The organism is Macrococcus hajekii (assembly GCF_004359505.1).
Taxonomy (GTDB): Bacteria; Bacillota; Bacilli; order Staphylococcales; family Staphylococcaceae; genus Macrococcus; species Macrococcus hajekii.
The window spans coordinates 1-115343 of record NZ_SCWE01000003.1; the positions used below are offsets into that span (position 1 = coordinate 1).

Below are 115343 nucleotides of genomic sequence, written 5' to 3' on the forward strand. Positions count from 1 at the left end.
AATAAATCATCATTATTTATACACCCCATAATGTGTTTCCTTAGCGTCGTTACTGGGATTGTCAAGCGTACCCCCCCTCCCCTTTTTGCACCCCCCTCACGTGAAGAAAAAGTGCTTTAAATGTGGAGAGAAGAGTCCCCATACCGTTCCCCACGGTATTATCCAATCGCAAACTTTTTGACCGGGGGGTATCACCAAAATTCATCATGCCACTTTTTCTTTTTACTTTGATTAGGATGAAATCTATTTTCTTTTTTGTTATGACATTTCACACAAAGAGTTTCCAGATTATCCATATCGAATGCGAGTTCGGGATGATGCTCCAGCGACTTGATATGGTCAACATCAAGTCGTTTGTGTTTATCTGGTTTATGTTGATTAGTGAATACTCTGCCATTTCTTTTACATTCTTGGCATTCATAGTTATCCCTTTCGAGAACTAACTTACGTGTCACTTGCCATGCTCTACTTTTATATAACTTGACACGTTCTTCTCTAGTCAATGTTGTCATTGCTTGTCACCTCAATAGTTTAAAGACTCATCAGTCTAGATACATAATGGATCACCTGTGTGTATGACATAAGAAAGACGACATACCGAAGTATGTCGTCAAGTATTTTTACTTTACACTAATGTATATAAACCACCGCAAGCTGACAAGTATTTTTACTTTACACTACTAAGAATAGATTGCTATATAACTCATCATCAATTTTCTTCTTCGCTCGCTCTAGATATGATTCAACAGATGTCACTCTCACATGAAGCAGCTGGGCAACGTCTCCAGCACTCATTCCCTCGCATTTCATCATGATGAATACTTCGAGTTCCCTCGGCGATAACCGTCGCAGTGCGTGGCTGATAGGACTGTCTGCGTTGGAGATATAGTCCGTGTACTCATCATCAGATACTTTGACGTATTGATTATTTTCTATCGCCACTTCCAGCACCTGCTGATCAACCAGATACACCTGCCGCCGCTCAATCGCATTATTCACATTCGGATTGTGTCCTATCCGCAGCCACTCAATCACAAACAGCAGTTCATTGTACATGCCGTTCATCGTGGTGAGTTCCTGCATGACAGGACACGCTGCCTTCTGTCTATCGCCCAGGCTTTCCTTGCCCTGTTTCTTGTACGCCTCAATCACATCAGCATGCTCTATCTTGTAAGCATCTATCCGTCTCTTCATGTCATCAGCCGACTGTAAATATTGTATGAGTAAATCCTTCATGTAGAGCCTCCTCATGTTATAATTAGTTTGTGGATAATTACAGCATGAGCCTTTGAAGGCTCTTTTTTATTTGTCCTCCCTCTCCTCTACTTTGCTTAATATAAGCTCAAATATCGCCTCTAGCACCTGGACCACTATGCTGTTGCCTGCCTGATGATAGAGTGCCGCATTCTTAAACTGCGGCCTTGCCGGATGTTCTGCTGCTACCTTGTCAAAGTCCTCATCGTCAAATCCCATCAGTCTCCAGCACTCTCTTTCTGTCAGTAGTCTGTATTTGTTGTCGGCTATTTTAACCACGCCACTATTCGGACTTCTGTCCTGTCTTGTAGTGACTGTATAGGCGTATTGATCAATAACTTCGCAACTGCCCTTAAATGTCCGTTCTGATGGCGGTACGAATGTCGATGACCCTCTGATTCGGGATAGCATGGACTGTGATGTTACTGTGTACTTGTCATCCGGATTGTTCTCCAGGAATTTTTGAATCGGCTGCATCGGTCTAGTGCGTAACCTGCTGAAATCGAACCACTCGCCATTCAACATACTAACCACAAACACTCTTTCCCTTGTCTGTGGAATGCCGAAGTGCCTCGCATCCAGGACATCGTAATTGGATGTATAGCCGAGACGCTCCATCTCGATGAAATACTTGTTGAAGCTGTGTATCATATCTTTTGCAAGTACGCCCTTGACGTTTTCCCAGATGACCACTTTGGGCTTCCATTCGCCCATCGACTTGATGATGCGTAACGTTTCCCACATAAGTGATGAACGTGTCTTATCTTCATCTTTGCCTCCTAATCGCTTACCAGCTCTCGAGAAGTCCTGACAAGGGCTGCCATGCACCAGAATATCAGGTCTCAAGTTCCAACCGATGACTGACTGCGGTTTGTGCAGATGGTCGTACAGTGCGTTGTATGTGCGTACTGCCTTTTCGTCTATCTCCACATAATCGATGGATTTATGAGGATAGCCGAGATTGAGCAAGGCTTTTCTAGGTGCGCCGATTCCACCGAACAATTCGAGAATCTTAATCACTTGCCCAGCACCTCCTTTACACGTTGAATTTTTCGTGATAAATGTTTAATTTTATCTTTCGTCAATAGGTGTTCTCGCTAATGAATCACAAAAATTATAAATTACATTTGCTACATGTCCTTTTAATTCATTTAAATTATCGTCCATTTTTATATTGAACATTTGCTTTGTAGACACTCTTGCAAGTTCACTTCCGTCTTGTTCAGTTACAATAATTAATTCATTATCACCTTCTATAACTTTTGCACCATAAACTAACATCATTGATTTAAATTTTCTATATTGCATAATTTATCCCTCTATATATTTTTAAATAAAACTTTTATTTTATCCGCATCATCGCCCTACCATATGAAATACACGTATGATAAACACGTCAATGAGTGCGATGCCTGTGATAATCTTCAGCATGACATTACCTCCCTAGTATCCGTTTGACTTCTTCCAGGATGTCTTTCTTAGTAGTTTCGCTCTTGTCTTGCATGATTCTCTGCGTTCTTTCTGTCATAGGCTTGTTCGATGTCTTCGAGGGTGAATGAGTAGTGGTCGAGGATGAGAAGCAACCCAGCATAGATTTCATAAACGTCTGATGAATTAAGCATGTCATCGAGAATGTCGGCGTAACTCATTCTGCTTGCATATCTCACTCGCTCCACAATGATGTGGGCGATATGAGCCTCTGCTGATAACTGCCTTTTGTTTAGGATGAGGTGGATGAAATGGATGACATCCACTGCCTCCCCAAGAATTAAATCTGGATTGACTGCTTTCTGTTTCCAGTACTTCCACAAGTCGTAGCAATTATTGATGAACTCTGCCACCTCTACTTTTAAGGCGATTTGATGCTTGGTGTCTAAATCAAAGTCCCAGTCGTCATCGCTGAAATTGAATTTCGTTCTAATCATTCGATCCAGCTCTTCCTGCTTAGTTGCGAACTTGTTGAATAACTCTGTTGTCATTTTAATCATTCTTCATACCCTCCTTAAATTCCACTTGTGCCGGATATACTTCACGTAGTCGTCCCTCGTATCTAATCACTGCGACTGGATGAGCTTTCTGCCCTGCAGGAAAGCCTCCAATCGTTGCACTGGGACCATGCGTCCACGCTTTCTGAAATATTCCAAGGAAATCCTTTTCTTCGATTTCGTAAATGCGTTCAGTTGATATCATTCTGCTTGCCCTCCATATCTAAATGTTCTCGTGATTCCATCTGGACACTTTACTGTAACTGTTTCATTAAGATCCACTTTAGTTTGTCTCCGTATTCTAATCGGCATCATTTATCCCTCCACTTTATGTTCTTTAATAAATAGGTCATGTCCTGCGAATTGCTCTCTTAGGTTTTCGAGTTCGATACGTGCCCGTTCTTTTGTTGTAAGTAACTGACTTACCGGCTCAATATGATGTCCGTTGATTTACACCATTACCTGCCACACGCTGAATTTGTAGGTCATTGCGTGTCCTCCTGTATCCTAAATGCTTCATCAATTAAAGCTTCTGAAATATTATGAAGCTCTTCTTGAGTTTCTGGGTCAACTGTTTCATCTGCGACTTGCTCTAGTTTTTGAGCAAGTCCAATCAATAATGTTTTAATGTTTTTATCATTCATCTACTCTTCACCTCTAATCCAATTGATTAACGTTATCCAGCACTGTATGTGAAATTTGATTGCGTCTGCTACTGCATCGACTAAAGGCAACCAGTAGTGGTAACCTATATAATCGAGTGATGCGATGATATAACGCTCGATAAAGTTCATCTACTCTTCACCTCGTTCGAGTTCGTTCATTTTATCTACGATTAAAGCTAAAACAAATCTTAAGTCACAGTCTGACGCTCTTCCTGCTGATGCTATATGTTCTTTCAACTTCTCCCATCTTTCCTCGAGTTCGATTACTCGCTCTCTTGCAATGATGGTGTACTGTAAATCATCTACCTTCTCTTCAATAGAGTGGTCAAGCAACTCAAGGACGGTTAGATCATTATCCTTGAGTGCTGTACCATACTTAGCTAAACCCTTCTCATTCTGCTTGCGTAACTGTTTCTTAACTAAAGGCAGGATGTTGTTGATGTCTGTTAGGTTGTCGGCTTGTCTCATAGCACACCCACCTTCTTAGCGATTTCTTCTAAATCTTTTAAAGGCGTAGTTGTCCAATCGAAATCTCTGAGGATTCGCATTAATTTTTTTCTTTTTTCCTCCGCATTGATTTCAGCGACTTTCTCTTCCGAATACTGAATTAATCCCCCCCAATACCCGTAACCATTTCTTTGTCTACCTTCTTCGTCAAAGCGTCGGTTTAAAACATCAATCTTGCCTGCTGGGGTAATTTTTTGGATTCTTCCGATTCTATTTGTAATAGCTCCATATTGACTCTCGTGGATGATTACTCGATCGCCGACCTTTAATTCTGCAAGCCAGCCTGTTCTTTTATCTTGCGTCATCACTTCTCCCCCATAATTTCGTCAAATTTTTGGTTATCAAAATCGTAAATATCTCCATCAAATTTCGGGTGTTTATAGATGTAGACCACTTGCAACAAGAATATCGGCGCACCCAGTAAAGATTGATAACTGATCAAACCTTTTTGTCTGAAATCAGCCAGTAAATTATGGTATTCACTTATCAACATGGCTGCCTCTTCTAACACACTAGTAATAGTTGTTTCGTCATTGTCCAGTTTTTCAATAAGTTCCTCGATAGCATCAACCCAAAGGTTCACTTCAATATCAGCCTTATCCAGTAATTGCTTATAATTCTTTGCAACTTTAATCAGATTATCCTCGTTATAATTCTTAACAAGTTCTCTAGTGGCATTGTGCATCTCTTTAATTTTCATTGGTTCTCCTCCTCAATAAATCTCAATGTGTACATCTTTGCCTGCCTGTAAAATGCGATAGTCCTTGATATTCACAAATGTTTTCGCTCCGTCAGCATGTTCAAGTTCAAAAAACTCATAGTCAGCGTTAGTGTGAATCGTTTTCACATCTTCGAATACGTATTCGTCTTTTTTAGTAGTAATGTTCACTCGCTTAGCTTTTTGTGCCATCCTTACTCCCCACTCTCTTAAATGTCCGTACAAACACATCCCGTGGCACGTATGCGGTCACTGTGTTAAATCGCATCCGTGCCAGCTAAGATGTAGTATTTCTTGTTCTTGCCTGTAATGGTGTAGAAACCGCCGTGTAGGGTGTCTTCGTATAGGTCCAATGGTTACACCTCGAATATATCAATTTGCTTACCTGTTACTCGATGATTATTAATTCGTTCGATGGATTTTTTATAAAAAGTTTCATCCATCTCAAACCCGATAAAATTACGATTCGTATTCATGCACGCGATTGCAGTTGTTCCTGAACCCATACAGTTGTCTAGTACTGTATCGCCCTCGTGACTATAAATCTTGATAAGATGTTCAATAAGATCAACTGGCTTCTGTGTTGGGTGAAATCCCGGCTTCTTATTAAACTCCAAGACATTTGACGCAAATTTCTGACCTTCAGGAATATTGAAGATTCTCGGGTGTCTGACGTTGAGCGCTTTAAGTTCTTCGTACGGCTTGAAACCTTTCCATTTGTCGATGTTGAAGACTTCGATAAGTTGGTTGTAGGTTTGTTCAGGAACTATTTTAAATTGCAAACCATCAGGACTTAAAAAATGTACAAATTTATAGTTTCCTACTTTTTTATTAATTTCACTTGAGTTCAAACCTATAAAATTTTTCAACTCTCTTACGTAATTTCTGAGTTCTGAGAGATTATTATAGTCATAATTTTTTGACCACACTGATATGTCTTCAAAATAGTTAACAGGTGCTTTCTTAACGCCTAAAATATTTCCAGCATTATTCTTCTTCCATATCATGGGATAATTAAATTGGATTATAGAACCACATTTATAACTTCTTAAATGCGATGTATAAGGTTCTTGACTAAATAACACAATCCTTCCGTTATCGCGCAACACTCTTGCATATTCGTTAAATAATTCTTCAGTAGGGATAATTGTGTCCCACAAATGTTCTCGTCTACTATATTGAGTTATAGTGCCGTCTTTTCTTTTTTTAAACGCACCTTTAAGCGAGTTCTTCATCGTCCCATAAGGCGGGTCGCAGACGATTAAGTCTATCGACCCTTCAGGAATTTTTTTCATACCTTCCAAACATTCTTCGTTGTAGATTTTATTAAGTTCTATTTCTCCCATCCTCCAAACATCATTTCCAGATACTTATCCGTCGCCCTCTTATTCGGCTCCAAATCTTACTTCTGCACCTTCTTGTATCATCTACTCTGCCTCTATTTCGCTTTTGATTTGATTTAAGACTTCAATCCAGTTATCAATTTTTCGCACATTATCAAATTCGTAAATGATTGTTTCTTTCGCATCTTTTCTAGGATCAACTAGTTTATCGTAGTCATCTCTTTTATAACCAATCATCAGTACAAAAACGGGTTTACCGTCTATATGACCACGACCGACACGATTGACCGAATCCATACTCTTATACCGTCTAATAATTCCAGGTAGTTTAATACGTTTAATTATTTTAGATAACTTAATCATCTACTCCACCAGTCCTTTCTCTATCTCTTCAACTGTCATCAGTATTTTAGGGTGTTGTGTATACCGCTTCTCAGTTACTAATGATACGATTTGACCATCATCTACCCACACATGCTTATTCGCTGCATCCAGGACCGTCTTGACCAGGTTATCAATATCAGGCTTCTTGTTATGATAAGTACCGTACATCCGTTCTCTTTTAACTTTGGACGTACTTGCTGGCACCGGCATGCCGAACATCAGCGTGATCTTAATCTGTCCGGTCAACTCAAGCCTTGGCATCTGAGCTGCAATAAATGCCTTATGATGCATATAAGAAGCGGGCATATACGTTCGAACGCTATTTCCCACTCTCTTAAATCTGGGTCTTGGGGAATTCATCGGCTTATCAAAGCCTTTGACATCCTTGTACGTAATTGGAATAACTGTCACATTATTTTCCGGCACGCTGCCATCCCTCCTTAATTATTCTAAAGTTTTCGTCAAAACAGCTTTTCCATACGCCGCCTGCAAACAATGGTCCTCTGATGCTTTCAAAGCACACAATGCGTTTATTCATGCCAGTGACTTTATATCGCTTGAAACTTCTCTTGTCCTCGATGATGGCGCCTACCGACAGCCGCTTCTCCTCTTTATTCTGCATAGGCTGCCTACTTCAAAAATGGCGGTCTGAAACAACGTTCGCCTTGGTATGTTCCACTGTTTGTGTCATTGCTGTAATAGGTATCGATTGCATCCTCACCCTCAGCGAATGTCTGAGAAATGAAGCGGAGCAGTAATGCTGCTCCGCTGACTGTTAGAATGACTTTACCGGTTGACATAATCATTTTAGCCATTCATTTTACCTCCGCTTCTGAACATACTTCTGATGGATTGTGCTGCATTGACAAGTCGTTGCGTTGCTGATTGAGCTGATTTTACAATCTCGATTCCAGCCTCATTTAGGTTTCCTTTTACTTCTCCAGCTGCTCCAGCCATAGTATCTTTTGAAGATTTAACTGGCGCGATCATTTCGCTGTCACCTGGATTCATAACTTCCTTCCAGATGACTGACCGCTTCAGATCAGTCACTTTTATCAACTTTAGTTCTCTATTATTTTTAAAGTTGACCATAACCGCCCAGGGCTTTCGTTTGATTCTTTTAATTCTGCTGACCTTGTATAACTCCTTTGTAAAAGAGTTTTTAAATACAACACCTCTGCTTACTCTATTCATCCGCTTCATCCCCCTTAGCGTTCTCAGCCAGCTGTTGAGCTGACTGTTTAACTGTGTTATCAAATCCTGCAATATAATCGTCAGATGTGATTGTTGTGTTAGATGTCTCCATCAGTCGCCCATCTCTCCTTTGCTATCATCAGTCTCATAAAGGCATCGCTATACATTCTTTCGTTGAGCTTATAGGCCACTGCGTCCCAGGTATCCGCTTCAATGATCTGGTTATCTATCACCTCTGCTATTTCCAGCTGCTTGATTGAGCCTTTATCAGTCAGCTTATAGGTACACTGCGCATAACGTCTGTAGCGCTGCAGTATCTGGCTGGCATAGCGGCTTAATCCATATTGTTTAAATGCGTCCTGTTTCATACGTCCACTACTTTCCGAGTAATTCTCTTATTCTGTCTAAACAGTCTTTCTCTGTTCTTTTATCGTTTGAATGATGCATGTTAAACTTGATGCCTCCAATATTTATATTGATAAGTTGTTGATAATTAATGACAGGAGCATGAAGCCCCTGTCTGTTAGCTTAAAATAGTGACGTTCTTACGGTTGATGTTCTCTCTGAGATAGTCTGCGATTGATTTTCTGGCCACGTTCTTCCATGCGCCGCCATCTGCTTCAAATAACGCTGCTTCAACGCCGTTACGTCCTTCGCGTAAACGGAAGACAAACGCTGATTCCGGCTGAGTCACTTCCGTGAATGTTCTGAATGGTTTCAGATGAACCGGATTAGGCACTTGTTCACTGCCGACTGTTGCAATGCCTTGTCTGACTTCAACACTCTGCGTAATGCCGTTATCACTCTGGTTACGCACGTTTTCGCTTCGAATATTACCGACGAGTCTTAATACGTTTGCTGTTTCTTCATTAGGCACGAATACTGACTGCATCTGTACGTTGAACTCTTCCAGCTCCAGATAGCTTCCTAATGTCACTGCAGGCAGTTCCGCTTCCACTACTAAGAACTGATCACGGTCAGCATTATCGTTTAACTGTCCCATGACTTTCACTGTCCGGTGGTCATGGACAACGACTGATAGTTTTATCTGCTCCTGGTCTGTGTCGAAGTCGCTGTTGAGATAATCAACAAGTCCACTCAGTGTTGCAATCTTGAATGCCTTTGCTATAGGTTCAGTTATTTCTTGCAGTCGTTCATCAACAATCAAGAATGTTCTGTCACCTACTCTGTATCGTCTGTTGGTATGTTGTGCAATATATTGCATAGCTTCTTTAATCATTTTTTATTCTCCTTTTTAGTTGAACATTGAGTTCTGTTTGATTGATGTTACTTTTTTCTGGTCCACTGGCTTGCCGTCATCTTCTCTCACTGTGCCTTTGTCATCAAAATAGGTCTGGTCCTTAATACCTGATTTAAGTTCTTTTGCCACTGCCACCCCTTTCTCATCTAATCCAGTCATCATCTTGATTGGTACCGGCTTACGTGACTGAAGTGATGTCTTAGCCTGGACATCCAGGAAGAGAATTTCACGACTCTCGTCAGATGCAATTGATATCTCAAGTGTGACCTTCCGTTTCTTTTCGGGATCTGTGTTAAGGTCGTGAATGTTTTCCAGTACTTTTGCGAATGCATCATCAAAGCGTTCCTGTACTGCACCGTCTGCGAGTGTTGATAAATTGTTTTTAGTATTCATCCTTTTATCCTCCTGTTATTTAGCATAATCACGCATCACTTCGAATAGGTCCGGTTGTCTGCGACTTCTTGTATCTTTACTTTCAGTTTTCAGCTGCTCTTTATAATAAAGATTGTTACGTTGCATATAATTAACTAACTCACTATCTCTCATGTATTCCATCTGAGGGTGTTTATCGCTACAACCGACGAACTGCACACCGCCTTTCATCTTGATCTTGTTTGCTGCAAGAGTTCCATCCGATTCATATATCCACTTGTTGTGATTACTATCTGTTCTATTCATCGGACTAACTCCGGAATTAAAATTTTATAAGAAATCATTGTTCTAATTTCATCCGGCATCATATCAATTTCTGATTTAGTAAATGATGTTATAAATGAATGGGTTTGGCTTTTATTATTGAACATGTAGCGATTATTAATTAAATCTAAATTAATGTATTCTTTATTATTTCCGCCGAAAACTTCACATAATTTCAAGCTGTATTTTTTTTCATCAATCCGTTCTAAAGGTGGTGTCGCTGCAAGGTCGCGTCCAAGGTTGAAAAGATTTTCTTTTAATATTGGTCCTAATGACTGGAAGTTACTAAAATCATTATTAAACTGGTGCTGATTCGGTCCGATATACATTACAGTCACTCCGTTGTATTTGACCTTGATTTTACTTTCATTCATCACTGTGAGTTTATTGTCTAATATTTTAACCAACTCTATAAATTCATTAATTTTCATTTTCATCCTCCTTAAAACGGCAGATCATCATCACTGATGTCGATAGGTCCTGTTTGATTTGCGAATGGATTGTTGCCCGCTCCTGGTGAAAGGTTGCCATTGTGTTGTGCGCTCTGATTCTGACCAGGTGAAGCGGTCCGTCCACTGATATGGTCCTCGTATGCATCCTCAAAGTCTTCAGTAGTCTTTCTATTCTGATTAGCAGCTTTAGGTTCTAGGAACTGCACTGAGTCACACACAACCTCTGTGACGTACACTTTGTGTCCTTCCTGGTTGTCATAGCTTCTTGACTGCAAACGTCCGTCTACGCCAGCCAGTGAGCCTTTACTAAGATAGTTATTAACATTCTCTGCTTGCTTCCGGAAAACAACACAGTTGATAAAGTCTGCTTGCCTTTCACCATTCGCATTCGTAAATGTGCGATTGACTGCCAGTGTGAATGTCGCGACTGCTACGCCAGATGGTGTCACTCTGTATTCAGGGTCCTTAGTTAAACGTCCGACAAGTACGACTCTATTTATCATTTGGCATAGCTCCCCAATTTAATTTGATTAAACCTTTCATACCGACTAAATTTCTAGTTAAGACTTGGCAACGGTTCTCCGAAAGACCATGTTTATCAATGATTGCACTAACAACCTTTTCAGGATTTGAAGCAACGAATCTTAGTGCCATATCCTGTGAGGAGGCATCACCCCTAAGAATTAATTGATCAAAGCCAGCAGCTGCCATTTCTTTAGCTCGATTTATAATTTGCTCTACGACCTCATCCATATTCTCTTCTAACGAGTCTTCCTTGATTGCTTGCAACTCATTTACTAATTCATTCATGCTATCCTTCCTTCCTTTCGACTTCTGTGTACTTGATTAGATTTTGTAGATATCGTAGCTGCAAAGCTACGTAGTGCTCTTCCTGACAACTCTGTATACGTCCATATACATCTTCAAGTACTCGAACTGGAAACTCATACTCTCCTGTCAATCTGTTGATTTCGTCGATTGCTGTGTTTGTCATCTTGCACCAGCTCTTTCATAGTCCGGTAAATTAGTGATTTCTGAACCCTGGAAGACAATTACATTACTCGGATCAAGAAGCGGTTCATCATCATCGAAGAATTTAGCATTGCTATAAAACACTTTTTTAGCACTTGTGAAAATATATCGTTCTAACGATTCGATAGATTCATTACTTTTCTTCCGTTTTTGATTGATCCGTTTAAGCATGTTAACGATATGCTCTTCAATATCTTCAAGTGTCATGGCCATCACATCATCATCAGAATTAAAGCTTGATTTTGCTTTGAGTAGAGCGGATTTGAGAACATGTATCTCGTCAATTTCAAACTTCATAAGGTAGCTGGCAATCATCGGAGGCATGTTCTGTAGTTCAACTTCTTTTTGTTCTTGAGAGTCATCTACAAAATTGTCAGATGAAAAATGATTCGTATGATTTGTATGACCTGGTTCTTGCTCTTTATCATTCGAATCATTCAAGTCATTATTACTTAAGTTATTATTTATTAAGTCATTATTACTTAAGTTATTATTACTAGGGACGGATTCTCCTACGTTGGAAAACCCGTTGTTGGATTCTCCTACGTAGGTTTTTCCTACATCGGTTTTTCCGTTCTGGATAGGTGTCTCGAAAACGTCATAATCGTAAGCACCAAGACGTCCCTTTTCATCCCTACTTCTTGAACGTCTAAGATAACCTGCTTCAATCAACTCTTTAATGCCTGCTTTCACACTGTCCTTACCATCCTTACAACTTTTAACTAGCTCTGCCTCATAGAATTTCCAGCCGTCCGGTTTCTCGAGCATTGTCGCCAGCAATCCTTTTGCCTTAAGACTTAGGTTATGGTCTTTTATTGATGTTTTATCCAGGATCATAAAACGTCCCGATTCTTTATGTGTTCTGTATATCGTCATGACGCTTTTCCTCCTGTAAAAACTTATTAATAAAATACTGCTGACCCTTACCTGTTATTTTTGTTGTTCTAGTAGTTCTAATAGAACCATCCGGATTGTTATGAGTTCTCTTCTTAATGTCCATTAACTTCATATCCATACTTCTCTGAGTAGGTAGGTTATAGTTTTCTCCACGCTGTCTAATCAAATAGCCATTTTTTCTCATCCATTCAAATAGTCTGTTCTGTCCAATACGCACACCATTCTGATTAAGCAGCTTAGCCAGTTCTCCAATAAGTATGGAGCTTGTACTTGCATCTACTGCATCTGCAAATAGTACTTTAGGCTTATCCGCTTCAATCTTCTCTTCAAGCCTGATGATTTTCTTATCTGCAAAGTGCAAAGCCCGCTTCATGACCATCTCTGGACTGTTCCATGCATTATCTACTTGGATGAAATATTCTCGTACTTGATAGCCTTTTTCTGTTCCGGACATCATTGCAATATGCTTTGCCATCTCTAGTGACATAGAAAAGTCTTCAAGGTTTCTGATAGCTCCATTATTAACAACCGTAGTTGCAACTACACTTGTAAAATCTCTACCGAGTTTGAAATGTTTGAAGTTCTGATCTGCCCATAAACTGAATCGAGTCTTCACACCCAGTTCTCTATGCAACGTTCTTGCACTGACGACCACTTCGCCCGATTCATTTTCTCGTACAGGTACTAATTGATTACTCACTTTTAATTCGAGCATGATTTCTAACTCCTTTTGTGTTATAATTACTTTGTAAATTTTATTAATTGCCCTTAACGATCAGGTGCCTGCCTGATCGTTTTTTTATGCAAACCAACCCCAAGCTTCCTTCGTGAGATGGCCGATTGCTGCAAATAAACAAAGAGTTAAAATCAATATCAATCCAGGTCCGTTTCCTTGCTCAATTATTGAAATATACGCAAGAGAAAGTGTAATTGATAAGCTAATGGCTCCTGATGCAATTAACACCACTAAAAACTGTGCTGTATCCTTCATATGTTTTACTCTCCTTCAAGTAAGTAGTCCCAAATATAATCGATTGCAGGCTTAATTTTGATATAACGTTTACGACTACCTGGGAATCTCCTTATAAACCTTTTTTTAAATTCAGCATTCGGATATACTTTCTTTTTTAGATCTGCATCTGATATGCCACTGATTCGCTGAAACTCATCTGTATCAGCGAATCCAACATATTCTTGAGACGGTAAAGCCTTTTTAATTACCTCAGTAATAGTTTCTTCCAGTGAATTTAATTCAAGTTGGATATTCACCATTCACCACCTCCCATTTTCTCATATATGAGAAATTTTAATCAGAAAAAAGCTCGTCAATCGTAACGTTGAGATGCTTAGCAATTGCTGCAGCTTCATCAATCGTAAAGTTGCTCTTATTTCTGTTAATTTTTTGACTAAATGTACCTACTGTTACATCGATTAAATCAGCTACTTCCTTATGCTTAATACCTCGTTCTTCCAAAGCTACACGTAACTTTACATAGCGTTCTTTTTTCAACTCATCACCTCAATCACTAGAAAATTTCTCAAAAATGAGATTTCATAATTAAATATTACTATCCCATTTTTGAGAAGTCAACAAACATTTTTCAAAAATGGGAAAAAAGTTTGTAAAATACCTTGCAAAAATGAGAAATTAAATTTATTATTAAATTTATAAAAATACAAATTTTGAGAGGAAACTTAAATATGACCGACTTCGCGAGTAGATTAATCACATTAAGAAAAAATAGAGGTTACTCACTTGATGCGCTTACTGCTGAACTTAACAAAAAAGCTCCAAGCGATATGAAGTTTTCTAGAGCTTCTCTACATCGTTGGGAAAAAGGCGAAATTTCTCCATCATTAGATCATGCTAAAGTTATCGCTAACTTCTTTGGTGTAACGTTAAATCAGTTAGGCGGAATTGATGATATACAAGATACAAGTGAGTTAGATACAATCGCAGCTCACATTGATGATGATGTAACTGAAGAAGAAATGAAAGAGATTGTAGCTTTCATAAAAGGAATCAAAGCAGGTCATAAAAATAAATAGAGGGTCTACCGTAAGGGAGTTGATAGCTATAAATACTTACGAACAACTGGCAAGTATATCAGGATTCAAATTGATTGAACGACCGATGCCAAAAAAGATGCCAGGATTGTATAAGAACGGAGTAATTTATCTTGATAAACAACTGTCTCCTGAAAAATCGGTAGAAATATTAGCGGAGGAAATTGGGCATCATTTTACCTCAGCTGGAGATATAACTGATTATTCTAAAATTGAAAACATGAAGCAGGAAGTCAGAGCTCGTCGTTTTGGGCATGAATTAATCATTACTTTCGATGGTTTAATTGAAGCTTGGTCTATTGGTGTTCACAATATATTTGAGATGGCTATACACTTCGGAGTTACTGAAGAATATATTTTTGAAGCAATCGAACATTATAAACAAAGACACGGATTATCTACTATTCATGGTGATTATCTAATTAGATTTGATCCTTTGATGGTTTATAAATATAAAGATTTAAGGGGGGAATAATTAATGGGCAATTACACTGTTAAGGAGCAATGGAAGATTGGAATGAAAGAAAGTGAGTATGTAAAAACTTTATCATCTGATGAAAAGAAGTTATTCAAGTCTCTACCACGTCCACAAAGAGATGATTTAGTATGGACCTACATTAATGAGGGCACTGCTGAGTTGCCAACGATTGATGATGCTGTCACTCAAGATGATTTAAAACACTCTAATTGGTTATCAAAACAAGGTATAAATAACCCAACTAAAGTAACTATGAATGCTATCCACCCTTTAGTGAGTGATTCAAAATTAAATTCTTTTACAAATAACTGGGCCGCATTCACCACCTTAAGCATTGATAAGCAAGCCGTAATGAAATCTAATATAGTCCAACAAAAGCAAAACTACACTCTGATTGCTCAACAAGATGAAATTATTAAACAAAATAATGAAATTATAGATTTATTAAAAACTATTGCGCAAAATAGTCAGGAAGGTAACTAATATGAAAAAAGTTTTAGTATTAACATTGTCTTCTTTTGTACTACTTGCAGCATGTAATAATAGTGAGGTAAAAACAGAAAAGGAAACAAACGAAGAAAAAAAGAGTACTGAAAAAACTACTACCGAAATAGCGACTACTGAGAGACCAGCTACTAAAGAAGTAACTACTGAAACACCAACAACAGAAGCTGTTACAACTGAGCAAGCGACTACTGAAAATATTACAACAGAAATACCAACAACTGAACAAGCAGTGGTTGATTTCTATAACGTAACTGATCGTGGCACATTAGAAAGTATTGTATATGGCAATTATGATGAGGGCGATAAAATCATTGCTTATAAAAGTGCAGTGGAAAATGGCGTGATTCCACAAGGAAATGTTATGGAAGGATATGCTGCTAAAGCATATGAAAGTTCATTAAGAGTAGAATCCGGAGCAGAGACACCTGTATATGATGTTAACCCATCATCAAATCCTAATTACGATTATCTGTTTAAAAGTAAATCAGAAGAGTCTACATCTAGCGAAGATGAATACCATGAACCTACACCTGAAGAAGCACAAGCAAATCTTGATCAGTTGCTTCAAGAAGGAACAATCACACAGCAAGAATATGATCAATGGTCTCAAGAAGTTCAACAAAATCAATAAGGGTTAATTAATACCCTTATTTTTTTACACCATTTTTCAGAAAAAGGAGTCATTTTATGATTAACTATACCGTTTCGAAAAGACAGAATAAGAAATCGTTCAGCTGGATGTATGATATAAAACACCCTTCTTTCAAAAACGGAAAAGAAAGAAAAGCTGGATTTAAAACAAAGAGTGAAGCAAATGCTGCAGCCCTTGAAATTATTCGTCAGCTACAAGATGGGCAACTTGTTAGAAACGAAAAAACATTTGAAGCATATTACATTGACTGGCTTGAGATAAAAAACAAGAAGACTGTAGCTGAAAAACAGTACTACTGGTACGAACGTTCTTTAAAATTATTTAAAGAATACTTTGGGAATAACATGTTAGTAAAAAATATAAAGAGATCTGAATATCAGAAATTTTTAAATCAGTATGGAAAAGGCAGATCGACTGAAACAGTCAGGAAAGTTCATGGATGTATTTCTCCTTGTCTAAGAGATGCTGTATATGATGGTTATCTATCAAAAGATCCGACATATCAAATTGATGTTAAAGGCACTAAAAAACCTAAATCTGAAGAAGCAAAGTATATGACTATAGAACAGTATGAGGGTATGCTCGCATATTTTAAAACACGAGAAGAAATGAGTTATGTATTTCTTTATTTGATGGCTATTACTGGTGCACGTTTCAGCGATATGATTAATATGACACTCGCTGATCTGAATAAGGCCCCTGGAATCATTCATCTGCCCGGTACCAAAACAAGTAATTCACCCCGTGATGTTGAAGTCAGTCAGAAAGATATTACAGCCCTTAATACAAAGATTGCACAGCTGCCAAGGCACATAGATGGCAGACTATTTCATTTGAGCCATACTGCAGTCAAGAAAGCATTTAATCACACTAAGAAACAAATCAACCTTAACGATGAGAAAATAACACCCTATGCCTTACGTCATACTCATACTTCATATCTACTAAGCAAGGGTATACCGATTGAATATATCTCCAAACGATTAGGACACTCAACCATCTCAATCACCCTCGATATTTACACTCATTTACTCGATGAGCATAAAAAAGAACAGGGCCAAAAAGTGAGAGAAATATTCTCTTGACACTTTTTAGACACCTGTTGTTTAAAAACCCCGATATACAAGGTCTGAAATATGGAGACGGCGGGAGTCGAACCCGCGTCCAGAGATCCTGCAATTGATACTTCTACGTGCGTAGTCGCATTGTTAAGGTTTCACCATTAAGCTGACAATGGACAACCTACTTAATGGCTAGCCCGATTAATCTCTTCTGTTCAGACTCCAGGCGGAAGTGAACAGCGTATCCTACTAAAGTTGAACCTCTACATCAGGCACATAGGCGATGCTTGAGAGAGGTGCAGAGTGCGATTAGGCAGCTACTGCGAAATTGTTAGTTTTGCCAGTTATTATAACTGTTGTGTTGATGCGGAGACAGCCCTCCGGCACGCTATACCAACCCAAGTGACCCCTGTCGAATCCGTAACGCCCCCAGGATAATAAATCGTTATTTTAACTAGCACCATATAATATAACAAATTGAGAAGTGAGGTGCAAATAAATTGCACCTATTCTCTTAGTATTTGCCTTTTAGCGCTCTATCCATCTCACGTTTTGCTTCTTTAGCTTTTAATGTATGACGTTTATCATAGTCTTTTTTACCTTTAGCAAGTCCGAGAAGCATCTTACAATAGCCGTTTTTAATATACAGTTTAAGTGGTATGAGTGCATAGCCTTTTTCTCTTGTTTCACCGAACAGTTTGTCAATCTGCTTGCGCTTGAGTAGCAGCTTGCGTGTACGAAGTGGATCATGATTAAAACGGTTTCCTTCTTCGTAAGGTGCGATATGCATATTGTAGACATACATTTCGCCTTGATAGACACGGGCATAGGAATCACGAAGATTCGCACTGCCTCGTCTGATTGATTTGATTTCCGTACCTTTAAGTTCAATACCCGCTTCTATTGTTTCTTCTATCGTATAGTCATGACTCGCTTTTCTATTCTGTGCGAGCGTTTTGCCATCACCTTTTGGCATTAATCTCACCTCTATTTCTTCTTGCCACGTCCTGCATTTTTCACTGTTTTTGATTTGTAGAAGGGCTTTTTATCTTTATTGTTATGGCCACGACCTTTACCGCGACCTTTGTTACCACTGTCACTGCGTCCTTCTTTTTTCTCTGTACGTATTACTGTACCGCGTGATTTACGTTCAACTGATCTAGGCTCCATGCCGACGATGCTGAAATCAATCTTACGTTCATCGACATTGACACTTAATACTTTGATTTTTACTTTATCACCAATGCGGAAGACTTTTGCTGTCTTTTCACCAATGAGTGCCATCTGACGTTCATCAAAATTATAGTAATCATCTGTCATATTTGTGTTATGAACCATACCTTCAATTGTATTTTTCAGTTCCACGAACATTCCGAAGTTGGCTACTGATGAGATAATACCTTCGTATTCCTCTCCCACATGCTGTAACATATACTCCGCCTTCTTCAGATCATCTGTATCGCGTTCTGCATCAACGGCACGTCGTTCACGTTTAGATGTATGGTCACTGATTTCAACAAGCATCTCTTCCCACTGATCCTGCGCCTGTTCATCCATTAATTTTTCAATCAAATATTTACGGATAAGGCGATGAACGATTAAGTCAGGATAACGACGGATCGGTGATGTGAAGTGTGTATAATATTGTGCTGATAAACCGAAGTGACCTAGAGACTGCTCTGAATACTTCGCCTGCTGCATACTGCGGAGCATCAGTGTTGAAATCACCATTTCCTCAGGCTTTCCTTTAATCTCTTTAGCAATCGTCTGAAGCGTCTTAGGATGAATATCCTCTGTCCCACCACGAACAAGAATACCGAAGTTGGCTATAAATTCAAAGAAACGCTTGATTTTATCTGCTTTCGGTTCTTCATGAATACGATAAATGAACGGTACTTTCATCTGATGGAAATGCTCTGCCACTGTTTCATTGGCTGCCAGCATAAACGATTCAATGAGTCGTTCACCTTTACCACGCTCGCGAATCGCAACGTCATAAGGAACGCCGTCATCATTAACAAGAATTTTTGCTTCCTTGAAATCAAAGTCTACCTCTCCGCGACGTTTACGCATTGAAGCCAGAATAGTATTCAAGCTCTGTGCATCTTCAATCATCGGTACGATATGGGCATATTTATCGCGAAGCTCTTTATTACCATCCAGTATTTCATTAACATCTGTATAAGTCATCCGTTCATCTGAGTAAATGACACTGTCAAAAATATCATGCCGTACCACTTTACCTGATGGATTAATTTCCATCTCACAGCTTAGTGTAAGGCGGTCTGCATGAGGATTTAAAGAACAGATACCGTTAGATAGACGATGCGGAATCATCGGAATAACACGGTCTACTAAATAGACACTTGTGCCTCGCTCATAGGCTTCACGGTCCAGTGCTGAACCTTCAGTTACATAATGACTGACATCCGCAATACTGACCGTCAGGATATAGTTCTCACCTTTACGTTCAATACTGATCGCATCATCTAAATCTTTTGCATCTGCACCATCAATTGTAATAGTCAGTTTATTACGCAGATCGCGTCGTCCTTTAATTTCACTTTCACTGATCGCATCCGGCACTTGCTCTGCTTCTTTAATCGCATCTGGAGCAAAGTCAATATTGATGCCGTGCTGATAGATGATAGATAAAATATCAACACCTGGATCATTTTTATGTCCAAGAATTGCAGTGACATGTCCTTCCGGATTGCTTGTGCCATCTGGATAGGCAGTCAGTTCAACAAGTACTTTATGCCCTTCAACTGCTCCTAGATTACGGTTTTTAGGAATGAAAATATCCTGTGTAATTCTTTTATCATCCGGTAGAACGAAACCAAAGTGTTTTGCTTCTGTATAAGTACCGACAACCTGAGTGATGGCACGTTCTTTAATTTCCTTGATGACACCTTCCTCGCGTCCATCACGCCCTTTGGATACTTTGACGACAACCGTGTCGCCGTCCATCGCCTGGTTAATCGCATTCGGTGGGATGAAGATATCTTCCACACCCTCGGTTAAAGGACGTACAAAGGCAAATCCTTTTTTATTCTGGCTGATGATTCCTTCAACAAGGTCAGAGTCATTCAGCATATAACGGTCTTCTTTTGTCCGTTTAATCTTTCCTTTTTGTTCAAGTTCTACGAGCTCTTTAACAAGTGCTTTAAATTCATCTGCAGTCGTTAGGTTCAGCAGTTGTTCAATCTCATTGATTGACAATACCTCATTTTTTCTCGTCTGAAATATCGTTAATAGTTCATTTGTAAATGTCATAGCCTTCTCCTTTCGTTAGTGAGACCATTCAAGCTCTTCAAGAAATGCATAATAATCTTCAAAGAGCTGTTCTTTTTCCTTATCTATTGTAATGACGTGACCTGACTGTTCATACCAGTGAATTTCCTTCACGTCGCTTGAAGCCTCATTATAAATGATGTTAGCAGAATCTGGATTAATCATTGTGTCCAGTTTACCTTGGGCGACAAAAAGAGGTGCGAATACATTATCTACAGACTCTCTGACTTTAACGATTGTCTCCTGTAAGTCTTCAAGTAATGCTGTCGGATGAAACGCACTCATCTCACGGTCAATCTGTGCCGCATCTTTACCTTCACGTTTCTTAAACTCACGCGCATATTCCAGCACACCTTCAAACATATTGCCAGTCGTTTTAATATGCATCGGTGAACACATCGTCGCTACGCTATTTATATCGCGATGCTGACTGAGGCGAAGTGCAAAATCGCCACCTAATGACAGACCTGCCACTGCAATATCTTCATAGCCTTTTTGTTTGAGGAAGTCATACGCTTCGAGAACCTGACCCCACCAGATATGAGGACTGGACTGAAGCAGTTCTTCTGGAGGTACACCGTGCCCTTCATAATGGGGTGCATAAGACGTATACCCTTTCTTCTGTAAAAATCGTCCTAACTGTCTGACATCAGAAGAATTACCGGTAAAGCCGTGTAGTAATAATACTGCACGAGGTCCCTCCTCAAATAAAAATGGTTCAGGTAATCGAATTTTCATGATCATAACTCCTTTTCACCTATTACTTCTATTGTATGTGTTTTTTATTGCTAATCAAAATAAAAAAGCCCGGGATGCACCGGACTTATCATCTACAGTTTAAAATAAGTTAATGCCAGCATAATAATAAAGAAGAGTACTGACAGAACAATTGTCGTACGCAGTAATATTAAATCAACACCGCGTGTTTTCTGCTTGCCGAATAATGTCTCAGCTCCACCACTGATGGCGCCAGATAAACCATTACTTTTACCTTCCTGCAGTAAAACAACTGTTATAAGTGCGATACAGACAATAACTAAAAGAATCGTAAGTGCAGTATGCATAGAGGGTCCTCCTACTAATAATCACTCGTATCATTTTACCATGAAAAAGAAAAAAAAGAAATAACAACAAAAGAAGACACGGCGTCCCGTGTCTTCTCTCTCTAAAAATTATTTATTTAAGTTATAGAAAGATTTAAGTCCTTCAAATTTTGCTGTTTCATATAATTCATCTTCAATGCGAAGTAACTGGTTGTATTTTGCAATACGGTCTGTTCTTGATAATGAACCTGTCTTAATTTGACCTGCATTTGTCGCAACAGCAATATCAGCGATTGTTGTATCTTCTGTTTCACCTGAACGGTGAGAAACGACTGCAGTGTAGCCTGCTTTTTTAGCCATTTCAATCGCTTCGAATGTCTCAGTCAGCGTACCGATCTGATTCACTTTAATTAAGATTGAGTTACCGATACCTTGCTCAATACCACGTGCAAGAATTTCAGTATTTGTTACGAATAAATCGTCACCGACAAGCTGTACTCTATCACCTAAACGTTCAGTAAGAGCTTTCCAGCCATCCCAGTCGTTCTCATCCATACCATCTTCAATAGAGATGATCGGATATTTATTCACTAATTCTTCCAGATAATCGACTTGTTCAGAAGCTGAACGTTTTGCGCCGCCTTCTCCTTCGAATTTAGCGTAGTTATAAACACCATCTTCATAGAATTCAGAAGCTGCACAGTCAAAGCCGAGATAAACATCTTTGCCTGGTTCAAGGCCTGATTTCTTGATTGCTTCTAAAATAGTTTCAACACCATCTTCTGTACCTTCGAAACGAGGTGCAAATCCACCTTCGTCACCAACAGATGTTTCAAGTCCACGTTCTTTTAAGATTGATTTTAAGTTATGGAAGATTTCAGCGCCCCAGCGTAATGCTTCTTTAAATGAATCTGCGCCAACTGGTAATACCATGAACTCCTGGAATGCAATCGGTGCATCTGAGTGAGAACCACCATTGACGATATTCATCATCGGTACAGGTAACTGAACACCGTTGAAGCCACCTAAATATTTGTATAAAGGTTGTCCTAAGTAATCTGCAGCAGCACGTGCAACTGCCATAGACACGCCAAGAATTGCATTGGCACCGAGTTTACCTTTATTCGGTGTACCATCTAAAGCAATCATCATTTTATCAAGCGAAACCTGTTCAAGAACTGAGAATTCACCTTCAATGATTTCTGGTGCGATAATTTCGTTTACATTTTCAACAGCTTTTTCTACACCTTTACCTGAGTAGCGTTCTTTGTCGCCATCACGTAATTCAACTGCTTCATGTTCGCCTGTTGAAGCGCCTGATGGTACGAGGGCACGACCAAATGCACCGCTTTCAGTTAGTACTTCTACTTCGATTGTCGGATTACCACGTGAGTCCAGGACTTCGCGTGCGTATACATCTGTAATAATTGGCATAGTTAAAACTCCTTTGAATGTATTTTCTATTATATTATTGATTATTGTTCCTATTTAATCAACTAATATCATTTACTTGATGATCAGTGATTCTCCTGTCATTTCAACAGGCTGCTCCACTTCCATCATATCGAGTAACGTTGGTGCAAGGTCAGCGAGACGACCGCCCTCGCGTAACTTAACAGCTTCATCTGTTACAATCACTGGCACCGGATTAGTTGTATGGGCCGTCATCGGCTGATCATCCATCGTAATCACTTCATCAGAGTTACCATGATCGGCCGTAATGATAGCACGACCTCCGAGCTCAATAATACGGTCGACAACTTCTCCCAGACACTCGTCTACCGCTTCAATCGCTTTAATTGTCGGTTCGAGTTTGCCGCTATGACCGACCATATCAGGATTTGCAAAATTCAGGATCACTAGGTCAAGGTCTTTTTTATCAAGTTCTGAAAGGAGAGCATCTTTCACTTCGTAAGCACTCATTTCAGGCTTCAGATCATATGTTGCTACTTTCGGTGAGTTAATGAGGACACGACGTTCACCATCGAACTCTTCATTACGTCCACCGCTCATAAAATAAGTAACATGCGGGTATTTCTCTGTTTCAGCGATTCGAAGCTGCTTTTTACCTGCATTCGCTGCCACTTCTCCTATTGTATTGACTAAATTCTCTTTTTCAAAGACGACGTCTGCTTTAATGTTGTCGCTGTATTTTGTGAAAGTGACAAACTGAATACCAATCAGTCTGCGCTCCATCTCAAAACCAACAAACTCTTCATTTGTGTAGACTTCTGATAATTGAGCTGCACGGTCTGGACGGAAGTTAAAGAAAATCATACTGTCTCCGTCATTAACACCTGTATTCTCGTGTTTACCGGATGAATCTTTGACGACAAACGGGATAACAAACTCATCGGTCACCCCTTCTGCATAACTTGCTTTTACACCTTCTGCTGCTGTCTGATATTCCTTACCTTTACCGTAAGTCAGCGCCTCATAAGCAAGCTGTTCACGTTCCCAGCGTTTGTCACGGTCCATTGCATAATAACGTCCTGAAACAGATGCAAACTGTCCGATACCTAGTTCTTTGAATTTCTTCTCTGTTTCTTCAATATACTGAAGAGCTGTTTCCTGTCCTACATCACGTCCATCAAGGAAAGCATGAACATAAACACAATCAAGTCCTTGCTGCTTTGCCATCTCAAGCAAGGCAAAAACATGGTGATAGTGACTGTGCACACCACCGTCTGATAACAGTCCCATTAAATGCAGTGTACTATTATGCTCTTTAACATGCTGCATGCTTTTAAGCAAGACTTCATTATCAAAGAAATCTCCGTCTTTAATAGATTTATTAATACGTGTCAGACTCTGGTAGACAATGCGGCCTGCGCCGATATTTAAATGTCCTACTTCTGAGTTGCCCATCTGCCCCTCAGGCAGTCCTACATCAAGTCCGCATGCCATCAACTGGTTGTGCGGATATTGATTGTAATAGCGATCAAAATTAGGTTTATATGCCTGCTTAACTGCATTCCCTTTTTCTTCATCGCGATTAGCAAAACCATCTAAAATAATAAGTGCTGTCGGTTGCGTCATTACTTAGCACCTTCTAACAATTTAACGAATGAGTCCACTTCAAGAGACGCGCCACCGACTAATGCACCATCGATGTCAGGCTGTGCCATATACTCCTTAATGTTTTCTGGTTTTACAGAACCACCGTATTGAATACGAACAGCATCAGCCACTTCTTTAGAGAAGTCTTTCTCTACGACTGAACGGACAAACTGACAGCTATCTTCAGCATCCTGAGAAGTAGCAGACTTACCTGTACCGATTGCCCAGATAGGTTCATACGCAATCACCGCTTGTTTCACCTGTGCTTCTGTAAAGCCTTTTAAAGCTGCAGAAACTTGCTGACCGATGACCGCTTCGAATTCGTTACCTTCACGCTGCTCTAAAGTCTCACCCACACAAATGATTGGTGTCATATCATTTTTGAAGACAGCCAGTGCTTTCTTGTTGACGTCTTCGTCTGTCTCATAGAAATATTCGCGGCGTTCTGAGTGACCTAAAACCACATATTTAACACCTAAGTCTTTAAGTGCTGCAGGGCTTGTTTCACCGGTAAAAGCACCATTATCTTCGAAATAAGCATTCTGAGCACCGATATTTAGATTTTTCACATCAGCACTTACTAATGCATCAAGTTGAATAGCAGGTGCACAGATGACTGTGTCCACTTCTTCAGTTGATGGTAATTCTGGTAAGTTTTGTACAAAGATTTTTGCTTCTGCAACTGTTTTATTCATTTTCCAGTTACCTGCAATAATCGGTTTTCTCATTATCTATCCGCTCCTATTTATCTGAGATTGATTTAATACCTGGTAATTCTTTTCCTTCTAAATATTCAAGTGATGCGCCGCCACCTGTAGAGATGTGCGTAAATTGGTCAGCGAAACCAAGATCCATTGCTGCTGCAGCTGAATCACCGCCACCGATAATTGTTGTTGCATCTTCTAAGTTAGCGATTGATTCACAAACACCGATTGTTCCTTTTGCGAAGTTACTCATCTCAAACACACCCATCGGTCCGTTCCAGACCACTGTTTTCGCACCTTTAAGCTGTTCTGCGAAAAGTTCAACTGTTTTAGAACCAATATCAAGTGCTTGTTCTTCAGCAGGAATTTCATCGATAGAAACTTCTTTAATATCTCCATCATTTGAAAATTCCTTTGTAACTTTTGCATCGACTGGAAGTACAATCTTACCTTCGCCGCGCTCAAGTAATTCCTTAGCGAGGTCAACCTTATCTTCTTCAAGTAGTGATTGACCAATTTCTTTGCCCTGAGCATTCAGGAACGTATAAGCCATACCGCCGCCGATCAGAACTTTATCTGCTACTTTAAGCAGATTTTCAATCACGCCGATCTTATCTGATACTTTAGCGCCACCCAGAATAGCTACAAATGGACGTTCTGGATTTTCGACCACGCCGCCGATAAATTTAATTTCTTTTTCCATCAGGAAACCTGCTGCTGATTCCAGATGAGAGGCAATACCGACGTTAGATGCATGTTCACGGTGTGCAGTACCGAAAGCATCGTTGACGAATACATCACCTAGAGATGCCCAGTATTCACCAAGTTCAGAATCGTTCTTGCTTTCCTTCTTACCGTCTATATCTTCAAAGCGTGTATTCTGAATCAGGAAAACATCACCTGATTTAAGATTATTGATTGATTCTTCTACATCTGCACCGCGAGTTGCATCTGTAAAGCCAACTTCTGTGCCTAGTAACTCTGCCAGTCGACGAGCAACAGGTTGAAGAGATAATTTTTCTTTATCTTCTTCTGTTTTTACTTTTCCTAAATGTGAGAATAAGATGACTTTGCCGCCTTGTTCAATGATGTGTTTGATTGTCGGCAGCGCCTGAATAATACGATTATCATTCGTGATTTTCCCGTCTTTCATCGGTACATTGAAATCAGCTCTTACCAGTACTTTTTTGTCCTTCAATTCTAAATCTGAAACAATCTTCTTTGTCATTACTTTTCCTCCTCAAAATGGTGTCACTATCAGTATACCAAGGATTAAGAAAAAAATAAGCAGGAGAAGCGTATCTTCTCCTGCTTACGCTTAACTCAAATTAAGCTTGTTGTGCTTGTTCTGCTAAGAACTGTAACGTACGTACTAATTGTGCTGTATAACTCATTTCGTTATCGTACCAAGCTACAGTTTTAACCATTTGGTGGTCACCGACTGTCATTACACGAGTTTGAGTTGCATCGAATAATGAACCGTAAGTAATACCGATGATATCAGAAGAAACGATTTGGTCTTCAGTGTAACCAAATGATTCGTTTGAAGCTTCTCTCATCGCCTGGTTGATTTCTTCTACTGTTACTTCTTTTTCCAGGATAGTTGTCAGCTCTGTGATAGAACCTGTTGCAACTGGAACACGTTGTGCAGAACCATCAAGTTTACCTTTTAATTCAGGGATAACTAATCCGATTGCTTTAGCAGCACCTGTTGAATTAGGCACGATGTTCTGTGCAGCTGCACGTGCACGACGGAAGTCGCCTTTAGCATGTGGAGCATCAAGTGTGTTCTGGTCACCTGTGTAAGCGTGAACTGTCATCATTAAACCTTCAATGATGCCAAATTTATCGTTTAATGTTTGAGCCATTGGAGCTAAACAGTTAGTTGTACATGAAGCACCTGAAACGATTTGTTCAGAACCATCTAACACATCATGGTTAACATTGAAGACAACTGTTTTCAGATCGCCAGTTGCGGGTGCTGAAATTAATACTTTTTTAGCACCTGCTTTAATGTGAGCTTGTGCTTTTTCTTCGCTTGTATAGAAACCAGTACATTCTAAAACAACATCAATGCCCAGTTCGCCCCATGGAAGCTCTTCTGCTTTAGGGTTAGAGTATGATTTAACCTCACGCCCATTAACAAGGAAACCACCTTCAATGACACGTACTTCCTCTTTGAAACGACCTTGTGTAGTATCGTATTTCAAGAGATGAGCAAGCATATCGTCTTCCGTTAAATCGTTAACTGCCACCACTTCGATATCTTTAACTTCTTGTAATCTTCTGAATGCTAAACGACCGATACGTCCAAAACCGTTGATTGCTACTTTAATTGCCATGAATAATGGCCTCCTTTTAAATATTATTATTGTCAAAGGCATATGCCTTTAATAATTGCTTTGCTACTTTTTCGTCGGTGATCAATGTAGTCTGCGGGGGCGCTATTTTAAGATAGGCTGCAATAGCCTCTACTTTACTGCTGCCACCTGCTACTGCGATGATATGTTTTTTGGAACCAATATCCTCACGCTGTAGACCAATCGTTCGTACCTTATAGACAATATTACCCTTTTTATCGTAATAATAACCAAAAGCTTCACCGACTGCTTCTTTTTCTCTTAATAACTCCCTGACTGCCAGCTCTGTTTTTCGTCTTGTTGCCATCTTGATTGCATTACCAATACCATGGACAACAATATCTGCAGATTTAATCTGATGAAGTACAGATCGGATGGAGGGTTCTTCAATCAGACTCAGATAAGTTTGTTCGCTGACCTGATCAGGCACGTATAAGGTTTCATAATGTCCACCGGTATATTCCGCCATTTTCGCAACAATGAAATTAGCCTGATGTATCATATCTTCACCTAGCCCTCCACGAGCAGGTGTGAATGTGACATGAAAAGGAAGTTCAGCCAGATGTTCCGCGATACTTGCGGTACTTGATCCGCCAGTAACCGTCACTGTTGCTTCAGCTCTCAATAAAGACTGCAAGTAACGACTTGCTTCGATACCGAGATGCGATAATGTCTCCTGACTATCATCAGCATCTCCTTTAACAACGATAATCTTACGTATACCCACCCATTTATTTAACTCAGAACCTAGGGCAGATAAATCGTTATAAACTTCCATATGCTGAGATAAAACAGTCAGTACATTTTCACCTTCATGAGTAATGGTCATGCCTTTCGGCAGAATTTCTATTAAATGTTCTGCCTTCAAACTTTCAACATCACCACGTAAAACCCGCTCTGTTAGACTTAAGCGCTCAGCAAGTGTTCGTCTGCCGATCGGTTGCTCACTCTGAATAGTTGAAAGTACGTTGAAACGTCGTTGCATCTTCTCAATCAGATCCGGAATCAGTCTCTGCTGAACTGCAAATATTTGATCCATCGACATCCTCCAATCTAAAGAGACATAAATCGTCCCACTTGGGACAAAAACTTGTTACATGTTTATATTAACAAGTTAAAAAGTTAAATGCAAGAAATAACCTTGACTCATGATAATGAGTCAAGGTTCTCAGTCACTGTGACAAAATCGATGTGTCCTTCTTGAATGACCTTATCCTGATATGTCAGGACTGGTACTCTCAGCTGATAATCCATCAGCAGATCATCGTCATCTGTGATATTAATTTCTTCATATGTAATCGGCAACTCTACAAATCCAAGTTGAATCTTCGCATCTTCACACAGCTGACAGTTGGGCTGTGTGTACAGTTTTAAATTAAAATTAGCATTCGCCATAAATCCAGTCCTTCAGTTTATTATCTTCACAGCAAAGATGATAACCTTTCTCGTATTCCGGTTTTTTGAGCATTTCCAGTAATTCTTCGTGCCCCTGCTCAGTAATCTCAATATCTTTTAAGACGACATTATCATTAACGATAACTTCGCCGGAGATTTCATTGTCTTTTTTCATTTCAAGGAGCGTTTCTCTAAGCAAATCAAAATCAATCCAGCCAAAGAAATTAGCAAGTACAGTCCCCTTTTTCAGTTCATATAATATGATAAACTTCAACCGGTCTTTCAGCATAATATCGTCCTCCTTGTATCTATTAATTTCATATACCCGTTCCGACATACTTGTACACAAAAAAATACATTCAAATTCAACAAAAAACACTCACCTCAGTGAGTGTCCAGTTTAGCTGATTTCAACTGTGATGATGGCATCAACATGTGGAATATCGTCAAAATGCTCCAGGTCCTCAGTCTCAATCTCAGTCACTTTGCCGACAACCCCGTCAGCTAACGTAAAAGAGTCTCCGATTTCCGGTAATTTTTCAAGTTCTACCGGACCATCACTGTTGCCACCTTGACCAGGTGTTTTTATAATTTGATTGATTACACAATTATACATGCTATTTGTCCCCCTTTTCTTATTGGTTTCTTCTATATAATTCTTTCCACTGTCTGATAAGAATAAACCTCTTATCATACTGCAAGCAGCTATAAATAAAAAGCAGGTGTCAAATAGTCAGAGAATCATTCACTGACTATTTGACACCTGTACCTTCTAAACTTAGATTACTCTAGGAATAAATACGCCCTCGGAGGGAATCGAACCCCCAGCCTAAGAACCGGAATCTTAAGTGTTATCCATTACACCACGAGGGCAAGTACTTCATATTATACCTTTAATATTTTAATATTTAAATATGAAAAAATACAAGTATCATTATCCTATTATTTTTAGGACCTATCTTTTGACTATTTTTGACCTTATATAGTATATTATTATCAAACATAAAGGAGGATTTTATTATGAATTTAATTCCAACAGTTATTGAATCAACTAACCGCGGTGAACGCGCTTATGACATTTACTCTCGTCTATTAAAAGACCGTATTATCATGCTCGGTTCTCAAATTGATGATAACGTAGCGAACTCTATCGTTTCTCAGTTACTTTTCCTTCAAGCGCAGGATGCTGAGAAAGATATCTATCTTTACATCAATTCTCCTGGTGGTAGTGTAACTGCCGGTATGGCCATTTACGATACTATGCAGCATATTAAACCGGATGTACAGACTATCTGTATCGGTATGGCTGCTTCTATGGGTTCATTCTTACTTGCAGCTGGTGCTAAAGGTAAACGTTTTGCGTTACCTAATGCTGAAGTCATGATTCACCAGCCACTGGGTGGCGCTCAAGGGCAGGCTACTGAAATCGAAATCGCTGCTCGTCATATTTTGAAAACACGCGAAAAATTAAATCGTATCTTGTCAGAACGTACAGGTCAGCCAATCGAAAAAATTGAAAAAGATACTGATCGTGATAATTTCTTAAGCGCTGAAGAAGCAAAAGAATATGGTTTGATTGATGATGTTATGCATCCTACAGATATGGAAAAATAAGCTAGAACCCTCTATCCACCGGCATTTGCCGGTGGATTTTTTTATTGAAATTTACATACACTTTACAAAATAAGTACGTCTTCTTTACATAAAGCTGATAAATTTAGTACGTAATCAAAATCTGGGAGGATTAATCATGAAAACATTTAACAAAGTGCTTGCTTCATCTGTAATTGCTGGTCTTTTCTTATCATCAATGCCTACGTCTGGTATTCAGTCTGCTGATGCCAAAACTAACAATCCTAATGCTAACTATCATGCTAAAATCAGTAACAATAATGCCAACAACAAACCAGCAGTTTGTCATGGCAATCAAAAAACACCTAAAAATATCATCTTTATGATTGGTGATGGTATGGGCCCTTCATATAATACAGCTCACCGTTATATGCTTGACAATCCGTCGACATCTCAAATGGAACTGACTTCATTTGATCACTATCTGTTAGGAACGCAGCGTACAATTGCAGAAGATACTCATGAAAACATTACTGACTCAGCTTCAGCTGCAACAGCCATGAGTGCAGGTGTTAAAACTTATAATAACGCTATCGCGGTTGATAATGATAAAACAGAAGTGAAAACAGTATTAGAGCGTGCTAAAGAAGTGGGTAAATCAACTGGTTTAGTTGCGACTTCTGAAGTAACACATGCGACACCTGCTGCTTATGGTGCTCATGATGAATCTCGTAAAAATATGGCTGCTATTGCTGACGACTACTACAATGAAATAATCAATGGTAAGCATAAGGTCGATGTTATTTTAGGGGGTGGTCGTGACTACTTCGAACGTAAAGATAAAGATTTAGTATCTGCATTCAAAAAAGATGGCTATAAATTTGTGACGAATAAACAAGAAATGCAAGACGCACAAGGTCAGCAAGTACTAGGTCTTTTCTCTAAAGGCGGTATGCCTAAAATGATCGACCGTGAAGCGACAATGCCGTCACTTCAGGATATGACTCAGACTGCTCTTAATAAACTAAGCACTAATAAAAATGGTTTCTTCTTAATGGTTGAAGGTTCACAGATTGACTGGGCTGGACATGCAAATGATATCACAGGTGCAATGAGCGAAATGCAGGACTTTGACCTCGCATTCCAGACAGCTGTTAACTATGCTAAAAATGACTGTAATACATTAGTTATCGCAACAGCAGACCATTCAACAGGTGGTTTCTCAATCGGTGCTAACGGCGTCTATAACTGGTTCGTTGATCCAATCAAGCAGATGAAACATACACCTGAATATTTACGTGCGCAATTAATGAAAGACGGCGCTAATGTCGAAGAAATCATTAAAGCAAATGTCGGCTTCGAAATTACAGCTCCAGAAATGCAGGCAATTAAAGATGCAGTGGCTGCTAAAGATGCAACTAAAATCGAAAATGCGATTGAAGCAACGGTCAATACACGCAGCTTAACAGGATGGACGACTGGCGGACATACAGGTGAAGATGTAAACGTCTACGGTTACGGCCCTGCAAGCTCATTATGGAGAGGCAACATCGAAAATACAGACAACGCTAAACATATCTTCAATCTCATCAAATAATTACATTTAGAAATAAGCCCTCTATTGTAATAGAGGGCTTATTTAATTTAAAGGAGTACATGATGAAAAAATATTTATACATATTATTAGCTGCAGGCATTTTAACTGGCTGCAGTCAAACAGAATCTACAGAAAAAACTGAGAGAGCGACGGCAGAGAATAAAAATAAAACGCAGGAAGAAGACATTCATGACCACACAGATACTGCTTTTAAAGATACTGAGAGCTTGAGTCCTGGCATTAAAAAAACTTATCCTCTGACACAATTAAAGACGGAGACCATCGACAATACTATTCAAGTCAAAGATAATGAGACCGTACTATATACCGAAGATACGGGGCACGGTATTCCGACCCGACCAGCAGGTGAAGGTCAGAAATTCCATGCCATACTTGAAGTAACGTTTGAGAAATTAAAGATGTATATGATTGAGAATGGAACCTTTATCACTGCTGACCCAGTACATGTTGAAGTAATAGAGACAGGTCATAGCAAAAATAAATATCCGATCTTTAAAATGCACAAGGATGACGTCAAATATTTAAATTCACTTGATCATAAAGATCCGAGATATAAAGCTTACGTAAAATATGCTGAAGATTATGGTCAGAGACAATACGATTATAAACGTGAAATGCTGATGCATACTGCTATTCACCAGGTGAATAATGAAACGCCAAATAGCTTAACCATCCCTGAAGAACCATTCTTATCTTTCGAACAGTTCAAACAGAAAAAGTAACAGTAAAAACTGCTGGATTTTTTTAGTAGTTTTTTACATATTATTTACATCATCTTTACTATATATTAACAAAAAATTGTTAAATTTAAGAGGTAATTAAATATTGGGAGGATTAATTGTGAAAACATTTAACAAAGTAGTTGCTTCATCTGTCATTGCTGGCCTGTTCTTATCTTATATGCCGGGTTCAAGTGTACAGCCTGCTATTGCAAAAACGAATAACCCGAATGCTAATTATCATGCAAAAACAAATAAACCTGCTGTTTGCCATGGCAATCAAAAAACACCTAAAAACGTTATCTTGATGATTGGTGATGGTATGGGTATCTCTCAACTGGGTGCTTATCGTTACTATAAAGATGATGAAACAAAATCTGGTCTTGATAAACTTTCTTTTGATCAGCATTTAGCAGGTTCGCAGATTACAATCAGTGATGATCCTGTTCTCAATATTACTGACTCGGGTGCAGCGGGCGCTGCACTTGCAACAGGGGTTAAAACATATAATGGTGCTATTTCTGTTGATAAAAATAAAACGCCTCAGCAGACTGTCCTTGAAGCTTATAAACAAGCGGGTAAATCAACTGGTTTAGTCGCAACTTCTGAACTGACTCACGCCACTCCTGCTTCATTCGCAGCTCATAATGAGTCAAGAAAGAATGAAAATGCAATCGCTGAAGATATGGTTCGTAAAATTAAAGTCGGTAAATCTTATCAACCTGTCGTTGATGTAATGTACGGTGGAGGCGTAGATTTCTTCCAGCAGAAAGATAAAAATGGCCATGTTAAATTAGATTTAATCAACAAGTTGAAAAAAGATGGTTTCTCATATGTTACTAATACGAAGCAACTGTTAAATGACAACAAATCTTCTCAATCGATTGGTTTATTTGCTCCTTCTGCTATGGCTAAAGACATCGACCGCGATCCAGCAAAAGAACCTTCTCTAACGCAGATGACTGATAAAGCAATCGAAAAATTATCTAAAAATAAAAATGGTTTCTTCTTAATGGTTGAAGGTTCTCAGCCTGACTGGGCAGGTCACGCTAATGACTTAACAGGTATGATGAGTGAAATCAGTGCATTTGATAAAGCTTATCAATCTGCTCTGAAATATGCACAGTCAGATTGTAATACATTAGTAATCGCACTTGCTGACCATGCAACTGGTGGTTTATCAGTAGGTACTGGTGACAAGTATGAAGTTCACCCTAAAGTTGTTAACAATATGAAGATGACACATGAAGGATTAACACAGAAATTAATTGCTGATGGTGCAGATATCGAATCACTCATCAACAATAATATTCAGTTCAAAGACTTAACAGCTGCTGAACGTCAAGCTGTTGTAACAGCTGCTCAAGCAAAAGATGAAAAGAAAACACTGGCAGCTATCAACAAAATCGTTGATGTTCGTGCTAATGTCGCATGGGGTTCAAGAGTGCATACAGGTGAAGAAGTCCACGTTTATGCATACGGACCAGGCAGAGAAAAATTTGTAGGTGTACAAGATAATACACAGAACGCTCAAAATATTTTCTCATTCCTAAAAAAATAAGAGGTCAAAAATAAGAGAGTGGTGCAGCTGCACCACCCTCTTATTTTTTTAATTCTATATGTTCACCGTTTCTTAATTTTTCTGCTATTTCATCCAATTTACGCAGCCGATGATTAACGCCTGACTTTGAAATGACACCGGTTGATACCATTTCACCTAATTCTTTTAGCGAGATATCCTGGTGCAGTACACGCAACTTAGCAATTTCTCTTAGTCGGACGGGTAATTCATCGAGTCCTATTTCTTCATCAATCAGCTCTATATTCTCTACCTGCCTCATAGCTGCACTAATCGTTTTATTCAGATTAGCTGTCTCGCAGTTGACTAAGCGGTTGACAGAGTTGCGCATATCTCTAACGATACGGACATCTTCAAATTTCAGCAGTGCCTGATAGCCACCTATAATACTCAAAAAATCCGATATTTTCTCCGCTTCTTTCATATAGGAAATATAGCCCTTTTTTCGCTCAAGTGTTTTCGCATTCAGCTGATACTCATTCATTAAATGAGTCAAGTCACGTGAATGGCTTTCATACAATGAAAAGATTTCAAGATGATATGAAGAAGTCTCAGGGTTATTGACAGAGCCACCTGCTAAAAATGCACCCCTTAAATAACTTCTTTTACAGCAATCATTTTTGACGAGTGTTTCTGCTATATCGTGTGTGAAACTGCCATCAACCAGTATACTTAGTTCTGCAAGAATCTCTTTAGCTTTAGTCTTGATGCGGCATATATAGACATTATTTTTTTTCAGCTTCATTTTTTTACGGACGAGGAGCTCAATCTCTACTCCAAATATTTTTTTAATCAATGAGAATACACGTCTGGCAATTGCAGCATTCTCTGATTGTACATTGATCACCCATTCACGATTGGAGATGCTCAAGTTACCGTTCATACGAATCAGCGCAGCAAGTTCCGCTTTATTACAGCAGTCATCTGCTTCTATTCGAGTCAATTCATTCTTCATTTCCGATGCAAATGACACGTTATTCTTCCTTTCTAATCATCTACCTGAATCGTACTGACTTCTGATAGAGCAAGTTCATAAATCATATCAGCTAGTACATTATTGTCATGCCGGACTGCATAGTCTTCATTGACATGCACCAGATTTTCGTCTGTAATGATTTCGATAGCCATCTTCATAATTTCATTTTCATCACATTTTACAAAAGAAGCATTTCTCTCAGCATAGGTCGATGAAATTTTCTCATTCAACATTTTACGGTTGGCAATAACAAACTCAATAAAGGGAGCACCGACATGTTTATGGATGGCATTAATGTGATCCGACACCGTATAATCTGTTGTCTCACCTGGCTGAGTCATAATATTGGAGACGTAAAGTTTTTTTGCCTTGCTGTTAACAAGTGCCTCTGCAATCTCATCCAGCAGCATATTAGGAATAATACTTGTGTAAAGACTGCCAGGACCCATGACGATTAAGTCAGCATCATATAAGGCTTCAACTGCTTCGCTCATCGGCTGTATTTGAGCAGGTGTCAGAAATACTTGCTCAATTTTTTTGTTCTTAGTTGGAATTAGCGACTCACCTACTACGATTTCACCGTCTTCCATTACAGCATTCAGAACCGGACTTGTATTAGTAGAAGGAATAACCGTTCCTTTAACATTCAATATTTTACTGAGTTCGCGCACCGCATGACCGAAGTCATCGGTTATATCAGTCATGGCTGCAAGCATGAGGTTACCGACTGGATGTCTGCCCAGATTATCAGAATCAAAGCGATACTGAAACAGTTTTTCCAGCAAGGGTTCAACATCACTTAAAGCAGCGAGTACATTCCTGATATCCCCGGGTGCAGGAATATTCATTTCATTTCTAATTTTACCTGTACTTCCCCCATCATCAGCCACAGTGACAATGGCAGTAATATCTACAGGATAGGCTTTAAGACCACGCGCAAGAACAGATAGTCCTGTTCCTCCTCCCATCAGACATATACTAAGCCTTCTCATTCATCTTACCTTCAATCATCGCATCGCGGTGATAAGTCACCAATTCAAAATCAAAGAACTCTTTTAAATCGTGACTGATTCTCTCTGCAAGTGCAACGGAACGGTGCTGTCCACCTGTACAGCCGATTGCAATCACAACTTGTGATTTTCCCTCACGCATGTAACCGGGCATGACGAACTTCAATAAATCCATCAGTTTATTATAAAAAATAGTCGTTTCCTTCCATTTCATCACATAATCATAAACAGATGCATCGAGTCCGGTGAGCGGTCTCAGTGTATCAATATAGTATGGATTGGGCAGAAATCTGACATCAAATACAAGATCTGCATCGATGGGGATGCCATGCTTAAAACCGAAACTCATGACATTGATTTTAAAAATATTATTTTTGCCGTTGTTAAACAGTTCAATAATATGACTACGCAAAGCTTTTGGTTTCATTTCAGTCGTATCAATCATATAGGTGGCCATACCACGAAAATCTGCCAGCAATTGGCGTTCAGACTGAATCGCATTGAGCGGTGAGCCTCCTTCAGATAGAGGATGAATTCTTCTCGTCTCTTTAAAACGGCTCACAAGGACATGATCACTTGCATCAAGGTAAAGCATCTGTATAACGATATCCGTTAAATTCGTAATCTTCTGTAGTTCGCTCGCCAGATTATCGAAAAAACTTTTACCCCGCAAATCAATGCCAATGGCTACTTTTGCTAACGATTCATTATTCTCCTGCATCAGCTCTACAATCTTCGGCAATAAAATGGGCGGCAGATTATCGATACAGAAGTAACCGAGATCTTCTAAACTCTGTATAGCAACAGATTTACCTGCTCCACTCATCCCTGTTACGACGACCAGCTTTTTTATACCTTCTTCTGTATTCAAGACAACCCCTCCTTCATTACTAATTTTACACAATTTCATAAAAATAGACACGCCCAAATGGACGCATCTTTTGTGCCTGTCAGTAATTGACTACTTGTCGTTCAGTACTTCTATATAATGCTGGGCATTTTGAGCAGCGATACTACCATCACCTGTAGCTGTTACAATCTGACGCAGTGTTTTGACACGAACATCACCTGCTGCGTAAATACCAGGAATAGCTGTCTCCATCTGTTCATTCGTAACGATATAACCTGCTTCGTTCGTGATACCCAGATCAATGAAAGGTGCTGTCAGTGGCTGCATACCGATATAAATAAAGACACCATCAGCCTGTACTTCAGACTCATTCCCTTCTTTATCAACCAGAGTAACGCTACCTACTTTGCCATCTTTCTCATTGATTTCTTTTAATGTTGAATTCCAGATGAAATCAACTTTTTCATTTTTAAATGCACGTTCCTGTAGAATCTTTTGAGCACGTAATTCATCGCGACGGTGAACAATCGTTACTTTGTCTGCAAATTTAGTTAAGTAGACACCTTCTTCTACAGCAGAGTCTCCACCACCGATAACGATCAGATTTTTCTGTTTGAAGAATGCGCCATCACAGACTGCACAGTATGATACGCCACGTCCACCGAGTTCTGTTTCACCCGGCACACCGATTTTTTTGTATTCTGCACCAGTCGCAATAATCACAGCTTTACCGACAAGTTCTTTGTCTCCGAGTGAGACGATTTTATGATCGCCTTCTACACGTATGCTCTTGATATCACCGTATGCATATTCTGCACCGAATTTCTGTGCGTGCTGAAACATTTTCGTAGATAAATCCGGGCCTGTTATTAAATCGAATCCAGGGAAGTTCTCTACATCATTTGTATTCGCCATCTGTCCCCCTGGCATACCTCGCTCTACCATTACTACAGATAGATTAGCACGTGCTGCATAGAGACCTGCAGTCATCCCTGCAGGACCTGCTCCAATAATAATTACATCGTATTGTTTTTGTTCACTCATAATATCCTCCTTAATATCTCATTCAGTACTTTAAGAATATACTATATTCATCGTTTTAAATATTATTTTGCTTATAATACTGGAGCGCCTTATTCAATCGATACTTGGACACTGAAAAAAGTACCGAGCATTTTTCCAGCGACAGCGGCTGTTCTGATTTTCGGTACAGATAGTAACACGCTGCTGCATAAGCTGTCACTTCTTTGATTTCCTTCAGTTCAATAAGGGCATGCGCTTTATCAATCCAGTTTAACGCAAGTTCTGTTGAAGCATCTTGCTCGGCCAGAAGCACCAGCCCTTGATGTATAAAATCAAGTTTGACCAGTTGAAGTTTATTGAAGATATAGGATAGATAAAGTTTTTCATAATCTCCCATGTGTTCAAGCTCTTCCCACAGTTCTTTCGTGATGACTGTTTCCTTATGAGGAAGCTGAGATAGCTTGAATATTCCGATCAGCCTTGCATAACGATCTTCACTGGACAATAGCGGTAATATTTCAGTTGTGATGGAATCAGTAATCTGACTGACCTGCTTCGGACTTGGCGCATCCGATGCTGCAATCCGCTGCAGTTTTTTCCACATCTCTTCCGACTCTTTAACGTAGCCGAGCGCATGATAATTAAAGCTCATCGCATGAAACAATTGTGCATTATTCATCTGACGCTTCTTATAGATAGGAAGGAGCAGCTGTTGTGACGCTTCATATTGTTTAAGGAAACTAAGAACAATACCCAGTTTAAATGACTCATCTTCATTGATAGGATGTAACTTATTCAGTCTCTGTAAATAATGAGCATACTTATTATGCTGCTGCGTATTATAGAGCAGCAGTGTATAGTGACACAGTGCATGAATATCTGTTTCATCTTCATTGAGGAGCTGCTCAAGGATAGCCTCCGCTTCGTTGTATCTGCTATCGAATAAGTAAGCCATCGCTTTTAAATTGCGCATTTCCTTCCGTTCCTGTATCTCAAGCGGCTGACTATTCAGCCAGTCTATCGATTCATTGATACGGTCATGGGAGAATAAATATTGAAAGAGCTGCTGCGCAACATAGAGCATACTTTCAACCTCTACCGCTTCCCGGCTTGAATAACTTACTTCAAATGTAGTCGTTAACTTATCAAAATAATTCTGATCATCTGTCAGCTGAACGTAATAGAGGCCGTACAGAAATGCCTTATTCGGCTCTCGAATATCTGTGTATATCAGGCTTAAACGATAGAAATAGTCAGCAAAATCTTCTTCCTGAATAATTTTTTCGAATAATAACTGAATGCCTTGTTCTGTTTTTCCTGATTTAACTAGACAGTCAGCCAGTTGCAATGTATAATCCTGTGCATCTTTCATTGTCATTGCATGCTTGAAATAAGGAATAGCTTCACTATAAAGCTGCTGCCGCATCTTTTTTTCAGCGATCCTTACGTAACTCTCTGCATCAACAGGTATGCTGACAAGTTTGTCGTTCATCATGACTCCTACTCTCTAATCTGCATCGGATTACCGTATGCAAATGTATTCGGGGGAACATCTTTTGTGACCACCGTATTCGCACCCACCACTGCTCTATCTCCTATCGTCACGCCCGGCAGTATAAGTGCCTGTGCACCAATCAGCACTTCATTACCGATCACTACTTCCCCAAGACGATACTCATCAACTAAATATTCGTGACAGAGAATTGTCGCATTGAAGCCAATGACGCAGTTGCGGCCAATCGTTATTTTATGTGGATACATAATATCAGGTGTCACTTTATAGGCGATGGATGTCTCGTCGCCAATCTTCATTCCTGTTAATCCATACAGCTTTCTCTTAAAAGGCATAGAAGGGCAGAAGCGGCCGATTTCAATCAATACAGTATTAATTGCTGTGCGGCCAAAGGGAAGAATTTGATAGACATGCCAGAGGGGATTCGGCCCCTTAACTTTATAACGTTCTGTACGTCTCATCATGACTTCCTAACACATGATCTACCTCTTTATACTGAGGCAGACGGTATTTAACTTCTCTATAAATCCATACGATGAGACTAATTGTAATAATGACAATGGAGATCACCTGCGCGATACGCAGATGTTCTGTCAGCATCAGACTATCCGTTCTCAGACCCTCCACGAAGAAACGGCCGATGGAATACCAGATAGTATAGAGAAGGAAAGTCTGTCCGATTTTCAAGTGTTTTCTCAGCAAAATCAGAATAATAAAACCAAGCAGACTCCATAAGGATTCATATAGGAACGTCGGATGGTAATAGTTACCATCAATCTTCATATGATTGATAATCCAGTCAGGCAGCATCAGATTCTCAAGAAATGAGCGTGTAACTGGACCGCCATGTGCTTCCTGATTCATGAAGTTACCCCAGCGGCCAATCGACTGCGCAAGTATGATACTCGGTGCAACGATATCCGCCACATGGAAGAACGAGCGACCCTTTCTTCTGATCAGGAAATAACCAGTTGTCAGTGCACCGATGAGCCCTCCATGAATGGCAATGCCCCCATTCATGATCATCGGAATTTCAGCTAAATGTTCTTTATAATATGACCATTCAAAACCAACATAATAAAGTCGGGCACAGATAATCCCGATAATAATCGGCCAGACTATCAGGTCAATCAGATCTTCTTCATCCATGCCGTGTTTTTTAGCTTCACGGTTAGCGACAAGAAAGCCGAGCAGTATACCCGCGGCGATAATAATACCGTACCAGCGAACCGGCCATGAACCGAGATGAAAAGCAATAGGATCAATAGTTGATAACATGTTAGTTCTCCTTCAGTGATTGATTTTTAATTTGAGCGTTCAGACGATTCGTAAATTCTTCTGCTGTATTGACACCCATTTTGTTCAGACGATAGTTCATCGCAGCTACCTCAATAATGACCGCTAGGTTACGACCCGGTTTGACTGGTATCGTCTTTTTAGTGATCTCAGAATCAAGAATAGCTAATGTCTCTTCTACTAGACCCACGCGGTCGTACATTTTATTACGGTCCCATGTCTCGAGATTGATATTAAGCATAACACGTTTTTCCGGCAGAATAGACCCTGCTCCAAATAATGTCATAATATTAATAATACCCAGTCCTCTGATTTCGAGGAGATGCTCAATAAGCTTCGGCGGACTGCCCATCAGCACATTGCGCGAGACTTCCTTAATCTCCACATTATCATCAGCTACAAGGCGATGGCCTCGTTTCACAAGTTCCAGTGCGGTCTCACTTTTACCTACTCCTGAGTCACCTGTGATCAATACACCAATACCGTACACATCCACGAGGACACCGTGCAGACTCGTTACTGGCGCCAGCTGTGTCTCCAAATAGCTCGTCAGTCTGCTGATCAGATTAGTAGTCGCATCTTCACTCGTGAAAAGAGGTGTGTCCTTACGATTACATGCATCGATTAGTTCATCAGGCGGCGTAATGCCTCTTGCAATGATAATACACGGTGTTTCTTTACGGCATAGTTTATTCATGCGCTCTGCTTTATCTTCCTTACTTAACATTTCAAAAAAAGATGTTTCTGTCGTACCTAATATCTGTATACGGTCAGATGAGTAATGAGAAAAATAGCCAGCCATCTCAAGTCCTGGTCTCGATAAATCTGTATTGTTGATGGGACGATTCAGCCCCGCCTCGCCGGCTATCAATTTAAAATTAAATTTTTTCTGTAAATCAGCACTATGCATCATATTAATCCTCCATGATTTAATTTTAATGAACTTCATACTGAATTACAATCAAACAAAAAGTCTGAGAATTAAATCATCATTTCCAGCATAAAAATATAGAAGGAAATTGACTAATGTCTCAGACTTTGAATTTATTTTTTCATCCGTTGTACTGCTTTTTTCAAATACTGACCTGTATATGATGCAGGTTCTTCCATTATCATCTCAGGTGTTCCCTCAGCAATAATAGTGCCTCCACCTTCTCCACCTTCTGGTCCAAGGTCAATGATATGATCAGCTGTTTTAATGACATCCAGGTTATGCTCAATAATAATAACGGTATCTCCGTTATCAACCAATTGATGCAGCACTTTTAAGAGACGTGAAATATCATCTACATGCAGACCTGTCGTCGGCTCGTCCAGAATATAGAGTGTCTTACCGTTCGAACGTCTATGCAGCTCGGAAGCTAGCTTGACACGTTGTGCTTCGCCACCTGATAAAGTGGTCGCAGGTTGTCCAAGTGATACATATCCCAATCCGACATCTACAATCGTTTTAAGCTTGCGACTGATTTTAGGATGATTTTCAAAGAAATGATAGCCATCTTCAACTGTCATATCGAGAATATCAGCGATACTTTTATCTTTATAAGTCACCTCTAACGTCTCACGGTTATAGCGTTTACCGTCACATACTTCACACGGCACATATACATCCGGCAGGAAGTGCATTTCAATCTTAATGATACCGTCGCCTTTACACGCTTCACAGCGACCGCCTTTCACATTAAAACTAAAGCGACCTTTCTGATATCCTCTTAATTTGGCTTCATTCGTCTGACTGAAGAGTTCACGAATGTCATCGAATACACCCGTATATGTTGCAGGGTTTGAACGTGGTGTACGTCCAATCGGCGACTGATCGATATCGATAATCTTATCGATTAATTCCACGCCTTCAATTGAGTCATGTGGGCCTGGTTTAGCTTTCGTCTTATAGATTTCCTGCGCCAGTCCTTTATAGAGAACATCGTTGACCAGCGTACTTTTACCTGAACCAGAAACACCTGTCACTACTGTCATCATACCCAGCGGAATATCAACATCAACGTTTTTAAGATTATTACTTCTTGCACCCCGTACTTTAATGTAGCGACCATCCGGCTGTCGTCTTGATTCAGGCAGATCAATCTGTTTTTTACCGCTTAAGTACTGACCAGTTAATGACTTGCTGTTCTTCATAACCTGCTTTGGAGTCCCCGCTGCTACAATCTGTCCGCCGTGAACACCCGCCCCAGGTCCGATATCTATCAGATAGTCTGCCGCAAGCATCGTATCTTCATCGTGCTCAACTACAATCAGTGTATTGCCAAGGTCTCTCATAGATTCAAGTGAAGCAATCAATCGATCATTGTCACGTTGATGAAGTCCAATCGATGGCTCATCCAGAATATAGAGCACACCTGTCAGCTGTGAACCAATCTGTGTCGCAAGACGGATACGCTGTGCTTCCCCGCCCGACAAAGTACCTGCTCGTCGATCCATTGTCAGATATTCGAGGCCTACATTATTGAGAAAGGACAGACGTGCTGTTATTTCTTTAATGATCATTTTTGAGATAACTTGTTCTTTTTCAGTCAGTTCAATTTCTTCATAATATTTAAGTGCTTGACCAATAGAACGCTTGACGACCTGTCCAATATGTTCCCCGTTAATCTTAACAGCCATCGCCTGCTCATTCAGACGATAACCTTCACAAGTTGCACATACTTCTTCTGTCATATATTTTCTCATCTGTTCACGTGTGTATTCTGACGGACTCTCATGAAAGCGACGGTCAATGTTATTCATCACGCCTTCATAAGCCATCGTACGTGAGCGACTGACCCCATTGTCCTGTCTGAAGCGATAAGTAATCTGTTCGTCAGAACCATAGAGAATAATATTCCGTTCTTTTTTAGTCAGCTTGCTGAATGGTTTTTTCATATCAATTTTAAAATGCTTAGCCGTCTGTCTGAGGAGCGTAGGATAGTAATCAGAACTAATAGGCTGCCATGGGAGTAAGGCACCATCAGCCAAGCTTAATGATTCATCTGGAACAACCAGACTGACATCCACAGATAATTTAGTTCCTAGCCCATCACAGCTTGGACAGGCACCAAAAGGACTGTTGAACGAGAACATACGAGGCTCCAGTTCATCAATCGAAAAACCACAGTTAGGGCAGGAATGATTCTCCGAGAATTTTATCTCTTTCTCGCCTATTACCTCTATAATCACATTACCTTCTGCAAGTTCAAGAGCATTCTGCAGTGAGTCGGCCAGACGGCTTTCGATATTCGGCTTCACAACAAGTCGGTCAATGATGACATCGATGTCGTGATTGCTGTTTTTGTTCAACTGAATATCATCGCCTATTTCTACCATCTCACCATCGATGCGCAGACGTGCATAGCCTTTTTTACCGATATCTTCGATCAGTTTCTTATGCTCGCCTTTACGACCCGAGATGATAGGTGCCAGCACCTGAATTTTTGTCCGTTCTTCAAGTTCCATCACACGGTCGACCATCTGCTGAATCGTCTGAGATTCAATTTTAATATTGTGAATCGGACAATATGGTGTTCCAATACGTGCGAATAGGAGACGTAAATAGTCGTAGATTTCAGTAACAGTTGAAACGGTACTTCGCGGGTTATTACTTGTTGTCTTCTGATCAATGGAAATGGCCGGTGATAATCCTTCAATTGTATCTACATCAGGTTTATCCATCTGTCCGAGAAACTGTCTGGCATAAGCACTAAGTGATTCTACGTAGCGTCGCTGTCCCTCTGCATAAATCGTATCGAATGCAAGACTTGATTTGCCTGAACCGGATAAACCTGTCATGACAATCAGCTTATCGCGAGGAATCGTTATATCAACATCTTTTAAGTTATGGGCTCTTGCTCCTTTTACTACAATCTCTTTATTTTTCATCATTTCACCCTTCAGCTTTCAGTTCAAATAAAATATCACGCAGCTCTGTCGCACGCTCGAAATCGAGTGCTTTTGCTGCTTCCTTCATCTCGTGCTCGATTTGTTCGATTCGCGTTGCACGTTCTTTTTTGGTCAATTTTTTCTTTGCTTTTGGCTTAGCATCTGTCTCATCCGTCTCTACAGTAGCGCTGATTACATCACGGATTTTCTTATGAATCGTTGTCGGTGTAATACCATGCTCTTTATTATGAGCTTCCTGAATATCACGACGACGCTGCGTTTCATCAATCGCTGTACGCATCGAATCAGTAATTTTATCTGCATACATGATGACCTTCCCATTTTCGTTACGCGCAGCACGTCCAATCGTCTGAATAAGAGAACGTTCCGAGCGTAAAAAGCCTTCTTTATCTGCATCCAGAATGGTGATTAATGAAACCTCAGGAATATCCAGCCCTTCACGCAGCAAGTTAATACCGATCAGAACATCGTAGACCCCTAACCGCAGATCTCTGATAATTTCTGTCCGTTCAAGCGTCTTGATTTCAGAGTGCAAATAATTCACTTTAATGCCTGACTCTTTAAGGTAGGCTGTCAAATCTTCACTCATTTTTTTGGTTAAAGTCGTAATGAGCACACGTTCTTTCCGTTCTATTCGTAGGCGTATCTCTTCCATCATGTCATCAATCTGATGCTGGGAAGGTCTGACTTCAATAACCGGATCAAGTAATCCTGTTGGACGGATGATCTGTTCTACCATTTCATCTGTATGTTCTATTTCAAAAGGTCCTGGTGTCGCTGATACATAGATGAACTGCTGAGCTTTTTCTTCGAACTCATCAAATTTAAGCGGCCGGTTATCCAGTGCGCTCGGCAATCTGAAACCATGATCAACCAGCACTTTCTTACGTGCCTGGTCTCCGTTATACATACCTCGGACCTGGGGTAAGCTGACGTGTGATTCATCGACCATAATCAGCCAGTCATCCCCGAAATAATCAAGAAGTGTATAAGGAGTAGAACCTTTAGGGCGAAGCGTCAGATGAACCGAGTAGTTCTCAATACCTGAACAGAAGCCCATCTCACGCATCATTTCGATATCATAGTTAGTCCGCTGCTCAAGTCGCTGCGCCTCTAAAAGCTTGTTCTCAGTCCGGAAAACTTTAAGCTGCTCTTCAAGCTCTTTTTCGATACGCTCAATGGCTACTTTCATTTTCTCTTCACGCGTAACGAAGTGACTTGCAGGAAAAATCGCAAAGTGCTCACGCTCTTTCAGTACTTCTCCTGTTAAATAGTTAATTTCACGAATACGTTCTATTTCATCGCCAAAAAACTCAACACGGACACACTGTTCATCGCGAGAGGCTGGAAAAATCTCGACTACATCGCCTCTGACACGGAATGTGCCACGCTGAAAGTCTATATCGTTACGGGTATACTGGATATCTACTAATTTTCTAAGAAGCGCATTACGATCCAGCTCCATGCCCGTACGCATACTGACCACCATATCTTTATATTCTTCGGGATTACCGAGACCATAAATACAGCTGACTGAGGCGATAATGATGACATCATTCCGTTCGAATAGTGCACTTGTTGCTGAATGTCGGAGTTTATCGATTTCATCATTGATGGAAGCATCCTTTTCAATAAAAGTATCAGTCGAAGGGACATAAGCTTCAGGTTGATAATAATCATAGTAACTGACAAAATATTCAACGCGGTTATCCGGGAAAAACTCTTTAAATTCGCTATAAAGTTGCCCTGCAAGTGTTTTATTGTGGGCAATAATTAAAGTCGGTTTACCGACTTGCTGAATGATATTACTCATGGTGAACGTTTTTCCTGTTCCCGTTGCTCCAAGAAGTGTCTGATAACGCTTGCCAGCTTTAACACCTGCAACTAATTTATTAATCGCTGCCGGCTGATCACCTGCGGGCTCAAACTCTGACTTTAATTTAAATGGATGCTGTTCCATCTTATCCCTCCTTAACCTCTTTATTTTATCAAATATTCATCAAAAAATACAAACATCCGTTCGTACATCAGTATAGTTTATCAACATAAAGAAACACGGATTCACCCTCAAAGAGTGAGTTTCCGTGCTCCAGATTTCAGTGATGCAGCTTCAACTGATCCACCGCAAAATAACCGAGTATCAGGGAAATCGTATCCAGGAATACGATCATTTCAGAATGAAAAAAACCTTTATAGACCGATACCCCTATTACAATTGTGGCTAACATCAATCCTGTATATTTATTTTTGACTATCATGCTGAAAATCATGACCATCACAGCAGGTAGAAATGAGGCAAGTACATACCAGATCATAAGTAATTTTTACCACCTTGTTCTTCATCCATCTGATTCTTCAGCTTACTTGAATCATACACAGATGTTTCTGAATAATTAAAGTATAAGACTCTCACAATTTTTCTTCAACTTGCTCTATCAATTTCTCAAGTTTCTCCTGGTTCAGTTCACCCATATAAGTAGTGAGTACTCTTCCTTCTTTATCAACAAATATTGTCGTAGGAATATTATAGATTTTGTATTGCTTCAGCAGCTGTTCTGATCCAACAACAACAGGATAATCGACATCATATTTCTTGAGAAAAGCTTGACGATTTTTTTGATCATCCTGCACATTCAGCCCGATTAACTTAATATGATTAGGTTTTATATCATTATAATGCACCAGTTCCGGCATTTCTTTATTGCATGGCTCGCACCACGATGCCCAGAAATTAATGATATTAATATCACCCGTTAATTCTGACTTCAATAGTTGAGGATGACCCTCCAATGTCTGTACTTCCACACCGCTAATATCTCGTCCATTGACATAATGCGGCTGTCCACTTACTTTTAGTCGGGCCGAGTCATGCCCTAACACCTGCCAGATACTGTAGGCAGCAAGTATAATAAACAGGCCGCTGAGCAATAACATGACTATTCTTTTCATGAGAGACCTCCTCTTGATTTCTCTTATTATAGCAAGAAAACTAAAAAAAATAGATAAACAAATGTTTATCTATTTTGAAATGATTAATATATATATTGATAATAACTTGCTTGTGTTTTAGTTAAAGTACGGTAAGTCTTAACACCTTGACGTGGATAGTTCATTTCAGAAACCTGGATACTGCCATTAGAATATTTGTTCTCAACAACAGCGACATGACCATAGTAACCCGCCTGCGATACCATCACAGCGCCTTTAACAGGTGTACGACTAACTGTATATCCGCTACGTGATGCGTTATAGGCCCAGTATTTTGCATTGCCCCATTGATTTGACACATATCGACCTAACTGTGCCCGACGATTAAACGCATAATACGCACAGCTTCCCCAAGTATAATAATTTGTTGCTTTATATTGAATAGGATTAGAGTAAGCTTTAGCAGTTGGCTGTTCGACAGAAGTAGAAATAGTTAATAACATAAGTAACGTTAAAATGGATAGCATGACTTTTTTCACTTAATTGTTCCCCCGACGTTTTATTATTAAAATGATAATAGCATATAAAATTTCGGGGGGAATTGTTGTTACTTAAGCGTAATAAAACTGTTACTTAATATATAACATCTGACATACAAATGTATGATAATAAAAAAAGACAGCATGTGCTGTCTTTTTTAATAACGATAATAACCCGTTACTGTGCCGTCAATATAGCTGACTGCTCGTTGCTTAATTCCTTCCGTCGGATTAAGCGCGTCAATCATCTGGCCATTACCTATATAGATCCCTACATGACTTGCATCATTAAAGAATACCAGATCTCCCGGCTGAGGATCGGTTACACGTGCCCCTATTGCAATCTGATCGTAAGTCGTTCTTGGCATCTTTTTACCCATCACCTGAAAGACTTGTTGGACAAATGAAGAACAATCTACTTGTGTTGCTGAGTTTGCACCATAGACGTAAGATTTTCCGACTGCCACTTGTCTCGCCACTTGTGCAATATGATTTGCAGCAGGTTTTTTAACTGTAGAGACCACTGCTGTATCAGCAGGTTCACTAACTGGTAGCAGTGAATAGTCCTGCTGGGTATTATAGTCAGCTACATTGATCTGATTAAATTCTGCTTCATGGGCTTGAATAACAGGTGTTTCAACTGCGCTCTCAACAACCGGCTCAGTAGGAGAAAATGCTTCTGTGTCGACCGGCGTTTCAGTGGAAACGACTGGCGCTTCTGAAGTTACTTCTTCAATTGATGGTGCTTCGACTGCTGCGGGTTCAACGGGTGCTGACTCAACTGAGGTTGAATCTTTTACCGCTTCTACACCTGGCTTAAGCATGACATTAATAGCATGAGAAGCATCTGCTCTCTCAGCTGAAACAACGAGTTTTTGACCCGGTTTCAACTTATTGGTCGTTAAGTCATTCCATTTTTTTAATCTTAAAGTAGAGATATCGAATTTATCAGCAACTTCAAGTAACGTGTCGCCTTTTTTAACTTCGTAGTAACCTTCTTTTACTTTTTCATCGGCGTGGACTGTTGAAAGTCCTGACCCTGCGAGAGTAGAGACTAAACAAACTGATAACACCATTTTTTTCATTATAAAATAATTCCCCCAGCCCTTATATCAAATTCATATTTCACAAATTTGATATAAATATAGCATAGAGGAATCAACATTGAAATAGTATTGCTTCATTCTTCATGTAAAATTAATATTACTTTAGCTTGCTCAAATAATCGGCAATCTTATCAACATCTTCGCCTTGGGCCTGCCCTTTAGGCATATTGCCTTTACCCTTTTCGATGATGTTTTTAATTTCATCTTTTGAATATTTAGCACCGACCTTCATCAGATTAGGACCACTGGCCCCTTCCAGATTCTTACCGTGACAACCCACACAAGAATTCTGCTGATAGGCAGTCAATCCTGGATCGCTATTATTTTCAGCAGTTTTTGTTTCTTCAGCACCATTGCCACATGCAGCAAGCGTTACAGCAGCCGCCAATGTTGTTCCGAGTAACCACTTTTTCATGATAAGTCCCCCTTATATTAAAAGCTTATTATAACTGGCTTTTCAAATATGCATCGATAAACATCGAAATATCGCCGTCCATCACCGCTGAAGTATTGCCTGTCTCAGCATTAGTACGATGATCTTTAACCATTGAATAAGGATGAAAAACATAAGATCTAATCTGAGAGCCCCAGCCAATCTCTTTTTGTTCTCCACGAATCGCAAGCATTTCTGCTTCCTGTTCCTCAATCTTGCGCTGATAAAGTTTTGCTTTAAGCATCTTCATCGCTTGTTCACGGTTTTTAATCTGAGAGCGCTCATTCTGACAAGTTACTACAACACCTGTCGGTTTATGTGTAATACGGACCGCTGAATCAGTGGTATTGATATGCTGTCCACCTGCACCACTGGCACGATACGTATCAATATTTAAATCTTCAGTATTGATTTCAATTTCAATATTATCGTTGTCAAATTCAGGCGTCACCTCACACGAAGCAAATGATGTGTGACGACGCCCCGATGAATCAAATGGTGAAATTCTCACCAGACGATGCACACCTTTTTCAGCTTTAAGATAGCCGTATGCATTATGACCTTTAATCAGTAAGGTCACACTCTTAATACCCGCTTCATCTCCTGGCTGATAATCTATTGTCTCTACTTTAAAACCTTGTTTTTCACTGAAGCGTTGATACATACGCAGTAACATTTCGCCCCAGTCCTGAGATTCAGTACCGCCTGCGCCCGGATGAAGTTCGAGAATGGCATTGTTCGCATCATACTCACCATCAAGCAGCATTTTGAGTTCATAATCATCAACTGCTTGACTTAGTGCACTTAATTGGTCAGCGATTTCACTTTCCATTTCTTCATCTTTTTCTTCTTTCACCATTTCCAGCATCACTTCAATGTTTTCTTTCTCTTCAGTCAGATAATGATAGCCGTTGACAATTTCTTTTAGGGCATTACTTTTATTGATAATATCCTGTGCTTTATTCTGGTCATCCCAGAAAGAAGGGTCTGCCATCATCTCATCATATTCCTGAATGTTAGTCTCTTTGTCGTCTAAGTCAAAGAGACCCCCTGAAGCTCTGAAGTTTTTCGCTAATAGCAGTCAGCGTGTTTCTAATTTCATATGTTTCCATTAATTCTCATCTCTCCCGTGGCAGTTTTTATATTTTTTACCGCTGCCGCATGGACATGGTTCATTACGGCCGATTGTCGGCTCTGCCTGTTTAGGTTGTTTTTTCACTTTTTCTTTTCCATCATTTGCGACCATGGCCTCACCTTGAGCAACCTGTTCACGTTCAACCTGTTCACCTTTATCGATGATTGATTTAAGGACGTATTTAGAAACGTCATCCTCAATATTATTCAGCATATCTTCGAACATCTGGAGTCCTTCGTTCTGATATTCACGTAAAGGATTAATCTGTCCGTATGAACGCAGATGAATACCTGTACGTAACTGATCCATCGTATCGATATGATCCGTCCACTTCAAGTCAATCGTACGCAGTAAGATCATACGCTCAAATTCATGCATTTGTTCGCCTAACTGAATTTCCTGTTGTTTGTACTGCTTATCAATGTGCTGCATTACGATCTGATAGATTTCTTCATTATCTCGTCGAGCAATCTCCTCAACCTGCAGATCACCTTCAGGGATGTACATATCCTCAATATAATTGATGAATGTCTCGTAATCAGGATGATCATCGTCTATGATGAAGTGTGCATTGACCGCTCTTCTCACTGATTCCTCAATCATCGAACGCACTTGGGCAGAACAATCTTCCTGTTCCAGAATTTCATTTCGCTCTTTATAGATGATTTCACGTTGTTTACGAAGTACATCATCATATTCAAGTACTCGTTTACGACTATCGTAGTTATTTCCTTCTACACGTTTCTGCGCAGATTCAACAGCTCTTGATACCATTTTGGATTCAATCGGTGCTTCATCATTCATACCTAGACGTGTCATCATTGACTGCATACGTTCTGAACCGAAACGTACCATCAGCTCATCCTGTAACGATAAATAGAAGCGACTGAACCCTGGATCTCCTTGTCGTCCTGCACGCCCACGCAGCTGATCATCGATACGACGAGATTCATGGCGTTCAGTACCGATAACTGCTAAACCGCCGATTTCCTGCACGCCTTCACCGAGCTTGATATCTGTACCACGTCCAGCCATGTTGGTCGCAATGGTCACCGCCCCTTTTTGACCGGCATTCGCCACAATTTCTGCTTCACGTTCATGGTTTTTAGCGTTCAGTACGTTATGACGAATACCTCTTTTCTTGAGTAAATCAGAGATATATTCACTTGTTTCAACAGCTACTGTACCCAGCAGAACCGGTTGACCTGCTTTATGACGAGCAATGACTTCTTCAACGACCGCTTTCAGTTTGCCGTTTTCTGATGCAAAAATTAAGTCTGCATTATCTTCACGAGCAATCGGTCTATTGGTAGGAATCTGAGTCACAACCATATTATAAATGCTGATAAACTCTTCTTCTTCTGTTTTTGCAGTACCGGTCATACCAGACAGCTTATTGTACATACGGAAGAAGTTCTGGAATGTAATTGAAGCCATTGTTTTCGATTCATTCTGAATCTCGACGCCTTCTTTTGCTTCAATCGCCTGATGGACCCCATCAGAGAAACGACGACCCGGCATTGTACGACCTGTGAACTGGTCAACGATAACAATCTCACCGTCTTCAACGACATAATCAACATCCTTCAGCATTGAGCGATGCGCTTTTAAAGCGATATTGATATGGTGCATTAAACTTACATTTTTTACATCATATAAATTGTCGACTTTAAACATCTTCTCAGCTTTATCGATACCTGTCTCTGACAACTGGATACCTTTCGTCTTTTCATCATAGTTATAATCGGTATCCGGTTTCAGCATCTTAACGAAAACATTCGCCTGGATATACATACCTGTAGATTTCTCAGCCTGTCCTGAAATAATCAGAGGTGTTCTCGCTTCATCAATCAGAATAGAATCGACCTCATCGATGATGGCATAGTTCAGCGGGCGCATAACACGCTCTTCGCTATAAGTCACCATATTATCGCGTAAATAATCAAATCCCAGTTCATTATTCGTGCTGTAAGTAATGTCTGCTGCATATGCTTCGCGCTTTTCAACAGTTGACTTACTGTTCAGATTAAGACCTACTGATAGGCCAAGGAAGTTATAAAGTAACGCCATCTCTTCAGCCTGAGTACTTGATAAATATTCGTTGACTGTTACGACGTGAACACCGCGACCTGTTAATGCATTTAAATAAACAGGCATCGTTGCTGTCAGCGTTTTACCTTCACCGGTTTTCATCTCAGCAATATCACCTTTATGTAGCACTGCTCCCCCCATGATTTGTACGGGATGCGGAAACATCTTAAGTACTCGCATCGATGCTTCTCGAACCACTGCAAAAGCTTCCGGTAAGATTCGGTTCAGGTAATCCTGCTGTGCTCTATAATCTTCAATTTCTTTCAGGTCATTCTGATACATAACGGTCATGCTTTTCAGTTCATCATCTGTTTTAGCAGCCATTGTTTCTTTATAGCTTTCAACTTGATCTGCAATTTTAGACAACGATTTTACTTCACGTTTATTGCCGTCAAACATTTTTTTTATGAATCCCATGTTTTTCTCTCCTTTAGTTACCCTCTACATCAATTAATAATACCATGTAATAGAGTGAGAGAGAAACATATCGGCATCAAAAAACCCTCCCCAGTATATAGAGAGGGTCTGACTCTTATTCAGCTGACGTTTCAATTAAACCGTATTTGCCGTCTTTACGACGGTAAACGATATTTGTGTCATTTGTTTCAGCATCATTAAAGATGTAGAAATCATGTCCGAGCATATTCATCTGAAGCACAGCTTCCTCAGAATCCATCGGTTTCAGGTCAAACTGTTTAGAACGGATGATTTCAATTTCATTTTCCTGTTCTTCATCGACCTCTGCTTCTGGAAATGCAGGGAAGACATCCTTTTCAATTCCTTTTTCACGGAACTTACGGTTTACTTTCGTTTTATGCTTTCTGACCTGACGCTCTAATTTTTCAACGATAAGGTCAATTGCTGCATATAAGTCATCATGGCGCTCTTCTGCTCTTAAAGTTACGTTCTTCATCGGAATCGTCACTTCAATTTTTGAACGAGAATCTTGGTAAGTCTTAATCTTTACATGCGCATTCGCATCGGGCACATTTGTAAAGTAACGCTCAAGTTTACTCAATTTCTCCTCAATGTAATGACGGATTGCCTCTGTTACTTCAATATTTTCTCCGTGGATTTCGTATCTGATCATAATACAACGACTCCTTACGAACATATTCTGTGGTGTTTCTTCCTATTTTTATTTTACCATATTATCATGGTCTTGCAAACGCTAACACTTCGATGGTGACAACTTTCTCTCTCCTTAAAACTTCTGCTGCACGGTGTACGGTGAGACCCGTTGTATAAATATCATCAATCAGCAGAATATGACCAGCAACGGGGCTAATCACTTCAAATGGATTAGATTGCTGTAATCGCTCTTTTCGTGTCAGCTCAGATTGTTTTGGTCTCGGCTGCATAGTCAGCACCTGGTTATATGATAGACCACTTATATCCATAATTTTTTCAATTTGGCTGAACCCTCTTGTCATCAGTTTATCTTGACTTGTCGGCAGTGGAATAATAGCATCAAACTTCTTGAGCAGTGCCTTCTCTTGCAGCAGCTTATATGCAAATACTTCTGCCAGCTTTATATCACCCCGCCCTTTATAGCAGTGTATTAATTCCTTCATGAAATGATTATAGTGATAGAGTATATGGATTCTATCCAGCGGCTGAACATGCTGGTGCATATAAGTACAGTCTGTACAAGTCACTTCATCTTCTCCCAGCTGCCTTCTGCAATGAGGACAGCGTCTACCTGTCAGTTTTTCAAATGATCCTTCACACTCGGCACAAATAATCGGCGGACGTGAAAAGTAATTACTTAAATACATCGCTTCGCTTATTTTCTGGAAGCAGATTAAGCATTTCATTCCAGCCACCCGCTTCTCCTCGCCAGTCTATTCATCGTTTTAATCTCCCTGACTGACTGCTGCATGCTATAAGTCACTCCCTCATGGAACATGATGACCTGTCCGTCATATGGAATGAATTTACGGTCGACCCTGCCTGACATCTGTATTAAGCATTCCGCTGTGTAACTCCCAGCATCAATAATAAAGACATCGAGTGACGCCATCGTAAAACCTCTTTCTAATATTGTCGTCGTGAATATGATGGGATGACGGCCTGCTCGTATAGCTTCCACCTTTTCATGTCTTAAACAGTCAGCAGCATATACTGTGAGAGGATGATTATCCTGATATACATTTGCCGCTTCCTCCATTGAAGCAATATCATTAAAGAAAACGAGAAGATAAGTCCCTTCTGTTCGTTGCAGATAAGACTTCAGCTTCCCTTTCATTAATTGTTTTTTAGAAAGGAATTTATAGACAGGTACAGGTAGCTGCCGTCTATGATATCTAGCGGGAAGAACAATCGTCCTGTCTTTCATCCTGCGCTTCAGTTCAGGTGGGGGTGTCGCAGTCAGATAAATGATACTCGCCGTCTGCGTGGCTGCTCGTTTAATCGTTCGCTGCAGTCTTTTATCCATCGGCAGTGGAAATGCATCTACTTCATCAATAATTATCAGTCCAAAGTGTGACTGATATTTAACAAGCTGCTGTACTGTACTGATGACGAAACGACTCTCATATTTTATACTCTGTCCTTGATAAAGCACATCAATGGCTGTATTGAAATAATTCTCCATTCTAAGTGCAAGTTCCTTCACTACATCTACTCGTGGCGACACAATGGCGACATTGAGCCCATTAGCTCTGGCCAGTCTGATGCTCTCAAGAATCATTTCTGTTTTTCCCGCACCCGTCACTGCATGAAGTAACAGATCCTCGCATTCTCTGACTGCCCGCACAATTGATTCACTTGCGTGCTTCTGCTGTTCAGTGAGTTCAAAATCCAGGCTGTAAGTAATTGCTTCGGCATACATAGGTATATCGCTCCAGTCATACTTGGTTTCAGTAGATGAACAGGTCATTCGAATGCAAGCTCTGCAATATACCACGCCCTTCTGATAACGTTCATCATAGTAACGATGAAACAATTCCGGTTCTTGATTCATACAATATTGACAAATATATGGTTTTTTATTACTGACACCGTAAAAGTCGGTACCTTCTATCATTAGACTCATCTTTTCCCTCCAAAAAAATAAGCACACTTAAATAAGTGTGCTGTCAAATAATATAAGATATAAAAACAGATTATAAATTTAATACTCTTTTCGTCATGCCAAATGCAAGTGCACCTTCACCGAGATGTGTACCGATCACTGGTGTCATTTCATGAATGATGAACTGGACCTCTGGATACTGCTCTTTTACTTCCTGCAGCCACTGCTTCGCTTCTTCCTCAGCGTTTGCATGCAGTATACAGCCTGTTCCAGTAGTTTCACCGTCCATATAGTCCACCATTAGTTCTTCAATACGCTTCAATGCTTTCTTCTTCGTTCTGACTTTGTCGAGCGCTTCGATTTTAGTATCTACAAAGTGCAGAATCGGTTTGACCTGCAGCATACTGCCTACAAAAGCCTGAGCACCAGAAAGACGTCCACCTTTTTTCAGGTTCTTAAGATCATTGACCATAAAATAAGCAACCTGACTTCCGACCATCGCCTTCAACTCAGTCACTATTTCATCAACTGAAGCATGTGCTTCAATCATCTGAGCTGCTCTTACACAAAGGAATGCTTGCGGCGTCAAGGAAATCTCGGAATCTACAGCGTGAACGCGGATACCCTTTACCATGTCATTTACAGCGATGGCATTTTGGTAAGTACCACTGATGCCGCTTGATAAATGAATGGCGATTACATCTGTGTAGCCCGCCGCCTTCAATTCCTCAACTTTATCGACATATTCACCAATAGATGGCTGACTCGTACTCGGCAATTCACTTTCAGCCCTCATTCTGGCATAAAATTCAGCAGGTGAAATATCAATCATTTCGCGATATGCCTGTCCTTTAAATAACACGCTAAGATAAACTTCCTTGATATCATAACGCTTCCTTAGCTCATCGCCGATGTTTGCTGTTGAATCCGTTAATACTGCAATTTTCATGCCTTCCCTCCTTACAGTTCCCCACCTATTCATCATACCATCTTTATCCTAAAAATAAAATTTAAGCATTGTTGCTGTTTTAGAAGTTGACTATACTGTAAAGAAAAAGAAAGGGTGAGTAGAAGATGGAGAATTACATTACAATCAACAATGAAATTCAAACTGAACAGATCATTAATAAATCCCGATTTATTACTTATTTATATAAAGTTGCAGATGAAGCTGCAGCAAAAGAGAAAATCGCTGAAATAAAGTCGCTGCATAAGGCGGCAAATCATAACTGTTCTGCCTATACAATCGGTGATCAGCATCAGATACAAAAAGCAAATGATGACGGCGAACCATCCGGTACAGCAGGCGTTCCAATGCTAGAAACTCTAAAAAAAGAAGATGTCCACAATGTCGTGGCAATTGTCACCCGTTATTTTGGTGGAATCAAACTGGGTACCGGCGGACTGATTCGTGCTTACCAGTCGGGTGTGACTGATGCCATTAAAGAAGCTGGCAAGGTATACATTCAGAATGCCTTTTTATATCACGTGACAATGGGTTATGACCAGACAGGTCGTTTTGAATATGATATCGCCGACCAGCCTTATGAAATCGTTGATCAGACCTACACCGATAAAGTGACTTATCAGATTCATGTCACCACTGATAACGCAGAAAGATTTGAGCAGTTCGTCAGCGAAATCTCACAAGGTCAGGCAGAAATAAAAAAAGAAGCAGAGTTAATGCTTCCTTTTCCACTTTAATTATTTAGTCAATCGTCTGAAAAGTTTCAGTACAGGTTGATAATTATCATCAATCAAGCCTGTCAGCTCAACAATCATCTCAATGGTAATCAAGATTAAAATCGTCATCACTATAGCACCCATATTAGTCGATAGATAAAGAATGACAGATGCTAAACTAAACAGCAGTGCAATTGAATAGATCAATATCACAGTCTGAGGATGTGAATAACCATGTTCAAGCAGCTTATGGTGCAGATGTGATTTATCTGCCTGCATCATCGGCCGGCCTTTTAAAAATCTTCTGATCATCGCAAAGACCATATCGATAAAAGGGACGCCTAGAATAATAATCGGGAACAGTAAAGAAATCAGTGTGATATTTTTAAAGCCGAGTAAACTCAGTACACCGATTATGAAACCTAGCATTAAAGCGCCGTTATCACCCAGGAAAATTTTCGCCGGATAGAAATTAAAACGCAGAAACCCTAGCAATGAGCCAATCAAAACACTGCAGATCATAATGATGAATATATTCTGCTGGAATATCGCAATTAGGCCGATGGTACCTAACGCAATCATGGTCACACCGGATGCAAGCCCGTCAAGACCGTCGACTAAGTTTATCGCATTGGTGACAGCTACGATCCAGAGTATTGTTACAGGCACACTTAACACACCGAACTGTATAATAATTCCAAACGGTAAAGTGATCAAATCGATGGTAATTCCGTGATAGACAACAATCAGACTGACTAGTATCTGCCCCACCAGTTTGATAATCGGCTTCAAGTCAAAAATATCATCGACTAGTCCCAGCAGATGAATCAGAATAGCCCCAATAACCAGCGGCACTATCTCATCTTCGACAGGCTGAGCAATTTTAATACCAATCAGAAATGAAATTAAGACGGCCAGACCACCCAGTATAGACACAGGCTTCTGATGTACTTTTCTAAGATTGGGTTTATCCATCGCCCCTATATAAGGTGAAACCCAAATTAATAAGGGTGACAGGCAGAATGATATGACAGCTGTAATCGCTATTAGTTTTAAGGTAAACATAGACCACCTCGAGGTTTATCTTAACAATAAATATAGCATAATTATAAACGTCTAGGAATTATATTAAATATATATTACGCTACTTAGGTGCGATTGACGAAATATCATATATCGCTCATAATAAGACGGTTAATGAAAAAATACATTTATTGAGGAGGAAGTTTCCATGAAGCATCCACTTGTTAGAGATTACCTCTACATGATTGCAGGCTCTGTGCTGGTTGCAATCAGCTATAACTTCTTTCTATTACCTTCAGAAATAGCAGCGGGGGGCATTTCGGGTGTCAGTACTATACTCTACAATGCCTTTCATATTCAGCCCTACTTAACACAGTTTCTGATCAATATCCCAATATTTATTGCGGGCTGGTTTGTCCTTGGACGTGCATTCAGCATTAAAACAGCCGCTGCTACATTCCTGATACCCGGTGTTATCTTTGTGACTAAAGACCTGGTCGTTCACGGTGTCCATAATTCATTGCTCGGTGCTATTTATGGTGGTATTGTGCTCGGTATTGGTCTTGGACTCGTCTATCGCGGAAAAGGGTCAACCGGGGGAACAGCGACACTTGCCCAAATCGTTAAAAAATACACTTCCTTATCAAGCGGCTTCTGTCAGCTGATTGTTGATGCTGTAGTGGTGCTGTTAAGTGCTTTTGTGCTCAGCTTTGAATCTGCACTTTATGCCCTTATATCCATCTATGTCACAAGCAAGGTCATCGACTTTGTAGAACTGAAGTCTGGTGACAACAAACTGGTTTTCATCATTACGGATCAGGAGGAAAAAGTAAGTCAGCTTATTTACGATTCAGTCGGCAGAGGCCTGACTAAAATCAATTCTGTCGGGGGTTATTCGGGTCATGCCAAAGTCCTGCTTTTCTCGGTTATGGAGCAGCGTGAAGCTGTATACTTCAAACAGGTCATCAACCAGGAAAACCTTGATACATTCGTTATTTTTCTTAGCGCTTCTGATATATTGGGCCGTGGATTTACGAGAGATAAAAATTTTATCGTGAAGGATGTGAAGTCAGGTGATTGAAGCACTTATATTCAATGTCGCTATTACAATCAGTGGATTCTACCTTTTTCATCGCCTGCAGTTCTTTGAAGAGAAAGAAATTGTCTTCTCGAAAAACTATATTACATTACTCATGACTTTTATCAGTATTTTACTGCTGACGAACCCACTTGAATTCAGCGATGTGAAATTTACACTCGCTTATGTTCCGCTGCTATTTCTAGCGCGTTATACAAACTTTGTCTATACCGTACTTAGTGCAGCTGTCACAAGTATAGTCGCTGTGAATTTTATGCATTACGGTATTGATATTGCAATGATTTTAATTATCGTCGCGGTGGTCACCGGGCTTATCGGTCCATTCATACAGCTGTCTCATTTTGCCAGCATCCAGGTTCTCACCGCTGTCGGTCTTGTCATTATGGCGATCAGTCTTTTCTTCAGAAATCTGGCTGATCCCATCGCCTATATGGTTCTGATAACTGCTGCTTCCTTTATTTTATCAATCTGCAGTACATTGATGTTCGTTGATATATGGCGCATTTCTCAGTTATTTAAGCGCTATGAGAATGAAAAGACAATGGATTATTTAACCGGCCTCGGCAATGTGCGGGAATTCGACCGTTCGCTTAATACATTAAGTTATCAAGCCGAACATAAAACCATCGCTTTACTACTGATTGATATTGATGGTTTCAAGGATGTCAACGATGCTTACGGGCATAATGCAGGTGATGCTGTTCTCAGACAGATGGGTCAGGTGCTGACCAATTATATTCCTCGGGAAATCAAAGCATACCGCAATGGTGGCGAGGAGTTTTCGGTCATATTAACTGATGTCACACTGGATGAGGCCATTAAGCTTGCTGAAAGCATACGAAAAGGTGTTAAGATTGCATCGTTTCATTTACCGAATAAAGAAACAATTTCCTTGACTGTTTCTATCGGTGTTGGTTATCTTCAAGAAAGAGATATTAAATCGCATCGTAAAATTTTCAAGGATGCGGATGACACCTTGCACGCCGCTAAAGAACAAGGTCGTGATACGGTGATGTTTAATCCCATTATTAAATAACAGAAAGTTTTCTTTCTGTTATTTTTTTATGAATAAGGAGACTGAGATGAATCATATAGATGAAAAAACGATTGTTTCTGTTGTATTACTTGCAGGTAAAATACTGCTTGAAAGTGGTGCTGAAACATATCGAGTAGAGGACACCATGACACGTATCGCGCGTCACTACGGACTGCCTAGAACTCACTGTTTTGTTACACCTACCGCTATCATCTTTTCGGTATCGAGAGAAGCACCTTCGCAGTTACTGCGTATAACTGAGAGAACAACTGATCTTGAGAAAATTGCAGAAACCAATGAAATTTCAAGAGGCATCACTGCTGATACTATTAGTATTCATACAGCACAAGAAGCATTGGAAGATCTTGATGCTTCTAATCTACAGTTCCAGTACTGGATTAAAGTGCTGTCAGCTGCCCTTGTCAGCGGGCTTTTCCTTATTATGTTCAACGGTTCGTTTTATGATATTTTCCCTAGTATTGTAGCTGGTGGTTTCGGTCTGCTGGTAGCTGAATTTATTCAGCAGCATACTCGCATTAAATTTTTCGCTGAATTTGCTGGTGCTTTTGTCATCGCAATTACTGCATTATTTTTTGTTAATTTTCTGTTCGGCGTCTCGCTTAATAAGATTATTATATCAGGTGTCATGCCACTCGTTCCCGGTGTATTGATCACCAACGCCATCCGTGATTTAATGGCAGCGCACCTTCTTGCGGGGGCTATGAAAGGAATAGAAGCTAGTCTCACGGCATTTGCAATTGGAACGGGGGTGGCAGTATGTCTCATCCTGCTCTAGAAATAGGCTGGTTTATCGTTCAGTTTATTACCAGTTTCTTTGCCACTATTTTCTTCTCCGTCATATTCAATGCACCAAGGAAATTACTCTTACCCTGCGGAATAGTAGGCGCAGTCGGCTGGATTGTCTATTATGTCTTAAATACTTATGACATATCAGCCGTCACCGCTTCTTTTGCAGGTGCTCTTTGTCTAGGGATCACTGCCCATTTAATGAGCAGATACTACAAGCAGCCGGTCATCATATTTTATGTGGCTGGCATCATCCCGCTCGTTCCAGGCGGCATGGCTTATGATGCGACTAAGAACTTGATTATCAATGACTACCCTACTGCATTGCAGAACGGAGTTAAAGTCACTTTAATTTCAGGCGCCATCGCTTTCGGCTTGATTTTCGCTGAGATGATCTTCCACTCTTTCTTCAGAACGAGAAAATATTTCCGTCGCAGATAAAGTTCGTTATAATAAACTTAATTACTGGGGAGGGATATGAAATGAAACAAGCATTAATCGATCGTTTAAGCCGTTATGTTCAAATCGATACACAGTCAGACGCGAACAGCGAAACGATACCATCTACACAGAAGCAATGGGACTTACTACGCTTACTTGAGCAAGAAATTAAAGCGCTTGAACTTGAAGTTTCAATTGATGATAAAGGTTATTTAATGGCTACACTTCCGTCTAACACAGATAAGGAAGTGCCTGTGCTGGGTCTTTTGGCACACGTCGATACTGCGACAGACTTTACAGGTACAAATGTCAATCCGCAGATCATTGACTCATATAATGGTGAGGATATCACACTGAAGAATGGACTCGTTATCTCCAAAGATAAATTTCCTGAACTGTCGCTTTATAAAGGTCATACATTAATGACAACGGATGGCACTACATTACTTGGTGCTGATAATAAGGCGGGTATCACTGAAATTATGGAGACCATCATCTACCTGCAGCAGCATCCTGACATTAAACACGGTGAAATCCGCTTTGCCTTTACACCTGATGAGGAAATCGGTCGTGGCCCTCATCACTTTGACACTGAACGTTTCGGTGCACAATTCGCCTATACAATAGATGGCGGCAGACGAGGCGAACTACAATATGAAAGTTTTAATGCCGCTGAAGTGGTTGTTAAACTTAAAGGTATCAATGTTCATCCCGGCTCTGCTAAAGATAAAATGGTTAATGCTCAGTCACTTGCGATGCAGTTTCATCAGCAACTACCATCTCAGGAAGTGCCAGAGCAGACTGAAAACTATGAAGGCTTCTATCACCTGACTGAAATGAATGGTTCTGTTGAAGAATCAAAACTTGTCTATATTATTCGGGATCATGATAAGAAAAAATTTGAGTCACGTAAGGAAACGATGAAAAAAATAGCTGCTGATCTTATCGAACAATACGGTGAACAAGCTGTTGAACTGAAAATCAAAGACCAATATTTCAATATGGGAGAGAAAATCAAGCCCTACCCAGAACTGACTGACATTCCTCTCGAAGTGATGAAAGACTTAGGTATTAAGCCGATTGTTGAACCTATACGAGGCGGAACGGACGGCTCTCAGCTCTCATATATGGGATTACCTACCCCTAACCTATTCACAGGAGCTGAGAATTTCCATGGTCCTTATGAATATGTTTCGATTGATGATATGGAAAAATCTGTATATCATATCGTAGGTATAATTAAAAAGTTTGAAGAACGAGCATAAATGATAAAAAAGACTGAGCAGAGAAATATTTTCTCAACTCAGTCTTTTTTATTTTGCCATCTTTAATAGTGTCTGCACACTATTCAGTAGCTGTACGCCGATATCCATCACTTCTACATCACCGGTTAAATTCGGATAAATATTCAGATAGTAAACTGATTCATTAGCTGGAGCTGTCTGCTGTCCAGCCGCTAAATAAATATAGCGTTTATCCGAAGTCACCTGCTCAGTGATAGCCTGGGCCACTAAAGAAGTTGCCATCGGTGTCGCTGTTCCACCACCGTAAATAATTACATCTGCTTCTGATAACAGCTCTACAATACTCGTCTCCTCAAAAATCATTTCTTTAGAAGAATGAGTACGTGCCTTAAAAAGCGATTCAAATAATCCTCTAAGTCCTCCAGCGTGGCCTCCTTTTTGCAGCGCCAGATGGAGTCCTGATTTTTTATATTGTTCATTTAAATACCAGATATTATTATCCAGTCTGGATTTATCTGCATCTGTCAGTGCTTCATTGACAACACTGCTGTTATTTCCAAATAAATAGTAGTCATAATCACTAATAATATTAAATGAACTGACTGTCAGACGGTCATCCAGATGTGATAAATCAATCCGTCTCACTCGCTTGATTGACTCTGAGTCGAGCGGACCCGTCATCATGTCATCATTCAGATCAAAAAACTGTGCGCCTAATTGCTGCAGCATACCGATACCGCCATCGTATAATGCAGCTTCACCTAAAGCGATTGTAAAGGTGCGGTAATCAAGGTCCAGCGCATGCAGAATCATTTCACCAAGACCATAAGAAGATGTTTTCATTAAATCCCTAGTCTGACCATATAGAGGGGTGCAGTCGATGTAGAAATGCTCGTTGACACCGGCTGCCGTGACTTGACGCATTTCCATATTCGCATCAGGAATCTGCCATCTATATTTTGTTCCTTGCTGCCATGATAAAATGCCTTCGATAAGATTTTTCTGACCATCAAATAATGGCACACTGATAATCTGTGCATCTGACCAGACAACTCTTGCACCTTCTTCCACATAACTAGCTGCTTCAGATGAAGTCAGAATATCTTCAAACCGATCCATCGCTATTAGTATATTCATTCCAATCTCCCTTACATTAACTAACCAGCTGTTTGCTGCACTCTATTCTTCTGCTGCTGACAATGAAGATACCGTGATATGATTGTGAGAATCATGCCAGACCACTTCCTGATCCACGAAATAGAATACTTGTGGTGATTCGTGGCTGATACCTGTTTTCTCAGCAATATAATTGGATAACTCTCTTGCTTCCTGTACAGTCAGATAGTATCCGTCCATATCACGTTCATACAGAAAATTATTGTATTGGTCATAAGCATTTAATGATATGGGACATGTAAGTGAGTGTTTCATCACAAACACTTTGTCATGCTGCTGAATTGTCTGTTCGAATTGTTCTATACTGTTTAATTTAATAACCATTTTTCCACCTCATTATTTGGTTGTCTCATTCTTTTATTAATTACCCCACGCGCCTCTATTTAGTCATGCTATAATCTAAATAAAAAAGGAGGAGAACTATGCCTAAGCAACAGCTTCCTGTTAAACGCTGGAGTATGCTTGATACAATCAATACTTGTCTGTTAATCGTCGTCTGCCTGTTTGTCATTGATTTTCAGAAAAACGCTACCTTATCCTGGGTCATTATCATTGCTTTTGCAATCTGGATCATGACTGTCATCGTGCGTAACCTATACTTATCTAAAAACCGTAAGTAGCTTGAGGAGCTCACCGCTCTTCAAGCTTTTTCAGTGCCTGATAATATTTATCATCTACTGTTTTAATACTTTTAGCTCTCGTCAGGATACTTTGAACAGGCAGTTTTTGCAATTGTTCTTCAATTTTCATAGCATTTTTACGTTCTTTATAATAGTTAATCAGGCTATAATAAATTTCTATCTGAGCTTGACGCATATGAGAAGTGTGCAGGGCATTGATATGCATCTGATTAAGCGTTTTGATGTGACTGTTGATCATCGGAATCAATTTATCATCAATATATCCGATACGCTGAGATGTTTCTGATGTATTCATTAATTCTTCTACTTTAGTTTTCAGCTCTTCATTGTTCCTGCTGATAACGCTGGTCAGTTTATTATAATCATTTGTTTCTGCTGGATTTTCTGCTGCCAGTTCAGCATAATTCTCACTGGTTTCTTTATTCTTCTCAAATATTTTTGTATAGCCTAGAATTTCGTCGTTGGACTCAATTGAATCATTGTAAAGTTTGATATACTGGTGAATATCATGAATAAAACCTTTCTTTTCATCAAAATTGCTGATGTAAAGGTTATGTACTTCTTTGACTTCCGGATTATTCACCTGAACTTTGTTCATTTTCTTTTCGTAGACTTTCAGTTGAGGAAGTACTTTACTTTCAATCTCTTGTTCTTTTTCCTTTAGTTTCTGTTTTTTTTGATCCGTTATCTCAGAACCTATCAACTGGTCAACTTGATCAAGCTGCAGGTCATCAATATATTGCACTAATTTTTTCTCTTCCAATTGAACATCTTTCATCTGAGACTTATAATCATTAATATCTGATTTTAAACTAGATCCGCACGCTGTAAGCAGAACGCTTACGAGCAGCAGCACATAGATTTTTATTTTCATATATCTACTCCTTGCTACAACTATTATACCTAAACAATGCATCAATATAAATACTAATTACTAGCAGAGGTTAATATGCATCCTACATTCAATGAAATACATCAACTTTTAATCAACTTACTGGACTCACCTGTAATCGATGTTATTCATGTCGGCAGTACTGTTTTTAATGAAACAGGCGTGCTCGATGTGCTTGTCATCGTACCGAGTCTGCACGCCATGACCACGCTGGACGAAAAGCGTCTGAACCAGGCAGGATTTTACAGACTGCATCATCCCTACCACAAAAAATGTGTCTTCAGCCAGTTTAACAGTTTGACCTCACTTGACGAAAAATGCCGCCTGCTTATCGTTGAAGAGAACAGTAAAAAAGCAGCCTTATACCTTGAAAGCCAGCACATGCTCGAGCAATCCCGTGAGCTGAGAAATCAGTTTAAAGATTATAAAACCGGTATCAGCCACCTCATAAAAAAAGATTACGAATCTGCGAAGTCTGACTGGTTCAGAATGAATATCGCAAATAAGCGCTAATATTGCTATAATATAGTTTAAGATTGTACGAAAGGGCGAACTCCATGATCGATAATAAAATACTGCAAGAATTGATGACGCTGATTCCTGGTGAATTGATTAAAGTCAATGAACCGCTGAAAAAATATACTTATACAGAAACAGGTGGTAACGCCGACTGCTATATTTCACCGAGACGTTACGAAGAAGTCAGTGCGGTGATGAAATTTGCTAAAACACATCATATTCCTGTGACCTTTCTCGGCAATGGTTCTAATATCATCATTCGAGATGGTGGCATAAGAGGTATTGTTATTAGTCTACTTAACTTTACAGATGTGATGGTAGAATATGATCAGATTACCGCGGGAAGCGGTGCTGCTATTATAGAAGTCTCCCGCGTTGCACGCGACCATCACCTGACCGGTCTGGAATTTGCCTGTGGTATTCCTGGCTCGATCGGTGGCGCTGTCTATATGAACGCAGGTGCCTATGGCGGCGAAGTCAAAGACTGTATCGACCATGCTAAAGTGGTCAATGAAGAAGGCGATATTCTTGTATTATCTAAAGATGAGCTTGAGCTTGACTATCGCACAAGTTCCATTCAAAGTCAGCATCTTGTTGTGCTAGAAGCTACTTTTAATCTTGAACGCGGCGATATTACTGTTATTCAGGCAAAGATGGATGATTTGACTCAGCGACGTGAAGATAAGCAGCCTTTGGAATATCCTTCATGTGGCAGTGTTTTCAGACGTCCTCCAGGTCATTTTGCCGGACAGCTGATTCAGGAAGCGGGACTTCAAGGCCATAGAATTGGTGGCGTCGAAGTCTCCAAAAAACATGCAGGCTTCATTGTTAATGTTGATAACGGGACAGCAACAGATTACGAAGAGATGATTGCTCATGTCAGAAAAACGGTACTGCAGCATGCAGGAGTGGAGCTACAGCCTGAAGTCAGAATTATAGGAGAAAAAACAGCGGACTAGTCTGCTGTTTTTTCATTAGGTAAATAAGATGAATCTATTATTGATCGAAGATGACTTGCGCTTAGGAAAAATGACAAAATTGCTGCTGGAGAAGATAAATCATCATGTCAGCTGACAGACTGACGGCATAACCGGTCTGGATTATGCTCAGTACGCCTCACCCGATGTGATTCTCATCGACTGGATGCTGCCTGGTCTGTCGGGCATCGAAATCGTCAGCGCTTTACGTGAGACACAGATAGATACACCTATCATTCTCCTGACGGCCAAAGGAGAAATAGAAGATAAACTGACAGCTTTTTCTTTAGGTGCAGATGATTATATGGTGAAGCCCTTTGATATTGATGAGCTTAACATGCGGATATTAGCGCTCAACAGACGAGCAGAAAAACGACTTGTCTCCCGTCTCACTTTCTCTGAATTAACGCTGCAACCTGAAAAGGGTACTGTTACATTGGATGACCACCCTCTTGCTCTGACCAAGAAGGAATATCTACTGCTGGAACTACTGATGCATCACTCAGATGGTGTTGTTTCAAAAGACCTTATTCTTGATAAAGTATGGGATATCGATGATGATGTCAGTCAGAATGCTGTGGAGGCATTAATCGGTCGACTACGTAAAAAAATAACACCTATTACCATTCGCTCAATCCGGAATATGGGGTATCAGCTCAGTGACTAAGGAACTAAAAAAACTTTTCATTACTTTCTCAGCTGCTATATTTCTGTTATTACTTTCTTTTTCCGCCATCGCATATTTCAGTCTGGCCTCAAGCATCCAGTATCAGCAGCGACTTGAATCCAGTCAAAAAATCAAAGAAGAACAGCAGGAGCATTTCATCGCTACAGCTGATGGACTCAAGCTTTCTTTAAAGGAATCACAATCTGATGAAGAAGAACCTGTTATTTACTTCATTACAAATGAAAAAAACATGATTAAATCATCAAATTACGGCAGTGCTATTATTGATGAAGTTTATCAGCAGATTAAACCAAACACAAAGGTCAATCATCAGCACTTATCTCTTAACAATAAACATTTCACTGTTGCAGCCAATGAAGTCAGAACGGCTCATGAAGTATACTGGATTTATACCATTCATGATTCTACTGAAGCCTATCACGGTCTCAAGCAATTAAGAGTCACATTGATCAGTCTGATATTGATATACGTTTTACTTATCGGTTTACTTGCCTACTTGTTTGCCAGACGGGCTATCAGACCTTATGAAGAAAGTATTGAACGAGAGCGTCAGTTCATCCAGGATGCTACTCATGAATTAAAGACACCCCTCGCTGTCATATACTCGGCAACTGATATCATTAAATTATTTGATTCCGACCGCTTATCACATGAAAGTACAGATGCACTCTCCGATTTAAGAACAGAAATTCAGGATATGAATCTTCTGGTAACCGATTTAACCCAGCTATCCAGACGCCCGGTACTTGAAAGTGTTAATTTATCGGCTATTGCAGAGGACGCAGCGAGAAAACTATCCATTCATTCGAGAATAAAAAAGGATATTAAAGTGAATGGAGATGAACAATCTTTAAAAAGAATGATCTATATTCTAGTGGATAATGCCAGAAAATATAATCACGATAGTGTCAAAATAGCACTTTCACTCTCCTCAACTGAACAGATGGCAGAACTGACTGTGAGAGATAATGGAGCTGGCGTGGCAGAAGAGGACCTGCCTTTTATTTTCGATCGTTTTTATCGTTCCAGCGGACAGCAGCATATTAAAGGTTCTGGTATTGGTCTGTCGCTTCTGAAGAATATAGTAGAAGCTCATAGTGGACAGTATGAAGCTTATAACGATGACGGATTTGTTGTAAAAATAAAACTGCCAAAACGTTAATTTATCAGTTTATTATCAGTTTGAAGTGTTATCTTTTCAATATCAAATTGAAAAGAGGTTATTATATATGCCATTACATCCATTAATTGTTCACTTCCCAATCGCTTTATTAATACTCGGCACGCTAATCGAACTTGCTTCATTAAAATATAGAGAGCAGTTGAACATGACTGGTACTGTATTACTCATCAGCGGTGTTATAACGGGTGTTATCTCGTATATGACAGGTGACAGTGCAGAACGCTTTGCTGAGATGCATTTCGGTAATATTGAAGCTGTGGTTCATCAGCATAAACAAATGGCTCTTGGTGCTATGTTCTTATTCGGTGCAGCTGCTGCTTTAAAATTATTAACACATTTCACTCTAAGATATAGAAAAGAACTTCTGATTGTTGTCTTAATACTTTCTATTTTAGGAAGTGGTTTCCTCGCCTATACTGGACACCTTGGAGGACAAATCGTATATCAGAACAATAAAATAACAAATATACAAGGAGAATAAAGATGAGAAAAACACTCTCTCAACCTACGTACTATCACCATGTAGAACATTTAAAAGAACAGCAAGGTTCAAAGAAAACATTATGGGCTTCCTTAATCATCACATTGTTCTTCACTTTAGTAGAGTTTGTAGGCGGACTGCTTTCAAATTCGCTGGCCTTACTATCTGATTCTGCACATATGCTCAGTGATGTGCTGGCGCTTGGATTGTCCATGATTGCCATCTATTTCGCTGCAAAGGCCCCTACTGCCCGTTATACATTCGGCTATTTAAGGCTTGAAATTCTAGCAGCTTTATTAAACGGACTTGCACTTATCGTTATTGCCATTGGTATTTGTTACGAAGGTATTATGCGTATCATTCAGCCGCAGACTGTAGACGTTAAATTGATGCTGACTATTTCTGTAATTGGTCTTATCGTCAATATCATTCTGACTATCATTCTGGCCCGTTCTCTCAAAGGTGAGGATAACATCAATGTACAGAGCGCCCTGTGGCACTTTATCGGGGATCTGCTGAATTCAGTAGGAGTGATTGTGGCAGTTGTCATCATCTACTTCACTCAGTGGGTACTGATTGATCCGATTCTCAGCATCCTCATCTCACTGATTATTCTGCGCGGTGGCTACAAAATTGTGAAAAACGCGTGGGATATTCTGATGGCTAAAGTACCTGACGAACTGGATACTGATGATATTATTGCCCGTATGAAAGAACATCCCAATGTACTGGATGTTCATGAGTTTCATTTATCCGCTATCACAACTGGTCACTACACTCTCTCCGCGCATGTTGTCGTCGATAATAAAGGAGATGCTGAGAACTATCAGGTCATCAATGATATCGCCGCTATGCTGAAAGATGATTATAAACTTGATCATACTACCTTACAGATTGAACACTTGCAGGCCAACCATCTCGATGATCCATACTTCGAACAAATAAAATAAGAGCCAGAGGGCATATGCCCTCCGGCTCTTATTTTATTGTGAATATCGAATCATTATGAACATGGAAACCGTCTTTACTTTCTGCGTGCGCTGTCACTTCATATTTGCCTTGCTGTTCGAATGTTTCTGTTCCTTCGTACTGGCCATCATGAGTTTCTTTTAAATCTACCCATTTCACTGTGCCATCCGGCTGTTTAACTTCAAGCCTTGTCATCAAGTCTTTTTTGGCTTGTCCGTCCTTATCCTCTACATGAATCATCAAGTTCACTTCTTTATTTTTTTCTGCAGTGATAGGCATAATATGTACTGAACCCTCATGATGGTGCTCATGTTCATGTGTCGCTGCCTTTGTATCCCCAATCACAATCGTTTTATCCGGCATTGTATGCTGATTTTTAGCTGTCACGTGACTGATGACTTTGTAGCTGTCATCTTCATTAAAGATATAAGGCAATGAATAGACCCCTTCTTTTGATTCTTTCACCATTTTTTTGACGGAGTGATCACTTTCTCCATCTTTGATGATTTCAAACATCACTTCATCTGCATCATCAATCGCTTTGCCGCCCTGAGTCACTTTAGCCTGCAAATTAACTTTCTCGCCCACTTTTCCTTTCTCAGGAACTGTCAGATCTACCTTAACAGGTTGAACGGATTCCTCTGCTGATGCTTTTTCATTCTGTTTTTCCTGAGTCTGTCCACAGGCTGCAAGTGTCAGACCTGCTGTTAAGATAAGTGCTAGTTTTTTCATATGTATGCTCCTTCTGTCTCCTCGATATAAGTTCTATTATCTGGATTACACTTTTATTAATCAATGGCGAAATCGTGACAAAATTCTGAATGGATGGCAGAGTTTTCATTTTTGACATATTTAAATTTCCAGCTTTACAAATTCTTATTTATCTAGTAATATTATAAAACGTAATAATTACGTATTGGGGGTTTGTAAAATGAAAGTACCTATTACGGTGCTAAGCGGCTTTCTTGGTGCCGGTAAAACAACGCTCCTTAATCATATCCTGAGCAATCAGCAGGATAAGCGCATCGGTGTGCTCGTCAATGATATGAGTGAAGTGAATATAGATGCTGAACTTGCTGTCATGAGTCGCAGTGATGAGAAAATGATTCAGCTGCAGAACGGTTGTATCTGCTGTACATTACGCGAGGATCTGCTGATTGAGATTAATCGTCTTGTCAGTGAAAATGACCTTGATTATATCGTCATTGAATCGACGGGTATTTCTGAGCCTCTTCCCGTGGCTCAGACACTGACTTTGGAAGATGAGGTACTCGGCATACATCTCGCTGATAAAACAGTTCTGGATACAATGGTGACAGTCGTCGATGCGCATCAGTTCTGGGATGATTTCGCGTCTGGTGATTCTCTAGTAGACCGTCAGATGGGTAATGATCAGAGCGACGAACGCGAAATCATTGATCTGCTGATCGATCAGATAGAGTTCTCAAACGTCATCCTGCTCAACAAAGTCGATATGATTGATAAGGAAGGTGTCCAGGAACTGAAAGCATTGCTTAAACAGTTAAATCCTGACGCACAAGTTTATGAGACAGTGAATTCCGAGATTAATCTGGACTATATCCTGAATACTCACCTTTTCGATCTTGAAAAGGCCAGTCAGAGTGCGGGCTGGATTAAGGAACTGAACGAGGAACATGTACCGGAGACAGAGGAATATGGCATCGCTTCTTTCGTCTATAGAAGACAGCGACCATTCCATGCTGAACGCTTCAGGAGCTGGCTTGAGGATTTCCCGCTGACTGTCGTCCGGGCGAAAGGCTTCTACTGGCTTGCTACGCGTAATGATATGTGCGGACTGATGTCTCAGGCAGGCAGCTCCATCCAGCTGCAAGGTGCAGGAGAATGGATTGCCACTTACAGTCCTGAAGAAATAGCAGAAGAAATGAAGGAAGATCCAGCACTGAATTCTCGTTGGGATGAGACATACGGTGACCGCCAGACAGAGCTGGTCTTTATCGGTATTGATATGGATAAGGAATTAATTACACAGTCCCTTGATGCCGCACTGCTCACTGATGAAGAGATGAAGATGGACTGGTCTACAATGGCTGACCCATTACCTGCCTACATAGTAGCTGAAACAGAGGCAGATATTATTTTAAATTAAACTAAAAGGAGAATGAATATAATGAGAGTAAATGTCACTTTAGCTTGTACAGAATGTGGAGACCGTAACTATATCACTAAGAAAAATAAACGTAACAATCCTGAGCGTATTGAACTGATGAAATACTGTCCAAGACTTAAAAAATATACATTGCACAGAGAAACAAAATAATAACCAGACATCATCACGATGTCTTTTTTTAATGGAGGCTTATATATGAAGACTTTAATTGTTGGCGGCGGTATACACGGCGTGACTATCGCCTTAAAATTACTGAATGCGGGATATGAGGACTTCGCAATTATGGATCCAGCTGACTTAACCGGTCAGTGGCAGAAGTTGACGACTAAAATCAATATGGGGCATTTACGTTCTCCTGTTGTTCACCATATCCATCCTGATCCGTATGACTTAAAACGCTATGCCAAAAAAGAAGATTACAGTCAGCCATTCAGTGGCTATTATCAGCGGCCGCAGCTCGAGATGTTCAACAATCATATGAATAATCTGATTAAAGAATATCAACTTGAAAATTATCATATACGTGAAAAAGCCGTCTCTATAGAACCCGGCTACATTATCAATGGTAAGCATCAGGCTGAGCAGCTGATACTGGCGACAGGCATCAATCATCTACACTATATACCTGAGTTTATGGCAGATGTCGCCCACTACCAGCATCTCTTCGATTCAAGTCAGCCACTTGCGTCCGACATAGATGTTGTCATCGGTGGTGGCATTACTGCTTGTCATGCTGTCAGAGAACTCACTAAAAAGCGTCACGTTACACTCATCATGAGGCATGCCATCAGGACACATGAACTCGATTCTGATCCCGGCTGGCTCGGTCCACGCAATATGTCAGCATTCAATAAAATAGATGACTATAAAGAGCGCCGCAGTATCATTAAAGAAGCACGTCACCGCGGCTCGATGCCTGCCCACTTAAAGCAGTCGCTTAAATTTCTCGAAAGTGAAGGCAGAGTGACGCTTATTAAGGGTGAAGTCGCCTCAGCAGATCATCAATATCTCTATTTAACAGATGGACGCGTTATTCCTTATCAATCTATCGCTCTTGCGACAGGCTGTGAACAAGCTATCGCGAAAGACCCACTTGTCTCACAGATCATTCAGACATTTAACCCGCCACTCGCCCCATGCGGTTATCCGATTGTCACGCACGACCTGGAATGGTTTGATCATGTCTATGTCTCAGGCCCACTGGCAGAACTGGAACTCGGACCCGTGTCACGCAATATCATCGGCGGACGAAAGGCATCCGCACGTATCTGTCAGGCCATCAGTTAAAGCAAAAAAAAAAGACCTCTGAGGTCTTTTTTTAGTTGAAGATGAAATCTTCGTCTGTCAATGCTTCTACATTTAATGCGAGCACATAGCCATCACCTTTGACACTAAAGAAGTCATGGTTCTTCGTGCTTGTATTGAGGGCATTTTCAATAATCGGATTGAAGCCACGCTCTTCAAAATAAGGTTCGAAACCAAGATTCGCGAGTGCTTTATTGCCGTTATACTGTACATAATTCAGCACATCTTCAGTAAGTCCGACCCTATCATAAAGTGAGCGTGTATATGATTCCTCGTTGCGGTATAAGTCATCGAGCATCGCATACATCTCTTTATCCGCTCTCAGTTTATCATCATCTGATAATTCGTTTCTCAGACTCTGTGCATCAAGACCTGTGAAGACACCGTGGATTGACTCATCCAGTAATATTTTGCGGATGATTTCTCCTGATGTCGTCATCTGTCCTTGTCCTGCCAAGTAGAGTGGGTAATAGAAGCCACTATAGAAGAGGAAGGTTTCAAGAAAGACGGACGCGACGCGTGCCATATACTGGTCATAGATACTAGCTTCTTTAGTCCAAAGTTTATGATACTTCTCTAAAATACGGTCTGCTTTATACGTTAGATGTGGTTCATTCGGCACCCATTCATTCAACAGCTCGTCTGTTTCATTTGTCGGCAGTAATGTCGTAAAGATATGGGAATAACTTTTCGCATGGATATTCTCCATCATGCCCATAAATGAGTAGACAGCTTTTTTACGAAGGTCTGTTGTATGCATCATGATAAGCGGCATTCCGTCATCGGCCTGTTGTGTATCCAGACCGGTCAGACCTGCCAGTGCGTGATTAAATGTATATTTCTCATCTTCAGTCAGCTCTTTCCAGCTGGCGATATCTTTTGATACTTTGAATTCTGTCTCCACCCACATCTGTGAGATATTCTGGCGCCAGAACATATTGGTCATGTCTTCCTGCGTATTCCAGTTAACTGCTTTCATCTTAACCCATCCTTGCTTTAATTAATTAAATCGCACAGCTCGTACATTCTTCAACGCTGAGTAATTTATTACGTGTATAGTAAAGTGATTTCAGTCCTTTATGGTGTGCGTAGACATATAGACGTGACAGTTCACGTGTTGAGATCTCCGAGTTCACAAACAGAATCGTTGAGATACCTTGGTCGATATGCTGCTGAATCACGGCGACCAGATCGATCAGTTTCATCTGATCCGTACTGAATGCTGATTTATAGAACCACATTGTCTCAGGAGACAGGAACGGCATCGGATAGAATGTCTCAGCATTTCCGTAAGTACGACGTTCAATCTGATCAACAATCGGCATCACTGAACTTGTCGCATTCTGCACATATGAAATGCTTTGTGTCGGCGCAATCGCAAGACGATAAGCATGGAACAGACCATGTTCTTTTACTTTGTCGCTTAAGTCCTGCCAGTCTTCTTCGTTCGGGATGTGAATGTTGTCAAATAAAGCTAGAACCTTATCTGATTTCGGTGCAAAACTTTCATTGATATAACGCTCAAAATACTTGCCTGATTTGTAATCAGATTTGTCGAAGTCAGCATATACTTCCTGACGCTCCTTAGCAATTTCCATCGAACGCTCAATAGAATAGAAGTTCAGCATCATAAAGAATGTATTCACAAAATCTTTTGCTTCATCTGATTCATAGGCAATCTTATTCTTCGCTAAATAACCATGCAGATTCATGACACCGAGACCGACTGAATGAAGCTCACGGTTTGCCTTTGCTACACCTGGTGCATTTTTGATATCCGCTTCATCACTGACTGTCGTCAAAGCATCCATACCGATATGTACAGATTCTTTTACTTTACCTGATTCCATCACATTGACGATATTGAGCGAACCTAAGTTACAGGAAATATCACGTTTAATTTCATCTTCAGTGCCATAATCATTAATAACAGATGTCTCCTGTAACTGGAAGATTTCCGTACAAAGGTTACTCATCTTAATCTGACCGATATCACTGTTCGCGTGCACTTTATTGGCATTATCTTTAAACATCAAATAAGGATAACCTGACTGCAGCTGTGTCTGTGCAATCGTGTTCAACATTTCACGCGCATCTTTTGATTTCTTCATGATATTCGGATTTTTAATCATTTCATCATACATCTCATCCAGATTAATATCATCTAATGTCTGACCATACTCCGCCTCAACTGTATGAGGTGCGAACATGTAGAAATCTTTCCCTTCTTTCGCCAGATCGAAGAACTTAGAAGGTACAATCAGACCTGTCGAGATAGTTGACAGACGTAAGTCTTCATCCGCATTCACTTTCTTCGTATCTAAAAATTCAAGTACATCGTAATGGAAAATATTTAGATATACTGCACCGGCACCCGGACGCTGACCTAATTGATCGGCGTAACTGAAGCCCCCTTCAAGTGCTTTAGCAACAGGTAAGACACCCTTAGCGACACCTTTAATACCTTTAATCGCTTCACCACGAGCGCGTAGTTTAGATAAATTGATCGCAACACCGCCACCAATTTTAGATAATTGTTTAGCTGTAGAATCGATATAGTTGATTGAATTGAGTGAATCATCGACTTCAAGCAGGAAACATGACACAAGTTCACCTCGACGTGCACGCCCCGCATTTAGGAATGTGGGTGTGGCAGGCTGATAACGCTGTTCAACCATTGCATTGATCAGTTCTTTAGCTTTTTCTGCATCCCCTTTAGCCAGATAAAGACTGACAATCACGACATGCTGCTTATAGTCTTCTAAATATTGCTTCTTATCGTTCGTCTTCAATGAATAATCTTTGAAGAATTTACTTGCTGACATATAACTCGCAAATTGAAAAGGCAGTTCTTCAGCAGAAGCGATAATTTCAGTCAGTGCTTCTTCTGAGTAAACTTCAAATAAATTATAGTAAAAATGATGGTCTACTAAATAATGCAGACGCTCTAGTGGTGAATCAAAATGAATCGTCTTTGCTTCAACTTCTTCAAGGTAGACAGCAAGTGCTTCCTGGTCTTTCTCAATATCAAAGAAACCATCCGCACGGCGCTTTGTCACCTGGTTATTCAGTTCAATGTGATTATACTGTTTGTCGTCTAAGACTTTCATTCAATTCATCCACCTTTTCATTAAATAATTGTACATCGCTTGGGTTGCCATGAAGTTCGAACTTCATCAGCAAGGGTACATGATATTCTGCCGCAATCAAGTCACCTGATTTTGCAAAATTCTGCCCCCAGTTACGGTTCCCACTGCTCGCTACACCTGCTAAATAATAGGCGTGTCTGTTCAGAAAATGACGCACAGCATCCGGCACTTCTCCGAATCCTATTGTGCCTGTCACCATAATAAAAGGCTCATCGACTGTCTGTGTCTCAAGCAGTGACTCACCTTCAAACTTTGATTTCTGTAAGAAACGTCTCACATTGCCAGTGAGCGAATAGTAGATTATCTTCACTTTTATCACTCCATATGTAAAAAAGCGTTTTCTTGACCATTAAAGAATAAAACACAACATATTGTGTTTGAATTCACGTTAGACCACAAGATATATGAAATATTATAGCACGTTTGTTCGCCATTTCAATCGATTATACCCATAAAAAAATATATTTAGAATCTTGACTTTTAACTAAGATTCTTAACTCGTTGCCCCACCTAGCTTTCAGAAATTATTACATTTTAGTGACACGGTAAATCAGATTTCTTCTCTAAAATAGGCAGTGTGTTAAAATGAATTATTCATTATAGAAAGGTTGTTAAAGATGAACCATTTACAAAAAGGCATCTTTTCTCTTCTCATTGCTTCACTTGGCTTCAGTCTGATGGGTGCTTTTGTTAAACTGTCAGGTGACATTCCTGTCTTGCAGAAAACATTTTTCCGTAATTTGGTGGGCATGGTGATTCCTCTTTATTTTGTGTTCAAAAATAAAGAGAGACTCTTTGGTCAACTGAAAAATCAGCCACTGTTGATCGCAAGAAGCTCATTCGGGCTGTTAGGTGTTGTTTTGAATTACATTACAATTGATCGCATGGTGCTGAGTGACGCCGATATGCTGAATAAGCTCAGTCCCTTCTTTACTATCTTACTCTGTGCACTCTTTCTTAAAGAAAGAATTCGCAGCTATCAGGTTATCGCCATCATCATCGCCTTTTTAGGCTCACTCTTCATCATCAAACCTAGTTTTTCGAGTGATATGACGATTGCGCTAATCGGCGTGGCAGGCGCCTTTTTCGCCGGCTGCGCTTATACAACATTACGCATCCTCGGACAGCGTGAGAAGTTCTATACGACTGTATTCTATTTTTCTTTCTTCTCAACAGTCGTACTCCTGCCGTTTGTTATTTTTCAATATGCACCGATGACGACGGCACAGACAATTTATCTGCTTCTGTCCGGCATATTCGCAACGGTTGGACAATTCGGTATTACGATAGCTTATCAGTTTGCACCTGCAAAAGATATTTCCATCTTTTTCTATGCGACCGTCTTCTTCAGTGCAATCATCAGCTTTCTCTTATTCAGACAAGTGCCTGATATGATGAGTTTCCTCGGTTATATCATTGTCTTCAGTGCCAGTTACTATATGTTCCAAAAAACAAAGCTTGAGTAATCCATCACTTTGTAGTAGTATCAGAACGATTAAAAAAAGGAGGCATTATTATGTCACGTTCCAACGATGAACTTCAGGATATTACACTACTCGGCAATCAAAATAATAAATACTTATATGAATATGACCCTTCTGTCCTTGAGTCATTCGACAATAAACATCCGGGTCGCGATTATTTCGTTAAATTCAATTGTCCGGAATTCACCAGTCTTTGTCCAATTACCGGTCAGCCTGATTTTGCCACCATCTATATCAGCTATATCCCTCACATTAAAATGGTAGAATCGAAATCATTGAAACTTTACCTATTCAGTTTCCGTAATCATGGAGACTTTCACGAGGACTGCATGAATATTATTATGAATGATTTAATCGATCTGATGGATCCTCACTACATTGAAGTATGGGGTAAATTCACGCCACGTGGAGGCATTTCAATTGATCCTTATACGAATTATGGTAGACCCGATTCAAAATATGCAGAAATGGCACATTATCGTCTGATGAATCATGATTTATACCCTGAAACTATTACTAATCGCTAACATAAAATTGTCAGAGAATTAAAAACAGTGTATATTTAATACATTGTTTTTATTTTTTATATAAGAGAGGAAAATTAAGTTTGGCACAACATTCACGCGAAGAAATCGTCAATAGTATGCCGCGGACAGGTTTCTTTGGGCATCCGAAAGGGTTGTTCACCCTGATGATCACAGAATTCTGGGAACGTTTCAGTTACTATGGTATGCGTGCGATTCTGGCATTCTATCTGTATTATGAAACATCCAAGGGCGGTTTTGGTCTTGAGGAAAGTACGGCACTGCAGATCGTTTCTATTTATGGTGCCTTAATCTATATGAGTGGTATCATCGGCGGCTGGGTAGCAGATAGACTGCTCGGTACCCGACATTCGATCCTAATCGGCGCTGTTTTAATAATGATTGGTCATATTTTGTTATCACTACCTAATAATTTCACCGTATTTTTATTTGCATTATTCTTTCTAATTATCGGTACCGGTTTATTAAAGCCGAATATTTCATCAAATGTCGGTGAACTTTATTTAAAGAATGATTCAAAAGTAGATTCTGCATTTACCTTGTTTGTCATGTCTATTAACTTAGGTGCTTTTCTGTCACCTCTTCTTGTCGGCTGGTTGCAGACTCGTTTTAGCTTCCATGCCGGTTTCGCTGCTGCTGCAATAGGAATGTTTATCGGTCTCGTAATCTATATACTGACTGCTAAAAAGACACTGGGTCTTTCAGGTCTCAGTGTTCCGAATCCGATTACAGCTGAAACACGCAAAAAGACATGGCTTTACGTCGGTTTACTGTTCGTTGCAATCATCATTTACATTATGATTTTGAACGTTCTGAACATGCTGAATTTGCAGTCACTCAGTTTAACTATTTCTATTCTAGGTGTTGTGCTGCCCGTTATTTATTTTATAACGATGTTCTTATCACATAAGACAACTAAAGTTGAGAAATCACGTCTACTCGCCTATATTCCATTATTTCTAGCTTCAGTGATGTTCTGGATGATTCAGGAACAAGGTGCGACAGTACTGGCCAGCTTCTCTGACAAGCGTACGCAGCTTGATTTAAATGTCGTCACAAATGGTCTGATTGACTTTACAATTCCAGCCGCATGGTTCCAGTCACTGAACCCACTGTTCATTGTGACACTTGCACCTTTTGTCGCTTCGTTATGGATTCGACTCGGCCGCTTCAACCCACCGACTGTTATTAAATTCGGTATCGCATTAATGCTTGCAGGTTCAAGTTTCCTTGTTATGATTTTACCGTTGATGTCAGGAAACGCATTGATCAATCCATTCTGGCTTGTTCTTAGCTTCTTCCTTGTCACTGTGGCGGAGCTGTGTCTGTCTCCTGTCGGATTATCAACAACAACTAAGCTTGCACCACAGGCATTCACTGCGCAGATGATGAGTATCTGGTTCTTATCTAACACAATGGCCCAAGGCTTGAATGCTCAGTTAGTCAATATTTACACAACCATTGACTCTACACATTACTTCGGTTATTTTGGCGCTATTGCCATTGGTCTAGGTATCCTCATAATGCTCATCAGTCCTTTCATAAAAAAACTGATGCAAGGCATTCACTAAGCTTAAACATAGAGCACTCATTTTTGAGTGCTCTTTTTATTTGCATCTATTTAAGTAATTTGAAAATTCCAACTTTTTAAACAACTATTGTTCTTTTATGTTGACATCTATACAATAATATTAAATCAAACAGACAGGAGTTGTATCAATGAAACACACTAGAGAAGAGATGGTCAACAGTGTACCGCACACAGGATTCTTTGGCCATCCAAAAGGATTAGGTATTCTCTTCTTCGTAGAATTCTGGGAACGTTTCAGTTACTACGGTATGAGAGCCATCCTCGTCTACTATATGTACGACAAGATCGTCAATGGCGGACTGGGAATGGAACAGACAACCGCTGCAAGTATTGCCTCGATGTACGGCGCACTTATCTTTATGACAGGCATCGTCGGGGGCTGGCTTGCTGACCGGGTACTTGGTTCAAGACGTTCACTGATGTACGGAGCTGTACTCATTATGGCGGGTCATATTGCCATGAGTCTGCCATTTGGTATTCCAGCATTCCTGGCTTCAATGTTTTTAATTATTGTCGGTTCGGGCCTTATGAAACCGAATATTTCAAACGTTGTAGGCGGTCTTTACCACAAGAGTGATAATCGCATGGATGCAGGGTTTGTTATCTTCTATATGTCCGTCAATATGGGCGCACTTGCTGCACCATTTATCGTCGGCGCACTGCAGAAGAATTATAATTACCATATCGGCTTTTTAGCAGCAGCTATCGGTATGGCACTTGCATTACTCGCATATATCATCTTCCAGAAGCGTTCGCTCGGGCTTGTCGGTCTTGAACCAAGCCATCCTCTGAACACTGAAGAAAAAGCGAAGTATAAGAAAGTAATCACAACATCTCTTATTGTGTTAATCGCTGTCCTTGTCATCACCTATATGACAGGTATTCTGACATTCGGTACTTTTTCAATCGTTGTAACAGTATTAGGTGTCTTACTGCCCATCATCTATTTCCGTACAATGTATACAAGTAAAGATGTCACTGCAACAGAAAAATCCAGACTACTTGCTTATGTACCTCTCTTTATTGCAGGTGTAATGTTCTGGTCAATCCAGGAACAAGGTGCTAACGTACTGAGTATCTTTGCTAAAGAACATACTCAGCTTGATCTGAATAAATTATATGGTTTTGATTTCATCGTTCCTGCAGCATGGTTCCAGTCTATCAATCCATTCTTTATCGTACTATTAGCACCTTTTATTTCAGCTTTATGGTCTAAACTTGGCAAGTATAACCCATCTACACCTATTAAGTTCGCACTTGGTTTATTATTCGCAGGTGTATCATTTCTGATCATGCTCATTCCTGCCTTAACAAGTTCAGACAGTTTATATAATCCTTTATGGCTGGTACTGTCATTCTTCCTCTGTGTTATCGGTGAGCTTTGTTTATCACCGACCGGTTCATCTGTATCAGTAAAATTAGCACCTGAAGCGTTCAGCTCTCAGATGCTGAGTCTCTGGTTCCTAACAAATGCTTCAGCACAGGCGATCAATGCACAGCTGGTCAAATTAGTAGAGCCACTCGGCTATACCAACTACTTCGGTTTTATTGGTGGTATTGCCATCGTTCTATTCATTATTCTGCTCTTCATGAATAAATGGGTAACACGTAAAATGGAAGGGATTCATTAACTTACACGTCCATGAAGTGGACGTGTTTTTTTAATTAAAATGGGTAAAATAGATGTGAAAGTGAGGTGTCTATATGATTAGTTTCAATAAAGGTATACTCTTCTATCATGACGCAGCGGGTCAAGGTGATGTTCACGCAGAACTGGGAGGCGTTACAGCCCATCTGCTTAAAATCTGTAAAGAACTAGTGATATATAGAAGTGATGCAGAAGGTGATATCAGAAAATACTGCCATACTATCAAAGAAGAACAAAAAGATTATGATGTTCTTTTTATATTAGGTGGCGATGGGACCGTTCACGAGCTGGTGAATGGTGTACTGGAAGCAAATTTAAACCTACCGATCGGCATTCTGCCAGGAGGTACATTTAACGATTTCACTAAAACATTGAATCTACCGCCTACACCTGTTGAGGCAGTTCAAGTACTGGTAGAAGGTCATGTCAGACATATAGATGTGATGAAGGCAAATGACCGCTTTGTGCTTAATTTTATCGGAATGGGACTGATAGTAGAAAATTCTGAAGCTGTCGTTGATGAACATAAAAGTAAGTTCGGGAAATTCAGCTATCTTTTCTCAACACTGAAGACAGTTACAGATCCGACTTTCTTTGATTATGAACTGACAGTCGATGGTGAAAAAAGCACAGGCACCGCTTCTATGATCGTCGTTGCTAACGGGAAATTTGTCGGAGGCAACCGCATTCCGCTGAAGGAACTCATTCCAGATGACGGGAAAATGCATGCTTTTATTTTCAAGAACGGCGGCATTAAAATCTTCACGGAGATGGTCAAAGAAAAAACGACTGATAACTGGAACTCTATCAGCAAGAATGTCGAACATCTTGAAGGAACAACGATGCAGATTCATACGAAGCGAGAGATGGAAGTCGATGTCGACGGAGAAATCGATTTAAAGACACCTGTAAATATTGAAATTCTGAATAAAAGGCTCCGTTTATTCGCAGGACCTGACCAACTATAACTCAAAAGGGGATGGCACATCATGTGCCATCCCCTTTTCACTATGAGTGAGTGCCGAAGAAATAATCTTCAACTTCCTGCCAGCTATGAACGCGGTCAAAGCCTTCTTCATTGATGTTATGTGCGGCATTAAACATAATCCCTTTTCCTTTAAAAGCAGCCAGTTGCTTCGGATTATCGTCAATCAGATAGTCTGTGCCGACAATACCTTTATCTCCACAGAAAATAAAATGCTGTGGATCAAGGAATGGAAAGTGCTCAAGCAGCCATTCGTATTTAGCATCGAATGAAGTGGGTACATCCATTGCTGCTGTTGCAATGTAAACATCATACGATTCTGTTAGACGTTTAACGACACGCACAGCATCCGGAAATACTTCAAGATCTCTGAAAAAACTGCGGTCCAGTAGTAGATTTGACAGGTGATCAACATGCTGAGGGTGAATATCCCGTAATTTCACACCTTGCAGTTCTTCAGCTGTCACCTTCTCTCCGGACGCCTCATTAAATTTAAAAATAACCTTTTTTAGTGTATCAGCGAGTACTTCATCCATATCGATTGCAATCGTTTCTCTCATTTAATCTGCCTCCTTGAAATATTGTTCCAGACTGTCTATAACAACTGTATTCTGGTCATGGCTGCCAATTGTTACTTTGACGCCTCCTGGCATAGATCTTGCAATAATATCTGACTGAAGCAGATAATGATTCAGTTTCATACTATCCACTTCTTTAATATAAACGAAATTCGTCATGCCTTAGAGAATGTCCGTAGTACGATTAATATTATGATAACGCTCTCTTAATTTTATAGAGTCAGGATAATCTGCAGCTGTTACATATTCTACATATGCTTCATCAAGAACAACAGTCGCCTACTTGATCAAGAAATACCATCAGCTCTTCTTCTCTGAAATGAGGATAACTTCATCATGTCACCTTCGATGCTCAACTCTCTTTTAAGAACATCAGCCATTTTTCCCGGCTGATAGATATTGAGCTCTGCAAGTCTTTTCTTCATAACGAACCCGCTTCTATTTAATCAGTTGCTGTTTCTTTAAATAATCATGCGCGACATCAGCCGCTTTCTTTTTCTTATAAGCTACATCATAGTTCATCTGCTGCATTTCTTCATCTGTAATATGTCCAGACAACTCATTCAGAGCATCTGCTACTTCAGGATATTTTTCTACCGTCTCTTTCTTCAGTAACGGTGCTCCTTGATAAGGTGGAAACAGATTCTGATCATCCTGCAGCACGACCATATCATATTTTTTCAGTTCAGCATCTGTTGAATATGCATCAATTAAATCCAGTTTATTACTTTCAATCGCCTGATAGCGAATTTTCGGTTCCATTGTTTTCACATTCGATAATTGAATGCCATATTTCTTCTGAACGCCCTTATAACCATCTTCACGGTCATTGAACTCAAGTGTAAACCCTGCTCTTACTTTATCTTCAACCTTTTTAAGGTCAGAGATTGTTTTCAGACCATGTTCCTCAGCATATGACCGCTTGACAGCAAGCGCGTACGTATTGTTGTATTTCATAGGATCAAGAAGTGCCATATCATACTGACGAGCAATGCTTTCTTTTGCCTGCTGATAAACCGCTTCCTCCGTGTTCCCTTTAGGTGTTTCTTTTACCAGCTCTCCTAGAACAGTTCCTGTAAATTCAAGATACCCGTCAATTTCTCCTGATTTAAGCGCATTGAATAAAAATGATGTTTTACCAAGACCCGGCTGTACTTCTACAGTGACATCTGTCCGGTCCTCGATCAGCTGTTTATACATGTGCGTAATAATCTCAGGCTCCGTACCTAGTTTACCAGCCAGTTCAATCTGTCCTTTATCTTTTGAGAATAAAGGAATAATAGACATCAATAAGGCAAATAAAAATATAGCACCGAGCACCAGTCCAATTTTCTTATAAGACAAATTCTGCATATAGCGCAGCAGCACATCGAAGAAAATAGCAAGTATAGCTGCAGGAATCGCACCTAGTAAAATGAGGGACATATTATTGCGGTCAATACCTAGTAAGATTAAATCTCCCAGACCACCAGCACCAATAAAAGCTGCTAATGTAGCTGTACCAATAATAAGCACCATTGCTGTACGAATACCAGCCATAATAACGGGCATAGCAAGGGGCAATTCCACACGTGTCAATCTACGAAAAGGATTCATTCCAATACCGCTTGCTGCTTCTTTCAGTGAAGGGTCCACTTCTTTGATCCCTGTATAAGTATTACGCAGAATCGGCAGCAGGGCATAGATGACTAGTGCGATGATAGCAGGTACACGACCAATCCCAAATAGAGGAATCATCAGACCAAGCAGTGCAAGAGAAGGAATCGTCTGCATAACAGCCGCTATATTAATGATAGGTTCCGCAATTTTCTCTCTTCGCGTCAGCAGTATACCAAGAGGTACTGCAATAAACATAGCAATCAGTAACGCAATAAATGATATCTGAATGTGTTCAATGAGTGCTGACCAGAGCTCTCCCTGACGTGACTGAAATGTTGAGATAAATTCTTTCATTAGATTTTACCGCCTTTCCCGAGCATCTCAAAGACGGACGAACGCGTCATTGCACCTATGTAATCCTTATCCACTACATTCAGCTGTTCATGTTCAGCGAGCAGCTGATAGAGCTCACTGACAGATGTTCTAGCTGCCACAGACGGGAATCGTGCATCATAAGGTAAATCAACTGCACATTCTGCCGCTGTCCGTTCAATAGATGCGTTACCAATAAATGATTGAACAAAATCATTATTTGGTGTTTCAATAAATTCTTTAGGCGTTCCAATCTGTTCAATTCTGCCTTGATTCATCAGACAGACACGGTCACCCAGTTTAAATGCTTCATTAATGTCATGTGTAACAAAAATAATAGTCTTATTGATCTCAGACTGTAAGGCTAATAAATCATCCTGCAGTTTCTCACGACTGATCGGATCCAGTGCACTGAACGGCTCATCCATCAGAATAACAGGTGGATCTGCTGCAAGTGCTCTAATCACACCGATACGCTGCTGTTGTCCACCTGATAATTCAGACGGATAACGATTTCTGAACTGTTCATGCGGCAATCCGACCATATCAAGCAAACGATTGATTTTATCATCAATCATATTAGTCTTCCATTTTTTCATCATCGGTACTTGAGCGATATTATCGCGCACAGTCATATGTGGAAATAGCGCAATCTGCTGCAGGACATATCCGATATCCCAGCGCATCTCATCCAGTTTGTAGTTACTGATAGGATGACCTTTAAAATAAATATAGCCGCTCGATAAAGGAATAAGACGGTTAATCATTTTTAATGTCGTGGTCTTACCGCATCCTGACGGACCGATCAACACGAAAAATTCGCCTTCTTTTACTTCAAATGAAATATGATCAACTGCTGCTTTCTTACCGTAAATTTTAGAAACATCATCAAATTTTATCATGCCTTCACCTCTCTATCATAATAGCCTCATTAGTATCCATTAAACCGGGGTCTGATATCTTTTTATCGCTTCAATAAACTTAGGACAGTAATGCTTAAGTTTATAGGCACCGACACCTTCTATTTGAAACATCTCCTGCTTTGAAATGGGCTGTTTCTGAGCGAATAATGTCAATGTATGATCCGAGAAAATAGTGAAAGGTGGAATCTTCATCGACTCGGCTAGTTCTTTTCTTACTTCTTTTAATTTTTCGAACAACATTTCATCCATTTCCACTAATGTGTGAATAGTGACCCGCTCATTATAACGAACAGGATGATAATGCGTCATCAGTTTGACTTCATCAAATAAAATGTCCTTTGCACTTTCATGAGCGCTCAGTTTGCCCTCATATTCATCCACATAGCCATTGAACAGCAGTGTATCGATAAACCCATGAATATCTTTCGATTCATATTCCTTCATGAGCCCGAATGTACTTAGATGCGAATAGTCATGATGAGGAAAGTTCTCTCCTCTTATCACTTTAGTCAACACACTTTTACTTACAGCTGTCTTCATACGCAGTAGACAGCTCAATAGTTTTTTAGCTTCTGTTGTCATATCATAATCCGCTTCTTTAAGACAATTCGTACATCTGCCGCATGGTTCTAAATGTTCTGCCGGATTAAAATAATTGATCAGCGTTCCTTGCAGACATTGAGTAGTCTTCGTATACTGCACCATTTTTTCCAGCTTCTCTTTTTTCTTTTCCTGAATAGACTCATCAGCTGTATTACCGATGAAGAACTGCTGAAGTCGAATATCCTGTTCACTGAACAACAGAATGCACTCACTCGGCAGTCCATCCCGACCTGCACGGCCTGCTTCCTGATAATACGATTCCAGATCCTGAGGTAAATTGTAGTGAATAACATATCTGACATTGGATTTATCAATCCCCATCCCGAAAGCATTCGTTGCAATCATGACTGGACAGTTATCATTTACGAAATCACTCTGATTCTGTTCTCTGGTATCTGCCGGCAGACCCGCATGATAGATGGTATGTTTAATGCCATAATCACTGAACTGCTCTCCTAATGCCTCTACCTGCTTACGTGTCGATACGTAAATAATCCCTGAATCCTGAATATGTTCCTTAATATAACGTCTGACCATTTTATCCTTCTGAAACGTCGGATCAACATTAAAAGCTAAATTCTCTCTTTTAATACTGGTCTCAACGACATAGTGATCCGGGATATGCAGCAGTGTCTGAATATCATTTCTGACATCTACTGTTGCAGTCGCTGTTACTGCCATGCACGGCGCACCGAAATGCATCACTTGTCCGACGACTTGTCGGTAGCTCGGTCTGAAGTCATGTCCCCATTTAGAAATACAGTGTGCTTCATCAAAAGCGATAAGCCTGATATCAAGTCGCGCTAACAGATTTCTAAAATGATTCTGTTCGAACCGTTCTGGTGCAACATACAGAAAACGATACTCTCCATTCAACAGCCCTGCTTCAACAGCACGCGACTCCGCTGCTTTCTGCTGACTATTTAAATAAGCTGCTTTAATGCCGGCTGCTGTCAGTGCGTCTACCTGGTCCTTCATCAGTGAAATCAGCGGACTGATGACGAGTGTCAGTCCACCCAGGGCAATACCAGATACTTGATAACAGATAGATTTCCCGCCACCTGTCGGCAATATACCTAATGATGACTGCCCTTGCGTTGCATACTCAATCAGTGCTCTCTGTCCTATTCTGAATTCCTGAAAACCATAATATTTCTGTAAAATCTGTTCCAGCTTCATTCTACTCCATCCGTTCTGCGAGTTCGCTCCACTCTATAAAAGCCTCTTCATATCGCGTATTCAGACTGTCCCGTTCTGCTGTCAGTTCATTCAAACGCTCATAATTTGTCGTCTCTGCTGCCAGCTTACGGTCTGTCTCTTCCATTTGCTGCTCCAGCTGTTCGATTTCTTCTCCCAGCGCCTTGAAACGTCGTTTATCGTTATAACTCACTCTCGTCTGTGTTCTCACTTCTTTAACAGCTGTTTCCTTTACAGGTGAGACCTGCATCGCCTTTTTATAACCCAGGTAATCTTCAAAATCGCCAAGAATCTGCTGAATCGTCATATCAGTGAGATACCAGTATTTATTCACTACCTTATCAAGAAAATAACGGTCATGACTCACTGTCAATACTGCCCCGCTGAATTCCGATAAGTACTGTTCAAGAATCGTCAATGTCTCTGTATCAAGATCATTGGTCGGTTCATCGAGTAACAGCACATTCGGCCCCTCTATCAGGATGCTGAGAAGATAAAGGCGCTTTTTCTCGCCACCTGATAGTCTATGAATCAATGTGCCGTGCGTACAGGATGGAAACAAGAAACGTTCAAGTAACTGGGTCACTGAAATCTTAGTGCCATCTTTCTGAGTGGCTTCCTCAGCTTTTTCGCGCAGAAAATCAATCACTCGCATATTTTCATTCATTTTGCTGTTCGCCTGTTTATAGTAGCCAATTTTCACTGTCTGACCAATTTTCACTGTTCCTTCGTAATCAATCAGATTTTCACTCAGTATATTGAGGAGCGTTGATTTGCCGCTTCCATTCTCACCGACGATACCAATTCTGTCTGTCGTCTGGACAATAGTAGAGAAGTCTGAAAACAATTGACGGTCTCCTAGACTGATGCCGATATGATCTAGTTCAAAGACTTGTTTTCCCAGACGTTGATGATTCAAGTCAATAGACATCTGATCCTTCGTCTGATGCTCTCCAACTTTTTCTTCTATAGACTTAAAACGGTCAATACGTGCCTGCTGTTTCGTTGTTCTCGCTTTAGCCCCTTTTCTCATCCAGGCAAGTTCCTGTTTATAGAGCTGTTTTTCTTTATGCTGCACACGTTCTGCTGTCAGTTCCTCTTCAGCTTTCTGGGCAATATAAGCATCATAGTTGCCTGTGTAATGATGTAATCTGCCATTTCTCAGTTCGATAATGCGGTCAGTCACTTCATTCAGAAAGAAACGGTCGTGTGTCACAGTCAGAACGGCTTTCGGATAACTTCTAATAAATTGAATAAGCCATGCGATAGACTCAAAGTCCAAATGGTTGGTCGGCTCATCCAGCAGAAGAAGGTCAGGTTTAGATAATAATGTTCTGGCTAAGGCAACACGCTTCTGCTGCCCCCCGCTCATAGCCTGTAGGGGTTGTTCATGATTCATAATACCTAGTTTTGTCAAAATAGTTTTAGCCTCTGCCTGGTAGCTGAAACCGTCTACCGCTTCGATCTGCTCCTGCAAAGTGTTGAATTCAGTCATGATATGCTCTGTCATCTCAGTAGACATCTGCTGCAGTACACGTTCGTAATCCATCAGCAGTCTGACGACTGGACTATTAGTATCGAGAACATTCTGCAAGGCATTCTTATCCAGTTCAAGAACCGGATCCTGAGCTGCATAACTGATTTTGAAGCCGTTCGGATGTGTGACAATACCGTTATGCGGTTCAATTTCAGATATAGCTTTAAGGAGCGCACTTTTGCCTGTTCCATTGATACCGACGAGTGCGATCTTCTCACCTTCTGAGATGCTCAAGTTAACCTGATCAAATATCGTTTTGTCACCATATTGCTTTGCTAAATTCTCTATCTTATATGCTTCCATCAGTAACCTCTTTCTGATAAATGTGATATGATATTGATATTGTCAAAATTCATTATTATATTATACACTTTTACTGATAAGGAGGCACTATGTTCGAATGGTTCAGTGAGTTATCACATGTATATCAAGCATTAATTGCAGGTCTCTTCACCTGGAGTATGACCGCTCTTGGAGCAGCGGTCGTCTTCCTCGTCCGGACCGTTAACAACAAATTACTAAATACGATGCAAGGTTTCGCAGCGGGCGTCATGATCGCTGCCTCGTTCTGGTCTCTCCTTGCACCTGCACTTGAATTCAGCGAAAAGGCAGGACAGATTGCCTGGATGCCTGCCGCTACCGGCTTCCTACTCGGGGGTTTCTTCATTAGAGGACTGGATGTCGTCATTCCTCATATGCATGCCCATGCATCACCTGGTCATCAAACTGAGGGCCGTAAAAGCAACTTAAAGAAATCCACTTTACTACTGCTGGCCATCACACTTCATAATATACCAGAGGGACTTGCATTAGGCGTTGCCTTTGGTGCAATCGGTCATGCAACAGGTGAAGGAGCACTGATGGCAGCGGTCGGGCTTGCAATCGGAATCGGTATTCAGAATATCCCTGAAGGCACCGCACTCAGTCTTCCGATACATGGGGATGGTAAATCAAAATGGCAGGCTTTTAATTTCGGACAGGCATCAGCACTCGTCGAACCTATTTTTGCGGTTATTGGTGCCGCTGCTATTCTTCTCGTTACCCCACTACTGCCCTACGCACTTGCATTTGCAGCGGGCGCTATGATTTTCGTAGTGGTCGAAGAATTGATTCCAGAATCACAATCCGGTGAAAACACAGATCTCGCAACACTCGGATTAATGGTCGGTTTTACTATTATGATGATACTCGATGTATCTCTCGGCTAGACAAAAAAACCTTTAAAGCGATTAGCTTTAAAGGTTTTTTCTTATTTAGTCGGGCTTACCGTCCCGTTCTTATATTGAAAATCTGCAGGATTCACTTTTTTGAAGTCTTTATTGTCATAGAAACGAAGTAAATCACCGTTCATCAGACTATCAGACATTTCCAGTTCTGTTGTGACTGTATTTTTGATTTTCGCAGCCTGTTCTAATATTTGCTTATCTTTTACAGGTTCATTCGTTACATTATCATACACCGTGCCATTAACGGATTTAAACGTCGGTGTAATATAGTCACCGTTGCGGAAAATAACTGTCTGATTATGTTTCTGAGACAGTAAATCAGTCCCGAATATCACGTAAGGTTTTGCATCGATTCCCACTAGATGAAGAATCGTCGGCATAACATCAATCTGACTCGCATATGTTGAATCAACATGCCCTTTTATGCCTGGTACTTTCAGGAAAAGACCTGTACGCTGTAAATCCATAAAGTTAACGGGAGTAATATTTTCACCGAGGAATTTGCCCATGCCTTCATTATGATTTTCTGAGATACCGTAGTGATCACCGTAAATCATAATCACTGAATTATCATAGAGACCTTCTTTTTTAAGATCAGAAATGAACTGTTTAACTGATTCATCTAAATAGCGTGCTGTCTGGATATAGCCATCAACTGTTTTATCACCCGTATTAGGAGATTCTATTGTGGCATCTTCAGGTGTAAGCGTAAATGGATAATGATTCGTCAGTGTAATAAGGTGAGAATAGAAAGGCTGTTTCTCAGCTTTTAGATAAGGAATCGATTCCTTGAAGAATTCTTTATCTTTAAGACCTAAGTTTTCTAGATTCTCTTCTCTCATATCGTAATACGTTGCATCATAAAATTTGTTGATACCGAAACGTTTATAAATCTGATCACGATTCCAGAATGTTTTGTAATCACCATGCATCACTGAAGTCGAATAGTTCTGTTTTTGATTCAGGATAGCGGGTAGTGACTGGAAGGTATTATCACTTTTTAATGAGAATGCAGATCCTTGCTGCAAACCATACATACTGTTATCCATTGCGAGTTCGGCATCACTTGTTTTGCCCTGTCCTGTTGAATGGAAGAAGTTATTATAATAGATGAAATCTTGATTGCCGGTTGCCAGCTGGTTCAGGAAAGGTGTAACTTCCTTACCATTTACTTTCTTACCGATCATCACTGTTTGAAAGCTTTCAAGATGAATTTTAATAATATTCTTTTCTTTAGCAATGCCAAAGTACTGCTTGTTCGGCTCTGCATATTTCGTTTTTGTATAGGATTGCAGGCGTGTCAGGTCATCAGCGCTAGCCATCGCTTTCTGCTGATTATTCTGAATCGTTTTAACACCATCATAAATAGTAAAGTTATAAGGTCCTAAATATTTCACTAAATATTTATGGTCGAATGTACGTGTTAACAGTTCAGGACGATCCATTTCAGCGAATGCCAGGTTGATAAAGAATAAAGCGATAGATGCACCCATCAATACGGGTACAAATTTACGTTTAAAGGATTTCAGAGATAGCGCATCTCTTTTCACTGTTAGTAAAATCAGATAGAAAACAGTATCCAGGAAATAAACGAAATCATACCACTGGAAAGAACTCCATAATGCGCCGGACATAGATTCGACATTGCTGACTTGGTTCAATGTACTGAAAGTCAGGAAGTCAGAGAAAAATCTGAAGTAGACGACGTTGCTATAAAGAAGTATCGTTAATAGCGTCCCGCCTGTAAAAATAAACCAGAATCCTTTTTTGCCTTTAAAAAACAGTAACGCACTTAGTACCAGTGCAATTAAACTGTAGGGATTCAATAACAGAATCAAATTCTGGACGATCCCTTTGACTCCGAGTGACAAGTCAACATAATACGCAAAATAAGTCTTCAGTGATACAGTCAGGACCATCATCAGGAAGAAGACAAAAATCGTTATTTTATTCTTTTTAATCATTCATATTCCAACCCCATTCTTGTTGCAGTTCAATCGTTAATTTACATAAAATTAATGTTCTTATTTCAAATTTAATATTCATCGCTTCAATATACTAATTTAACTCTTTACGTCTTCGGAAGCAAATAAAAAATAGCAGACTCGCTATTTTTTGTGTAATATGTGAACTATTTTTGTCCATATTCTGATATTAGACATCAACATAAGATTTAAGTTTATAGGAAAGATGCATCAACAGGCTTTTAAGCCAGTTTTCATATGAAGCATAACGCTGTTCATATTCTTCCTCGCTCACATTTTTGAAGATTAATTTAGAACCCGGTCGTTTCTGTACAAGTTTAGAGAAGTGATAAGGTGCCACTTGCGCCACCGCCTGCTGCCCCTCTGTATGCTCAAGAACAATACGCAGCTTTTGATTGGCTGTCACCTGAATAGAACCCGGTTCCAGCTGCGCAGTTGGACGTTCTCTATCATAAATAGCTGTCCCTTCAATGACATAACTTCCCCGACTTAAAAAGCGTGTCACTTCAAATACTTCATCATCCGGTATGTCGATTGCTGCACCTGGACGTATATGAAATATATCCGAGTAATAAACCCTGGAAAGTGAATAATAATCCACACCCCATGGACATGCGTGATCCACCATCAGGCGATGTATCAGTTTTTTCTGTATATCACTATAGTGATGAGCGAGTTTAAAGACCGCACCTGTTTCGATTGGTTGATCCCTCACATCTTCAATGACTCCTCCACCGACTGCAAGATAAACCCTTGTCCCTTTAGCTGCACGTCTGAAATGTAGTGTTTCGCCCTTATTGATCAAGTAAGGTTTGTACATTTCAACATCCCGCTCTGAAGTATATGCATGATAGTCCGCACCTGCAAGCGCAATAAGGGTCTGTTCTTCAAAATAAATAGCGGCAGGTACAACAGCCATTTCAAAAGTAGGTACATCATATTCATTGCCTACTAATGCATTCGCTATTGTATGGGATAATCGATCATTTTTTGCTGTTTGCAGAGTCGTATATAAACCTGACTGTTCAAAGATCATAAAGAAACCTCTCTTTATTCAGAATAAGCTGCAACTGTTTATCTTAATGATGATAGAACATGTTAAGAAGACTCATCAATTCTTCTCTCATGCTGTAAATAATGACACCGACAATAAGCACAGCAGAAAACATAGCTGTATAAAGCCATATCAAGGCATTCTTCTTGTTGCCTGATTTCAGCATGGCAATAACGCTCTGATTGCAATAATAAATCCAGACGCTTAAACCGATGATAAGTAATAAGGTGATAATCATAATGTTCTCCTATCGCTCTCAAGTAAGATGTTGATATCTATTTTACGCTTTTATACAAAACTTTTCCATGTTTTGTTGTTGAATTTCAATCGGCACCCATTCTCTTAACGAGTTGATCATCCAGATAGACTCGATTTCATGCAATTCTTCAACGTATAATTCCCGGCGTGCTATTTTATTTTGTGCGAGCAGCGCTGCCTGCATACAGCCAGGCAGCTGTAAATCAGTTGCTGGTGTATATAATTGACCTTGATAAGCGTATACAACGTTACCGATATTGAATTCAATTATTTTCTGATCTCCATCATAATAGAGGGCAAGGTACCCCTCTTCTGTTTTATAGTGTTGACGATGAGAGGTTTTATGCTGACGCCAGATGTGCTCACTCTTGCCCATGGGCAGCAATACTGCCTGCTGTAACTGAGTTTCCGGCAGTGTTCGTTCTTCTGCCGATATATACCCATCATAAACAGCTAGTCGATAACAGCCTTCTCCTCGTTTTGTGAATAAATGATTCAACAAGTCTTCATTATATATAAAATCAAACTGTGCCAGACTATTCAGCAGGCGACGCAGATGAAAGTTTTTACGTCGTATTCCTTCACTATCTACTCGCATCGTTTCAATGAGATGAAAATCCTGATATGACGCCAGCTGTCTCAGTATCCTTGTTTTCATCACCATCTCTTCAAATTCGAGTTCCGCCTCTGAGTCAATTGTGATACCGCCACCTACACCATAGACCATCTTTCTGCCTTGTTTTTCGATTGTTCGAATCGGTACATTAAAAACGGCGATATCTGGTGTCATTATTCCGATAGTACCACAGTAGATGCCGCGATGTGTCTCCAGTTCATCGATGATAGACATTGTACTGATTTTTGGAGCACCTGTAATAGAACCACACGGGAAAAGTGCCTTTAATATATCAAATAAACCATACGCCGGTTCAATTAGTGCTTCTACCGTTGATGTCATCTGAAAAACAGTCGGATATTTCTCAATATCGAATAACGCTGGGACATGCACTGAATTTTTTCTTGCTATTCTACTCAAATCATTGCGCAGTAAATCAACAATCATCACATTTTCCGCCTGATCTTTTTTGGACGCTTTTAGCTGGAGATAATGTGCTTCATCGACCTCAGGATCAACGTGACGACTGAGTGTCCCTTTCATAGGTTTAGTCTGAATAACGCTGCTCGTTTTATCATATTTAAAGAACAGCTCCGGCGATATACTGATGATGGCGTGATCCTCATCTTCAATAAAGGCACAGTAATCACCATTGCTCATTTCAGTCAACTTGCAGTAAAGTGCATAAGCGTCGATATCCGCTTCCGCTTTTAATCTTGTCGTATAATTCACCTGATAAGTATCACCTTGACGAATTCTTTCCTGAATATAGCGTATATCATTCTCAATTTTTTCTTTTGTTTCTGTGAAAGCGAATTTAATAGGTGTATCAAGCGCGACATGTGCGAACGGTCCAACTGTTTCATTAAACACATAAAACTTCGCATAACAACTGCTGTCTTTTACTTTCATCAATGATGAAAATGCCCGTGCCGCTTCATAATTTAAATAACCGACAACAAAACACGATGCACTTCTCTTCTCCGCTTCATGAATGACATTTTCAACTTCCTCCAATGTGTAAGCAGTCAGCACTTCAAGTGGGTTTGCAAAGTAAAGTGTACCCACCTCTTTAAATTGTATACATGCTCTCATCGTCTACACATCCTCATAAATTGTTGAAATTGCGCATGTCCTTCTTCAGTCAATATAGACTCAGGATGATATTGCACACCTTCTATTAAATAATCGCGATGTCTGATTGCCATTATGATATCATCCGCAGTCGCGGAAACCTCGAGACAGTCAGGCAATTCGGTTGCCTGCAGTGAATGATAACGTGCGACATTCAGTGGTGACTTCAAATTCATATAGATTCCTTTACCGTCATGATGGATAGACGCTGTATGACCATGGACCGGCTGCCTTTTTTCCACTTTACCTCCAAATGCAGTGACAATCGTCTGAAACCCTAAGCAGATACCCAGTATCGGAATCTGTCCCGCAAATGTCCGGATGACTTCAAGCGTAAGGGTCGCATCTACCGGGTGTCCCGGTCCCGGAGATAGAAGAATTCCTTCCGGCTGCATTTCACGGATGTCTTCAGTCGACAGTTGATGAGGTTGTCGCACGATGATACTTTCGTTCATCCCTTCTATATAATGAACAATATTATAGGTAAATGAATCATAATGATCTATCATTAAAAACATGAGTTCACTCCGTCGCATTAATTTATTTCTTTTAGTATAGCTTTTTTTCTGCTACAATGAGTAACGAATTGAATAAGAGGTTCCTAGCGCATACCCTCTATAAAAAACTAGTCAGACATCTTGCTAGGGTAAAGGTGTCTTTTTTTATTGAAAAGGATGATAAATATGAATTTAAAAAGTAATAAAGCTCTCGTTGTCTTCAGTGGCGGCCAGGATAGTACGACTTGTCTATTTCATGCACTGGAACATTACGATGAAGTCGAACTCGTTACCTTTAACTATGGTCAACGACATGCGCTGGAAATTAAAGTTGCAAAGTCCATCGCAAAAGAACAAGGATTAAAACATCACGTTCTTGATATGTCTCTATTGTCACAACTGGCGCCCAATGCCCTAACAGATCACCATATGCAGATTGAAGACGATGAGATACCCAATACGTTCGTTCCTGCCCGTAATTTACTGTTCATGAGTTTTGCAGCGGCACTAGCCTATCAGATAGAAGCAAAACATATCATTACAGGTGTCTGCGAAACCGACTTCTCCGGTTATCCGGACTGTCGCGATATCTTCATTAAATCCTTGAACGTGACTATCAATCTGTCAATGGACCAGGATTTCGTTATCCATACCCCACTCATGTGGCTTGATAAAAAACAGACTTGGGCGCTTGCTGATTCGCTCGGTCAACTTGATTATATCAGAAATAATACACTGACCTGCTATGAGGGTATCATGACAGATGGCTGCGGTGAGTGTCCAAGCTGCAAACTTAGAAATGCAGGACTTAAAGCTTATCTTACAGAAAGAGGTGCCAGATGATTCCACAACTTTATCCCCAAGTTCCTCATAATTATATATTTGAACTGAATAAGGACATGAACTTTTCAAGTGCTCACTATATTCCTGATGAACGAGCAGGAGCGTGTGCACGTGTTCACGGTCACACCTATTTCCTTAATCTTACCATCGGAGGCAATGAACTTGATGAGCTGGGCTTCCTGATCAATTTCAGTGAACTGAAGCAACTGATTCACGGTCGCTTTGATCATCAATTGCTGAATGAACTGCCAGAACTTGCAGGACGGATACCGTCTACTGAAAAGATGGCTGAGCTCATTCACGAACTTGTGCAGTCTCATCTGAATACATTGCCAAATCAGCCACAATGTCTGCAAGTTTTTTTAAGAGAAACGCCGACTAGCTACGTCGTTTATAGAGGTGCAAAATGATTCCTGTTATGGAGATATTCGGTCCCACTATACAAGGGGAAGGTATTGTTATCGGCCGCAAAACGATGTTTGTCCGTACAGCAGGCTGCGATTTCAGATGCAGCTGGTGCGATTCCAAGTTTACATGGGACGGCACGATGAAAGATGAGATACGGATGATGACAGCTGAAGAAATTTACGGTGAACTCCGCGCTGCGGGAGGTCAGTCATTTAATCACGTGACATTATCAGGCGGCAATCCCGCATTAATCAAAGATTTAGGTCAATTGATCGACCTCCTTCATCTTGAAGGCTGTCAGGTTGCACTTGAAACACAAGGATCGAAATATCAGGACTGGATGAATCGTATCGACCAACTGACAATCAGTCCTAAGCCCCCTTCTTCAACTATGAATCAGGACTTGGATAAGCTGGACGACATCATCAGTCAACTCGATACCGATAAAATCAATTTGAAAGTCGTGGTTTTTGAAGAAACAGATTATCAGTTTGCAAAAAAGATTCATCACTGTTATCCTCAGCTCCCGTTCTACATTCAGGTCGGTAATCCTTATCTGGATGATAGCGTCGATAACCATACAGAGAAATTACTGCACCGATATGAAGCATTGATTGACCGCGTCATGGCGGATGATGAGATGAATAATGTGTATGTTACACCCCAGTTACACACTCTTCTATGGAGTAATCAAAAAGGCGTCTAAAAAAATTTAAATGTTTTTGTTTATGCCCTGTATAGCTGGGTAAATATAAATCATAAGCGATACAGTCTTATTTCTTAAATTTATATTTCGAGGAGGAAACATACTATGGGCTTTATTTTAATGTTAATCATGGGTGGTCTGATTGGTTGGATTGCAGGCATGATCATGGGTACTGATATTCCAGGTGGAAAAATCGGTAATATCATCGCAGGTTTACTTGGTGCTTCAATTGGTGGTACTTTACTTGGCCACTGGGGTCCTGAAATCTGGGGCGTTTACATCTTACCAGCATTAGTAGGTACTATTCTTTTAATCGCTATCGTATCTATCGTATTAGGTATGATGCACAAACGTCGTTAAGAGTTAAATGAGGAGCCGTTTATACGGCTCCTTTTTGTATTAGGAGGAATAGTGATGTTTAATTATGATCTTGATTTTGACTCCATTAATTTCCGCGAACAGCCTGAACTTTATGATATCGGGCGTGGCGAGCAAGGTGTATTGCTCGTTCAACCCTATAAAAGCGAAATTCTCCCTCACTGGCGTTTTAAAACGCCTGAAATTGCACAAGACTCAGCTGAAAAGATATACGATTTATATTTAAATTATAAGAAAGAACATGATTTTGTGGGTATGGATATGACTCGTAAATTCATACAGATGGGCTATACACGTGCTATGCGTTATGCCCATCACAAAAGTGGTAAAAAATATGCTGAAAATGGTTCAGTTTATTTAAACAATGAATCTCCCGAAAAAAGGGAGTCTGCACTCATCTTCAAAGGCTACTGGGATAAAATTCGTGCCGATGAAGAATACTTAGCGATGAAAAAAGAACATAAAGAGAAGCACAGTAAAAAACGATGACCCGAGTCATCGTTTTTTATTTCATCATAAAATAGAAAGCTACAAATAAAGTAATAAAGCATGCATTAGCAATTTCCACAATACCGATTTTCATCGGCTTATAATTTTTACCGTAGAATGCAACTGCACGGATAAAACTTGGTATCATAGCAAGCCCCAGCAGCAGATGGATCCTGAACCCTAGAATTACAAGCAGCAGGTGATAACTAAATGACAGCCACTTATATTTAATGTTTTTCTTCTCCCGTATCATCGTCTTGACGTATAATATTGTGCCGAGAAAATATAGAAAACTAAAGATAAACACTTTTAACATCTGTAAATCCATCTGACCTTTACCAATGAAATAACTGATACATCCTGCTATTGAGAAAATAACGACCGCACTAATATCATTCATAACGTGACGCTCATTACGATTTTTTGCAAACATCAGATTGATATAGCCAAATGGCAGCATAATTAAAAAGAAAACAATAAGTACAGGCTGATGGTTGACGACAATCAACAGCGCTAATGCAGCCAGACACGCCAGCAATCCGGCCATCTTCACATAACCTATCTGTTTCTTGCGCTGTTTGACGTATAGCAGTAGATGATCAGTTGCGAAAAATACTAAAAACCAGCCAATGATAAACGGAATATGATACAACGAGAACTGTCCCGCAAATATACCAAATAAAAAAGGCATGATAAGCATCGCCCATGCGCCGTGCTGGTTAGGTTTTTTAAATTTCATTTCTTTCACCTCGATTTTATTATACTAAAGATACATTTTAAATACTTCTTATATTATTAACAACTTTGTGGCGAATGAGGTAATGAATTGTTATACTGGAGAAAAAAGGGAGATGTTAAGAGATGAACAACCATGAAATAGATTATAAAATTTACGGTGACGATATTCAGTATGTTGAGATTGAGCTTGATCCTGATGAAACGGTTGTATCTGAAGCAGGCAGTATGATGATGGTTCACCCAAATATTGAACTTGCTACTATATTTGGAGATGGTTCATCTCAAGGTGGTTTCATGGATAAATTATTCTCAGCTGGTAAACGTACTTTAACAGGTGAAAGCTTGTTTATGACAACCTTCACCAATCGCGGTCATCAAAAAGAACATGTTTATCTGGCAGCACCCTATCCAGGGAAAATTATCCCGTTAGATTTAAGCCGCTTAAATGGTGAATTTATTTGTCAGAAGGATGCATTTCTGGCCTCTGCCAAAGGTGTTGCAGTTGATATCGCATTTCAGAAGAAAATCGGTGTCGGATTTTTTGGTGGTGAAGGCTTTATCATGCAGCGACTGACTGGAGACGGTATGGCATTCATCCATGCAGGGGGGGCCATTATTGAACGTCATCTGCAACCGGGTGAAGTGCTGCAGGTAGATACAGGATGTCTTGTCGGTATGACCTCCAGTGTTCATTATGATATTGAGCGTATACCTGGTATTAAAACTAAACTTTTCGGGGGTGAAGGTCTTTGGTTCGCCAGACTCGAAGGACCAGGTACAGTTTATATACAATCTCTGCCATTCTCAAGACTCGCAAGTCGAGTATTTGCTGCCGCACCAGGCGGAGCAAATTCCGGTCGCGGTGAAGGCAGCGCACTAGGCGGTCTCTTTGACATGCTGGGCGGCGAATAGCACATATATGATTATGGGACTTTCAAATAGCCTCTCATCATCGAAAGTCCCATAATCATATTAAAGAAGCCGCTACCCTTATAATAAGAGTAGCGGCTTCTTTATATTCTATCTTTTCGGACTGTAATCCAGTTGTCTGAACAGCTCCTCTTTTTCAGCTGCTGTCAGGTCTTTCCATTCCCCTAACTTCAGATCATCCACCACAATATTCATCACTCGGATACGTCTCAACTGACGCACTTCATAGCCCAGCGCTTCACACATCCGTCTGATCTGGCGATTCAGTCCTTGCATCAAGACGATATTGAAGGTGCGATCATTGATACGTGTCACTTTAGCAGGCAATGTTTTTGTATCTAGTATCTCAACACCTTCTGACATCTGTTTAATAAAATCGTCTGTTATTTTTCTATCCACAGAGACGACATATTCTTTCTCATGCTTATTCTCCACTCTCAGAATTTCATTCACAATATCTCCGTCATTCGTCAGTAGAATCAGACCTTCTGAATCTTTATCCAGTCGGCCGATGTGAAATATCCGCTCTGAATGATTAACGAAATCGACAATATTACCTTTAATATGTCGTTCTGTAGTTGAAGTAATTCCACGTGGCTTATTCAGTTTCAGATAAACATAGCCTTTTTCGAGTGTGATGGTCTGATTATCGACTGTGACGTTATCTCCCTCTTCTACTCGGCTTCCTAGTTCAGCCAGTTTCCCGTTAATCTTAACGCGACCGGCATCTATATATTTATCGGCCCCTCGTCGTGAGGTGATACCTGATTCTGATAAATATTTATTGATTCTCATATACTAACCTCCAAAAAAAGAGAGACATATGTCTCTCTCATTAGCTTAAATAATAAAGCGAGCGTTTGTAATAATGATCAAACACAAAGGTACCAAATGGCAGGAATGCGACTATAATAGAAGCGACCAGCCAAGTCGGTCTCCATTTCATTCTGATGGTCATCCAGATAACCATCAGAATATAAAGCGTAAATAAAGCGCCGTGAATCATGCCGAAAACTGTGACAACTTCCGGTTTTCCGGCCATATACTTAAGCGGCATTGCAATAAAGAATAGGATTAACAGTGACAGACCTTCCAGATAACCGAAGAAGCGGAATAAACTATTTAACGTTGCATTCTGCATTAATCCATCACTTCTTCCACGTCTTCTCTTGCAGCATTGAAGTTTCTATGAAGAGCGACTTGCTTAATCTGATGGTTCTCTGCATCCAGCACAATCCATTTATCGAAGTAAGTATCTACATAACCATCTTTATCAATATCTGGATTCTGTGCCTGCATCCAGCCACCAATGGTATCAATATCATCAGACTCCTCAAAATTGATACCAAATTGTTCTTCAATATCGGCTAATAATACGCGACCATTAATCTGGTAAGTATCATCACCAGTCTTAATAATATCATTTACTTCGTCGTCATCAAATTCATCACGAATTTCTCCGACAATCTCTTCAAGTATATCTTCCATCGTCAGAATACCCGCTGTACCTCCGTACTCATCAATAACAAGTGCGATATGTACACGTTCGCGCTGCATCTTAATCAGCGCATCACTGATACGGGTTACCTCATGGATAAGCGGCAGGTCGTGAATATGCTCTTTAATACGAACTGGATCACCTGAAGCATATTTAGTGAGAAATTCCTTAACGTTGATAAAGCCGATGATATGATCTTTATCCCCATCCTCTGTAACGGGGTAACGTGTAAATTGGTGTTCATTGACCACTTCGAGCAGCTCATTGATATCGAATGGCTGAGTTAATGAAATCATCTGTGTACGTGGTACCATGATATCTTTAGCCAGTCGTTCATCAAATGAGAAAATATTCTGCATATATGCAAGTTCCGTACGATTGATTTCACCACTTTGATAACTCTGTGTCATGATGATTTTGAGTTCGTCCTCACTCATGGCCTGTTCATGCCCTGCCGGCTGTACGCCAACCATTCTTAGAATCAATCTGGCTGTTCCATTCATAGACCAGATAAGGGGCTTCATCAGTATACCAAAATAGTATAAAGGTCTTGAGAAGATAAGTGTCATACGTTCAGCATATTGAATTGCCAGTGACTTAGGTGCAAGTTCTCCAAGTACAACATGCAGAAACGTCACAATAAAGAAACTGAGTGCGATAGTAATCGGTTTTGACATTTCAATAGGTACATGCAGCAGATGAAGAATCGGATGAATAACTGCTTCAAAGGTCGATTCACCAATCCACCCAAGTCCCAGTGCCGTAACCGTAATTCCCAGCTGACAAGCTGACAAGTAGTAATCAAGTTCGTGCACCATGTGCTGAACAAGTTTTGCCGATTTATTACCTTCAGATACTAGCTGATCAATACGAGATAATCTCACCTTTACTAAACTGAACTCTGAGCCTACGAAAAGTGCGGTCATTAAAATTAAAAATGCAAAAATTAAAAGCTTAAGTATGGTCGATATGTCCAATTAATTCCCTGGAATTAGGGATTCACCTCCGAAATATTTTATGACTGTCTATGAAAATAACATTTCTTTTCACAGGCAGTCATTTTTTCACTGATAGATAGTTCTATATTATCACATTTCTCTTACGCATGTTGCATAATAAACTGTCTTGATATCTCATTGAAACTATCTGGCTGGTCAATATTACAGACGTGACCGCAATCTTCAATAATCTCTACTTTAAAGTTGCTATTTTCCTCAGCCACTTTTTTTACGGGCGGTATGAATAAATAATCTTCAGAACCCATTATGAATATAGTAGGTATTTTCTCTGTAGATACTTGCAGATGACTTAAGTAAGGATTGATGAGTTTAGTGAGACTGAACCATTTCACAAACTGTTTCTGACTCATCTTCTTTGCCTCATTGACAAAAGCGAGGCGTGATTCTTCGTGTGCTTTACGCGGCATAATAATATAAGCAAAAAGCTTATACAACAGCATAAACGGGATGACTCGTTTAATTGTACGCCCTAGCCATAATAATAATTTAGTACGAATATCAAGAGCGATAATGGCCCCACCCAGAACGAGAGATTGCACCCGTGTCGGATAACGATCTGCAACGGTCTGCGAAACGATAGTACCTAGACTCATGCCGATTAAATGCATCTTCTCAATCCCGAGATGATCACATACTTCAATCACTTCTTCTGCCAAATGCCCAAACGTATCACCTTTTTTCCACTTATCTTCCTTTGATTTGCCGTGACCCCGTAAGTCCACAAGCAGTATATTAAAATCACGTTTGAAATAGCGGATTTGTTTGTACCAGATTGTTGAGCTTCCACCTGCACCATGAATGAACGTGACCCAAGGTGCGATTTCATCCTTTATATAAGTCTTGTAATATAACATAGGATCATCCTTCTTCATCAATTAACTATAATGTTATAAAATTTACCCCTTTTTTACATTATATAACGTTATAAATCAAAAAACACCCGAACATCCGGATGTTTTCTGATTATATTATTCAGCAGCGGCTTCCGTCACCGCCTCAGCCTGTAGTTCTTCTTCTGTTAATGCCGGTTTAATGAAACCATAGATAAGTGCTGAGACTAATGTACCGATCACTAATGCAAGAAGGAACATCGGCCAGTGTGCTTTATCAAGCCAGATGACGAACATACCACCATGAGGTGCTGGGACACGACATCCAAATGCCATAGCTAATGCACCCGCAGTCGCACTACCTGCGATCATAGATGGAATGACACGGATAGGGTCAGCAGCAGCAAATGGAATTGCACCTTCAGTAATAAATGAAGCCCCCATCACTGCATTAGAAACAGTAGAACCACGTTGTACACGTGTAAATTTACGTCTAAAAATAATCATGGCAAGTGCAATAGCGAGAGGAGGTACCATACCACCGATCATCGCTGCTGTAATCGGTGCATAGTTGCCAGCATCAATCGCAGCAATACCGAATGCATAGGCTGCTTTATTGAATGGACCACCCATATCAATGGCCATCATACCACCTAAAACGAGACCAAGCAGCACAATATTCGTACCACTCATATCGTTGAGTGTTGTGGTCAGTAAATCATTTAACCATTTTGCTGGCGGATTGACCAAGTAATACATAATCAAACCTGTCAGGCCGACACCTAGAACTGGATATAATAAAGTCGGTTTAATACCTTCAAGTGCTTGTGGAAGTCCATTGAACAACGCTTTTAAGCCACGTACTAAGTAACCTGCAAGGAAACCGGCTACTAAACCACCGAGGAAGCCTGAACCCCCATGTACTGCCATCAGACCGCCGACCATACCCGGTGCAAGACCTGGTCTATCCGCGATACTGTAGGCAATGAAACCTGCTAAAATCGGAATCATCAGACCAAATGCACCTTCACCGCCACCGATTGTATTCAGTGCTGCAGCAAACGCATTGTACTCTTCGCTCTTAGGATCCGCTGAATGAATGCCCCAGAAGAAGCTAAGTGCAATCAGGATCCCCCCAGCGATAACGAATGGCAGCATATTGGATACACCGCTCATTAAGTGCTTATAAAATCCTTTTCTTTCACCTGAATCACTTGCTTTTGCTTTAGTCGTTGCAGTGAATTTAGGACGTGTATCATCCTGAGCCATCTGAATGAGTTCCTCAGGTCGCTTAATTCCGTCAGCAACAGGGACCATGATGACATTTTTACCATCAAATCGTGCTGTATCCACATTGACGTCAGCAGCAACGATAATCCCTTTAGCGCGTCTGATTTCATCATCCGTCAGTTTATTTTTGACTCCACCTGAACCGTTCGTCTCTACTTTAATCGGCACACCCATTTTAGCTGCTTTATTTTTCAGTGCATCTGCTGCCATATAAGTATGTGCGATACCTGTCGGACAAGCTGTAACGGCCAGTATTAAATCTTCTGAAGGAGTTGTTGTGACTGGAGCCGCTTCCACTTCTTCTACTTCACTTTCATCATGCTGATCAATAATAGAAAGAATCTGTTCTTTTGAATCTGCATTCAGCAGTTGTGCACGGACGTCTTCATTCATCAGTATGCCTGATAATTTAGCCAGCGCATCTAAGTGAGTCTGTGCGCCTCCAGCAGGTGCTGCAATCATAAAGAAGAGATGAGCTGGCGCCCCGTCAAGAGATTCATAATCAACACCAGGCTTCGATTTACCAAATGCGATAGCAGGTGTCTGGACAGCATCAGTCTTTGCGTGAGGAATTGCAATCCCTTCTCCAATACCCGTTGTACTCTGTGCTTCGCGCGCATGAATAGCTTTACGGTATTCATCACGATCATTCAGCTTGCCTGCATTCCATAATGTATCCACTAATTCATCAATAACCTGGTCTTTTGTAGCTGCGTTTAAATCCATTGCAATTGTAGACTTCGTCAATAATTCTGTAATTCTCATCATATTAACCTCCCTAATTAAATAATCGTCAATTGGACGTTCGGTAATATCTGTTGAATCTGTTCATCTGTCGCCAAATCTTCTGTGAAAGCAGTAGCAGTTCCCGATGCAACTGCTAATTTAAAGCTATCAGAAAGAGATAATCCCCGTTCACGGCCGGCCAGCATCCCTGCAACAGTTGAATCACCCGACCCCACTGTGTTCACGACTCTGCCACTTGGCACTTGCGCTTTATAGACTAAACTCTCACTGACAAATAATGCACCCTCTCCACCTAATGACACCATTACATTCTGAGCGCCTTGCTGAATCAGCTCTCTCGCTGCTGCTTTGATATCATCATCAGTATGCAGCTGACAATCAAACATCTCCTCAAGCTCTGTTTTATTCGGTTTAATAAAGACCGGATGATATTTCAGCACTGAAAGCAGCAGGTCTTTTTCTGCATCCACGACGAACTGACACTTGCACAGCCGGGCGATATCTTCATAGATATCTGCCTGCATAGAAGAAGGGATACTACCTGCAATCACTAATGTATCTTCCGCTGTCAACTGCTCAATCTGCTTGAATAACTGTGCTGTTTCCGCCTGTGAAATGACAGGACCTGGCGCATTGATTTCTGTTTCGTTGCCGCCCTTTAATTTAATATTAATGCGGGTGTCATCCTGTATCGCCACAAAATCTGTCGCAATCTCTGACTCTTCAAGCTTTTGCTGAATCAATGCGCCTGGGAATCCGCCGATGAAGCCCAGTGCCGTGGATGGTATACCATGTGCCTGCAAGACGCGTGAGACGTTAATCCCTTTCCCACCGGCAAACTTAAAAGTCTTCTGAGAGCGATTCAGTTCACCGAGCTTGATATCATCTGCAAAGACCACATAGTCTACAGAAGGATTTAATGTTAATGTGTAAATCATTTTATCCCACCTTTATAAATTTCTTATATTTTTTAAGATGCACGTTCTGTTCATGCGTAATGATACTTCCTGCCTTAAGCTCTGAAATTGTTGCGAATGTCACATTGCCGAACTTCGATTCATCAGCCAGAAAATAACAGTGAGTACTCTGCTGAATAGCGATTCGTTTTAAAGCTGCTTCCTCTGGGTCTGGTGTGGTGAACCCCTTATCCAGATCTACTCCGTTGACACCGATAAACGCTTTATCAAAATTAAACTGACTTATCATCTTTTTAGCCTCTGCACCGATACTGGCCAGTGTATTATTTTTAATATAGCCACCTGCCATAAAGACTCGAATGCCTTTCTCAATCAATGGTGCAACATGAGTCAATCCGTTTGTGACAACGGTTAAGTGCTGCTGATTTAAATAAGGGATAATAGAAAGGGTAGAGCTGCCCGCATCAAGAAACAGACAATCATGATCTTCAATGAGAGCAGCTGCCTGCTGAGCCATCACCTCTTTCTCATGCACAAAGCGTGTCGTCTTAATCGCCAGATTAGTATCCTGCTTATTATGTACAGAACAGGTTGCACCCCCGTGGACCCGAATCAGTTTTCCTGCTTTTTCAAGGGCAGACAGATCCCGTCTGATAGTAGATTCACTGCTGCCGGTGATTTCCATCAACTGCTGCAAGGAGACTATCTCATGATAATCAAGCAATTCTATAATTTTTTCATGACGCTTAATGGTTAGCATAGCGCCCCTCCTTATCTCCCCTTTAGTATAATGTTACCGTTTACAAATTTCAATCATTTTCTATCAAAAACAATCAAAAACGTTCATATTAATTTAAAAAAATGAAAATCCAGCATCAGGATTTTCATTTAATTAACTGTCAGCTGAATTGCAGTTGATCTAACTGATCGAGTAGCTTACTTTTATCGAGTGATTCACCAATGAGGACTAGTTTCAAAGGCAGTTGCATTTCTTCTGGTTCATATTGTGGTATGCCGTATGAATATTGAAACAGAACCACTTGTGCTGGATTTTCCCGAAACTTAATATATCCTTTAATTCTAAGAATAGAGTCAGGCAGCTGACGCAGCCAGTCCACAAACCGGTGACTGTCAACAGGTGACGTAAAAGCATAAACCATTGACTGAATACCATGGTGAACGTGTCCTACTTGATGATTAACCTCTCCACCGTGAACGAATATTTCCTCTTCTACCTGTGCATATTCAGTCATGCTTATCTTTGCAGCTGCATTAAGTGTTCTAATCTGTTCTTCGCAGCTTATGAGTTCTTCAGCGGTCATCTGATCTTTTTTATTCAGTATGACAGTATGTGCATAACGTATCTGCTCTTCCATCAACTGTCTTGTTGTGATGCTATATCGAGAACGGTTGAGGAATCTCGGACCATCTACCAGTGTGATAATGGATTGTACTTGAATGAAGCTCGTCAATGAAGGGGCCAGACAAGCATCATATATTTCTACCGGATGTGCTACACCTGTTGCTTCTATTATAATAATGTCAGGTTGATAACGATGTCTGATATCATGCAGCTGGACTTCAACGTCACTTTTAAGGTCACAGCAGATACAACCATTGAGCAGTTCATTCATCGGCGTATCTTCTCCTAAGATTTTTGAATCGACATTAAACTGTCCTAATTCATTCATTAAAATAGCGACTTTTTTGTCCTGCCAGTTCATCAGCATATTTCTTAACAAGGTCGTTTTTCCGCTTCCCAAAAAGCCACTTATGATATATAGTTCTATTTTAGTCATCATTTCCTCCAGTTTAATGCACACTTTCATTGTATTTATATGTTTTTTAACTCTCGATGCCTTGAAAAAAATCCCTCTTTATAATAAGGTTATAAAGGATAACTTAATAATTTTAACATATATTCATATCGATCATTATTTTTAAGGCGGAGAATTAAATGTCAGAAAATTTTAAACTCGACAAACAGCTGTGTTTCAGTCTATATAACGCGCAGCGTAAAATGAATCGTTTCTATACTAACAAAGTCTTTAAAGATCATAACCTGACTTATCCACAGTATCTGGTTCTCTCCATCCTTTTTCAAACTTCTCCTGTTAATGTGAAGACACTGGTTGAAGAATTATCACTCGATACTGGCACCATCTCGCCCCTTCTGAAGCGTATGGAAAGCAATGAACTAATTATCCGTGAACGTTCAGAACTTGATCAGAGAGAAGTATTTATACATCTGACTGATAAAAGTCGCAAGCTGCACCCAGCACTGGAGAACTGTAATAAAATTTTTCAGGAAGCTGCTTTACTTACTGATGAGGAAGCAGAGGATTTAAAACATCTTCTGGATAAACTCATCCACAATCTAGATAACGAACAAAAATAACCTGAGCTGAATGCTCAGGTTATTTTTATTCTTTAATCCAGCCTATTGATACAGTACCATAGCCTGTATGCACACTAGCTACAGCAGCCATATACTCTTGATGAATAATGAGTTCAGGATAATCAGCATGTAAACGTTCCACATACTTTCCTGCTTCTACTTTATCACCGGAGTTAAGGACACAAATTTCTTTTAAGTCTTCTTTTTCAATAGCCTCTTCAACAATTTCTATCATACGTTCAAAAACTTTTTTGCGCGTTCGTACTTTCTCATAAGGAATGATTTTACCTTCTTCCAGACTGAGAATCAGCTGAATACTCAATAAGCCTGCAAGAAAACTTTGTGACGCACTAAGACGCCCGCTTCGTCTCACCTGCTGAAGATTTTTCGGCTGTAAATAGAGTGCGGTCTGAGTAGTCAGACTTCTGACATGCTGCACCGCTTCTTCAAAGGTTCCGCCTGCTTCAGTGATTGCCATACCTGCCTGTACCATTTTTTTATACGGGTAGGAACCTGTTCTAGAATCGATCACTTCTACTTTAAGGTCCACTTCCTGACTCGCTGTCAAAGAATTTTGGTAAGAACCTGTCAGTTCACTCGTGGGATGCACTGCAATGACTCTGTCATACCCTTCATCTTTAATTTTATGGTAGGTATCAAGCATTGCCTGAAAATTGGGCTGTGACGACTTTGCACCTTCACCGTACTGTTCAAGCAGGCGATAAAATTCCTCTGATGATAAATTGACTTGATCACTATAACTCACGCCATTCAATATTACACCCATCGGTACAACGAAGAGCGGATGACCTGCAATCTCCTCTTCCGTGAATCCCGCAGCGGTATCGACTAACCATGCAATTCCTGTCATATTGTCCTCCTAATTAATCATCTGACGTTCTAAAAGAATCCTTTCATAGAAGAATCCTTTTTTCTCCATTAATGTACCGAAGCTCCCTGCCTCTATTAAATGGCCATCTTCTAATATATAAATCATATCAAAGTTATGCAGGATTTCAAGCTCATGACTGATGACTACAATCGTACGCTGCTCCTTCAGATAATCTGCCATTTTTTCACGATTGACTACATCTACACCGTTAAATGGTTCGTCAAGCAGCCATATCGGCTGGTCTCTCAAAAGCAGACGGATAAAATGCAGACGCTGACGTTCCCCACCTGACAGATTACGACCGAACTCATCAATTTCACTTGCAGGTTCAAACGGTAAATTAAATTCTCTCAAATAAAATTCAATACTTTCTACATCATCACTGAACAGATTCTCCTGCACTGTCCCTTGAAAGAAGTGATTGTCCTGCTGCATAATATTCAGTCCCGAGAAATAACTTTCACGGTCCAACTCCTGCATAGATTGTCCTGCAATTTGAATATCGCTTGGATATAGACCTGTTAATAAATGCAGAAGTGTCGATTTACCTGAGCCACTGCTTCCTACAATCGCTATTTTGTCACCTTCATGAATGGTCAGACTAATACCCTTGAGCACGGGACGCTGTTGTTCAGGGTATGTAAAGTCAAGATCTTTCATTGTAATAGGTAACCGCTTCAGCACCTCAGTTTTTTTAACCGCTGGACTAAATGTCATCAGTTGTTCACTGGCACGTTTTGTCTCCTGATAATAAAACGGAAATTGACTCATCGGTATAGCCATCTCAAACAAAGTGATGGTGACCATGATGATACTGGCATACATCAGTACTGTATGATCAAGCATGACATATAAGACGCCCCATATTGCCAACATGCTGAACAAGTTCAGCAGCCAGTCGTAAAAAGCAATCAGCTGCTTTTCTTTCAGCAGATTCTTTTCATAATCGGTCTGCGCCTGCAACAGCAAATGGTCAAAATGCTGATGACGGTCAAAAACTGCGATATCTTCGCGTCCCATACTATAGTCACTTAACCGGTCCATAAAATCTGTCTGACTCGCTCGCGTGGCCTCCGTCATTTTACTGAGCAAACGGCTCGTTGTGAGTGGCAGCACGACAAGAATAACCAGCATAACAGCTGCAATGACCATGACTGCCTGAAGGTCATATACTGTATAGACCAGACAGACCGTAAGAGCTGTCAGCAGAACGACTACAGGTGGATAAATCACTCGAAGCAGCACATTCTGCAGTTTCTCAATGTCGTTGACAGTACGTTGTAACAGTTCTGATAAGCGCCACTGACTATGCAGATTGACAAATTCAGTGACAAGCTGATCAAAAGCACTGACTCGAACCTCTTTTAACATACGGAATGTGGCATCATGGCTGATCAGCCGTTCATAATAACGTGCAACTGCTCTAACAATACCGAGTAATTTAATAGAAGCGACTAAAATCATCAGTGAATAAAGTGGAACACCGTAAGCACTTTTTGATAGCATCAGACCACTTAAACTGAACATGCCAATCGCTGTAAGTCCGCCTATCGTACCCACGATGATGGCAATGATTAACTGTCGATACGTTCTTGAATCTATCCATTTAAACATGTGATATCACCGCCTGATAGTAAGGGTGAGATTCAAATTCATCCGGTGTACCTTGTTCGATCTCCCCATTTTCCATATAGATTAAATATGATGCTGACTGAATAGTAGAACGCTGATGCGCAATAGTATATATAATGGACTGCTTCTTAAGCACTTCAATCGTTTCTTTTACAATTCGTTCAGTTCGTGCATCAAGCATAGCAGTAGGCTCATCAAGAATAATCATCTCTGCAGGACTGAGTAAGGCTCTCATTAACATGATGCGATGAAGTTCCCCTCCGGACAGCTGCTCGCCTGTACGACCGATCCGTGTGTCAAAACCATCCGGCAAATCATCAATGCGGTCCAGCATATCGACTTGACGTGCTACTCTGTACAATTCATCATCTGATACTTCATTGAACATCGTCACATTATGACGTACCGTCTCACTCATAACAAACGGATGCTGTGACATATAGATAATATTGTTATTTAATTTCTCGGGCAATACAATTGAACCCTCTCCGTAAATCTCTACACCTGACAGCACTTTAGCTAAAGTGGTTTTCCCTGCTCCACTCGAACCCATTATAACCGTATGTCTGAGAGGTAATACATCATGTACAGACAGAGTAAAATGAGTGTAAGACTTTGTGACATTCAATTTAATTGCGTTATCAGAGGAGACGCTTCTATCAATCACCTTGTTATGAGATTGCTTCAGCAGTTCTGCATATCCTTCAGCCTGCTTGCCTGTATGAAAGGCAGCACCTAAGTCTTTAAGTGCATTATAAAATTCTGGTGCCAGCATCAGGGCCACAACTGCTGTATAGAAAGACACTGTTTTGAAAACAATCAACCCTAGACCCACTTCGAGTGCGATAATACCGATCGACAGCATAGAGATGAACTCTATCATTAAAGTAGATAGGAATGCAGTCTTCAAGATGATCATCGTCTTTTCTCTGAATCCTTCCGATTTCTCTACAATTCCTGTTCTTACTCTTGCTTCATTGTTAAACAGTTTAATGGTGACGATTCCCTTGATAGCATCCAGAAAATAGCCGGAGAACTGGTTGAGTGCAGTCATCTGTGCTGTCGCTTTCTTCGCAGTGTTAATTCCGATAATAATATAGAAAAGTGGAATAAAAGGTGCAGTAATCAACATAATAAAAGCGGTATTTCTATGGAAGAAAAGCAAAAAGATGATAATAGTGAGAGGTATGATGGCCGAGCGATAAAGCTGCGGCAGATACTCTGCATAGAAACTATCGATACCTTCGATACCCTCTGTCGATAAATTCATAGTTTCAGCAGTTGGGCGTTTATCACTGATCATCTTTCTACGCAGATGATGCTTCACACGGTAACTGAGCATCGCACCCAGCCATTTAAGCATAAAATGAAGCAAGCTTCTACCTATTAATATGCCAAGAATCACACCGATCAGCTGATAAGGGATATCACGTTGTAAAACACCGTCAATCAGCTGACCTATATTTACGCTTTGCAGTACAATCAGGATTGCCAGCAGCACTGCAGCAATCAGCAGCATAAGATGTATATAAAAATAACGTCTGGTCAGACTTGTTAAATAATTCACATTTTCACATCCTTTCTTATTATTATAATGAAAGTGACACAAAACAGAAATAATACGCCTCATTTATAAATACTATTTTTAATGTCTGTTGTGGTATACTTTCATTTGTAATCATAAGACATAAGGTGGTAACGATATGGAATTTTTTGAACTCATTAAAGCAATTATTTTAGGTATAGTAGAAGGTTTGACTGAATTTGCACCCGTCTCCTCGACCGGCCATCAGATTCTTGTAGATGATATGTGGTTGCATTCAGTGGATGTGCTCGGTTCTAAGGAATCGGCCAATACATTCAAAATCGTCATTCAGTTAGGTTCAATCCTTGCAGCTGCCTGGATATTCAGACGTCGTTTCGTTGATATGTTAAGCTTTAAATCTGAACCGATTGAGCGTCGCCTTAAATTATCTCACGTTCTCATCGGCTTAATTCCAGCAGGTGTTGCAGGTCTTCTGTTTGAC

Annotated in this window: 136 protein-coding genes, 1 tRNA gene, 1 other RNA gene and 1 pseudogene (1 of these 139 running past the window's edge); 39 read left to right on the forward strand and 100 right to left on the reverse strand. The window is 40.2% G+C overall.

Translation table 11 applies throughout. From position 1 onward, the window contains the following. Positions 1-191: 191 nt before the first annotated feature. The 31 genes from ERX37_RS07875 to ERX37_RS08015 form a co-directional block, all read right to left on the reverse strand. Positions 192-512, reverse strand: a complete 321-nt coding sequence (locus tag ERX37_RS07875) for an HNH endonuclease (RefSeq protein ID WP_133430129.1) — start codon at positions 510-512, stop codon at positions 192-194. Between the two features lie 160 nt (positions 513-672). Next, on the reverse strand, positions 673-1236 hold the full coding sequence (locus ERX37_RS07880; RefSeq protein WP_165982004.1) for a sigma factor-like helix-turn-helix DNA-binding protein: 564 nt from the start codon (positions 1234-1236) through the stop codon (positions 673-675). A gap of 66 nt (positions 1237-1302) precedes the next feature. Beyond that, a complete protein-coding gene (locus ERX37_RS07885; RefSeq protein WP_133430131.1) occupies positions 1303-2274 on the reverse strand; it encodes a DNA cytosine methyltransferase in 972 nt (323 codons plus the stop codon). 51 nt (positions 2275-2325) lie between these two features. After that, positions 2326-2562, reverse strand: coding sequence for a hypothetical protein (locus ERX37_RS07890; RefSeq protein ID WP_133430132.1), 237 nt, complete (start codon positions 2560-2562; stop codon positions 2326-2328). Positions 2563-2732: 170 nt separating this feature from the next. Beyond that, positions 2733-3242 carry a dUTP diphosphatase gene (locus tag ERX37_RS07895; RefSeq protein ID WP_133430133.1) on the reverse strand — a complete coding sequence of 170 codons (510 nt, stop codon included), beginning with the start codon at positions 3240-3242 and terminating at the stop codon, positions 2733-2735. Continuing rightward, the gene (locus ERX37_RS07900) at positions 3235-3444 is read right to left on the reverse strand and encodes a hypothetical protein (protein WP_133430134.1); all 210 of its coding nucleotides are present in this window, start codon (positions 3442-3444) and stop codon (positions 3235-3237) included. Before ERX37_RS07900 ends, ERX37_RS07895 begins: the two co-directional genes overlap by 8 nt. A gap of 280 nt (positions 3445-3724) precedes the next feature. Further along, positions 3725-3883 carry a hypothetical protein gene (locus ERX37_RS11425; RefSeq protein WP_165982005.1) on the reverse strand — a complete coding sequence of 53 codons (159 nt, stop codon included), beginning with the start codon at positions 3881-3883 and terminating at the stop codon, positions 3725-3727. Beyond that, positions 3884-4033: a hypothetical protein gene (locus ERX37_RS11430; RefSeq protein WP_165982006.1), complete on the reverse strand. Its 150-nt coding sequence runs from the start codon at positions 4031-4033 to the stop codon at positions 3884-3886. Beyond that, on the reverse strand, positions 4034-4372 hold the full coding sequence (locus tag ERX37_RS07905) for a hypothetical protein (protein ID WP_133430135.1): 339 nt from the start codon (positions 4370-4372) through the stop codon (positions 4034-4036). After that, the gene (locus tag ERX37_RS07910; protein WP_133430136.1) at positions 4369-4716 is read right to left on the reverse strand and encodes a hypothetical protein; all 348 of its coding nucleotides are present in this window, start codon (positions 4714-4716) and stop codon (positions 4369-4371) included. The genes ERX37_RS07905 and ERX37_RS07910 overlap by 4 nt, the downstream gene beginning before the upstream one ends. Beyond that, a complete protein-coding gene (locus ERX37_RS07915; protein ID WP_133430137.1) occupies positions 4716-5111 on the reverse strand; it encodes a hypothetical protein in 396 nt (131 codons plus the stop codon). Before ERX37_RS07915 ends, ERX37_RS07910 begins: the two co-directional genes overlap by 1 nt. A gap of 12 nt (positions 5112-5123) precedes the next feature. Further along, a complete protein-coding gene (locus ERX37_RS07920) occupies positions 5124-5321 on the reverse strand; it encodes a hypothetical protein (protein WP_133430138.1) in 198 nt (65 codons plus the stop codon). 164 nt (positions 5322-5485) lie between these two features. After that, positions 5486-6475 (reverse strand): DNA-methyltransferase, encoded by a 990-nt coding sequence (locus ERX37_RS07925; protein ID WP_133430139.1) that lies wholly within the window; start codon positions 6473-6475, stop codon positions 5486-5488. An 81-nt stretch (positions 6476-6556) separates the two neighbouring features. Continuing rightward, positions 6557-6835 (reverse strand): hypothetical protein, encoded by a 279-nt coding sequence (locus tag ERX37_RS07930; RefSeq protein ID WP_133430140.1) that lies wholly within the window; start codon positions 6833-6835, stop codon positions 6557-6559. Beyond that, positions 6836-7258: a RusA family crossover junction endodeoxyribonuclease gene (locus tag ERX37_RS07935; RefSeq protein WP_373282934.1), complete on the reverse strand. Its 423-nt coding sequence runs from the start codon at positions 7256-7258 to the stop codon at positions 6836-6838. A 10-nt stretch (positions 7259-7268) separates the two neighbouring features. Next, positions 7269-7478 carry a hypothetical protein gene (locus tag ERX37_RS07940; RefSeq protein ID WP_133430141.1) on the reverse strand — a complete coding sequence of 70 codons (210 nt, stop codon included), beginning with the start codon at positions 7476-7478 and terminating at the stop codon, positions 7269-7271. A gap of 7 nt (positions 7479-7485) precedes the next feature. Further along, complete coding sequence (locus tag ERX37_RS07945; RefSeq protein ID WP_133430142.1) at positions 7486-7671, reverse strand: hypothetical protein; 186 nt, start codon at positions 7669-7671, stop codon at positions 7486-7488. Next, on the reverse strand, positions 7664-8050 hold the full coding sequence (locus ERX37_RS07950) for a hypothetical protein (RefSeq protein WP_133430143.1): 387 nt from the start codon (positions 8048-8050) through the stop codon (positions 7664-7666). The genes ERX37_RS07945 and ERX37_RS07950 overlap by 8 nt, the downstream gene beginning before the upstream one ends. Before the next feature lie 98 nt (positions 8051-8148). Further along, positions 8149-8418, reverse strand: a complete 270-nt coding sequence (locus tag ERX37_RS07955) for a hypothetical protein (protein WP_133430144.1) — start codon at positions 8416-8418, stop codon at positions 8149-8151. Positions 8419-8573: 155 nt separating this feature from the next. Further along, entirely contained in the window at positions 8574-9290 is a 717-nt protein-coding gene (locus ERX37_RS07960) for a hypothetical protein (protein ID WP_133430145.1), read from the reverse strand. Positions 9291-9305: 15 nt separating this feature from the next. Beyond that, positions 9306-9704: a hypothetical protein gene (locus tag ERX37_RS07965; RefSeq protein WP_133430146.1), complete on the reverse strand. Its 399-nt coding sequence runs from the start codon at positions 9702-9704 to the stop codon at positions 9306-9308. Positions 9705-9719: 15 nt separating this feature from the next. After that, complete coding sequence (locus ERX37_RS07970) at positions 9720-9989, reverse strand: hypothetical protein (protein WP_133430147.1); 270 nt, start codon at positions 9987-9989, stop codon at positions 9720-9722. Next, positions 9986-10438, reverse strand: a complete 453-nt coding sequence (locus tag ERX37_RS07975; RefSeq protein ID WP_133430148.1) for a hypothetical protein — start codon at positions 10436-10438, stop codon at positions 9986-9988. The genes ERX37_RS07970 and ERX37_RS07975 overlap by 4 nt, the downstream gene beginning before the upstream one ends. Before the next feature lie 11 nt (positions 10439-10449). Further along, a complete protein-coding gene (ssb, locus tag ERX37_RS07980; RefSeq protein ID WP_133430149.1) occupies positions 10450-10962 on the reverse strand; it encodes a single-stranded DNA-binding protein in 513 nt (170 codons plus the stop codon). After that, positions 10952-11269, reverse strand: a complete 318-nt coding sequence (locus ERX37_RS07985) for a hypothetical protein (RefSeq protein WP_133430150.1) — start codon at positions 11267-11269, stop codon at positions 10952-10954. Before ERX37_RS07985 ends, ssb begins: the two co-directional genes overlap by 11 nt. Before the next feature lies 1 nt (position 11270). After that, complete coding sequence (locus ERX37_RS07990) at positions 11271-11453, reverse strand: DUF6877 family protein (protein WP_133430151.1); 183 nt, start codon at positions 11451-11453, stop codon at positions 11271-11273. Then, the gene (locus ERX37_RS07995; RefSeq protein WP_133430152.1) at positions 11450-12367 is read right to left on the reverse strand and encodes a helix-turn-helix domain-containing protein; all 918 of its coding nucleotides are present in this window, start codon (positions 12365-12367) and stop codon (positions 11450-11452) included. Before ERX37_RS07995 ends, ERX37_RS07990 begins: the two co-directional genes overlap by 4 nt. Further along, complete coding sequence (locus ERX37_RS08000; RefSeq protein WP_133430153.1) at positions 12345-13103, reverse strand: phage antirepressor KilAC domain-containing protein; 759 nt, start codon at positions 13101-13103, stop codon at positions 12345-12347. The genes ERX37_RS07995 and ERX37_RS08000 overlap by 23 nt, the downstream gene beginning before the upstream one ends. Positions 13104-13187: 84 nt before the next feature. After that, the gene (locus ERX37_RS08005) at positions 13188-13379 is read right to left on the reverse strand and encodes a hypothetical protein (RefSeq protein ID WP_133430154.1); all 192 of its coding nucleotides are present in this window, start codon (positions 13377-13379) and stop codon (positions 13188-13190) included. Between the two features lie 5 nt (positions 13380-13384). Beyond that, a complete protein-coding gene (locus ERX37_RS08010; RefSeq protein WP_229713095.1) occupies positions 13385-13660 on the reverse strand; it encodes a hypothetical protein in 276 nt (91 codons plus the stop codon). Between the two features lie 34 nt (positions 13661-13694). Next, on the reverse strand, positions 13695-13898 hold the full coding sequence (locus tag ERX37_RS08015; protein ID WP_133430155.1) for a helix-turn-helix transcriptional regulator: 204 nt from the start codon (positions 13896-13898) through the stop codon (positions 13695-13697). A gap of 191 nt (positions 13899-14089) precedes the next feature. On the opposite strand from ERX37_RS08015, the gene ERX37_RS08020 reads away from it, so the two are divergent. The 5 genes from ERX37_RS08020 to ERX37_RS08040 all read left to right on the forward strand — a co-directional run bounded on the left by ERX37_RS08020 (position 14090) and on the right by ERX37_RS08040 (position 17177). After that, the gene (locus tag ERX37_RS08020) at positions 14090-14437 is read left to right on the forward strand and encodes a helix-turn-helix domain-containing protein (RefSeq protein ID WP_133430156.1); all 348 of its coding nucleotides are present in this window, start codon (positions 14090-14092) and stop codon (positions 14435-14437) included. Positions 14438-14507: 70 nt separating this feature from the next. Further along, entirely contained in the window at positions 14508-14930 is a 423-nt protein-coding gene (locus tag ERX37_RS08025) for an ImmA/IrrE family metallo-endopeptidase (protein ID WP_165982007.1), read from the forward strand. Positions 14931-14933: 3 nt separating this feature from the next. Beyond that, entirely contained in the window at positions 14934-15416 is a 483-nt protein-coding gene (locus ERX37_RS08030) for a hypothetical protein (RefSeq protein ID WP_133430158.1), read from the forward strand. Between the two features lies 1 nt (position 15417). Then, positions 15418-16071 (forward strand): hypothetical protein, encoded by a 654-nt coding sequence (locus ERX37_RS08035; RefSeq protein ID WP_133430159.1) that lies wholly within the window; start codon positions 15418-15420, stop codon positions 16069-16071. 56 nt (positions 16072-16127) lie between these two features. After that, entirely contained in the window at positions 16128-17177 is a 1050-nt protein-coding gene (locus ERX37_RS08040; protein WP_133430160.1) for a tyrosine-type recombinase/integrase, read from the forward strand. 49 nt (positions 17178-17226) lie between these two features. Here the strand turns inward: ERX37_RS08040 and ssrA are convergent. The 15 genes from ssrA to ERX37_RS08115 form a co-directional block, all read right to left on the reverse strand. Then, positions 17227-17584: a transfer-messenger RNA gene (gene ssrA, locus ERX37_RS08045) on the reverse strand. Positions 17585-17667: 83 nt separating this feature from the next. Further along, positions 17668-18129, reverse strand: coding sequence for an SsrA-binding protein SmpB (gene smpB, locus ERX37_RS08050; RefSeq protein ID WP_133430161.1), 462 nt, complete (start codon positions 18127-18129; stop codon positions 17668-17670). A gap of 11 nt (positions 18130-18140) precedes the next feature. Beyond that, positions 18141-20429: a ribonuclease R gene (gene rnr / locus ERX37_RS08055; protein WP_133430162.1), complete on the reverse strand. Its 2289-nt coding sequence runs from the start codon at positions 20427-20429 to the stop codon at positions 18141-18143. A 15-nt stretch (positions 20430-20444) separates the two neighbouring features. Beyond that, positions 20445-21185: an alpha/beta hydrolase gene (locus ERX37_RS08060; RefSeq protein ID WP_133430163.1), complete on the reverse strand. Its 741-nt coding sequence runs from the start codon at positions 21183-21185 to the stop codon at positions 20445-20447. A gap of 92 nt (positions 21186-21277) precedes the next feature. Continuing rightward, a complete protein-coding gene (gene secG, locus ERX37_RS08065) occupies positions 21278-21511 on the reverse strand; it encodes a preprotein translocase subunit SecG (protein ID WP_133430164.1) in 234 nt (77 codons plus the stop codon). Between the two features lie 108 nt (positions 21512-21619). After that, a complete protein-coding gene (gene eno, locus ERX37_RS08070) occupies positions 21620-22924 on the reverse strand; it encodes a surface-displayed alpha-enolase (RefSeq protein WP_133430165.1) in 1305 nt (434 codons plus the stop codon). A gap of 72 nt (positions 22925-22996) precedes the next feature. Beyond that, the gene (gpmI, locus tag ERX37_RS08075; protein WP_133430166.1) at positions 22997-24529 is read right to left on the reverse strand and encodes a 2,3-bisphosphoglycerate-independent phosphoglycerate mutase; all 1533 of its coding nucleotides are present in this window, start codon (positions 24527-24529) and stop codon (positions 22997-22999) included. Continuing rightward, on the reverse strand, positions 24529-25278 hold the full coding sequence (gene tpiA / locus ERX37_RS08080) for a triose-phosphate isomerase (RefSeq protein WP_133430167.1): 750 nt from the start codon (positions 25276-25278) through the stop codon (positions 24529-24531). Before tpiA ends, gpmI begins: the two co-directional genes overlap by 1 nt. A 13-nt stretch (positions 25279-25291) precedes the next feature. After that, positions 25292-26482 (reverse strand): phosphoglycerate kinase, encoded by a 1191-nt coding sequence (locus ERX37_RS08085; RefSeq protein WP_133430168.1) that lies wholly within the window; start codon positions 26480-26482, stop codon positions 25292-25294. Positions 26483-26582: 100 nt separating this feature from the next. Next, on the reverse strand, positions 26583-27596 hold the full coding sequence (gene gap / locus ERX37_RS08090; RefSeq protein ID WP_133430169.1) for a type I glyceraldehyde-3-phosphate dehydrogenase: 1014 nt from the start codon (positions 27594-27596) through the stop codon (positions 26583-26585). Between the two features lie 16 nt (positions 27597-27612). Then, a complete protein-coding gene (locus ERX37_RS08095) occupies positions 27613-28653 on the reverse strand; it encodes a sugar-binding transcriptional regulator (RefSeq protein ID WP_133430170.1) in 1041 nt (346 codons plus the stop codon). Positions 28654-28760: 107 nt separating this feature from the next. Continuing rightward, positions 28761-29009 carry a glutaredoxin family protein gene (locus tag ERX37_RS08100; RefSeq protein WP_133430171.1) on the reverse strand — a complete coding sequence of 83 codons (249 nt, stop codon included), beginning with the start codon at positions 29007-29009 and terminating at the stop codon, positions 28761-28763. Then, positions 28996-29298, reverse strand: a complete 303-nt coding sequence (locus ERX37_RS08105; protein WP_133430172.1) for a hypothetical protein — start codon at positions 29296-29298, stop codon at positions 28996-28998. The genes ERX37_RS08100 and ERX37_RS08105 overlap by 14 nt, the downstream gene beginning before the upstream one ends. Positions 29299-29409: 111 nt before the next feature. Further along, a complete protein-coding gene (locus ERX37_RS08110) occupies positions 29410-29625 on the reverse strand; it encodes a hypothetical protein (protein ID WP_133430173.1) in 216 nt (71 codons plus the stop codon). 185 nt (positions 29626-29810) lie between these two features. Next, positions 29811-29882, reverse strand: a tRNA-Arg gene (locus ERX37_RS08115). Positions 29883-30029: 147 nt separating this feature from the next. Between ERX37_RS08115 and clpP the strand changes: the two genes are divergently transcribed. From clpP to ERX37_RS08135, 4 genes are all read left to right on the forward strand, one after another. Then, the gene (gene clpP, locus ERX37_RS08120) at positions 30030-30623 is read left to right on the forward strand and encodes an ATP-dependent Clp endopeptidase proteolytic subunit ClpP (RefSeq protein WP_133430174.1); all 594 of its coding nucleotides are present in this window, start codon (positions 30030-30032) and stop codon (positions 30621-30623) included. A 136-nt stretch (positions 30624-30759) separates the two neighbouring features. Next, positions 30760-32178 carry an alkaline phosphatase gene (locus ERX37_RS08125; RefSeq protein WP_133430175.1) on the forward strand — a complete coding sequence of 473 codons (1419 nt, stop codon included), beginning with the start codon at positions 30760-30762 and terminating at the stop codon, positions 32176-32178. Positions 32179-32240: 62 nt separating this feature from the next. Next, positions 32241-32921: a membrane lipoprotein lipid attachment site-containing protein gene (locus tag ERX37_RS08130; protein WP_133430176.1), complete on the forward strand. Its 681-nt coding sequence runs from the start codon at positions 32241-32243 to the stop codon at positions 32919-32921. 118 nt (positions 32922-33039) lie between these two features. After that, positions 33040-34479 carry an alkaline phosphatase gene (locus tag ERX37_RS08135; RefSeq protein WP_188352329.1) on the forward strand — a complete coding sequence of 480 codons (1440 nt, stop codon included), beginning with the start codon at positions 33040-33042 and terminating at the stop codon, positions 34477-34479. A 40-nt stretch (positions 34480-34519) separates the two neighbouring features. On the opposite strand, the gene whiA is transcribed toward ERX37_RS08135, so the two are convergent. The 21 genes from whiA to ERX37_RS08240 all read right to left on the reverse strand — a co-directional run bounded on the left by whiA (position 34520) and on the right by ERX37_RS08240 (position 57256). Then, entirely contained in the window at positions 34520-35470 is a 951-nt protein-coding gene (whiA, locus tag ERX37_RS08140) for a DNA-binding protein WhiA (RefSeq protein ID WP_133430177.1), read from the reverse strand. A 14-nt stretch (positions 35471-35484) separates the two neighbouring features. Continuing rightward, on the reverse strand, positions 35485-36465 hold the full coding sequence (locus ERX37_RS08145; protein WP_133430178.1) for a gluconeogenesis factor YvcK family protein: 981 nt from the start codon (positions 36463-36465) through the stop codon (positions 35485-35487). Next, complete coding sequence (rapZ, locus tag ERX37_RS08150; protein WP_133430179.1) at positions 36452-37393, reverse strand: RNase adapter RapZ; 942 nt, start codon at positions 37391-37393, stop codon at positions 36452-36454. The genes ERX37_RS08145 and rapZ overlap by 14 nt, the downstream gene beginning before the upstream one ends. A 51-nt stretch (positions 37394-37444) precedes the next feature. After that, positions 37445-38377, reverse strand: coding sequence for a thioredoxin-disulfide reductase (gene trxB, locus ERX37_RS08155; RefSeq protein ID WP_133430180.1), 933 nt, complete (start codon positions 38375-38377; stop codon positions 37445-37447). A 55-nt stretch (positions 38378-38432) separates the two neighbouring features. Then, positions 38433-39851, reverse strand: coding sequence for a tetratricopeptide repeat protein (locus ERX37_RS08160; RefSeq protein WP_188352330.1), 1419 nt, complete (start codon positions 39849-39851; stop codon positions 38433-38435). 5 nt (positions 39852-39856) lie between these two features. Next, entirely contained in the window at positions 39857-40330 is a 474-nt protein-coding gene (locus ERX37_RS08165; protein WP_133430182.1) for an acyltransferase, read from the reverse strand. Then, a complete protein-coding gene (lgt, locus tag ERX37_RS08170; protein ID WP_133430183.1) occupies positions 40308-41147 on the reverse strand; it encodes a prolipoprotein diacylglyceryl transferase in 840 nt (279 codons plus the stop codon). The genes ERX37_RS08165 and lgt overlap by 23 nt, the downstream gene beginning before the upstream one ends. Position 41148: 1 nt before the next feature. Continuing rightward, positions 41149-42078 (reverse strand): HPr(Ser) kinase/phosphatase, encoded by a 930-nt coding sequence (gene hprK, locus ERX37_RS08175; protein WP_133430184.1) that lies wholly within the window; start codon positions 42076-42078, stop codon positions 41149-41151. Between the two features lie 131 nt (positions 42079-42209). Continuing rightward, positions 42210-45038: an excinuclease ABC subunit UvrA gene (uvrA, locus tag ERX37_RS08180; protein WP_133430185.1), complete on the reverse strand. Its 2829-nt coding sequence runs from the start codon at positions 45036-45038 to the stop codon at positions 42210-42212. A 4-nt stretch (positions 45039-45042) separates the two neighbouring features. After that, positions 45043-47019, reverse strand: coding sequence for an excinuclease ABC subunit UvrB (uvrB, locus tag ERX37_RS08185; protein ID WP_133430186.1), 1977 nt, complete (start codon positions 47017-47019; stop codon positions 45043-45045). Between the two features lie 136 nt (positions 47020-47155). Next, positions 47156-47374, reverse strand: coding sequence for a DUF2198 family protein (locus tag ERX37_RS08190; RefSeq protein WP_133430187.1), 219 nt, complete (start codon positions 47372-47374; stop codon positions 47156-47158). 94 nt (positions 47375-47468) lie between these two features. Next, a complete protein-coding gene (locus tag ERX37_RS08195) occupies positions 47469-48008 on the reverse strand; it encodes a TlpA family protein disulfide reductase (RefSeq protein WP_133430188.1) in 540 nt (179 codons plus the stop codon). An 83-nt stretch (positions 48009-48091) separates the two neighbouring features. Beyond that, the gene (locus ERX37_RS08200; protein ID WP_229713097.1) at positions 48092-48526 is read right to left on the reverse strand and encodes a CHAP domain-containing protein; all 435 of its coding nucleotides are present in this window, start codon (positions 48524-48526) and stop codon (positions 48092-48094) included. Between the two features lie 158 nt (positions 48527-48684). Next, positions 48685-49611, reverse strand: a complete 927-nt coding sequence (locus ERX37_RS08205) for a C40 family peptidase (protein WP_133430189.1) — start codon at positions 49609-49611, stop codon at positions 48685-48687. A 118-nt stretch (positions 49612-49729) separates the two neighbouring features. Then, the gene (gene cccB / locus ERX37_RS08210) at positions 49730-50047 is read right to left on the reverse strand and encodes a cytochrome c551 (protein WP_133430190.1); all 318 of its coding nucleotides are present in this window, start codon (positions 50045-50047) and stop codon (positions 49730-49732) included. A 28-nt stretch (positions 50048-50075) separates the two neighbouring features. Continuing rightward, positions 50076-51177, reverse strand: a protein-coding gene (gene prfB, locus ERX37_RS08215; RefSeq protein ID WP_229713098.1) for a peptide chain release factor 2 whose coding sequence is annotated in 2 segments (ribosomal slippage) — positions 50076-51113 and positions 51115-51177 — 1101 coding nt in all. Because the reading frame shifts where the segments join, the coding sequence is not laid out codon by codon here. Further along, positions 51177-53708 carry a preprotein translocase subunit SecA gene (secA, locus tag ERX37_RS08220; RefSeq protein WP_133430192.1) on the reverse strand — a complete coding sequence of 844 codons (2532 nt, stop codon included), beginning with the start codon at positions 53706-53708 and terminating at the stop codon, positions 51177-51179. Before secA ends, prfB begins: the two co-directional genes overlap by 1 nt. Positions 53709-53823: 115 nt before the next feature. Further along, positions 53824-54381: a ribosome hibernation-promoting factor, HPF/YfiA family gene (gene hpf, locus ERX37_RS08225; protein ID WP_133430193.1), complete on the reverse strand. Its 558-nt coding sequence runs from the start codon at positions 54379-54381 to the stop codon at positions 53824-53826. Positions 54382-54445: 64 nt separating this feature from the next. Beyond that, a complete protein-coding gene (locus ERX37_RS08230) occupies positions 54446-55117 on the reverse strand; it encodes a ComF family protein (RefSeq protein WP_133430194.1) in 672 nt (223 codons plus the stop codon). After that, positions 55105-56328 carry a DEAD/DEAH box helicase family protein gene (locus ERX37_RS08235; protein ID WP_133430195.1) on the reverse strand — a complete coding sequence of 408 codons (1224 nt, stop codon included), beginning with the start codon at positions 56326-56328 and terminating at the stop codon, positions 55105-55107. The genes ERX37_RS08230 and ERX37_RS08235 overlap by 13 nt, the downstream gene beginning before the upstream one ends. A gap of 70 nt (positions 56329-56398) precedes the next feature. After that, positions 56399-57256: a DegV family protein gene (locus ERX37_RS08240; RefSeq protein ID WP_133430196.1), complete on the reverse strand. Its 858-nt coding sequence runs from the start codon at positions 57254-57256 to the stop codon at positions 56399-56401. 125 nt (positions 57257-57381) lie between these two features. Between ERX37_RS08240 and ERX37_RS08245 the strand changes: the two genes are divergently transcribed. Beyond that, positions 57382-58011, forward strand: coding sequence for a YigZ family protein (locus ERX37_RS08245; RefSeq protein ID WP_133430197.1), 630 nt, complete (start codon positions 57382-57384; stop codon positions 58009-58011). Here the strand turns inward: ERX37_RS08245 and ERX37_RS08250 are convergent, their stop codons facing one another. Further along, positions 58012-59055: a glycosyltransferase family 4 protein gene (locus ERX37_RS08250; RefSeq protein WP_133430198.1), complete on the reverse strand. Its 1044-nt coding sequence runs from the start codon at positions 59053-59055 to the stop codon at positions 58012-58014. It abuts the gene before it with no gap. Positions 59056-59221: 166 nt separating this feature from the next. Here ERX37_RS08250 and ERX37_RS08255 point away from each other — a divergent pair, with 166 nt between their 5' ends. From ERX37_RS08255 to pepT, 5 genes are read left to right on the forward strand one after another with little or no spacing between them, the layout of a single operon-like run. Beyond that, positions 59222-60094 (forward strand): YitT family protein, encoded by an 873-nt coding sequence (locus ERX37_RS08255; protein ID WP_133430199.1) that lies wholly within the window; start codon positions 59222-59224, stop codon positions 60092-60094. Next, positions 60087-61148: a GGDEF domain-containing protein GdpS gene (gene gdpS / locus ERX37_RS08260; protein ID WP_133430200.1), complete on the forward strand. Its 1062-nt coding sequence runs from the start codon at positions 60087-60089 to the stop codon at positions 61146-61148. The genes ERX37_RS08255 and gdpS overlap by 8 nt, the downstream gene beginning before the upstream one ends. 46 nt (positions 61149-61194) lie before the next feature. Continuing rightward, positions 61195-61944: a threonine/serine exporter family protein gene (locus ERX37_RS08265; protein WP_229713100.1), complete on the forward strand. Its 750-nt coding sequence runs from the start codon at positions 61195-61197 to the stop codon at positions 61942-61944. Beyond that, positions 61926-62396, forward strand: coding sequence for a threonine/serine exporter family protein (locus tag ERX37_RS08270; RefSeq protein ID WP_133430202.1), 471 nt, complete (start codon positions 61926-61928; stop codon positions 62394-62396). The genes ERX37_RS08265 and ERX37_RS08270 overlap by 19 nt, the downstream gene beginning before the upstream one ends. Positions 62397-62437: 41 nt before the next feature. After that, positions 62438-63661, forward strand: coding sequence for a peptidase T (gene pepT / locus ERX37_RS08275; protein ID WP_133430203.1), 1224 nt, complete (start codon positions 62438-62440; stop codon positions 63659-63661). A 48-nt stretch (positions 63662-63709) separates the two neighbouring features. Here pepT and ERX37_RS08280 read toward each other — a convergent pair whose 3' ends face one another. Together ERX37_RS08280 and ytxJ are read right to left on the reverse strand one after the other, a co-directional pair. Next, positions 63710-64777, reverse strand: coding sequence for a glycerate kinase (locus ERX37_RS08280; protein ID WP_133430204.1), 1068 nt, complete (start codon positions 64775-64777; stop codon positions 63710-63712). Positions 64778-64819: 42 nt separating this feature from the next. After that, on the reverse strand, positions 64820-65140 hold the full coding sequence (gene ytxJ, locus ERX37_RS08285; protein ID WP_133430205.1) for a bacillithiol system redox-active protein YtxJ: 321 nt from the start codon (positions 65138-65140) through the stop codon (positions 64820-64822). A gap of 98 nt (positions 65141-65238) precedes the next feature. Between ytxJ and ERX37_RS08290 the strand changes: the two genes are divergently transcribed. Continuing rightward, a complete protein-coding gene (locus tag ERX37_RS08290) occupies positions 65239-65436 on the forward strand; it encodes a hypothetical protein (protein ID WP_133430206.1) in 198 nt (65 codons plus the stop codon). Positions 65437-65446: 10 nt separating this feature from the next. On the opposite strand, the gene ERX37_RS08295 is transcribed toward ERX37_RS08290, so the two are convergent. After that, complete coding sequence (locus ERX37_RS08295; RefSeq protein WP_165982008.1) at positions 65447-66331, reverse strand: EMYY motif lipoprotein; 885 nt, start codon at positions 66329-66331, stop codon at positions 65447-65449. A 75-nt stretch (positions 66332-66406) separates the two neighbouring features. Here ERX37_RS08295 and ERX37_RS08300 point away from each other — a divergent pair, with 75 nt between their 5' ends. From ERX37_RS08300 to ERX37_RS08325, 6 genes are all read left to right on the forward strand, one after another. Then, positions 66407-66862 carry a GrpB family protein gene (locus tag ERX37_RS08300; RefSeq protein WP_133430208.1) on the forward strand — a complete coding sequence of 152 codons (456 nt, stop codon included), beginning with the start codon at positions 66407-66409 and terminating at the stop codon, positions 66860-66862. Positions 66863-66906: 44 nt separating this feature from the next. Next, positions 66907-67827 carry a UDP-N-acetylmuramate dehydrogenase gene (gene murB / locus ERX37_RS08305; RefSeq protein ID WP_133430209.1) on the forward strand — a complete coding sequence of 307 codons (921 nt, stop codon included), beginning with the start codon at positions 66907-66909 and terminating at the stop codon, positions 67825-67827. 127 nt (positions 67828-67954) lie between these two features. After that, the gene (locus ERX37_RS08310) at positions 67955-68512 is read left to right on the forward strand and encodes a response regulator transcription factor (RefSeq protein ID WP_306440575.1); all 558 of its coding nucleotides are present in this window, start codon (positions 67955-67957) and stop codon (positions 68510-68512) included. Further along, entirely contained in the window at positions 68505-69695 is a 1191-nt protein-coding gene (locus ERX37_RS08315) for a sensor histidine kinase (RefSeq protein ID WP_133430211.1), read from the forward strand. Before ERX37_RS08310 ends, ERX37_RS08315 begins: the two co-directional genes overlap by 8 nt. A 67-nt stretch (positions 69696-69762) precedes the next feature. Beyond that, positions 69763-70197 carry a DUF2231 domain-containing protein gene (locus ERX37_RS08320; RefSeq protein WP_133430212.1) on the forward strand — a complete coding sequence of 145 codons (435 nt, stop codon included), beginning with the start codon at positions 69763-69765 and terminating at the stop codon, positions 70195-70197. Between the two features lie 2 nt (positions 70198-70199). Next, positions 70200-71147, forward strand: coding sequence for a cation diffusion facilitator family transporter (locus tag ERX37_RS08325; protein ID WP_133430213.1), 948 nt, complete (start codon positions 70200-70202; stop codon positions 71145-71147). Positions 71148-71175: 28 nt separating this feature from the next. On the opposite strand, the gene ERX37_RS08330 is transcribed toward ERX37_RS08325, so the two are convergent. Next, on the reverse strand, positions 71176-71898 hold the full coding sequence (locus tag ERX37_RS08330; RefSeq protein WP_133430214.1) for a FixH family protein: 723 nt from the start codon (positions 71896-71898) through the stop codon (positions 71176-71178). 199 nt (positions 71899-72097) lie between these two features. Here ERX37_RS08330 and ERX37_RS08335 point away from each other — a divergent pair, with 199 nt between their 5' ends. Genes ERX37_RS08335 through ERX37_RS08345 form a run of 3 tightly spaced genes read left to right on the forward strand, consistent with a single transcriptional unit; the run spans position 72098 to position 74602 of the window. Then, on the forward strand, positions 72098-73294 hold the full coding sequence (locus tag ERX37_RS08335) for a GTP-binding protein (protein WP_133430215.1): 1197 nt from the start codon (positions 72098-72100) through the stop codon (positions 73292-73294). A 21-nt stretch (positions 73295-73315) separates the two neighbouring features. Beyond that, a complete protein-coding gene (gene rpmG, locus ERX37_RS08340; RefSeq protein WP_133430216.1) occupies positions 73316-73465 on the forward strand; it encodes a 50S ribosomal protein L33 in 150 nt (49 codons plus the stop codon). A gap of 45 nt (positions 73466-73510) precedes the next feature. Next, on the forward strand, positions 73511-74602 hold the full coding sequence (locus ERX37_RS08345; protein WP_165982009.1) for an NAD(P)-binding domain-containing protein: 1092 nt from the start codon (positions 73511-73513) through the stop codon (positions 74600-74602). A gap of 31 nt (positions 74603-74633) precedes the next feature. Here the strand turns inward: ERX37_RS08345 and nrdF are convergent, their stop codons facing one another. From nrdF to nrdI, 3 genes are read right to left on the reverse strand one after another with little or no spacing between them, the layout of a single operon-like run. Continuing rightward, on the reverse strand, positions 74634-75599 hold the full coding sequence (gene nrdF / locus ERX37_RS08350; RefSeq protein WP_133430218.1) for a class 1b ribonucleoside-diphosphate reductase subunit beta: 966 nt from the start codon (positions 75597-75599) through the stop codon (positions 74634-74636). A 25-nt stretch (positions 75600-75624) separates the two neighbouring features. Beyond that, on the reverse strand, positions 75625-77730 hold the full coding sequence (gene nrdE, locus ERX37_RS08355) for a class 1b ribonucleoside-diphosphate reductase subunit alpha (RefSeq protein WP_133430219.1): 2106 nt from the start codon (positions 77728-77730) through the stop codon (positions 75625-75627). Continuing rightward, on the reverse strand, positions 77702-78079 hold the full coding sequence (gene nrdI, locus ERX37_RS08360; RefSeq protein ID WP_133430220.1) for a class Ib ribonucleoside-diphosphate reductase assembly flavoprotein NrdI: 378 nt from the start codon (positions 78077-78079) through the stop codon (positions 77702-77704). The genes nrdE and nrdI overlap by 29 nt, the downstream gene beginning before the upstream one ends. Positions 78080-78386: 307 nt before the next feature. Here nrdI and ERX37_RS08365 point away from each other — a divergent pair, with 307 nt between their 5' ends. The 5 genes from ERX37_RS08365 to ERX37_RS08385 all read left to right on the forward strand — a co-directional run bounded on the left by ERX37_RS08365 (position 78387) and on the right by ERX37_RS08385 (position 84005). Next, a complete protein-coding gene (locus ERX37_RS08365; protein ID WP_133430221.1) occupies positions 78387-79235 on the forward strand; it encodes a DMT family transporter in 849 nt (282 codons plus the stop codon). A 50-nt stretch (positions 79236-79285) separates the two neighbouring features. Beyond that, on the forward strand, positions 79286-79780 hold the full coding sequence (gene queF, locus ERX37_RS08370; RefSeq protein ID WP_133430222.1) for a preQ(1) synthase: 495 nt from the start codon (positions 79286-79288) through the stop codon (positions 79778-79780). 116 nt (positions 79781-79896) lie between these two features. Continuing rightward, positions 79897-81369, forward strand: a complete 1473-nt coding sequence (locus ERX37_RS08375; protein ID WP_133430362.1) for a peptide MFS transporter — start codon at positions 79897-79899, stop codon at positions 81367-81369. A gap of 148 nt (positions 81370-81517) precedes the next feature. Continuing rightward, the gene (locus ERX37_RS08380) at positions 81518-83020 is read left to right on the forward strand and encodes a peptide MFS transporter (protein WP_133430223.1); all 1503 of its coding nucleotides are present in this window, start codon (positions 81518-81520) and stop codon (positions 83018-83020) included. 73 nt (positions 83021-83093) lie between these two features. After that, complete coding sequence (locus tag ERX37_RS08385; protein ID WP_133430224.1) at positions 83094-84005, forward strand: diacylglycerol/lipid kinase family protein; 912 nt, start codon at positions 83094-83096, stop codon at positions 84003-84005. A 40-nt stretch (positions 84006-84045) separates the two neighbouring features. Here the strand turns inward: ERX37_RS08385 and ERX37_RS08390 are convergent, their stop codons facing one another. From ERX37_RS08390 to ERX37_RS08415, 8 genes and pseudogenes are all read right to left on the reverse strand, one after another. Beyond that, positions 84046-84582 (reverse strand): 5' nucleotidase, NT5C type, encoded by a 537-nt coding sequence (locus tag ERX37_RS08390; RefSeq protein ID WP_133430225.1) that lies wholly within the window; start codon positions 84580-84582, stop codon positions 84046-84048. Further along, positions 84583-84723: a hypothetical protein gene (locus ERX37_RS11435; protein WP_165982010.1), complete on the reverse strand. Its 141-nt coding sequence runs from the start codon at positions 84721-84723 to the stop codon at positions 84583-84585. Positions 84724-84758: 35 nt separating this feature from the next. Further along, a pseudogene (locus ERX37_RS11790) lies at positions 84759-84873 on the reverse strand (aminotransferase class I/II-fold pyridoxal phosphate-dependent enzyme); the annotation flags it as partial. A gap of 14 nt (positions 84874-84887) precedes the next feature. Then, positions 84888-85025, reverse strand: coding sequence for a hypothetical protein (locus tag ERX37_RS11440; RefSeq protein ID WP_165982011.1), 138 nt, complete (start codon positions 85023-85025; stop codon positions 84888-84890). A 13-nt stretch (positions 85026-85038) separates the two neighbouring features. Beyond that, positions 85039-86553 carry an ABC transporter permease/substrate-binding protein gene (locus ERX37_RS08400; protein ID WP_133430226.1) on the reverse strand — a complete coding sequence of 505 codons (1515 nt, stop codon included), beginning with the start codon at positions 86551-86553 and terminating at the stop codon, positions 85039-85041. Beyond that, complete coding sequence (locus ERX37_RS08405) at positions 86553-87473, reverse strand: ABC transporter ATP-binding protein (RefSeq protein WP_133430227.1); 921 nt, start codon at positions 87471-87473, stop codon at positions 86553-86555. The genes ERX37_RS08400 and ERX37_RS08405 overlap by 1 nt, the downstream gene beginning before the upstream one ends. A gap of 39 nt (positions 87474-87512) precedes the next feature. Then, entirely contained in the window at positions 87513-89270 is a 1758-nt protein-coding gene (recQ, locus tag ERX37_RS08410) for a DNA helicase RecQ (RefSeq protein WP_133430363.1), read from the reverse strand. Positions 89271-89277: 7 nt separating this feature from the next. Then, on the reverse strand, positions 89278-91134 hold the full coding sequence (locus ERX37_RS08415; RefSeq protein ID WP_133430228.1) for an ABC-F family ATP-binding cassette domain-containing protein: 1857 nt from the start codon (positions 91132-91134) through the stop codon (positions 89278-89280). A gap of 89 nt (positions 91135-91223) precedes the next feature. Here ERX37_RS08415 and ERX37_RS08420 point away from each other — a divergent pair, with 89 nt between their 5' ends. Further along, positions 91224-92039, forward strand: coding sequence for a ZIP family metal transporter (locus ERX37_RS08420; protein WP_133430229.1), 816 nt, complete (start codon positions 91224-91226; stop codon positions 92037-92039). Positions 92040-92080: 41 nt separating this feature from the next. On the opposite strand, the gene ltaS is transcribed toward ERX37_RS08420, so the two are convergent. The 5 genes from ltaS to ERX37_RS08445 all read right to left on the reverse strand — a co-directional run bounded on the left by ltaS (position 92081) and on the right by ERX37_RS08445 (position 97622). Next, a complete protein-coding gene (gene ltaS, locus ERX37_RS08425; RefSeq protein WP_133430230.1) occupies positions 92081-94021 on the reverse strand; it encodes a polyglycerol-phosphate lipoteichoic acid synthase LtaS in 1941 nt (646 codons plus the stop codon). A 190-nt stretch (positions 94022-94211) separates the two neighbouring features. After that, positions 94212-95078, reverse strand: a complete 867-nt coding sequence (locus ERX37_RS08430) for a 5-oxoprolinase subunit C family protein (protein ID WP_133430231.1) — start codon at positions 95076-95078, stop codon at positions 94212-94214. A 43-nt stretch (positions 95079-95121) separates the two neighbouring features. After that, positions 95122-95334, reverse strand: coding sequence for a hypothetical protein (locus ERX37_RS08435; protein ID WP_133430232.1), 213 nt, complete (start codon positions 95332-95334; stop codon positions 95122-95124). A 42-nt stretch (positions 95335-95376) separates the two neighbouring features. Then, positions 95377-97065 carry an aminodeoxychorismate synthase component I gene (gene pabB, locus ERX37_RS08440; RefSeq protein ID WP_133430233.1) on the reverse strand — a complete coding sequence of 563 codons (1689 nt, stop codon included), beginning with the start codon at positions 97063-97065 and terminating at the stop codon, positions 95377-95379. Then, positions 97062-97622 (reverse strand): anthranilate synthase component II, encoded by a 561-nt coding sequence (locus ERX37_RS08445; protein WP_133430234.1) that lies wholly within the window; start codon positions 97620-97622, stop codon positions 97062-97064. The genes pabB and ERX37_RS08445 overlap by 4 nt, the downstream gene beginning before the upstream one ends. A 156-nt stretch (positions 97623-97778) precedes the next feature. On the opposite strand from ERX37_RS08445, the gene queC reads away from it, so the two are divergent. The 5 genes from queC (at position 97779) to ERX37_RS08470 (ending at position 100425) form a co-directional block, all read left to right on the forward strand. After that, complete coding sequence (gene queC, locus ERX37_RS08450; RefSeq protein ID WP_133430364.1) at positions 97779-98444, forward strand: 7-cyano-7-deazaguanine synthase QueC; 666 nt, start codon at positions 97779-97781, stop codon at positions 98442-98444. Further along, on the forward strand, positions 98441-98854 hold the full coding sequence (locus tag ERX37_RS08455; RefSeq protein WP_133430235.1) for a 6-pyruvoyl trahydropterin synthase family protein: 414 nt from the start codon (positions 98441-98443) through the stop codon (positions 98852-98854). The genes queC and ERX37_RS08455 overlap by 4 nt, the downstream gene beginning before the upstream one ends. Then, a complete protein-coding gene (gene queE, locus ERX37_RS08460) occupies positions 98851-99558 on the forward strand; it encodes a 7-carboxy-7-deazaguanine synthase QueE (protein WP_133430236.1) in 708 nt (235 codons plus the stop codon). Before ERX37_RS08455 ends, queE begins: the two co-directional genes overlap by 4 nt. A 105-nt stretch (positions 99559-99663) precedes the next feature. Further along, complete coding sequence (locus tag ERX37_RS08465) at positions 99664-99918, forward strand: GlsB/YeaQ/YmgE family stress response membrane protein (protein WP_133430237.1); 255 nt, start codon at positions 99664-99666, stop codon at positions 99916-99918. 51 nt (positions 99919-99969) lie between these two features. Continuing rightward, positions 99970-100425 (forward strand): DUF4385 domain-containing protein, encoded by a 456-nt coding sequence (locus ERX37_RS08470; protein ID WP_229713104.1) that lies wholly within the window; start codon positions 99970-99972, stop codon positions 100423-100425. Positions 100426-100441: 16 nt separating this feature from the next. Here the strand turns inward: ERX37_RS08470 and ERX37_RS08475 are convergent, their stop codons facing one another. Further along, on the reverse strand, positions 100442-101164 hold the full coding sequence (locus ERX37_RS08475) for a YwiC-like family protein (RefSeq protein ID WP_133430239.1): 723 nt from the start codon (positions 101162-101164) through the stop codon (positions 100442-100444). Positions 101165-101286: 122 nt separating this feature from the next. Here ERX37_RS08475 and ERX37_RS08480 point away from each other — a divergent pair, with 122 nt between their 5' ends. Continuing rightward, positions 101287-102075, forward strand: coding sequence for a TIGR00266 family protein (locus tag ERX37_RS08480; RefSeq protein ID WP_133430240.1), 789 nt, complete (start codon positions 101287-101289; stop codon positions 102073-102075). 108 nt (positions 102076-102183) lie between these two features. Here ERX37_RS08480 and ERX37_RS08485 read toward each other — a convergent pair whose 3' ends face one another. The 8 genes from ERX37_RS08485 to ERX37_RS08520 form a co-directional block, all read right to left on the reverse strand. Then, positions 102184-102888 carry a pseudouridine synthase gene (locus tag ERX37_RS08485; protein ID WP_133430241.1) on the reverse strand — a complete coding sequence of 235 codons (705 nt, stop codon included), beginning with the start codon at positions 102886-102888 and terminating at the stop codon, positions 102184-102186. Between the two features lie 40 nt (positions 102889-102928). Next, the gene (locus tag ERX37_RS08490) at positions 102929-103234 is read right to left on the reverse strand and encodes a DUF3817 domain-containing protein (RefSeq protein WP_133430242.1); all 306 of its coding nucleotides are present in this window, start codon (positions 103232-103234) and stop codon (positions 102929-102931) included. Continuing rightward, complete coding sequence (locus ERX37_RS08495) at positions 103234-104568, reverse strand: hemolysin family protein (RefSeq protein ID WP_133430243.1); 1335 nt, start codon at positions 104566-104568, stop codon at positions 103234-103236. Before ERX37_RS08495 ends, ERX37_RS08490 begins: the two co-directional genes overlap by 1 nt. A gap of 122 nt (positions 104569-104690) precedes the next feature. Further along, complete coding sequence (locus tag ERX37_RS08500) at positions 104691-105464, reverse strand: alpha/beta fold hydrolase (RefSeq protein ID WP_133430244.1); 774 nt, start codon at positions 105462-105464, stop codon at positions 104691-104693. Positions 105465-105578: 114 nt separating this feature from the next. After that, the gene (locus tag ERX37_RS08505) at positions 105579-107495 is read right to left on the reverse strand and encodes a PTS fructose transporter subunit IIABC (protein WP_133430245.1); all 1917 of its coding nucleotides are present in this window, start codon (positions 107493-107495) and stop codon (positions 105579-105581) included. A gap of 17 nt (positions 107496-107512) precedes the next feature. Then, a complete protein-coding gene (pfkB, locus tag ERX37_RS08510) occupies positions 107513-108415 on the reverse strand; it encodes a 1-phosphofructokinase (protein WP_133430246.1) in 903 nt (300 codons plus the stop codon). A gap of 1 nt (position 108416) precedes the next feature. After that, positions 108417-109154, reverse strand: coding sequence for a DeoR/GlpR family DNA-binding transcription regulator (locus ERX37_RS08515; protein WP_133430247.1), 738 nt, complete (start codon positions 109152-109154; stop codon positions 108417-108419). Between the two features lie 139 nt (positions 109155-109293). Continuing rightward, the gene (locus tag ERX37_RS08520; RefSeq protein ID WP_229713105.1) at positions 109294-110193 is read right to left on the reverse strand and encodes a CobW family GTP-binding protein; all 900 of its coding nucleotides are present in this window, start codon (positions 110191-110193) and stop codon (positions 109294-109296) included. A 158-nt stretch (positions 110194-110351) separates the two neighbouring features. On the opposite strand from ERX37_RS08520, the gene ERX37_RS08525 reads away from it, so the two are divergent. Further along, complete coding sequence (locus ERX37_RS08525) at positions 110352-110792, forward strand: MarR family winged helix-turn-helix transcriptional regulator (RefSeq protein WP_133430249.1); 441 nt, start codon at positions 110352-110354, stop codon at positions 110790-110792. A gap of 25 nt (positions 110793-110817) precedes the next feature. On the opposite strand, the gene ERX37_RS08530 is transcribed toward ERX37_RS08525, so the two are convergent. Genes ERX37_RS08530 through ERX37_RS08540 form a run of 3 tightly spaced genes read right to left on the reverse strand, consistent with a single transcriptional unit; the run spans position 110818 to position 114883 of the window. Continuing rightward, entirely contained in the window at positions 110818-111663 is an 846-nt protein-coding gene (locus ERX37_RS08530; RefSeq protein WP_133430250.1) for a DegV family protein, read from the reverse strand. A gap of 9 nt (positions 111664-111672) precedes the next feature. Beyond that, positions 111673-113298: an amino acid ABC transporter ATP-binding/permease protein gene (locus tag ERX37_RS08535; RefSeq protein WP_133430251.1), complete on the reverse strand. Its 1626-nt coding sequence runs from the start codon at positions 113296-113298 to the stop codon at positions 111673-111675. After that, positions 113291-114883, reverse strand: a complete 1593-nt coding sequence (locus ERX37_RS08540) for an ABC transporter ATP-binding protein/permease (RefSeq protein WP_165982012.1) — start codon at positions 114881-114883, stop codon at positions 113291-113293. The genes ERX37_RS08535 and ERX37_RS08540 overlap by 8 nt, the downstream gene beginning before the upstream one ends. A gap of 136 nt (positions 114884-115019) precedes the next feature. Here ERX37_RS08540 and ERX37_RS08545 point away from each other — a divergent pair, with 136 nt between their 5' ends. Further along, positions 115020-115343, forward strand: the beginning of a protein-coding gene (locus tag ERX37_RS08545; RefSeq protein ID WP_133430253.1) for an undecaprenyl-diphosphate phosphatase. It continues 519 nt past the right edge of the window; the window shows 324 of its 843 coding nt (coding positions 1-324); it begins with the start codon at positions 115020-115022; the stop codon falls past the right edge of the window.

Bases quoted from the DNA above. Each gene is read 5' to 3' on its own strand.
- ERX37_RS07875 (WP_133430129.1), bottom strand. From the start codon at position 512: ATGACAACATTGACTAGAGAAGAACGTGTCAAGTTATATAAAAGTAGA.
- ERX37_RS07880 (WP_165982004.1), bottom strand. From the start codon at position 1,236: ATGAAGGATTTACTCATACAATATTTACAGTCGGCTGATGACATGAAG.
- ERX37_RS07890 (WP_133430132.1), bottom strand. From the start codon at position 2,562: ATGCAATATAGAAAATTTAAATCAATGATGTTAGTTTATGGTGCAAAA.
- ERX37_RS07895 (WP_133430133.1), bottom strand. From the start codon at position 3,242: ATGATTAAAATGACAACAGAGTTATTCAACAAGTTCGCAACTAAGCAG.
- ERX37_RS07900 (WP_133430134.1), bottom strand. From the start codon at position 3,444: ATGATATCAACTGAACGCATTTACGAAATCGAAGAAAAGGATTTCCTT.
- ERX37_RS11425 (WP_165982005.1), bottom strand. From the start codon at position 3,883: ATGAATGATAAAAACATTAAAACATTATTGATTGGACTTGCTCAAAAA.
- ERX37_RS11430 (WP_165982006.1), bottom strand. From the start codon at position 4,033: ATGAACTTTATCGAGCGTTATATCATCGCATCACTCGATTATATAGGT.
- ERX37_RS07905 (WP_133430135.1), bottom strand. From the start codon at position 4,372: ATGAGACAAGCCGACAACCTAACAGACATCAACAACATCCTGCCTTTA.
- ERX37_RS07910 (WP_133430136.1), bottom strand. From the start codon at position 4,716: ATGACGCAAGATAAAAGAACAGGCTGGCTTGCAGAATTAAAGGTCGGC.
- ERX37_RS07915 (WP_133430137.1), bottom strand. From the start codon at position 5,111: ATGAAAATTAAAGAGATGCACAATGCCACTAGAGAACTTGTTAAGAAT.
- ERX37_RS07920 (WP_133430138.1), bottom strand. From the start codon at position 5,321: ATGGCACAAAAAGCTAAGCGAGTGAACATTACTACTAAAAAAGACGAA.
- ERX37_RS07925 (WP_133430139.1), bottom strand. From the start codon at position 6,475: ATGGGAGAAATAGAACTTAATAAAATCTACAACGAAGAATGTTTGGAA.
- ERX37_RS07930 (WP_133430140.1), bottom strand. From the start codon at position 6,835: ATGATTAAGTTATCTAAAATAATTAAACGTATTAAACTACCTGGAATT.
- ERX37_RS07940 (WP_133430141.1), bottom strand. From the start codon at position 7,478: ATGCAGAATAAAGAGGAGAAGCGGCTGTCGGTAGGCGCCATCATCGAG.
- ERX37_RS07945 (WP_133430142.1), bottom strand. From the start codon at position 7,671: ATGGCTAAAATGATTATGTCAACCGGTAAAGTCATTCTAACAGTCAGC.
- ERX37_RS07950 (WP_133430143.1), bottom strand. From the start codon at position 8,050: ATGAATAGAGTAAGCAGAGGTGTTGTATTTAAAAACTCTTTTACAAAG.
- ERX37_RS07955 (WP_133430144.1), bottom strand. From the start codon at position 8,418: ATGAAACAGGACGCATTTAAACAATATGGATTAAGCCGCTATGCCAGC.
- ERX37_RS07960 (WP_133430145.1), bottom strand. From the start codon at position 9,290: ATGATTAAAGAAGCTATGCAATATATTGCACAACATACCAACAGACGA.
- ERX37_RS07965 (WP_133430146.1), bottom strand. From the start codon at position 9,704: ATGAATACTAAAAACAATTTATCAACACTCGCAGACGGTGCAGTACAG.
- ERX37_RS07970 (WP_133430147.1), bottom strand. From the start codon at position 9,989: ATGAATAGAACAGATAGTAATCACAACAAGTGGATATATGAATCGGAT.
- ERX37_RS07975 (WP_133430148.1), bottom strand. From the start codon at position 10,438: ATGAAAATTAATGAATTTATAGAGTTGGTTAAAATATTAGACAATAAA.
- ssb (WP_133430149.1), bottom strand. From the start codon at position 10,962: ATGATAAATAGAGTCGTACTTGTCGGACGTTTAACTAAGGACCCTGAA.
- ERX37_RS07985 (WP_133430150.1), bottom strand. From the start codon at position 11,269: ATGAATGAATTAGTAAATGAGTTGCAAGCAATCAAGGAAGACTCGTTA.
- ERX37_RS07990 (WP_133430151.1), bottom strand. From the start codon at position 11,453: ATGACAAACACAGCAATCGACGAAATCAACAGATTGACAGGAGAGTAT.
- ERX37_RS07995 (WP_133430152.1), bottom strand. From the start codon at position 12,367: ATGACGATATACAGAACACATAAAGAATCGGGACGTTTTATGATCCTG.
- ERX37_RS08000 (WP_133430153.1), bottom strand. From the start codon at position 13,103: ATGCTCGAATTAAAAGTGAGTAATCAATTAGTACCTGTACGAGAAAAT.
- ERX37_RS08005 (WP_133430154.1), bottom strand. From the start codon at position 13,379: ATGAAGGATACAGCACAGTTTTTAGTGGTGTTAATTGCATCAGGAGCC.
- ERX37_RS08010 (WP_229713095.1), bottom strand. From the start codon at position 13,660: ATGGTGAATATCCAACTTGAATTAAATTCACTGGAAGAAACTATTACT.
- ERX37_RS08020 (WP_133430156.1), top strand. From the start codon at position 14,090: ATGACCGACTTCGCGAGTAGATTAATCACATTAAGAAAAAATAGAGGT.
- ERX37_RS08030 (WP_133430158.1), top strand. From the start codon at position 14,934: ATGGGCAATTACACTGTTAAGGAGCAATGGAAGATTGGAATGAAAGAA.
- ERX37_RS08035 (WP_133430159.1), top strand. From the start codon at position 15,418: ATGAAAAAAGTTTTAGTATTAACATTGTCTTCTTTTGTACTACTTGCA.
- ERX37_RS08040 (WP_133430160.1), top strand. From the start codon at position 16,128: ATGATTAACTATACCGTTTCGAAAAGACAGAATAAGAAATCGTTCAGC.
- smpB (WP_133430161.1), bottom strand. From the start codon at position 18,129: ATGCCAAAAGGTGATGGCAAAACGCTCGCACAGAATAGAAAAGCGAGT.
- rnr (WP_133430162.1), bottom strand. From the start codon at position 20,429: ATGACATTTACAAATGAACTATTAACGATATTTCAGACGAGAAAAAAT.
- ERX37_RS08060 (WP_133430163.1), bottom strand. From the start codon at position 21,185: ATGAAAATTCGATTACCTGAACCATTTTTATTTGAGGAGGGACCTCGT.
- secG (WP_133430164.1), bottom strand. From the start codon at position 21,511: ATGCATACTGCACTTACGATTCTTTTAGTTATTGTCTGTATCGCACTT.
- eno (WP_133430165.1), bottom strand. From the start codon at position 22,924: ATGCCAATTATTACAGATGTATACGCACGCGAAGTCCTGGACTCACGT.
- gpmI (WP_133430166.1), bottom strand. From the start codon at position 24,529: ATGACGCAACCGACAGCACTTATTATTTTAGATGGTTTTGCTAATCGC.
- tpiA (WP_133430167.1), bottom strand. From the start codon at position 25,278: ATGAGAAAACCGATTATTGCAGGTAACTGGAAAATGAATAAAACAGTT.
- ERX37_RS08085 (WP_133430168.1), bottom strand. From the start codon at position 26,482: ATGACAAAGAAGATTGTTTCAGATTTAGAATTGAAGGACAAAAAAGTA.
- gap (WP_133430169.1), bottom strand. From the start codon at position 27,596: ATGGCAATTAAAGTAGCAATCAACGGTTTTGGACGTATCGGTCGTTTA.
- ERX37_RS08095 (WP_133430170.1), bottom strand. From the start codon at position 28,653: ATGGATCAAATATTTGCAGTTCAGCAGAGACTGATTCCGGATCTGATT.
- ERX37_RS08100 (WP_133430171.1), bottom strand. From the start codon at position 29,009: ATGGCGAATGCTAATTTTAATTTAAAACTGTACACACAGCCCAACTGT.
- ERX37_RS08105 (WP_133430172.1), bottom strand. From the start codon at position 29,298: ATGCTGAAAGACCGGTTGAAGTTTATCATATTATATGAACTGAAAAAG.
- ERX37_RS08110 (WP_133430173.1), bottom strand. From the start codon at position 29,625: ATGTATAATTGTGTAATCAATCAAATTATAAAAACACCTGGTCAAGGT.
- clpP (WP_133430174.1), top strand. From the start codon at position 30,030: ATGAATTTAATTCCAACAGTTATTGAATCAACTAACCGCGGTGAACGC.
- ERX37_RS08125 (WP_133430175.1), top strand. From the start codon at position 30,760: ATGAAAACATTTAACAAAGTGCTTGCTTCATCTGTAATTGCTGGTCTT.
- ERX37_RS08130 (WP_133430176.1), top strand. From the start codon at position 32,241: ATGAAAAAATATTTATACATATTATTAGCTGCAGGCATTTTAACTGGC.
- ERX37_RS08145 (WP_133430178.1), bottom strand. From the start codon at position 36,465: ATGAGAAGGCTTAGTATATGTCTGATGGGAGGAGGAACAGGACTATCT.
- rapZ (WP_133430179.1), bottom strand. From the start codon at position 37,393: ATGAAATTGTGTAAAATTAGTAATGAAGGAGGGGTTGTCTTGAATACA.
- trxB (WP_133430180.1), bottom strand. From the start codon at position 38,377: ATGAGTGAACAAAAACAATACGATGTAATTATTATTGGAGCAGGTCCT.
- ERX37_RS08160 (WP_188352330.1), bottom strand. From the start codon at position 39,851: ATGATGAACGACAAACTTGTCAGCATACCTGTTGATGCAGAGAGTTAC.
- ERX37_RS08165 (WP_133430182.1), bottom strand. From the start codon at position 40,330: ATGAGACGTACAGAACGTTATAAAGTTAAGGGGCCGAATCCCCTCTGG.
- lgt (WP_133430183.1), bottom strand. From the start codon at position 41,147: ATGTTATCAACTATTGATCCTATTGCTTTTCATCTCGGTTCATGGCCG.
- hprK (WP_133430184.1), bottom strand. From the start codon at position 42,078: ATGATGCATAGTGCTGATTTACAGAAAAAATTTAATTTTAAATTGATA.
- uvrA (WP_133430185.1), bottom strand. From the start codon at position 45,038: ATGAAAAATAAAGAGATTGTAGTAAAAGGAGCAAGAGCCCATAACTTA.
- uvrB (WP_133430186.1), bottom strand. From the start codon at position 47,019: ATGGAACAGCATCCATTTAAATTAAAGTCAGAGTTTGAGCCCGCAGGT.
- ERX37_RS08190 (WP_133430187.1), bottom strand. From the start codon at position 47,374: ATGATCTGGTATGTACTTGCCTCATTTCTACCTGCTGTGATGGTCATG.
- ERX37_RS08195 (WP_133430188.1), bottom strand. From the start codon at position 48,008: ATGAAAAGAATAGTCATGTTATTGCTCAGCGGCCTGTTTATTATACTT.
- ERX37_RS08205 (WP_133430189.1), bottom strand. From the start codon at position 49,611: ATGAAAAAAATGGTGTTATCAGTTTGTTTAGTCTCTACTCTCGCAGGG.
- cccB (WP_133430190.1), bottom strand. From the start codon at position 50,047: ATGAAAAAGTGGTTACTCGGAACAACATTGGCGGCTGCTGTAACGCTT.
- secA (WP_133430192.1), bottom strand. From the start codon at position 53,708: ATGGGATTCATAAAAAAAATGTTTGACGGCAATAAACGTGAAGTAAAA.
- hpf (WP_133430193.1), bottom strand. From the start codon at position 54,381: ATGATCAGATACGAAATCCACGGAGAAAATATTGAAGTAACAGAGGCA.
- ERX37_RS08235 (WP_133430195.1), bottom strand. From the start codon at position 56,328: ATGAGTCTAATGATAGAAGGTACCGACTTTTACGGTGTCAGTAATAAA.
- ERX37_RS08240 (WP_133430196.1), bottom strand. From the start codon at position 57,256: ATGAAAATTGCAGTATTAACGGATTCAACAGCAAACATCGGCGATGAG.
- ERX37_RS08245 (WP_133430197.1), top strand. From the start codon at position 57,382: ATGGAGAATTACATTACAATCAACAATGAAATTCAAACTGAACAGATC.
- ERX37_RS08250 (WP_133430198.1), bottom strand. From the start codon at position 59,055: ATGTTTACCTTAAAACTAATAGCGATTACAGCTGTCATATCATTCTGC.
- ERX37_RS08255 (WP_133430199.1), top strand. From the start codon at position 59,222: ATGAAGCATCCACTTGTTAGAGATTACCTCTACATGATTGCAGGCTCT.
- ERX37_RS08265 (WP_229713100.1), top strand. From the start codon at position 61,195: ATGAATCATATAGATGAAAAAACGATTGTTTCTGTTGTATTACTTGCA.
- ERX37_RS08270 (WP_133430202.1), top strand. From the start codon at position 61,926: ATGTCTCATCCTGCTCTAGAAATAGGCTGGTTTATCGTTCAGTTTATT.
- pepT (WP_133430203.1), top strand. From the start codon at position 62,438: ATGAAACAAGCATTAATCGATCGTTTAAGCCGTTATGTTCAAATCGAT.
- ERX37_RS08280 (WP_133430204.1), bottom strand. From the start codon at position 64,777: ATGAATATACTAATAGCGATGGATCGGTTTGAAGATATTCTGACTTCA.
- ytxJ (WP_133430205.1), bottom strand. From the start codon at position 65,140: ATGGTTATTAAATTAAACAGTATAGAACAATTCGAACAGACAATTCAG.
- ERX37_RS08290 (WP_133430206.1), top strand. From the start codon at position 65,239: ATGCCTAAGCAACAGCTTCCTGTTAAACGCTGGAGTATGCTTGATACA.
- ERX37_RS08295 (WP_165982008.1), bottom strand. From the start codon at position 66,331: ATGAAAATAAAAATCTATGTGCTGCTGCTCGTAAGCGTTCTGCTTACA.
- ERX37_RS08300 (WP_133430208.1), top strand. From the start codon at position 66,407: ATGCATCCTACATTCAATGAAATACATCAACTTTTAATCAACTTACTG.
- murB (WP_133430209.1), top strand. From the start codon at position 66,907: ATGATCGATAATAAAATACTGCAAGAATTGATGACGCTGATTCCTGGT.
- ERX37_RS08320 (WP_133430212.1), top strand. From the start codon at position 69,763: ATGCCATTACATCCATTAATTGTTCACTTCCCAATCGCTTTATTAATA.
- ERX37_RS08325 (WP_133430213.1), top strand. From the start codon at position 70,200: ATGAGAAAAACACTCTCTCAACCTACGTACTATCACCATGTAGAACAT.
- ERX37_RS08330 (WP_133430214.1), bottom strand. From the start codon at position 71,898: ATGAAAAAACTAGCACTTATCTTAACAGCAGGTCTGACACTTGCAGCC.
- ERX37_RS08335 (WP_133430215.1), top strand. From the start codon at position 72,098: ATGAAAGTACCTATTACGGTGCTAAGCGGCTTTCTTGGTGCCGGTAAA.
- rpmG (WP_133430216.1), top strand. From the start codon at position 73,316: ATGAGAGTAAATGTCACTTTAGCTTGTACAGAATGTGGAGACCGTAAC.
- ERX37_RS08345 (WP_165982009.1), top strand. From the start codon at position 73,511: ATGAAGACTTTAATTGTTGGCGGCGGTATACACGGCGTGACTATCGCC.
- nrdF (WP_133430218.1), bottom strand. From the start codon at position 75,599: ATGAAAGCAGTTAACTGGAATACGCAGGAAGACATGACCAATATGTTC.
- nrdE (WP_133430219.1), bottom strand. From the start codon at position 77,730: ATGAAAGTCTTAGACGACAAACAGTATAATCACATTGAACTGAATAAC.
- ERX37_RS08365 (WP_133430221.1), top strand. From the start codon at position 78,387: ATGAACCATTTACAAAAAGGCATCTTTTCTCTTCTCATTGCTTCACTT.
- queF (WP_133430222.1), top strand. From the start codon at position 79,286: ATGTCACGTTCCAACGATGAACTTCAGGATATTACACTACTCGGCAAT.
- ERX37_RS08375 (WP_133430362.1), top strand. From the start codon at position 79,897: ATGCCGCGGACAGGTTTCTTTGGGCATCCGAAAGGGTTGTTCACCCTG.
- ERX37_RS08380 (WP_133430223.1), top strand. From the start codon at position 81,518: ATGAAACACACTAGAGAAGAGATGGTCAACAGTGTACCGCACACAGGA.
- ERX37_RS08385 (WP_133430224.1), top strand. From the start codon at position 83,094: ATGATTAGTTTCAATAAAGGTATACTCTTCTATCATGACGCAGCGGGT.
- ERX37_RS08390 (WP_133430225.1), bottom strand. From the start codon at position 84,582: ATGAGAGAAACGATTGCAATCGATATGGATGAAGTACTCGCTGATACA.
- ERX37_RS11435 (WP_165982010.1), bottom strand. From the start codon at position 84,723: ATGAAACTGAATCATTATCTGCTTCAGTCAGATATTATTGCAAGATCT.
- ERX37_RS11440 (WP_165982011.1), bottom strand. From the start codon at position 85,025: ATGAAGAAAAGACTTGCAGAGCTCAATATCTATCAGCCGGGAAAAATG.
- ERX37_RS08400 (WP_133430226.1), bottom strand. From the start codon at position 86,553: ATGAAAGAATTTATCTCAACATTTCAGTCACGTCAGGGAGAGCTCTGG.
- ERX37_RS08405 (WP_133430227.1), bottom strand. From the start codon at position 87,473: ATGATAAAATTTGATGATGTTTCTAAAATTTACGGTAAGAAAGCAGCA.
- ERX37_RS08415 (WP_133430228.1), bottom strand. From the start codon at position 91,134: ATGGAAGCATATAAGATAGAGAATTTAGCAAAGCAATATGGTGACAAA.
- ERX37_RS08420 (WP_133430229.1), top strand. From the start codon at position 91,224: ATGTTCGAATGGTTCAGTGAGTTATCACATGTATATCAAGCATTAATT.
- ltaS (WP_133430230.1), bottom strand. From the start codon at position 94,021: ATGATTAAAAAGAATAAAATAACGATTTTTGTCTTCTTCCTGATGATG.
- ERX37_RS08430 (WP_133430231.1), bottom strand. From the start codon at position 95,078: ATGATCTTTGAACAGTCAGGTTTATATACGACTCTGCAAACAGCAAAA.
- ERX37_RS08435 (WP_133430232.1), bottom strand. From the start codon at position 95,334: ATGATTATCACCTTATTACTTATCATCGGTTTAAGCGTCTGGATTTAT.
- pabB (WP_133430233.1), bottom strand. From the start codon at position 97,065: ATGAGAGCATGTATACAATTTAAAGAGGTGGGTACACTTTACTTTGCA.
- ERX37_RS08445 (WP_133430234.1), bottom strand. From the start codon at position 97,622: ATGTTTTTAATGATAGATCATTATGATTCATTTACCTATAATATTGTT.
- queC (WP_133430364.1), top strand. From the start codon at position 97,779: ATGATAAATATGAATTTAAAAAGTAATAAAGCTCTCGTTGTCTTCAGT.
- ERX37_RS08455 (WP_133430235.1), top strand. From the start codon at position 98,441: ATGATTCCACAACTTTATCCCCAAGTTCCTCATAATTATATATTTGAA.
- queE (WP_133430236.1), top strand. From the start codon at position 98,851: ATGATTCCTGTTATGGAGATATTCGGTCCCACTATACAAGGGGAAGGT.
- ERX37_RS08465 (WP_133430237.1), top strand. From the start codon at position 99,664: ATGGGCTTTATTTTAATGTTAATCATGGGTGGTCTGATTGGTTGGATT.
- ERX37_RS08475 (WP_133430239.1), bottom strand. From the start codon at position 101,164: ATGAAATTTAAAAAACCTAACCAGCACGGCGCATGGGCGATGCTTATC.
- ERX37_RS08480 (WP_133430240.1), top strand. From the start codon at position 101,287: ATGAACAACCATGAAATAGATTATAAAATTTACGGTGACGATATTCAG.
- ERX37_RS08485 (WP_133430241.1), bottom strand. From the start codon at position 102,888: ATGAGAATCAATAAATATTTATCAGAATCAGGTATCACCTCACGACGA.
- ERX37_RS08490 (WP_133430242.1), bottom strand. From the start codon at position 103,234: ATGCAGAATGCAACGTTAAATAGTTTATTCCGCTTCTTCGGTTATCTG.
- ERX37_RS08500 (WP_133430244.1), bottom strand. From the start codon at position 105,464: ATGTTATATTACAAGACTTATATAAAGGATGAAATCGCACCTTGGGTC.
- ERX37_RS08505 (WP_133430245.1), bottom strand. From the start codon at position 107,495: ATGAGAATTACAGAATTATTGACGAAGTCTACAATTGCAATGGATTTA.
- pfkB (WP_133430246.1), bottom strand. From the start codon at position 108,415: ATGATTTACACATTAACATTAAATCCTTCTGTAGACTATGTGGTCTTT.
- ERX37_RS08515 (WP_133430247.1), bottom strand. From the start codon at position 109,154: ATGCTAACCATTAAGCGTCATGAAAAAATTATAGAATTGCTTGATTAT.
- ERX37_RS08520 (WP_229713105.1), bottom strand. From the start codon at position 110,193: ATGACTAAAATAGAACTATATATCATAAGTGGCTTTTTGGGAAGCGGA.
- ERX37_RS08525 (WP_133430249.1), top strand. From the start codon at position 110,352: ATGTCAGAAAATTTTAAACTCGACAAACAGCTGTGTTTCAGTCTATAT.
- ERX37_RS08530 (WP_133430250.1), bottom strand. From the start codon at position 111,663: ATGACAGGAATTGCATGGTTAGTCGATACCGCTGCGGGATTCACGGAA.
- ERX37_RS08535 (WP_133430251.1), bottom strand. From the start codon at position 113,298: ATGTTTAAATGGATAGATTCAAGAACGTATCGACAGTTAATCATTGCC.